The sequence below is a fragment of the Aeromonas sp. PS2Canimalfood6 genome (genome assembly GCF_048276795.1).
GTDB classification, from domain to species: domain Bacteria; phylum Pseudomonadota; class Gammaproteobacteria; order Enterobacterales; family Aeromonadaceae; genus Aeromonas; species Aeromonas caviae.
In genome coordinates this window covers 1-83996 of record NZ_JBLUXC010000015.1, presented here as the reverse complement: position 1 = coordinate 83996, position 83996 = coordinate 1, and the positions used below count along the sequence as shown (strand labels likewise).

Here is an 83996-nt window from a genome sequence, read left to right as displayed (position 1 = left end):
TTGCGGCGGAGCACCGTTGGAGGTGATCAAGCAATACATTCAAAACCAGCGGGGCTGACGCCCCGGCGAAATTCCCCTCCCACCTACGTCGGAGGGAGTCCCCTTTCGCATTTAAGATGGGTCACAAGCTCGACTACATCGTCAAGCGGGGCCTGGGGGGCGTCATGTTCTGGGAGATGGCGGGGGACTATGACTTCGACGCCGCGAAGAACGAGTACGTGATGGGCAGCACCCTCACCAGCCTCGCCTACGAGAAGTTCAGCAAGGCCGACAAGGCGGCCCTGAAGCAGAATGATCTGCCGGCTCCGGCTGCCCAGCTCGACATCGGCGTGAGCCTCTCCGGCTTCAAGGAAGGGGACTCCAACTACCCGATCAACCCGACCCTCAAGCTCACCAACAAATCGACCCAGACCATTCCGGGCGGCACCCGCATCGAGTTCCTGGTCCCCACCTCCACCTCAGACACCATCACCGACCAGAGCGGCATGGGACTGAAAGTGGTGGAGAGCGGTGGCAACCAGAACTCGGACGGCATCGCCAATGAGAAGGACTTCCACAAGGTGGCTCTGACGCTGCCGGCCTGGAAAGCCTGGACGCCGGGCACCGACGTGGAAGTGGCCATGACCTACTACCTGCCGGCCGCCGGCGTGCCGAGCGGCATGCGCCTGATTGCCGGCAGCCAGACCATAGGCCTGAAGTCCGACTTCCCGGCCCTGGCCGAGGCGGTGCTGGGCAGCAGTGGCGGTGGTGACGGCGGCAGCGGTGGCACCACCTGTGCCAGCCAGAATGTCAACCCGGCGGACTACAATGCCTATCCGGCCTGGCCGCGCGGGGATCACGCCAATGGCAACGACCGCATGACCAACGACAAGGCGGTGTGGCAGGCCAACTGGTGGACCAGCAGCGAACTCAGAGCGGGCGACGGCAGCTGGAAACTGATATGCAGCTACTGAGTTGTCCAGGCTGCTATACCAGCAGCGAACTCAGAGTGGGCGACGGCAGCTGGAAGCTGGTGTGCAGTTACTGATGACCGTTTGAGCGGCAGGCCGGCACTTTGCATGGCCTGTTCTCTCGCAAGGCAATGACCCAATCCGGAGCCCAGGCTCCGGATTTTTTTGTGCCTTGTATCAGGAGAAGGAGGGGAAAAGGGCAGGGGCGGTGCCATAAAAAAAGACCGCTCCGAAGAGCGGCCAATTGCCACCAAGGCAATCTGCGGGGTGACCCCCTTGTCGATGTGTCGCGGCCCGGATGCCGAGTCGGGGAGATCCCCACCCCGCCAGCCGGGCCGCGCAGCTTTATTGGGTGACGGCGCCGCCCTGTTGCTCTTTCAAGAAGCTGATCCAGGGGGAAGCACGACCACTGACGTTGCCATTCTGGGCGGCCTGAGTGAAGGCGGAGAGCGCCTCCTTGGGCTTTTGCTGCTCAAAATAGGCGACCCCGGTCAGGAACTTCAGATCCGCCCGCTGCTCGCCGCTGGCGTTGGCGGCAGGCTTGGCGGCGAAGGCCACCAGATCCTGGTAGCGCTTGCTCTGGATCATCATGCGCGCCATCTTGAGCTGCAGCTCGGCATTGGGGGCCAGCTTGTAGGACTTGGCCAGGGTGTCGATGGCCGGGTCCAGCTCCTTGGCCTGATGCCAGTAGTTGGCCAGCGTCTTGTAGTTGGCCGCGGTGCTCTCGATCTGCCCCTCCTTCATGGCTTTCTCCATCACGCGGGCGGCGCGGTGGGGAATGCCGGCGAAGGCGAGGTAGTTGGCGAGCCGCTGCAACTCGTTGGCTTCGGTCAGCATGCCGAGGTTGTAGGCCCCTTCCAGTGCCGCCAGGGCCTTGGCATCGTTGCCCGCCTGCATGTGCATGGCCGAGAGCTGGGTCCAGTACTTCTTCTTCTCCGGGTAGCGGTCCACCAGGGCGGTCAGCACCTCGGTAGCCGGCTTGTACTGTTTCAGCTCGTAGTGGGCCGCCATCTTCAGCAGGTACCAGGACTCCGGCGCCTTGCCCGCGGAGAGCTTGATCGCGTTGTCCACCGCCGGAATGGCTTCCCTGTACTGCTTGAGCTGCACATGGGCGTTGGCCAGGGTGATGTAGGCGTGCGGGGTCGGCTTCTCGTCCTTGCCGAGGTTTGCGAACCACTCCTTCATGGTGTTGATGGAACCCTTGAAGTTCCCCTCCGCCATGTAGAGCTGGGCCAGGTTGTAGCGCACCTGCTGGGCCACCGGGGGCGGCAGGCCGCCGGTGGCGATGGCGTCGGCGAAGTACTTGGTCGCCTGACCGTACTTCTCCTGCTGCGCCGCCACGAAGCCCAGGGTCTGCAAAATGACCCCCTTGTCGTAGACCCGCTCGCCGGCGCCGGACAGCGCCTCCTGCAGCTTGGCATTGGCCTCGCCGTATTTCTTCTCGGTGATCAACGCCTGGGCCTTGTTGACCGCGCGGTAGGCGCGGTCAGACAGGGCGGGTTGTTCGGCGGCCCAGGTGGCGGTGCTGAGCAGCACCGCCATGGCCACCGGGGCGAGGATCAGGGTATGTAACTTTTTCATCGCCACCCTCCTTAGTTGGTCGCAAACTCGATCTCTTGCTGCATGCGACTGGCCTGCGGCTTGCCGTCCACCATGGCCGGCTTGAAGGTCCACTTGGCGATGGTCTGGCGCGCCGCCTTGCCGAGGTCATAGCTGCGGGGCTCTTCCTTGACGATGCGGATGTTGCTCACGGTACCGCGCTCGGTGACGGTGAACTCCACCAGCACCTTGCCGGACGCAAGACCGGCCAGGGCCGCCTTGCGGGGCATCATGGGCTCGAAGGTCGCCATCGGGATGGCGCCGTTGTTGCCACCCATGCCGCCGCCACCGCCGCCGGTGCTGTAGGCACCCAGGGCGTTGCCGCCACCGATGTTGACCGGGATGTCGAGTTTGGGCATGTCCATGGGGGAGCTGTCCATCTTCGGCCTGTCCGTGCTCGCCACCTCCATCTCGGGCGGGGGCGGCGGGCGTTTCGGGGGCGGCGGTTTGGGCAGTTCCCGTTGTTTCTCTTGCAAGGTCTCCTGAGGCTTGAGGCGGATGAAGTCGGTCATGGTGACGTCCTCCCGCTCCGTCAGCTCCCGGTGATCCGGGGTGATGAGCTTGTTCATTCCCAGGAACAGGAAGAACACCACCACGCAGGAGACCGCTAACGATATCAGGTATCTCATGGCATTCGCTCCGGCATCAGCTGCTCTTGTCGGCGGCGATGGAGATGTTCTGGACACCGGCCATGCGGATCTGGTCCATGACCTGCACCACCAGACCGGAACGGGATTCGCTGTCGGCCTGGATCACCACGGCGCTTTCCGGGTTCTCCGCCCGCAGCCGCTCGATGTTGGCACGCACCGCGCCCACTTCGACGATGCGCTTGTCGACCCAGACCTGGCCGTTCTCGCGGACCGCGACCATGATGTTCCCCTTCTTCACCGTCTCGGCCGTGCTGGCGCTCGGGCGGTTGATCTCCACGCCGGACTCCTTGACGAACGAGGTGGTGACGATGAAGAAGATCAGCATGATGAACACGATGTCCAGCATGGGGGTCAAATCGATGGCCGCCTCGTCAGCACCGCTGTCGCTGTGACGTTTTCTCATGGCAAAAAACTCCTTGCTTGTTCTGTGCCCCGGCGGGCATGGCCCGGCCGGGGATGTGCATCCTGCATCAGCCGTGTCTCAGGTTGTCTTCCAGCTTCTGCACCGCCAACTTGGCCTTGTGATCGAGCCGGCTGACAAAAAACAGGCCGGAAAGGGCGGCAATCATGCCCGCCATGGTCGGTACCGTCGCCTTGGAGATCCCCGAGGCCATCGCCCTGGGGGAGCCTGTGCCGGTAATGGCCAGGGTATCGAACACCTGCACCATGCCTACCACGGTCCCGAGCAGCCCCATCAGCGGGCAGAGGGCGATCAGCACCTTGATGACCGGCATCCCCTTGTCCACCGCCATGGCGACCTGGGAGACCAGCTCGCGGCGGATCTGCCTGGCGGACCAGGAGAGGTGATCGGTGCGGGCCAGCCAGGCCGTCTTGGTCTGCTTCACCTGCTGGGGATAGACCGCCATGAAGTAGAACCAGCGCTCCAGCAGCAGGGCCCACATCATCAGGGTCAGGCAGAACAGGGCGACCAGCACGTCGCCCCCCAATCCCAGAAACCGGCGGACCGACTCGACTTCTTCAATCAACCAGAACCACATGGGTGACTCCTTAGGCTGCGGCTTTGGCGGCGTGCAGACGTTCCTGATAACGGGCAACGAAACCGGCGCTCTGCTCTTCCAGTACCTGGATCAGACGGCGGCTCTGTGTCTGCACGATGGTGTAGAGGAACAGCATGGGCACGGCCACGACCAGACCCTGCATGGTGGTCACCAGGGCCTCGGAGATACCGCCCGCCATCAGCTTGGGATCGCCGGTACCGAACAGGGTGATGGCCTGGAAGGTGGCAATCATCCCGACCACGGTACCCAGCAGGCCCAGCAGCGGGGCGACGGAGGCGATCAGCTTGATGAGGCTGATGCCCTTCTCCAGCTTGGGCACGTTGCGCAGGATGATCTCGTCGAGCTTGGATTCCAGATCCTCGATGTTGTCACCCCGGTGATCCTGGTAGGCACCCAGCATCTCGCCGATGGGGTTGCCCTTGATGATCTGCTCGGATTTCAGTTGCTTGCGCATGGCACCGCCGATGAGGGAGAGACGGGCACCGCAGAACAGGGCCAGCAGGGTACCGATGACACCCAGCGCCAGGATCACGTAGCCCACGGAGCCACCCTGATCGATGCGCTCCTTGAGGGTCGGCGACTGCACCAGCAGGGAGAGGATCACGCCACGGGACGGGTCGATGAAGATGGGTTCGACGCTGCCGCCACCCTGTTCAAACTTGGCGACCGGTTCCAGCACCGCGTTCTCGGGCTGGCGGGAGAGTTGTTCGAACTTGCCGGTCTCCGGCACGAAGGTGAGGTACTTGCCTTCGGAGACGGTGTTGAACTCGCCGATCTGGGTCACGGTCTTCTGGGCCTGGTTGCCCTCGCCGTAGACCACGGTGGCCGGGATCTGGCTCACCTTGCCACCGTCGACCATGCGGCTGAGGGTGGTGGTCCAGAAGGCGGTCAGGTCATCGCTGGAGGGCAGTTCCTTGCTCTCGGCCAGGCGAGTCAGCAGGGCAGTCTGCTCGGGATGTTCGACCCGGCGGGCGGAGGCATTGAAGATCCCCTTGAATTCACCGGCGAACTGGCGCAGCACGCCAAACATCTCGCCCATGTTGCCGGAGCGCTGGCGCAGGGTTTCGGTCAGCTCGGTGAGCTGCTTGTCGTTGGCATCGAAGGTGGCCTTGAGCTGTTCACCTCGGGCGGTCTCGGCGGCGAGCTCCGCCTTGGCCTTGGCCAGCAGGGCGCCCTGCTCGTTCTTGTCAGCCAGGAAGCGGGCTTCCCGCTCCTTGTTGATCTGGGATTCGCTGGCGCTGGCAGCCTTGACCTGATTGAGCAGGGCGTTCAGATCCACCGGTTTCTCGGCGGCGGTCACCGGCAAGGTGACCAGGGTGGCCCCCGCAATCAGGGAGGCAATGGCGAGTTTGATTCCTTTCATGATGCTTTCTCCGCAGTTTGAACCGGCAGCTTGATGAGGGCGGGGGGCGCCTGCTTCTTCGCGATGCGAAGGCCTTGTTCAACCGCACTGCGATACTCCTGGGGCAGTACTTCCCACTGGCGGGTCTTCTTGTTCCACATGCCGGTCTCGTTGCCATCCGGGGACTGGTAGAGCAGGGCGATGCGGCCAACGCGCAGGAACTCGTAGGTCTTCTCGTCCCCATCCTTGTCCAGGCTCGCCTTGTAGGCTTCGATGGTGCGGCTGAAGCCCTCCTCGATCTGGTAGGCCTCGAGGATCTTGCGGTACTTCTCGGAGATGGTGACGTCGGCCCGGTTCATGAGATCGGTCAGGGCCGCCACGCGGTCCTCACGCTCCACCTTCTGGAACGGCAGGTCCAGGGAGACGAACTGCTCGAGGGAGTCGATCATCTTGAGCATCAGGGGCACCACTTCGGTGCTGGTCTGGTCGATCTGGGCGATCTGCTTTTGCATGGAAGCGAGTTCGGCACTCTGGGAGTCGACCATCTTGCCCACTTGCTCGTTGTAGGTGCGCAGGCTGTCCACCTGGCGCAGGGCGGCCTTGTACTGGGCCAGGGCAGACTCGGCAGACTCGGCGTAGCTGTCGATCTTCTGCTGGGAAACTTTGGATGCATTGTCGGTGGCGACTTGAGCGTCCACGGCCTGGCTGGCAGAGGCGGCACTCAGATTGAAGCTGGTCAGCAAGGCAGCCGAAATCAGGCTGCCGAGGAGCGCTTTCTTCATTGTAGTTGTCCTTGTTTTCATAGGATTACCCTATCTCCGTAACTTCCTTGGGACCTTGGGCAAAGCCGGCCCGAACGGGCCGGCTTGTGGTTTGCTGGTGGATTAGAACTTCTGGCTGTAGTCGAGGTAGTAGATGCGACCGTCGATGCTGTAGAGCGCTTCGTCGTAGGTGAAGCCATCGCTGGAGAGCGAGGGGCCTACGTTGAACATGTTCTTCACGCCGACCTGGATCTTGCCGTTCCAGGGCGCTTCCACGCCGACGTTCAGGTTCCAGGTGGTCTGGGACGCGATGTGGCCCACTTCCTCACCGGTATCGGCGATGTAATCCTGGCTCTGGGAGTCGATGTAGTTCGCGCTCAGGTAGGTATCCATGTTCCACCATTGGGGAACGTTGACGCCGACACCGGAGCTGAAGCGCAGCTGCGGCAGACCGTTCTGGCCGATCTTGTCGACCATGGGACCACCGGCGAACAGACCCTCTTCGTATTTCAGAATGTAGGTGCTGCCGAAGTCGTAGCGCACAGTCGCGACGTTGAAGTCGTACTTGTAGTCAGCCTTGAAGTCCAGACCGCTGGTCTTGAGCTGGCCCAGGTTGACCATGCCGGCATAAACCTGCTCCACATCGCCGTTGGCATCGCGGATGACGTTCGGGTTGCTGCCAGTGTTCAGCTCCTGATAGAACTGGGTCTGGGCGGTGGCCAGCTGGATCACGTCATCAATCTTGATGTAGTAGTAGTCCAGCGAGAGGTTGAGGTCGTCGATCGGGCTGTAGGCGGCACCGATGCCGAAGGTGTCAGCCGTCTCTTCCTTCAGGTTCTTGTTGGATTGGCGAACCGTGGTGTACTGCTCTTCCGGGCAGTTGGCGACACCGTTCTTCTGGCAGGAGACATAGTCCTTGGCGAAGTCGGCGGAGTCGGCATCGGCCGCGTACAGGTCATCCAGACCCGGGGCGCGGAAGGACTGCGACCAGGAGGTGCGGAACAACAGGTTGTCCAGCGGCTGATAGCGCAGGCTCGCCTTGGGCGAGAAGGCGCTGCCAAAGTCGCTGTACTTGTCGAAACGACCGGCCAGGTTCAGCTCGATCTGCTCGGTGATGGGGATCAGGCTCTCGATATAGGCAGCGAAGACGTCGCGTACACCACCGCCCGAATTGCCGGAAGAGCCGATGACGTTGCCGGCCGCAGACTGGCTGTCATAGGTGTCGGAGTAGACCCAGTCGTTGTACTCGGCCCCCAGGTACCAGCCGATGGGGCCGGCCGGCAGTTCGCCCATGCTCCAGCCCAGGCCACCGTACCACTGGAAAAAGTCCATCTTGGAGGTGCGGCTGGTGTCGTAGGAGAGGCTGTTGGTGGCGGCACTGGAGAACTCGCCGTTCTTGAAGTTGCCGCTGTCGACCTCCTGCTGGACCGCCGGATTCAGCACATAGCCGGTCCCGCGGTTCTTGTTGTCGGTCTTGGAGTACATGTAGCCCGCATTCCACTCCACATCGCCCACCGCTTCGGTCGGCAGTGTGCCTTCGAAGCCCAGGTTCATGCTGCCGGTCAGGTCGGTGACGTCGTTGTCACGGGGGCCGACGTTGCTGAAGCGATAGTAGACGGTAGCCTTGTCGCCGATGAAGCCGTTGTCGGCCAGCAGCTCGGCGCCGCCCGGAGTGGTCCCGTCGATGCTGAAGGGACCGGCGGCCGGGGCGAAGCGGCCGAAGCTGGTGACCCGCGAGCCGATCAGCTGGGGTACGAAGTCGACGTTGTCATTGATGTGATAGCGGCCGTTGACATAGACGGTGTCCCGGTTACGGGAAGCGGTCTTGGCGGCGACCTGGGCAAAGTCGAAGCGGCAGGCGGTACCGACCGGCACGAAGCCGGGGCCGGTATTGGCGCAGTCGATGCCGTCCAGGGTACGGGTGACCGTCTTGCCGGTGGCGGCATCGATCCCCTTGATGTTGCGGCCATACCGGCTGGGAGCAGAAGAGCCCTGCAACGCCAGGTAGTCGCGATCCTTGTTGTAGATCTCGTCCTTGACGTCGTGCTCGTACACCATCATCAGGGCGCCCTTCTCCCCGGTGATGCCGCTGACGATGGAGCCGCTCTTCTCGTCACCACCCTCTTCGGTGGGAGAGCCGATACGGCCCTGGAATTCCAACCCTTCATAGTCCTGTTTCAGGATGACGTTGATGACACCGCCGATGGCATCGGAACCGTACAGAGCCGAGCCGCCGTCCAGGTTGACCTCGACCCGCTCCACCGCCGCCATGGGGATGGTGTTGAGGTTGATGGCGCTGCCACCCATGGAAGGAGAACCGGCGACCCGCTTGCCGTTGAGCAGCACCAGGGTGCGCTCTGAGCCAAGCCCGCGCAGGCTGACGGTGGCCTGGGATTGGGCTGAGCTGCCGGAGGCCGGGGAGATACTACCGAAGGAGTTGTAGGAGGCTTGCTTGAGGTAATCGGCGACGGTCTGCTGACCGGATTGCTCGATTTTCGCCTTGGTCACGGAGACGACCGGGGTGGCGCCTTCCACATCGACCCGGGAGATCCGGGAGCCGGTGACCTTGATTTTTTGCAGTTTTTCTACGTTCTGGCCCTCTTCGGCCAGGACAGGGGTGTTTTCTACGTTCTGGCCCTCTTCGGCCAGGACAGGGGTGTTTTCTACGTTCTGGCCCTCTTCGGCCAGGACAGGGGTGGCCACAACTGCCGCGCTCGCCAAGGCAAACGCGACGGCAGCAGAGAGTCTGCTTTTCCTAAGCATCGCTAGTATCCTTCCTGATTGTTTATTGTTTGCTTCCATTACCGCCCTCGTTGGAGCGGTGCGTAAGGCTTATCAAGGTTTGGTGATGGACGTCAAATGGAGCGGCGGGGATGGGGGCAGCAGAGGGGATTAGATGGGAATATGCACTTGATGGAATATTTTGGCGTTTTATTCCGTAAATGCCGCGTCAACTTATGTAAAGATGTTGTTAATTTCGATTTTTACAATTTTATTGATTATTTTTGAACTTATCGATAAGTCGCTTGTCACTCCGGTGTCGATATCGAGAAAACGGTTTTTTGTAGTATTTTCATCTGCTTTTGTGGCGAGAGCGTTTTCCGGGGAACGGAGGGTGGGGGCGGCTATCCCTCTTCTATAGGTAAATAAGAAAGCAGTCCGACTTACCGTTAACTTGTTGATTTTGTTCTGCTTGATATGGATTAAAACACCTGTGTAATTAATTTTTTAATAATTAAAATCGAGTTTGACGGGTCGGCGTAGCAGTTTTTTATATTGAAGTTGGGTTTTTTGGAAAAAATCATCCGCGGGATATGCTGCGGGGGGACATTCCCGGTCGCAGACCGGGTTCTACTTGATTTTTATTGCAGAGCTTTTACAGTGACCGAGCCGGATTGTCTGTCAATGCCAGTCAATTCAGTGAGTAATGCCAGGTAAGGATAGGCCCGTCACCGGATGTGACTGGCCATAAAAGAACAACAAGGACGAGGTTCCACCATGCTGTCGTATTTCCTACGTCGGATGCTTTTGATCATCCCGACGTTTCTCGGTATCACCCTGCTCGTCTTCACCATCACCCGCTTCGTGCCGGGCGGCCCGGTCGAGCGCATGCTGCTGCAGGCGCAGGTCTCGCAAAACGAGTCCGGCCGCTCCAGTGGCAGCAAGGGGGCGCAGGCACTCTCCGACGAACAGATTGAAGAGCTCAAGGCGTTCTACGGTCTCGACAAGCCTATGCTGGTCGCCTACTGGGACTGGTTGCAGAAGCTGGCGGTGCTGGATCTCGGGGAGTCGACCCGCTATTACGAGCCGGTGTGGGATCTCATCAAGGAGAGGTTGCCGGTGACCGCCTTCTTCGGGCTCGCCACCTTTCTGCTGAGTTATGCCGTCTCCATCCCGCTCGGGGTGGCCAAGGCGCTCAGGCACAACAGCCGCTTCGATTCCTTGAGCTCCATGCTCATTTACATGGCCTATGCGCTGCCCGCCTACGTGGTGGGGATCTTCCTCATCACCGTCTTTGCGTTCCATCTGGAGTGGTTGCCCATGGGGGGCTTCCCGGGGGACGAGTTTGACGGGATGGAGAGCAGCTGGGATCAGATCCGCACCGTCTTCGCCCACGCCCTGCTGCCGCTCATCGCCTACGCCATCGGGGATTTCGCCATCCTCACCATGACCATGAAGAACAGCCTGATGGAGAACCTGTCGGCGGATTATGTGCGCACCGCCGTGGCCAAGGGGTTGCCGTTTCGCAAGGCGGTGACCGATCACGCCATGCGCAACAGCCTGATCCCCATCGCGAGTCACTTAGGGTCGGTGCTCACCGTCTTCTTCGGGGGCTCCTTCCTCATCGAGACCATCTTCAACATCGACGGCATCGGCCTGCTCGGTTATGAGGCCATTGTCGAGCGGGATTACCCCACCGTCATGGGCATTCTGGCCATCACCTCCATGCTGATGCTGGTGGGGAACATTGTCTCCGACATCTGCGTTGCCTTGGTCGATCCCCGCGTGCGGTTTGGAGAGTGAGCATGAACCTGAATCCGGTAACTCTGAAAAAACTCAAGCGCTTCAAGTCGATAAAGCGCGGCTACTACTCCTTTGTCATCTTTTCGGTCCTGGTGGTCATCTCTCTGCTGGCGGAATTGCTGGTCAACAGCCGGGCCCTGGCGGTGAGCTATCAGGGGGAGCTCTATTTCCCCACCTATGGGGACGTGATCCCGGGCCAGCACTTCGGGCTCGACTACGAGTACGAGACCAACTACCGCCAGCTCAAGAGCCAATTTGCGAAGGAAGGGAAGGGGGATTGGGTGTTGCTGCCCCTGGTCCCCTGGAACCCCTATGAGCAGGACTTCAAGGAGGAAGCCTATCCGCCCTATGCCCCGAGCCTGGCGGAGCGCCACTTCCTCGGCACCGACACCAGCGGTCGCGATGTATTGGCACGGCTGGTCTACGGCTTTCGCATCGCCATCGGCTTTGCTTTCATCGCGCTGGTGGCGAGCTATGTCATCGGGGTCAGCATCGGCTGCATGATGGGGTTCCTCGGCGGTCGGTTCGATCTCCTGATGCAGCGTTTCATCGAGATCTGGTCCCAGGTGCCCTTCCTCTACGTCATCATGATCCTGGTCTCCCTGGCCAAGCCGAACTTCGGCCTGTTCGTCGGCATCAACGTGCTGTTCGGCTGGATGGGGATCACCTGGTACATGCGCACCCTCACCTACAAGGAGCGGGCGCGGGACTACGTGATGGCGGCGCGGGCCCAGGGGGCGAGCACCCGGCGCATCATCTTCAACCACATTCTGCCCAATACCCTGATGATGATCGTCACCCTGGCCCCGTTTGCCGTGGTGGGCAACATCTCCACCCTGACGGCGCTGGACTACCTGGGCTTTGGCCTGGCGCCGCCGACCCCGAGCTGGGGGGAGCTGCTCTCCCAGGGGATCAACAACCTCGACGCCATCTGGATCGTGAGTTCGGTGGTGGCGGCGGTGAGCCTGGTGCTCATCATGGTCTCCTTCATCGGGGAGGCCATCCGGGAGGCGTTCGATCCGCGCAAATTTACCCGTTATCAGTGAGCGGTGGCGCCTTGCCAGGGCACATCGACAGGACCCTTAATGAAGACGCCCCCAGTGCAGGGGCATGACCAGGAAGTCAAACATGAACAATAAAATCAAATGGACAGGTGCTCTCTTTCTGCTGTTGAACGGATCCTGGGTGTGGGCGGCCAGCCTGCCCGCGGATCTGACGTGGGAGACCAACGACACCGACCCTGTGTTCGCCTCTCCCAAGGCGCTGCCCGGCGGCAACCTCAATCTCTTCGTCGACAGCTTCCCGCTGACGTTTCGCACAGTGGGGCCGGATTCCAACGGCTCGTTCCGTTCCTTCATCCTCGACAACCAGATGAGGCTCATCAGCTTCCATCCCAACACGGGCAACCCCATTCCGGCCCTGGCGAATGCCTGGGCCATCGCGCCGGACAGCCAGACCGTCTATTTCAAACTCGACCCGCGCGCCAAGTGGTCCGACGGCAAGCCGGTCACCGCCGATGACTACACCTTCGGCTACGAGATGATGCGCTCCAAGGACATCAAGGGCCCCTGGTTCAACAACTACTACACCACCGAGGTGGTGGCGGTGGAGAAGATTGACGACCACACCATTCTGGTCAAGGCGGGCAGCCGCAAGGCCAAGCTCGATCTCCTCAACACCACCGAGCTGTGGCCCCAGCCCAAGCACTACTACAAGATGGGCCCGAACTGGGTGAAGCAGTACAACTGGGCCGTGGTACCCACCACGGGCCCCTACGTGATGAGCGACGTGAAGAAGGGCAAGTCCGTGACCTTCAGCAAGCAGAAGGAGTGGTGGGCAAAAGACGATCGCTACAACCAGCACAGGTTCAACCTCGACACCATCAAGGTGCAGGTGATCCGCGACCACAACATCGCGTTCCGCCACTTCCTCAAGGGGGAGCTGGACACCTTCGAGATGATCCTGCCCAACTGGTGGCATGAGAAGGCGGTCACCCCGGAGTACAAGCAGGGATACGTGCAGAAGGTGATGGCCATGACCGACACCAAGCAGGGGGGGCAGGGGGTTCACCTCAACGTGGCCAATCCCAAGCTGGCGGATCTCAACGTGCGGCTCGGCATCCAGCACGCCTTCAACATCGACAAGATGATAGAGACGGTGCTGCACGGCGACTATGACCGCGCTACCACCTTCGGCTCAGGCTTCGGGGCCTTCACCGACATCGCGCTCCCTGAGCGGGCCTACGACATCGCCAAGGCACGGGAGTACTTCGCTAAGGGCGGCTACGGCAAGCAGGGACCGGACGGCATCCTGCAAAACGACAAGGGAGAGCGGCTCACCCTGGCCCTCACCTACACCAGCCAGGAGCACTCCAAGCGGCTGACCGTGCTCAAGGAAGAGGCCAAGAAGGCGGGCCTGGATCTGGAGCTCAATCTGGTGGATGGCGCCACCGGCTTCAAGGTGATGCAGGAGAAGAAACACGAGGCGGCCTGGCTTGGCTGGGGGGGCGGCGGTCTCTATCCGCAATACTGGGAGTCCTTCCACTCCGACAACGCCAACAAGCCCCAGACCAACAACCTGTTCAACGTGGCTGACAAAGCGCTCGATAGCCTGATCGACGCCTACAACGTCGAGTTCGACATGGACAAGCGGGCCGCGCTTTCCCACCAGATCCAGCAGCGGATCTATGATCTCGCCATCTTCGTGCCCGGCGTCCAGCTCAACTACGTGCGAGCCAGCAGCTGGCGCTATGTGATGCTGCCGGAGGTGCCCGCCACCCGCAACACCCCGGATCTGCTCTACTGGCCCATGGATGGCTACCCCCACAGCAGTGGCGGCCTGCTCTGGATCGATCCCAAGGTGAAGGAGGAGACCCAGAAGGCCAAGGCTGACGGCAAGGCGCTGGCCCCCATCACCCTGATCGACAAGACCTATGCACATCATTGATGTGGCCCAGAAGGGAGCAGCAGTCATGCCCAACACACAGGCCACCGCCCCCGGCACCAGAGATCATGAGGGGCAGTCTCTGTCCCCCATCCTCGAGGTGCGGGATCTCGAGGTGGAGTTCGCCGTCGACGACGGCAAGATCAAGGTGCTCGACGGGGTCAGCTTCCAGGTCGCCCCGGGCAAGACCCTGGGGATAGTCGGCGAGTCCGGCTGCGGCAAGAGCGTCACCTCGCTGGCCATCATGGGGTTGCTGCCAAGGCCCCACGGTCAGGTGGTGGCGGGCTCCATCCGCTTTCAGGGGGAGGAGCTGCTCAATCTGCCGCCGGAGCAGATGTACAAGGTGCGTGGCAACCGTATCTCCATGATCTTTCAGGAGCCCATGACGGCCCTCAACCCGGTGCAGACGGTCGGCGATCAGCTGATGGAGGTGTTTCGCCTCCACCGTCCCGATTACAGCAAGGCCCAGCGCCGTGACGCCGCCATCGCCATGTTGCAGAAGGTGGGGATCCCCGAGCCTGCCCAGCGTTTCGCGGCTTATCCCCACAATCTCTCCGGCGGCATGCGCCAGCGGGTGATGATCGCCATGGCGCTGGCCTGCGAACCGGCCCTGCTCATCTGCGACGAGCCTACCACGGCGCTCGATGTGACCATCCAGGCCCAGATCCTGGATCTGATGAAGGAGCTGCAAGCCCAGACCGGCATGGCCATCATCTTCATCACCCACGATCTCGGGGTGGTGGCGGAGCTGTGCGACGAGGTGGTGGTGATGTATGCCGGGCGTGCGGTGGAGCGGGCCGATATCTATGAACTGTTTGACCACCCGCGCCATCCCTATACTCATGGTCTGATGGCCTCGATCCCGCGTCTGGAAGATGTGCCAAAGAGCCTTCTCAAGACCATCAAGGGTCAGGTGCCCGCCCTGCACGAGATGCCGGCGGGGTGCCGTTTCTCCAACCGCTGCCCCCATGCCACGCCCCTTTGCGTGGAGACCATACCGGTGACCGAGCAGTTGAGCGAACGCCACGGGGTGGCCTGCCACCACTGGAAGGAGGTGAGCCTATGAACGGCCTGGTGTGGGTACGGGGTGTCGCAGGGCAGCCAGGCGGCGGGAAGGCGACCAGGTCGTCTGCTGCCATGAATCGTCGGGGATGGAAGTCATGACCAGCTTGTTGTCGGTAAGCAATTTAAAGCAGCATTTCAAGATGGGTGGCGGTTTCTTGCGCAAGCAATACACCGTCTACGCGGTGGATGGCATCAGCTTTGATCTCAAGCAGGGGGAGACCCTTGGCCTGGTGGGAGAGTCGGGATGCGGCAAGTCCACCCTGGGGCGTTCGTTGCTCAAGCTGTTCGAGCCGAGCGCCGGTTCCATCACCTTCGAGGGGCGTGACATCACCCACCTCTCGCCCAAGGAGATGCGATCCCTGCGTCAGGAGATGCAGATCGTGTTCCAGGATCCCGCAGAATCCCTCAACAGCCGCCACACGGTGGGGCAGATCCTGGAGGAGCCTTTCATCATCCACGGCAAGGGCAACGCCGAACAGCGCCGGACATGGGTGCAGGAGCTGCTGGAGAAAGTCGGCTTGCCCGGCAGCGCGGTGGATCGCTACCCCCATGAGTTCTCTGGCGGCCAGCGCCAGCGCATCGGCATCGCCCGCGCCATCGCCCTCAAGCCCAAGCTGCTGGTGTGTGACGAGGCGGTGTCGGCGCTAGACGTGTCGGTGCAGTCCCAGATCGTGAACCTGCTGCTCAATCTGCAGCGGGAGATGAACCTCGCCATCATCTTCATCGCCCATGACCTGTCGGTGGTCAAGCACATCTCGGACAGGATTGCGGTGATGTATCTGGGCCGGATCGTCGAGCTGGCCGAGGCCCAGGCTCTCTACCTGGCACCGCGCCATCCCTATACCCAGGCGCTCATCTCCGCCATTCCGGTGCCGGATCCGCGGCGGCGCAGCCAGCGCATCCTGCTGACGGGGGATGTACCGTCCCCCATCTCGCCGCCGAGTGGCTGCCACTTTCACCAGCGCTGTCCCCATGCAACGGATCTGTGCCGCACCCGCTCGCCCGCCCTTGAGGCGTGCGGCGGGCAGGGGCATCAGGTGGCCTGCCATTTCCCCTTGCCCGTGCAGGAGGCGGTGCCACTGGGAAAGGCGATATGATGCCGGCGCCCGCCGCGTCGCGACCGGCATCGCTGCAAGGTGGCACCGAGGAGGCGCAATAAAGGCGGAAACGGGATAAAAAAATGGGGCCTGCGGGCCCCATCTTCATGGTTGGAGTTCAGGTTTGGCCGTGGAAATTCTGGCCCGGGCAGGACAGCGCCCCGATGGGGGTGGCTGCTGTGTGGATTGCTGAGTTGTTTTGTAGTTTTATTACGTTGCTAATTTCAACTTCCGGACAGGCGATATCAGGCGCCATAACGGAAGTAGTAATTGCGGGTTGCAGGCGCATAAGTGTCTTTCTCTTCAGCACCTTTCTTGCTGGTTGCACCCTTCAGGTGGAACAGCACTGCCAGATTCTCGAACATATGATGACCTCGTTTCTCTGTGGTTCATGGGTTGTGTGACCTTGGTCACGTTCTGATCCTAGGGGGATATGTGAGCTGGATCAACTTTTTGTGTTGTAAATTTACATAAATCATGGAAAGGGTTTTCAAATGCAGACCTGTTCATGGATACGATTTCAAGCCAGGGCCGCGCGTGGAATCGGGGATATGAGAGAGGTGGCCGAGGAGGGAGCACAAAAAAGATGCCCCGCACGGGGCGGGGCATCGGTATGGTCGTGAGTTGGCTTACTTGGCCGGGATATGTTCCAGCACGTGAACCAGCAGTTGCCAGAAACGCTCGACCGCCGGGATGTGTACCTTCTCCCCCGGTGCGTGGGCGCCACGGATGGTCGGGCCGAAGGAGACCATGTCCCAGTCCGGGTAGGCGCTCTTGAACAGACCGCACTCGAGGCCTGCGTGGATCACCATGACGTTCGGCATCTCGCCAAACAGGGTCTGGTAGCTGCTTCGCACCAGCGCCATGACCGGTGAGTCGACGTTCGGGGCCCAACCCGGGTAGGCGCCGGTGAACTCGCAGCTGGCGCCGGCCAGGGTGAACAGGGAGCGGGTCATCTGCTCGATGTTCTCGCGACCGGAATCGATGAGGGAGCGGATCAGGCACTGCACATAGACTTCCCCCTCGAGTGTCTTGATGACACCCAGGTTGGTGGAGGTCTCGGTCACGCCCGGGATGGCGTCGCTCATGCGCATCACCCCGTTCGGGCAGGCCATCAGGGCATCCAGCAGGCGGCTTTGCAGGGACTCGCTCATGAGCTGGGCCGGTTTCTCCCGGGCGGTGAGCAGCACGGTGAGGTTGGCCTCGGTGGCGGCCAGCTCGCTCTGATAGATGCCGGCGTAGCGGTCCACCAGGGCCTTGAAGTCAGCCACGCTGGCGGCGGGCACCAGCAGGCTGGCACGGGCCTCGCGGGGGATGGCGTTGCGCAGGGTGCCGCCGCTGAGATCGCCAAGGCGCACCCCCAGCGGTTCGGCGGCCTTGAGCAGACGGACCAGCAGCTTGTTGGCGTTGCCGCGGCCGCGATGGATGTCGACCCCGGAGTGGCCGCCGCGCAGGCCCTTGACCTGCAGCTCGAAACCTTCACCCTCGGTGGCAGCAACCCGCTCCAGGGGGAAGCGGATATTGGCATCCACCCCGCCGGCGCAGCCCATGTAGACCTCGCCATCCTCTTCGGAGTCGGTGTTGAGCAGGATCTCGCCTTCCAGCCAGCCCGCTTCCAGACCGAAGGCGCCGGTCATGCCGGTCTCTTCGTCGGTGGTCAGCAGCACTTCCAGCGGGCCGTGCTTGATGGTCTTGTCGGCCAGCACGGCCAGGCAGCCCGCCATGCCCATGCCGTTGTCGGCACCCAGGGTGGTACCACGGGCGGTGACCCATTCGCCATCGATGTAGGCATCGATGGGATCGGTGGTGAAGTCGTGCTGGGTGTCGGCGTTGGCCTGGGGCACCATGTCGATGTGGGCTTGCAGCACCACGGCCTTGCGGTTTTCCATCCCCGGCGTGGCCGGTTTCTTGATGATGATGTTGCCGACGGCATCTTGCTTGACCGCCAGGCCTTCTCCCTGGGCCCATGCGACGATCCAGGCGCTCAGTTGGGCTTCGTGCTTGGAGGGGTGGGGGATGGAGCAGATCTGCTCGAAGAATTGCCAAATCAATTTGGGAGACAGAGAACTGAGCTGTGCCACGTCGGGACTCCTTACCAGCATGGAAAATGTCGGGCCCCACTCTGCGGGCCGGGGAAGAGGATAACGATAATACAGTCAATCACGCAAAAATGTGAGCGATCAGCGCAAATGACGCTCTGCTTGTGCTGGGAAAGGGAGCATGGATGGCGAACTTCACTACCTGCCTTATTTGTGTCAGCACAACATCAATTTTGTGATGTCAGTCACAAAAATATTGTCTTTTGGGCGCCGGGTGGTAAATTAGCCGCCGTGGCCAGCCCACTTGTCAGGATGACAATCAATGCCTCCAGGGAACCGAAGCAAAGCAAGTGCGCCTCCATGGAACCGAGTGTCAGTTCAAGGATGTGAACCCGCATTAAGGTACGTAACTTGTTAAGCAATCAGGAGTTTATGATGTCAGGCAGCAATTCAACCTATTGGTTTGCCCAATCTCTCTATACCCAGGGCTTCAACTACCCGAATCCCTACGCCACCCGCCGTTAAGGCTCGCAGGCGTCACAGGTAACAGCAGCAGGTGCGTGAGGATCCTCTCCTCCCCCTGCTATTTTTTTGCCCGAATGTCATGGAATGTGTCTCAAACGGCTAACCTGTCGGTGTCGCCGGAGCCCTCCCAAAAGGGCGACAGAGCGGGAGATGGCGGACATTTCCTGTTTTTCGCATACGTTTGCCGCTCAATTTATCCATAAAGAGTGCTATCATACCGGCCCAACAGCCGGCCCGAGCTCGGGAGTCCACCCGACATGGCCGCCAGCTACACCCCATCCCTGTTCGCATTGCATCCGTTTTTGCCGCCGAGGCGTCAGCCCCGAGGCCGAAAAAGTGCAAGCAAAATTCGGGAAACGGGGTGCCAGAATTGACCTGAACCCGTCTCTTTGCCGGGTTTCGCCTCATAAGTGATTGCTTTATAACTCGTTGAGATCGATAGCATGCCAAAAAAGTTCTATGTATCGTGGGATAACCTGCAACGCGAAGCGCGCCGTCTGGCCCGTCGTCAACTGCCTGTCAGCCAGTGGAAAGGGATCATCGCCGTCAGTCGCGGTGGTCTGGTGCCTGCGGCCCTGATGGCCCGCGAACTTGGCATTCGCAATGTCGAAACCCTCTGCATCTCCAGCTATGACCACGACAACCAGCGCGAGCTGGTGGTGGTGAAGGCTGCCACCACCGCAGGTGACGGCGAAGGCTGGCTGGTGGTGGACGATCTGGTGGACACCGGCGGCACCGCCAAGGCGATCCGCGAGCTCTACCCCAGAGCCAAATTCATCACCATCTTCGCCAAGCCCATGGGCGAACCCCTGGTGGATGACTTCGAAGTCGCCATTCCGCAGGATACCTGGATTGAACAGCCCTGGGACATGGCGCTGGAGTTCGCCAAGCCGATCTGCGACGAAGCGTAATCGCCCCACCGGTCGCGACCAGTGACTCCCCGGCATTCGGAAGCGGACTGATCCGTCGTGATGCAAGGTTGACCACATTGAGCCCCTTTTGGGGCTCAATGCGTTTCTGGTGTGGCTGCTCGATGTGAAAAGTGGTTAAGATGGGACATTGTTTGAGACAGAAGAGCCACCATTTTGGAACCAAACGACGATACCAATCTGACGGAAAAGCTGTTTACCCGGGTCAAAAAGGTATTGGAAACTTCCGAAGTCTCCAACTCGAGCCCCGTCGACGAGCAAGACAGCGCACTGTCTGACAGCTTCATCGATGGCGCCCTGTCGCCCCGCTGGTATCGCCTGCTGCGCAGACCGACCTGGGCCTGGCAGGGGGCCGATCCCGTCGAGGTGGAGCAGACCCTGGCGCACATCGCCATGGGGCAGGGGGAGCGCAGTCACGAACGCTATCTGGACACCATCAAGGGCTATGTGCCCGGCAACTGGGTCTATGAGTGGAGCCAGCTCGCCGGCCGTTATTTCAATACGGGGCGGACGCTGCTGGGGGAAGGGGATCGCGCCGCGGCGCTGAAGAGCCTGCTCAAGGCCGTGCGCTACTACTCCATCGCAAGCTACCCCCACCTCAAGCACGACGAGCTGGCAGATCAGGCCCAGTTGCTCGGCAACATGGCCTATCGCGAGGCCGGACGCCTGTTCAAGGTGCCCCTCAAGGAGTTGCAGGTCCCGTTTCGGGGCAAGACCATCCAGGGCTACCTGCATCTGCCCACCACCGAGAAACCTGTGCCCCTGGTCATCGTCAGCGGTGGCATCGATTCGCTTCAGGTGGACTTCCTCAACTTCTATTTCAAGTGTCTCGAGCCCCATGGCATCGGGATGCTCTCCCTGGACATGCCGGGCACCGGCTATGCCGAGCACTGGCCCCTGGTGCAGGACACCAGCCGCCTGCACCAGGCGGTGCTCAACTACCTCTCGGAGGTGGCCTGGGTCGATCACCAGCGCATCGCCATGGTGGGGTTCCGCCTCGCCGGCAATGTGGCGGCCCGCCTCGCCTTCGTCGAGCCGTTCAAGCTTCGGACCGTGGTTTGCATCGGTGCCGGCATCAACCAGGTGTTCACCAATCAGGAGATGTTCGCCCGCTGCCCGCGCATGATGCGCGACGGGCTGGCGAACCGGCTGGGGGCGGACGCGGCTCAGTGGGATCTGCTGCGCACCAAGTGTCAGGTCTTCTCCCTCAAGACCCAGGGATTGCTGGGGAGTCGCACTTCCGTGCCGATATTGAGTATCGGGCACAAGAAAGATTTTATTTGTCCCGAGCAGGATGTCCGGGCATTGGCCGCTGCGAGTCGCAACGGCAAGGCGGTGGTGTTTGACAAGCAGCCACTGCTCGAGGTCTATGACGAGGCACTGAAAGAGACGGTAGACTGGCTCAAAAAGCACTTATGTACATGATATAAAACTAAAAATGTAACATCACCATGTGATGGTATGGCTTGTTCAACAGGGAGGTTAGCATGTCGGAAGGAGTGACTTACAAGCGATTGCTGCGGCAGTTCGCGGCCATTGGCCCCTATTTGCGTGAAGACCTGTGCGAGGAGGGCCGATACCGCTTTGACTGCCTGTCCGTCTGCGTCAGCGCCAAGCCTGCCCCGGACAAGCGGGAGTTCTGGGGCTGGTGGCTGGTGCTGGAGCAGGCGGATCACAGCTTCAGCTACCACTATCAGACGGGGTTCTACAACGCGGACGGGGAGTGGATCGACAAGGCGCTGCCCAAGAAGCATCAGGCGGAAGTGGAACGCACCCTGCAACATTTCTACAAGCTCATCAGCGGCAAATTGACCCAGCTGGAGTGCACCCTCTCCCCCGCGAAGCAGGTGACCGCCGAACTGAGCGTGACGGCAGCCTGATCCCCAAGCCCCGCATCTTCCCGGTGCGGGGTACCCCGATGCTTTGTCACCGAGCCTGCAACTGCCTGGCGAGGCTTAATTGCCTTGCAGGGCAGGAGGGCCGTGGGTATAAAGGGATTCCTTACTTTTCTAACCCTTCGTTCCCATGGAAAACAGAACCATAGTCGTCAAACTGGGCACCAGCGTGCTCACCGGGGGATCTGCCCGCCTCAACCGTGCCCACATGGTCGAGCTGGTCAGACAATGTGCCGCCTTGCATCGACACGGGCACCGTGTCGTGCTGGTCACGTCGGGGGCCATCGCCGCCGGTCGTGAGCATCTGGGCCACCCTCCGCTGGCGCCTACCCTGCCGAACAAACAGATGCTGGCGGCGGTGGGTCAGACCCAGCTCATCCGGGTATGGCAGGACCTGTTCAACCTCTACGGGCTGCACATCGGCCAGATGCTACTGACCCGCGCCGACCTGGAAGACAGGGAGCGCTACCTCAATGCCCGCGACACCCTGCGCACTCTGCTCGATCACCGCATCATCCCCGTCATCAACGAGAACGACGCCGTGGCCACCGCCGAGATCAAGGTGGGGGACAACGACAACCTCTCTGCCCGTGCGGCCATCCTGGCGGATGCGGACTTGCTGGTCCTGCTCACGGATCAGAAGGGGCTCTTCACCGCCGACCCGCGCACCAACCCGGATGCCCAGCTCATCGAAGAGGTGCAGACCATAGATGACACCCTGCGCTCCCTTGCCGGTGACAGCGTGAGCGGCCTTGGCACCGGTGGCATGGCCACCAAGTTGCAGGCCGCCGACGTGGCACGCCGCGCCGGGGTGGACGTGGTGATTGCCACCGGCCAGATCCCGGAAGTGATCGGCCGCCTCGCCGCCGGGGAGCGGGTGGGGACCCTGTTCCCGGCCCTGGCATCCCCCCTGGAAGGGCGCAAGAGCTGGATCCTGGCAGGGCCCCCTCCTCACGGCGAAGTGCAGGTGGATCAGGGGGCCGTGGCCGCCATGCAGGAGAAGGGCTCCAGCCTGCTGCCCAAGGGCATCGTCGCGGTGAAGGGAGATTTCGTGCGTGGCGACGTGGTGCGTATCCTGGATCCCAAGGGGAGCGAGCTGGCTCGCGGTATCTGCCGTTACGACCATCTGGAGCTGGATCGGCTGCGCGGTGTCCACTCGGATCAGATTGAACAGGTATTGGGTTACGGCTATGGGGCCGTGGCCATCCACCGTGATGACATGGTGCTGCTCTGAACAGGGCGGCACCGCATGAACAAAAGGGAACTGTGATGAGTCTGGAGAAAATGGGGCAGGCGGCCCGTGAAGCCGCCTATCAACTGGCCACCGTCAGCACGGCACAGAAGAACCGGGCGCTGGCGGCCATCGCCGATGAACTGGAAGCACGCAGTGCCCAGATCCTGGCGGCCAACGAGAAAGACATTGCCGCCGGGCGCGAGGCGGGGCTCACGGAAGCCATGCTGGATCGCCTGCTGCTCAACCCGGCGCGCCTTGCCGGCATCGTGGCGGATGTGCGCAAGGTGATCACCCTGGACGATCCGGTCGGGGCCGAAATCGACAGCCGGGTGCTGGAGAATGGCCTGCGCCTCTCCCGTCGCCGGGTGCCCATCGGGGTCATCGGCGTCATCTACGAGGCGCGCCCCAATGTCACCATCGACATCGCCAGCCTCTGCCTCAAGACCGGCAACGCCAGCATTCTGCGCGGTGGTCGCGAGACCTTCCACTCCAACCTGGAGCTGGTGCGGGTGATCCAGCATGCCCTGGCGGCGTCCGGCCTGCCCGAGGCGGCGGTGCAGTACATCGACAACCCGGACAGGGCGCTGGTGGCCGAGTTGCTGCGCCTCGACCGCTACGTGGACATGATCATCCCCCGCGGCGGCGCGGGTCTTCACAAGATGTGCAAGGAGAACAGCTCCATCCCCGTCATCATCGGCGGGTTCGGTATCAGCCATATCTTCGTGGACGAGAGCGCCGATCTGGCGCGTTCCCTGGCGGTCATCGAGAACGCCAAGGTGCAGCGCCCCTCCGCCTGCAACGCCCTCGATACCCTGCTGGTACACGAGAAGGTGGCGGCCACCTTGCTGCCGCAACTGGTGGCTCTGATGAACGAGCGCAAGGTGACCCTGGTGGGCGCGCCCAATGCCATGGCGCTGCTGGTTGGCAGCGAGAACCTGTGCGACGCGGGGCCGGAAGATTTCGACACCGAGTGGCTGGGGCTGACCCTGGGGGTCAAGGTGGTGGCGGACGTCAACGAGGCGCTGGCCCATATGCGCGAGCACAACGCCGGCCACTCCGATGCCATCCTGACCAACTCCCTCGCCAATGCCGAGCGTTTCGTCAACGGGGCTGGTTCGGCGGCGGTCTATGTCAACGCCTCCACCCGCTTCACCGACGGCGGCCAGTTTGGCCTCGGGGCCGAGGTGGCGGTCTCGACCCAGATGCTTCACGCCCGTGGCCCCATGGGGCTGACCGAACTCACCAGCTACAAGTGGGTGGGGCAGGCGGATTATCTCAGCCGTGCCTGATCCAGGCACGCTCAGCAAGCAGGACAATGCCGACTCAGGTCGGCATTTTTGTGCTTTTTTATTGCTCGCAATCAATGGCTTGCATATAACTATCCAGCAGGATGCGGTGTCACCCGGGGCATCAGGCCAGCGACAGCAAGGGGAGCAACTTCAAGGATGAAGGGACAGGATAGGAGTGCGTGGTGGGGCAGCCTCTGGCTGAGCCTGCCACTGCTGCTGGGGGCGCTCTGTTTTAGCGGCGCCAGCCACGCCAGCTGGGACCAGGATCTCTATCGTCAGCTCGGGCTGGCCGGCAAGCTCGACAGCCGCGTGTTTCGCAAGGCCCTGGACGGTTACCAGAGCGTGCGCCACAAGCGAAAACCCATTCTCACCATCATCGACTACAGCAAGCCCTCGACCATGCGCCGGCTGTTCGTCATCGACGTCAAGCGCCACAAGCTGCTCTACCACACCTGGGTCAGCCACGGCCGCAATTCGGGGGAGCTGGCCGCCCGCCAGTTCTCCAATCAGATGAATTCCCGGCAAAGTTCCCTGGGGGTCTACCGCACCGCCGAGACCTATCAGGGCAAGCACGGTTACTCCCTGCGTCTCGACGGCCTCAGTCCCGGCAAGAACAGCAATGCCCGCAAGCGCGCCATCGTGGTGCACGGGGCGGACTACGCCAGCCCCAGGCATCTGCAGAAGTTTGACAAGCTGGGGCGCAGCTGGGGATGCCCGGCCCTGCCAAGGGAGCAGTCCAGGGCCATTATCGACACCATCAAGGGAGGGAGCGTCATCTATGCCCATGGCTGAGAGCCTGCCCGCGAGCCTGCTGCGAGGGCGTCACCAGGACTGGTGGGCGGCGCTCTACCTTGCCGACGACCTCTCGTTATCCCTCGTGCACCGGTTCTGAGATGAGCATCCCATGGCAATGAACAGCAAAAAGGCCAGCATATGCTGGCCTTGGCGCATCAGGCGGGGATTATTTGCGGACCACCAGCACAGGGCAGGGAGCGTGGCGCACCACGGATTCCGCCACGCTGCCCACCAGCAGGTGGGTGATGCCGGAGCGGCCATGGCTGCCCATGACCACGAGATCCACCTTGTCTTCCTTCGCCTGGAGGACGATTTCATCGGCGGCGCGGCCAAAACGGACCTCGAACTTGGCCGGAATGGGCAGGCAGGCGACCAGTTCCTTGAGCTGACTCTTGGCCTGGCGTTCCATCTCGTGGGTGATCTCGATGGCCGTCATGTGCAGGATCTTGTAGCTGTCGAAGCCGTGCAGCTGATCCACCACGTGGACCAGTTTGAGCTCGGCCTGGTGGGTGTTGGCCATGAAGACGGCGTAGTCGAGTACCGCTCTGGACATCTCGGAGAAATCGACGGGGCAGAGCAGGGATTTGATGGTTGGCATGAGAATCTCCCCTCAAGTTGGGCTACTAATGAATCTTGTTTGCCATGATACGCTGTGGGGCGACAATAACCCTCGACCCGCTCGCAAAATGGGGAAAATGTCGGCCGGGACTCTGTTTTTCTATGCTATCTGTATGCCTGAACGGGCCGTCCGGCGGTGAGCATCTGCCGAGTGCCATATCACTGAGGATATTCATGGTTCGTCTTTTTCTGTTCTGTTGCCTGCTGATCACCTCGTTCGTGCGGGCAGACACCATACACGTCTATTGCGACGACTGGCCCGGCTTCTGTCACCGGGACGGCAAGGGGGTCTATCTGGATGTGGTTCGAGCCATCTATGAACCCCTGGGGCACGAGGTGAAGCTTCACATGGTGCCTTACAAACGGGCACTGGCGGTGGTGTCGCAAAAGGAGGGGGACATGGCGATGGGGGTCTATCGGGGAGAGGTGCCCGGGGTCCATCAGCCCGACTACCCCGACTCGGCGGACTACGTGAGCGTGGTGATGCAAAAGCGCTGGCTGCCGCACTGGGCAGGGGAGCACAGCCTCAAGGAGCAGGAGGTGCTCTGGCTGAGGGGGTGGGCCTTTGACAAGTTCATCCCGGAGCCGATGCGCTGGTTCGAGATAGACAGCCACGAGATGGCGCTGCAATTGCTGATCAAGGGGCGTTACCGCTACTACCTGACCGACGGCGCCCTCTACCCCGAAGGCTCCCTTCCCCCCGAGCTGGTACAGGTATTCCTGCGCTGGATCCCGACCTACCCCATCTTCGCCGATACCCCGAAGGGCAGGGAGTTGCACGGGCTCTGGGATCCCGGCATGCGTACCCTGAAAAGGCAGGGCAAGCTGGCGGAGATCTATCGGCAGAACAAGCTCTACGACTACTACCAGGACTTTCTCAGGGAGCAGGTGGTGCGGGCGAACAAGCCACAGCCCTAGCTGTCGGGCCTGATGCCGTCATCGGGCCCCTCTTGTCCTGCCTCAGCCTTTGGCTCTGAGCGTCTTGGCCAACCGGTCATAGAGGATGACGTTGACCGAGGCGGCCAGGTTCATGCAACCCTGAGTCGGCACATAGATGACCTCCTTCACCGCCGCGAAGCGGGCGGGTTCCAGGGTGCCATCCTCCGGGCCGAAGATGTAGAAGGCTCTCTCGGGGTGCACGTAATCCGGCAGGGGCGTGGCCCCCTCGATAAGATCCACCAGCACAGGGGTGCAGCCCTCGGGCACGAAGTCCAGCAGCTCCTCGACCCCGAGCAGGGGGATCTTCTCCACCATCTGCTTGGTGTCGGTGACAAAACGCCTCGCCAGCTCGAAGCGCTGCCCCGTGTAGTAGACTTCGTCCGCCCCGTAGCAGCCGGCGGCCCGCATCACGGCACCCACGTTCTCCGGGGATTTGGGATTGACCAGCCCGATGGCGCAATAGTCCCCTCTCTCCCGGGCATCTGCCCGGTGCTGCCAGGCAGCGCCTTCATCTGACACTTTCATCTCTCTCTCCTGTGTGGCGGCGCATTATACCCCCGGTGGGCCCCTTGCCCAGCGTGCGGGGCGGATTCCCGCAAGGCGGGCCCAACAAGGGGGCGGCTGCACCGTGGCGGCGCAGCCAGACACCCTGATGCGCAATGGCGGCGTCCCTTGCATCCTGGCGCGGGGTTTGCAGTCACTTCCCCATACAAGACGATGAGGCATCCGGACAAAGGCGTCCGTCCCCGCAGGGGGGCGGACGCTTTTTTTTATGGGCCCCTCGTCAGACACATGACAAGGAGCAAGGGAATGAAGACCACCTGTGCCTATTGCGGAGTGGGGTGCGGCATCCGGCTGAGCCGGGAGGGTGACAACTGGCAGTTGCAGGGGGATGAGCAGCATCCGGCCAACGGCGGCGCCCTGTGCGTCAAGGGGGCCAGCCTGCTGGAGAGCCTGGCCTTTCCCGACCGCCTGCTCTATCCGCGCTGGATGGGGCAGCGCATCGGCTGGGAGGAGGCCCTGGACACCCTGGCGGAGCGCTTTGCCGCCATCCTGGCCGAGTCCGGGCCGGATGCCATCGGCATCTATCTGTCGGGCCAGCTGACCACCGAGGATTACTACGTCGCCAACAAGCTGATGAAGGGGTATCTGGGCAGTGCCAACGTGGACACCAACTCCCGGCTCTGCATGTCGTCGGCGGTGGTGGCCCACCAGCGCGCCTTCGGGGAGGATCTGGTGCCCGCCTGTTACGAGGATCTGGAGCTCGCGGATCTGGTGGTGCTCACCGGTGCCAACACCGCTTGGACCCATCCCGTGCTGTTTCGCCGCCTGCAGCAGGCCAGGGCGCGGCGCCCCGAGCTCAGGCTGGTGGTGCTGGATCCCCGCCGCACCATGACGGCGGAGCAGGGGGATCTGCATCTGGCGCTCAAACCCGGCAGCGACGTGACGCTCTGGAACGGCCTGTGCCGCTACCTGCTCGATGTCGATGGCTGGGACAAGGCCTATGTGGCGCAGCACGTGAGCGGTTTCGAGGAACTTGCGGGCGCGCTGGACGATCCGGCCTGGCAGTTGGACGAGGTGGCCCGCAGCTGCGGCCTCTCCCGCAGCGATCTGCTCGGTTTCTACCAGATCTTTGCCCGTACCCCCAAGACCGTCACCCTGTTCTGCCAGGGGATCAACCAGTCCAACCAGGGGGTGGACAAGGCCAACGCCATCATCAACGCCCACCTGATGTGCGGTCGCATCGGCAAGCCGGGGGCGGCTCCCTTCTCCATGACGGGGCAACCCAACGCCATGGGAGGGCGTGAGGTGGGGGGGCTCGCGACCCAGCTCGCCGCCCACATGGGCTTTGGCGAGGCCGAGTGCGATCGGGTACAGCGCTTCTGGGGAAGCCCGACCATGGTGCGCGGGCCGGGGCACAAGGCGGTCGAGCTGTTCGAGGCGGTGCACCGGGGGGAGATCCGCGCGCTCTGGGTGCTCGGCACCAACCCGGCCGTCTCCCTGCCGGACGGCAACCGGGTGCGCGAGGCCCTGAGCCGCTGCGAGCTGCTGGTGGTCTCCGAAGTGACGGCCAACACCGACACGGCTCGCCTCGCCCACCTGCTGTTGCCTGCCGCCGCCTGGGGGGAGAAGAGCGGCACCGTCACCAACTCCGAGCGCACCATCAGCCGCCAGCGCGCCTTCCTGCCCCTGCCGGGGGAGGCCAGGCCAGACTGGTGGGCCCTGACCCGGCTCGCCCGTCGGCTCGGCTTTGGCGAGGGGTTCGCCTATGAGCACGAGCACGAGATCTTCTGCGAGCATGCCGCCCTCTCCGGGTTTGAGAACGACGGATCCCGCCAGTTCGACATCTCCGGGCTGGCGGGTCTCACCCGTGCCGAATTCGAGGCCCTTTCTCCCCTGCGCTGGCCCGTCAACGCCGACTGGCCCCGTGGGCGGGATCGCCTGTTCGAGGATGGGCGCTTCGCCACCCCGGATGGCCGGGCCCGCCTGCTGCCCCTGGCCCAGCGCTTCCCCGAGCAGTCAGAAACGCCCCCGCTTGCAGGGGCTGTCTCCCTGCTCCTCAACAGTGGCCGCCTGCGGGATCAGTGGCACACCATGACCCGCACCGGCCATGTGCCCCGGTTGCAGGAGGCCGAGCCCTGGCCCAGGGTGCGGATGGGGGCCGCCAGCCTGCTGGCGCTTGGCGTGAAGGAGGGGGATCTGGTGCGCCTTTGCAACGGGCTTGGGGAGGCGCTGCTGCTGGTGGGGCTGGATGAGGGGCTCAGGGAGGGGGAGGCCTTCCTGCCCATGCACTGGACCGACAGCCAGTGCAGCCAGGGAACGGTCAACCGCCTCATCGCCCCCGTGGTGGATCCCCTCTCGGGCCAGCCCATGTTCAAACAGGGGCGGGTGCAGGCCAGGGCGCAGCTCACCCGCTGGCAAGGGCTCTGGTGTGGCCGTGGTGAGTGGCGCGAGCCGGTGGACTGGTGGGCCAGGCGTCCCCTGCCCGAGGGGAACTGCACCCTGCTGGCCTCCTGGTCAGAGAGCACAGAGAGCCTGTGGCAACGGCTTGGGGCCGAGGGGCACTGGCTCAGGCTGCCCATGAAGGAGGGGTGGCTGGCCGTGGCTCTGGCCGGAGATCGTATCGAGGGGATCCTGCTGGTGGGGGCGCGGCGCCCGGACATCAAGGTCGACCTGCTGGCCAGTCTGCTCGGCACGCCGCTCCAGGCGGGGGCCCTGAGCCAGACCCTGAGCCAGGCCCTGGCCGGGGAGAGCCGGCTGGTCTGCTCCTGCCTGCGGGTCTCGGAGCAGCGCATCGTCGATGCCATCACCCGGCAGGGGGTGAGCGAGTTGGCGGGGCTGCAGGCCCTGCTCGGCTGTGGCAGCAACTGCGGCACCTGTCTGCCCGAAATCGACAAGCTGTTGATCAAACATGTTTTCCTGGCATCCGCTTAGTGCGGTGCCAGGACACAAGGAGCCTGAGATGAGCCAAATCAGTCTGGTGGGAGCGGGCCCCGGGCCCCTCGAATTGTTGACCCTGCGCGCCCTGCACCGTCTGGAGGCGGCAGAGGTCGTGGTCTATGACCGCCTGGTGGGGAGCGAGATCCTGGCCCGCATTCCCCACGGGGCGGCCCGCTTCGACGTGGGCAAGCGCTGCGGTGAGCCGAGCCCGACCCAGGAGGAGATCAACGCCCTGCTGCTGGCCCTGGCCCGCACGGGCAAGCGGGTAGTGCGTCTCAAGGGAGGGGATCCCCTGGTGTTCGGGCGCGGTGGCGAGGAGGCGCTGCACCTGGCCCGGCACGGCATCGAGGCCGAGCTGGTGCCGGGGATCACGGCGGCCCTGGGGTGCGCCGCCAGCAGCTTCATTCCCCTGACTCACAGGGGGCTGGCCCGCTCTCTGACCCTGGTGACGGGGCACCTGATGGACGAGCGCGACTATCAGGGCTGGCACGGGCTGACCCGGGCGGGCCACACCCTGGTGTTCTACATGGGGCTGGAGCGGGCGGCCCGCATTCGGGAAGGGATGTTGAGGGCGGGGGCCCCGGGCGCGCTGCCGGTGGCCCTGGTGGTGGCCGGCTGCAGCCCCCGCCAGCAGGTGCACGAGGCCACGCTCGATGGCCTGGAGCAAGCTGCCCGCGCCCTGCTGGGCCAGAGCCCGGTGCTGATCATCATGGGGGAGGTGGTGCGGCTGCGCGCCGAGCTGCAGGGGCTGCTGACGGAGGCCCTGGAACGGGTCGCCTGAGGGGCGATTGTCCCTCTACCCCCACTACCTCCTGATAGATAAAAAGGAGGTAGATTCAAAGAGTTGGCCTTCATGTTGCGGCATTTTCGCCAGACAGAACGCGATCGTCGCCGGTAAGGAGCGCCATGACTACTTTTTCCACCCGGGGCCAGGACGGCCCCGCTTCCCGGCTGTTGATCCACGCCGATGACCCGGGCCAGGCGAACCGCCTGGCCCTGCTGGTCAGTCACTACGGCCATCAGCCCGGGATCCTCGATACCCGCCAGTTGCTGACGCCGACGCAGAGGGGGGATGCCCTGCTCGTCAGTTGCCGCCAGTTCAGCGCCGAGGTACGCCTTGGCCTCTCCCTTTGGCCCGACATGCCGCGCCTCTTGTTCTGCGAGCGGCTGGGGGGCGATACCCAGCTCGCCCTGTTGCAGCAGGGGGTGTTGCTGGTGCCCCACCCTTGCGGCGAGCGTGAGCCGGTGGAGCAGTGGCTGCGTCTGGCCCGCAGTCAGCTCGCCATGGTGCAGGCCCTGATGCAGACCGAGAGCGAGCTGCGCCAGAAGCTGGAGGATAGGCGGCTCATCGAGCAGGCCAAGGGACGCCTGATGCGCCATCAGGGGCTGGACGAGGACGAGGCCTATCGCCTGATGCGCAGCACCGCCATGAGCCGTCACCTGAGCCTGGGGGAGCTGGCGCGGCAACTGCTGCAGGCTTTGCCCGCCTGAGCGCCCCCGTGGCCAACCGTTTTGGTGCAACTGCGCCTAATTGAGGCAAATTTGAGGGAGGATCAGGGCACCACAGACCGCAAAGGGCCGCCTGATGCAACCTGGACGAGCTGGCACGGAAAGTGAATAACAAAAACACGATAGCAATGAAGTAACGATGCGCAGTGAGGGGCCGGTCAGGTCACTCACCCGCAACAGGGCAAAGAAGCCCCGCCGATCCCGGATCGGCGGGGCTTTTTTTTGGTCGCGACGCACCTTGGGTCGCAGTGCTGCAACGAGGTGGCACTGCGATTCCAGGCAGCCTGGCGCCATGGCCCTGACCCGGAACCGAGGGAGGAGATGCAATGAACGGACGACAAGGATGTGCGGGGCTGCTGCTGGCGGCGCTGTCGCTGCCGGTGCTGGCACTGGGAGCCCCGGAGCAGGAGGAGCTCAGGCTCGGCTTCATCAAGCTGACCGACATGGCGCCGCTGGCGGTGGCCTACGAGCGGGGCTATTTCGAGGATGAGGGACTCTACGTCACCCTCGAAGCCCAGGCGAACTGGAAGATCCTGCTGGATCGGGTGATAGACGGCGAGCTGGACGGTGCCCAGATGCTGGCGGGCCAGCCCCTGGCGGCCCACATCGGCATCGGCACCCAGGCCGAGCTGGTGACGGCGTTTGCCATGGATCTCAACGGCAACGCCATCACGGTGGCCAACAGCGTCTGGGCCGCCATGGTGCCCCAGTTGCCCAGGCCGCAGGCGGGCCAGGTGCCGCCCCCGGTGAGCGCCGCCGCCCTCAAGCCCGTGGTGGCGAACTATCGTCAGGAGGGCAAGCCCTTCAACATGGGGATGGTCTTCCCCGTCTCCCCACACAACTACGAGCTGAGGTACTGGCTGGCGGCAGGCGGCCTGCACCCCGGTTTCTATGCGCCCAAGCTTGGGGACAACTCGGGCCAGCGCCAGGCGGACGTGCTGCTGTCGGTGACACCGTCCCCCCAGATGCCCGCCACCCTGGAGGCGGGCACCATCGCCGGCTACAGCGTGGGGGAGCCCTGGAACCAGCAGGCGGTCGCCAGGGGCATAGGGGTGCCCGTCATCACGGATAACGAGATCTGGCGCAACAACCCGGAGAAGGTGTTCGGCGTCACCCGGCAGTGGGCCGAGCGTCACCCCAACACCCATGTGCGGCTGGTGAAGGCGCTGCTGCGGGCGGCCTGGTGGCTGGATGCAGACGACAACGGCAACCGGCGCGCGGCGGCCAAGCTGCTGGCCAAACCCGAGTACGTGGGGGCGGACGAGCAGGTGATCGCCAGCTCCATGACCGGCACCTTCGAGTACGCCAGGGGAGACAAGCGCCAGGTGCCGGATTTCAACGTCTTCTTCCGCCACCACGCCACCTATCCCTACTACTCCGACGCCATCTGGTATCTGACCCAGATGCGGCGCTGGGGCCAGATCCCCGAGGCCAGGCCGGACGCCTGGTTCGAGCAGGTGGCCAAGGCCGTCTATCAACCGGATGTCTATCGCCAGGCCGCCGAGGCCCTCATCGCCGAGGGCAAGCTCAAGGCCAGTGACTTCCCCGACTTTGCCAGCGAGCAGGGCTATCGCGGCCCCCAGGATGGCTTCATCGACGGCCTCATCTATGACGGCCGCCACCCCAACGCCTACCTGCAACAGTTCGCCATCGGCCTCAAGGGCGATGAGCGGGTGCAATGAGCAAGGAGATCCCGATGAAACGACACACATGGCCCCTCATCCATTTAAAAGCCATCAACTGGAAAATCATGGTGCAGCCCCTGCTCGGCGTGCTGCTCTTCCTCGGCCTCTGGCAGTGGGGGGCGAGCCAGGTGCAGACCAGTCTGGGCACCCTGCCGGGGCCGCTCGCCACCGCCAGCCAGCTCTGGTCCCTCGGGCAGGATCACCTGGCGGAGCGGGAGAAGGCGGCGGCCTTCCTCGAACGCCAGCAGGTGCGCAATGCGGCAAGGCTGGCGGCGGATCCGGCGGCCGAGGTGAAGCTGCGTCCCTACACAGGGCGCCCCACCTTCTTCGATCAGATAGCCACCAGCCTGCTCACCGTGCTGTGCGGCTTCGCGCTGGCGACCCTGATCGCCATCCCGTGCGGGGTGTTGCTTGGCATGAACCAGGGGCTCTATCGCGCAGCCAACCCGGTGATCCAGCTGCTCAAGCCGGTGTCGCCGCTGGCCTGGCTGCCCCTCATCACGCTAGTGGTGAGCGCTCTGTATGCAAATCCCGCCCCCTGGCTTGCCAAGTCCTTCCTCACCTCGGCCCTGACGGTGACCCTCTGCTCCCTCTGGCCGACCCTGATCAACACGGCGGTGGGGGTGGCGGGGCTGGATGGGGATCTGCACAACGTCAGCCGGGTGCTGCGTCTCTCCTTTGTGACCCATGTGCGCCGCATCGTGCTGCCCGGCGCCCTGCCCATGATCTTCACCGGGCTGCGGCTCTCCCTGGGGGTGGCCTGGATGGTGCTGATCGCGGCGGAGATGCTGGCCCAGAACCCGGGGCTCGGCAAGTTCGTGTGGGACGAGTTCCAGAGCGGCGGCTCTGCGTCTCTGGCCCGCATCATGGTGGCGGTGATCACCATAGGTCTCATCGGCTGCGCCCTGGACAGGGGCATGCTGGCCCTGCAGCAGTGGTTGTCCTGGGACAAGCGCCAGGTGCTGCGTTAATCACATTTCTATTCAGGCAGGAGAAGAGCCAATGAAGAGTTATCTGGAGATAAGCGACGTCGGCATCTCGTTCGAGACGGAGCAGGGCAGCTTCGAGGCCTTGAGCCGGGTCAACCTGCGCATCGAGAAGGGGGAGTTCGTCTCCCTCATCGGTCACTCGGGCTGCGGCAAGAGCACCGTCCTCAACCTGGTGGCCGGGCTGCTGGAGCCGACCCTGGGGGGCATCATTCTCGATGGTCGCGAGGTGGCGGGCCCGGGGCCCGAGCGGGCCATGGTGTTCCAGAACCACGCCCTGCTGCCCTGGCTCAGCGTCCAGCAGAACGTGGCGCTGGCGGTGGCCCAGGTGGAGTCTGACAAGCGGGCGGTGGCGGAGCGGGTGGACTACTACCTCTCCCTGGTGCAGATGGATCACGCCAGCCAGAAGATGCCCCACGAGCTGTCGGGGGGGATGAAGCAGCGGGTCGGCATCGCCCGCGCCCTCTCGCTCTCCCCCAAGGTGCTGCTGATGGACGAGCCGTTCGGCGCCCTCGATGCCCTGACCCGGGCCCATCTGCAGGATGCCCTGATGGCGATCCAGGCGGAGCTTGGCAACACCGTCATCATGATCACCCACGACGTGGACGAGGCGGTGCTGCTCTCCGATCGCATCGTCATGATGACCAATGGCCCCAGCGCCACGGTCGGTGAGATCCTGACCGTCGACCTGCCAAGGCCCAGAGACAGGGTCGCCCTGGCGGACGATCCCCACTACCACAAGCTGCGCCAGCAGGTGCTGCGCTTCCTCTACGAGAAGCAACGCAAGGTGACCCCCCTCAAGGCAGCCGGGCAGGTGCGCAGCAAGCTGCGCGCCTGAGCCCGCCGGATTCAAGGAAGAGAGACATGACAGACAAAGAGCAACAGTGGGTGGCAGAGGACGGCATGGACCTGCTCGGTCGCCAGAACAGTGGTTCCGCCGACACGGCCGACAAGCAACGGCTGCTGGTGGTGGGCAACGGCATGGTGGGTCACCACTTCGTCGAGCAGCTGGTGGCGGCGGGCGGCCTCGAGCGGTTCGACGTGACGGTGTTTGGCGCCGAGCCTGACGCCGCCTACGACAGGGTGCACCTCTCCGAGGTATTCGGCGGCAAGGCGCCCCAGGCCCTGCGCATGGCGGATCCTGCCTGGTATGAGGAGAGCGGCATTGCGCTGCGGCTGGGGGCCGAGGTGGAGGTGCTCGACCGGGCCACCCGCACCCTGACGCTGGCCAACGGCGAGCAGTTCCCTTACGACCGTCTGGTGCTGGCGACCGGCTCGGTCCCCTTCGTGCCCCCCATCCCCGGTCATCAGCGGGAGGGCTGCTTCGTCTATCGCACCCTGGGAGATCTCGCCGCCATCCGCGATGCCTGCGCCCAGGCCCGCAGCGGCGTGGTCATCGGTGGCGGCCTGCTGGGGCTGGAGGCGGCCAACGCCCTGCGCCTGCTCGGGCTCAAGACCCAGGTGGTGGAGTTCGCCCCTAGGCTGATGCCGGTGCAGCTCGACGAGAGCGGCGGCGCCGTGCTGCGGGACAAGATCCAGGCCCTCGGGGTCGAGGTGCTGGTGGAGAAGGCCACCGAGTGCATCGAGCAGGGGGAGCAGGCCCGTCATCGCCTGCGTTTCAAGGACGGTTCCCACATTGAGACCGACGTGCTGCTGTTCTCCGCCGGTATTCGACCCGCCGACGCCCTGGCCCGGCAATCCGGGCTGGAGGTCGGGGAGCGCGGCGGCATCTGCATCGACGATGGCTGCCACAGTTCGGATCCCGCCATCCTCGCCATCGGCGAGTGCGCGCTCTGGCAGGGCCGCATCTTCGGCCTGGTGGCTCCCGGCTACCAGATGGCCCGGGCCGCCGTGGCCAGTCTGTGCGGCGGCGAGACCCGCTTTATCGGGGCCGACATGTCCACCAAGCTCAAGCTGATGGGGGTGGACGTGGGCTCCATCGGCGATGCCCACGCCAGTACCGCCGGCGCCCAGGAGTTGCTGCTGCTGGACAGGGTCAACGGCATCTACAAGAAGCTGGTGACCGACGGCGAGGGCAACCGCCTGCTCGGCGCCATCCTGGTGGGGGACGGGGCCGATTACGAGCGGCTGCTGCAATACTACCAGAACGGGGTGGCGCTGCCCCAGCCGCCGCTCTCCCTGCTGGTGGGGGAGGTCGGGGCCGCCCCCGCGCCCCTGGTGCTGCCGGACAGCGCCATCCTCTGCTCCTGCCACAACGTCAGCAAGGGGGACGTGGTGGCCGCCGTTCGGGCGGGCAATCACGAGCTCTCGGCGGTGAAGAGCTGCACCAAGGCCGGCACCGGCTGCGGCGGTTGCAGCAACCTGCTCAAGCAGGTGGTGGATCAGACCCTGGCGGACCTTGGCGTCGAGGCGGACAAGGGGTTGTGCGAGCACTTCGCCTACGGCCGTCAAGAGCTCTATCACCTGGCCCGGGTGGGCGAGCTGAAGAGCTTCGAGGCGCTGCGGGACAAGCACGGCCAGGGGCTGGGGTGCGACATCTGCAAGCCGACGGTGGCCTCCATCCTGGCGTCCCTCTGGAACGAGCACGTGCTGGAGAAGCCCCACCGCGCGTTGCAGGATACCAACGACGCCTTCCTTGCGAACCTGCAAAAGGACGGCACCTATTCGGTGGTGCCGCGCATCCCGGGGGGGGAGATCACCCCGGAGGGGCTCATCACCATCGGCGAGGTGGCGCGCAAGTACGGCCTCTACACCAAGATCACCGGCGGCCAGCGCATCGATCTCTTCGGCGCCCGGGTCGACCAGCTGCCCGCCATCTGGGGCGAGCTGGTGGCGGCGGGCTTCGAGACGGGTCAGGCCTACGGCAAGTCGGTGCGCACCGTGAAGTCCTGTGTGGGCTCCACCTGGTGTCGCTACGGGGTGCAGGACTCCATGACCCTGACCCAGACCCTGGAGCACCGCTACAAGGGGCTGCGGGCACCACACAAGCTGAAGTTTGCGGTCTCCGGCTGCACCCGGGAGTGCGCCGAGGCCCAGAGCAAGGACATCGGCGTCATCGCCACCGAGCGGGGCTGGAACCTCTATGTGTGTGGCAACGGCGGCATGCGGCCGCGCCACGCCGACCTCTTTGCCACGGATCTCGACGAGCAGACCCTGATCCGCTACATCGACCGGCTGCTGATGTTCTACGTGCGCACCGGGGACCGGCTGCAACGCACCTCGGTCTGGATGGAGAACATGGAAGGGGGGCTCGACTACCTAAAGTCGGTGATCATCGAGGACAGGCTCGGCATCGGTGCCGAGCTGGAGGCCATGATGGAGGGGATAGTCGGCACCTGGCAGTGCGAGTGGAAGAGCACATTGGCGGATCCGGACAAGCTCAAGTTGTTCGAGGCCTTCGTCAACCGGCCCGAGGACGAGACGCCGCCGCGCCGTGAGGAGCGGGGGCAATGGGTGCCGGATATCGCTATCAAGGAAGTGGTATGAGCGGGGGCAACGGGTTGCACACCCGCCATCAGTATCAAGGAGGTGGTATGGAGGATGACAAGGACGATGCACAGTTCTGCGGGCAGTGGCACCGGGTGTGCGAGCTGGCGGCGCTGCCGGAGCAGGCCGGGCGCAGCGCCTGGCTGGAGGGGCGAGTGCTGGCGCTGTTTCGCCTCGGGGAGCATGTCTATGCCCTGGACGGGGTGGACCCCCTGGCCGGCGTCGCGGTGCTGGGGCGTGGCCTGGTGGGGGATGCCGGGGGCGAACCCGTGGTCGCCTCGCCGCTGTACAAGCAGCGCTACGCCCTGATGGACGGTCGCTGTCTGGACGATCCTGCCCTGAGCGTCGCCTGCTGGCCGGTGCGGCTGGAGGGGAGCGAGGTCTGGGTACAGCTGGGGTGAGTGGCCCATCTGAAACCATGTTGTGATCGCCGGGCACTGCCCGGTGATTTTTTGTGCGCGACCCGACATTTCTTGTACGAGAGGATGGCGGGAAAACGTTTTTCGGAAATAATGGACAAACGTTTGCAACTGGATGTTTGTCTATGACGGAACGTGAGCAAGAGATCCTCGCCCTGCTGCGCCAGGATCCCATGATTGCCCAGCAGGAGCTGGCGGACAGGCTCGGCATCAGCCGCTCGGCGCTGGCGAGCCACATCTCCAGCCTGATGCGCCAGGGCTATGTGCAGGGGCGCGGCTACGTGCTGCGCGAAGGCCCTTACGCCGTGGTGATCGGCGGCGCCAACATGGATATCTGTGGCTGCAGCCACGACAACCTGCGCATCGGCGACTCCAACCCGGGCCGGGTACGCACCTCCGCCGGCGGGGTAGGGCGCAACATCGCCGAGAACCTGGCGCGCCTTGGCACCGACACCCGGCTACTGACCGCGGTGGGCAACGATCAGTACGGCCATCATCTTCTGGAGGTGAGCCAGCGCGCCGGGGTCGATGTGCGCCAGGTGCTGGTACTGGAGGGTCAGTCGACCTCCTGCTACCTCAGCCTGCACGATGGCAGCGGCGAGATGAGCTGCGCCGTCAACGACATGGGGATCATCGAGCAGCTCACCCCGGCCCGGCTCACCCCCCTGAGCGGTTTTCTCGGAGCGGCCCGGCTCTGGGTGCTCGACACCAACCTCGCCACCCACACCCTTGACTGGCTGTTCGAGCGCCAGGGGGAGCACATCATCTTCGTGGACACCGTGTCGGTGGCCAAGGTGGAGAAGATCCGCCCCTGGCTGCACCGCATCCACACCCTCAAACCCAATCGCACCGAGGCGGAGCAGCTGTGCGGCTTCACCATCGGGGGGCCCGACACCTGGCCCATGGCGGCGGCCTGGTTCCATCGCGCCGGGGTGCAGCGGCTCTTCCTGAGCCTCGGCGATCAGGGGATCTTCTATAGCGACGGGGCCTGCCAGGGCCATCTGCCCGTGCTCGGCAGCCCGGTCGTCAACGTGACCGGCGGCGGCGATGCCTTCATGGCAGGGCTGGCCCACGCCTGGTTGCAGGAGCAGGGCATCATGGAGACCACCCGGTTCGCCCTCGGTTGCGCCGCCCTCACCGTCAATTGTTCCGATACCGTCTTTTCCGGCCTATCCAAGGCCGCCGTTGAACGCATGCTGGAGGAGTACCCATGTTGAACGCTTACCTCGATATCCAACCTGAAGTTGCCGCCGCGCTGGCCGCCGGCAAGCCGGTGGTGGCCCTGGAGTCCACCATCATCTCCCACGGCATGCCCTATCCGCAGAACGTGGAGACGGCGCGCCAGGTCGAGCAGGTGGTGCGTGACAACGGCGCCGTGCCGGCCACCATCGCCATCATCGATGGCCGCCTCAAGGTGGGTCTGGATGCGGGGGCGCTGGAGGCGCTGGGCCGGGCCGGTCATGCCGCCACCAAGTGCAGCCGCCGCGACATTCCCTTCGTGCTGGCCAACAAGGGGTTGGGGGCGACCACGGTAGCCTCCACCATGATCATCGCCGCCATGGCCGGGATCCGGGTGTTCGCCACCGGCGGCATCGGCGGCGTGCACCGCGGTGCCCAGGAGACCTTCGACATCTCCGCTGACCTGCAGGAATTTGCCCAGACCCCGGTGGCCGTGGTCTGCGCCGGTGCCAAGTCGATCCTCGACATCGGCTTGACCCTGGAGTACCTGGAGACCCAGGGGGTGCCGGTGATCGGCTACCAGACCGAGGAGCTGCCCGCCTTCTACACCCGGGAGAGCGGCTTCAAGGTGGATTACCGCCTGGAGAGCCCGGCGGCGATCGCGCAGGCGCTGCGTCTGAAGTGGGAGCTGGGGCTGGCGGGGGGCGCCGTGGTGGCCAACCCGATCCCGACCCAGTTTGCCATGCCCAAGGCCGACATCGACGCCGCCATTGCCCAGGCACTGCGAGAGGCGGACGAGCAGGGGGTGAAGGGCAAGGCGTCCACCCCCTTCCTGCTGGCTCGGGTGTGCGAGCTGACCGGTGGCAACTCCCTAGCGGCGAATATCCAGCTGGTGCTGAACAACGCCGCGCTGGGGGCGCGCATCGCTGCCAGCCTGTGATCGGTTGTCCGAGTGTGCGAGCTGACCGGTGGCAACTCCCTGGCAGTTAATGTGCAGCGGGTGCTGAACAGCACTGCCCTGGGGGCAAAGATTGCCGCCAGCCTGTAAACACCTTTGCGAAAGATGCAAAAGAGGGCCAGCAGGCCCTCTTTTTATTGCGCGAATCGGTGAGATAACCCCCTTATTCCAGCACCAGTCGCCCGTTGAGAGGTTGGACGGGGCGGTTGTTGGGGTGGTGCATCACCGCCTTGAAGGCATCGATCTGGGCCTGGCTGGCCTGGACCGGCTCCTTCATCACCAGCCAGCGCACTCCTTCCGAGCAGGGTGGGGTGGTCAGGGACCCGCTGAAGCGGTAGTAGTCGTGCTGGGCGGGCAGCAGTTGCTCTGCCGAGATGGGTTCCTTGAAGGCATGGATCTCCCCCGCCTTGGCTGGCAACACCTGCCAGGCCTGGCTCAGGGCCCCATTGGCCTGGCCCGGCTCGAACACCACGGCGACCACCGCCAGCTCCCCCTTGTCATTGGCATGGACCAGGTGACCCTCCAGGGGGTAGGACCTGCCTTCGATGAGGTTTTCGCTGGGGGCGTGGAAGTGGAACTGCTTGAGCTCGAAGTGCATGCCGTCGAGCTCAAGGGTGCTGCCGGGGACATAGTTGACCTGCACCGTGTGGCCGTTGTTGACCAGCGTCTTGCCACCCGCCTGATAGTGGAACTGCAGGGGGGCCAGATCGGCCTTCACCAGACCCGAGAGGTTGACCGGCGACTGGTTGCTGCCGGCACACTGGCCATATTCCGGGGTCAGGCTGGCCCATTTCGCCGGGCCGGCCTCGCCGCTGTATTCCCAGTGTGTGGTGGCGGCAAAGGCGGCAGGGCAGAGCAGCAGGGCGCCAGCCAGCAGGGACTTTTTCATCATGCATCCTTATCCTGATTGAAAAGCACGGCCATTCCTGGCCTTCCGGCAGGAAGGCCTCATCAATGGCATCGTTGGAAACGCAGGGTACACGGTGCCAGACCGGATTAATTGTTATGAAAGGTCTGTCGTCATCGTTATTTGAAGCGTGGCATGAGGCGGCGCCATGATGTATTCCGGCAACGGGGCACGCTTATTCATGAAGGAGAAATCCTGCGGGCATTTTCGCAATGAACGGCCCCCTTTCATGGCGCCCCAAATAGATGACGGGCTGATTCTAGAGGGCTTTTCATGGCTCCGTTTGATCTCGAGCAAACAAGCGCGGACTAATTATCGGGCTTGAGGATCCCTTATTTCGTTGGGATTTTTTCGATATTCCCTGACCCGGCCAGGGGCGTGCGTGGCGGGAGCCGGGCGCTGTGCTGACAGAGTACCTCGGTGTTGACCCCTTATCCCTCTGATCGTGCTGGAGAAATTCCCCCCTCAGCACAGTGACGGCGGGATGACAATCCCCCGGTTGGCGGCGCCTTGTTTGCGGTTTTGCCGTCCTCTTCACATTTCCGGATTGCTCGCTATTTGTGCGATTGCCTTACTCATCCGACCTGGTGTCAAATCACTCCGCCTAACACAAGGAGTGGCATAATAATGAATAATGTCAATAAATTAGTTCTGGCTATCTGATTCACTCTCACCACTTTCCCGAGCCTGGCGGCGGGATTCCAGTGCGGGGAGCACGTCACCCAGGGGGTACCCGGTCAATCCAGTCAGCTGTTGTGCCGGGAGGGCTATGCCGCCGGGTACAACTACGACACCAAGGTCTCTGACTGGGTCTCTTACCGGATGACGGCCGCCAGCGCCCAGGGCCAGGTGCCGCGCAAGGATGCCTTCGCCGAGGACAAGGAGGTGCCGGTGCAGTTTCGCGCCACCCTGTCGGACTACAAGGGCTCGGGCTATGACCGCGGCCACCAGGCGCCGGCGGCGGACATGCGCTCCACCGCCAACACCATGAAGCAGAGCTTCCTGCTCACCAACATGACCCCGCAACTGCCGGCGCTCAACCAGGGGGCCTGGCGCATCCTGGAGGAGAAGACCCGGCAGTGGGCCATCACATACAAGAGCGTGCAGGTGATCACCGGCCCCATCTTCACCCACTCCGATGGCGCCATCGGCAACGGCGTGACCGTGCCCCACGCCTACTACCGGGTGGTGATGGATCTGGCGGGCAAGCGGGCCATCGCCTTCATCCTGCCGCAAGAGAACGTCTCGGCCAGTCGGCTGGCGGACTATGTGGTGACGGTGGATGAGGTGGAGGAGCAGACCGGACTCGACTTCTTCACCGAGCTGCCGGATGAGCAGGAAGAGGCCATGGAGTCGCGGCTGTCGGCCATGTGGGGCAGTTAGCGCGTCCGGCAGGGGTAACGGGGGCCCAGGCCCCCGTTACCCACACGGCCTCCGGCCATTGTCATGGCCCCTGGTACAGGGCCAGTACAGCTTGGGTCTGGCATCGGGCCCTTATCATGACTCCTTTTTTCAGGAGGCATCATGTCAGCGCTGTTTTCCCTTTACTCCTTGTCCACTCTTGCCCGCGCGTTGCGCATCTGCGTACCCATGGCGTTGCTGGGGGCTGCTGTTCCCCCCGCCATGGCCGACGAGGATATCCGCTTGGGGCAGACCATTCTGCTCGGGGTCGGCGATCATCCCGCCATCATTCCCATGCTCGCCTGCCGGCCGACCAAATCCATCATGGTCAAGGCAGGACGGGAATTGACCCTGGAGCGGGTCAAGGTGTTTTATGGCAACGATCGCAGCAAGACCCTCTATTTCGACAAGGATCTGAAAGAGGATCAGGAGTCGGGGTGGCAATCCCTCGGCAGCCGGCTCTGCATCAAGCGGATCGAGGTGTACGGCAATTCGGAAGGGGCAAGGCCGGGGTCAAGGTATACGGGCGCAAATGAGCAAAGGGCGGGGGAAATCCCCGCCCAGTGCTTATTTCTTCGGGCGAAACGGTTTGATGATGGCCTCGTCGCACTCGAGATAGGGCCCTTCCATCAGGTCGATGCAGTAGGGAATGGCGGGGAAGACCGCATCCAGGCACTCGCGGATCGATTTGGGCTTGCCCGGCAGGTTGACGATGAGCGAGCTGCCGCGCAGGCCGGCGGTCTGGCGCGACAGGATGGCGGTCGGCACGAACTTGAGGGACTCGGCCCGCATCAGCTCGCCAAAGCCCGGCATCATGCGATCGCACACCGCCTCGGTGGCCTCCGGGGTCACATCCCGCCTGGCCGGCCCGGTGCCCCCCGTGGTAACGACAAGGCAGCACTGCTCATCGTCCACCAGCCGAACCAGGGTCGCCTCAATCTGATCCTGCTCGTCGGGGATCACCTGATAGACGGGCTCCCATTCCGAGGTCAGGTAGGCGTTCAGGGTGTCGATGATGGCCTTGCCGGAGAGATCTTCGTAGATGCCTGCACTGGCGCGATCGCTGACGGTGACGATACCGATTCTTGCCTTGCTCATGGTCTGCCCTTGGTTGCCGCAATAAAGTGGTAAATAAAATAACATAATCAGTGAGATATGTTAAACCGCAGGATGAGGCAAGGGGAGGGCGTCGAGCCAGGGAGAGAGTCGAATGAAAAACAATTTTGAGAAAAGTCCGTTAATAAGGCATAAGGCCGAGAAAAATGACGCTGAAATTTTATAAAAAAACTGACGCAGGCCGGATTCGGTTAATTTCATGAATCATAAGGAATAAATGATTTTTTCCGCCAACAATGCGCAATCCGTGCCAAAAACCGGACTCCTGTGGCTCGGCGGTGAATGGCCCAAAATCGCCACCATCCTATATAACCTTCCCTAGGGACAGTGAAATAGTGATGTGCCCGGCGTCGTTCCATTCCATGGGCGAGGTCCGGCCAGGAGGGTATATGGAGCTGCCTGATTTCGATACCCTGAAGTACTGGGCGCTGGCCGAGCCGGAGCGACTCGACGCGCTGCTGCACCAGCAGATAGAGACCCTGATCGCCCAGGTGGGGCCAGAGCGGCAACGTCGGTTGCGAGGTCTGCAATTTCGCATCGACTGCCAGCGCCGCCTGGCAAGAAACAACCTCGACAGCTGCATCCGGATAGCCAACATGATGCATGACTCCGTCTACGCCATGCGCCAGCACATTCTGGATCTGCAGAACGAATCTTGTCAGGAAATGGCAGAGCCCCCGCTGCCGGATAATGTGATAGCGTTTTCCAGTTATCTGAAACGGAAATAATTCACGGCCCTGTTCAAGATATAAAAAAACAGGGTATTTATTAATTTGTTTCACCCCTTCTAAAACAAGTTGTTAAGCAAGTTGGGTGAATTGTTTTTTATTTGCTGCAAATATTCCCCGGGCGGCTGAATAATAGTGACCAGTGCACGCAGTCCGATAGAGATGGATGAAGGTGTATTTATTTTGGGGTAATATCCAGACACATTTCATCTTGCTATGACTCAAAGGGATCATGAGAAGCATCACACCAGGAAGGGTGCTGTCGCGAGAGCAGCAGACGGAGATCACCCGGATCATCGTCAAGGCGGGCCAGATGCTGGCCCAGTTTGGGGCGGAGAGCCGCATCATCGAGCAGACCACGGTCCGCCTGGGCATGGCGCTCGGGCTGGAGAGCGTCGAGATGGCCATCTCTTCCAGCGCCATCGTCCTCACCAGCCTCTACCAGGGCAGTTGCGTCACCACCACCCGCCGGGTGCGGGAGCACGGCATCAACATGCAGGTGGTGTGCGAGATCCAGCGCATCTGCATCATGACGGAAAAGTCGCTTATCGGCGCGCGCGAGGTCCGTCAGCGCCTCGAGGCCATCACGCCGTTCCATTATCACCCCTGGCTGGTGGTGCCCATGGTGGGGCTCTCCTGCGGTGCCTTCAGCCTGCTGTTTGGCGGTGACTGGCCCATCTTCCTGGTGACCTGCTGCTCGGCCTCGGTCGCCATGCGGGTGCGCCAGCTCATTGCCCGCCATCACCACAGCCCCCTCATCAACTTTGCCGCCACCGGGTTTATCGCCACCCTGCTCGCCTCCAGCGCCACCTTCTTCGGCTGGGGCGAACAACCCTATCTCGCCATGGCCGCCAGCGTGTTGCTGCTGGTGCCGGGGTTCCCGCTCATCAATGCGGTCTCCGACATGGTGAAGGGTTACTTCAACATGGGGCTGGCCCGCTGGGGCACGGCGACACTGCTGACCATCAGTGCAGCCATAGGGATCATTCTCGCCATGTCGGTGACCGGTATCTGGGGGTGGAAAGTATGAAGATCTTTGACGTTGTATCGACCCTGTTGATCGGGGCAAACCGGCTATCCATCAGCGCGCGGAACCATATCGGGATCATGCTCGCCATGTCGGTGACCGGTATCTGGGGGTGGAAAGTATGAAGATCTTTGACGTTGTATCGACCCTGTTGATCGGGGCAAACCGGCTATCCATCAGCGCGCGGAACCATATCGGGATCATGCGCGCCATGTCGGTGACCGGTATCTGGGGGTGGAAGGTATGATGGAACTGCTCTGGCTGCTGGCCAAGGATGCCTTCTGGTCGGCCATTCCGGCGGTGGGCTTTGCCATGCTGTTCAACGTGCCGCCACGGATGCTCAAATATTGCGCCATGGGGGGCGCGCTGGCCCACAGCCTGCGTACCCTGCTCATCCACTACGGCATGCCCATCGAGTGGGCCACCCTGGCAGCGGCGACCACGGTCGGTTTTGTCTGTGTCTACTGGTCGCGCCGCCTGCTGGCACCGCGCCCGGTGTTCAGCGTCGCCTCCATCATCCCCATGATCCCGGGCAGCTATGCGTTCAAGACCATGATCGCCATCGTGGAGCTCAATATCTCCGGGGTGACCATGGAGCTGCTTCAGAGCGCGGTGGAGAACGGCCTCAAGGCGCTGTTTATCGTGGGGGCCCTGAGTTTCGGTTTGGCGATCCCCTCTCTGGTCGTGTACCGTAACCGCCCCATTATCTGACGACGGTGCGAGAGGTTGACCCCATGATGATTTCCATGATTGCCGCCATGGCCCAGGATAGGGTGATCGGCCTGGACAACCAGATGCCCTGGCACCTGCCGGCGGATCTGGCCCACTTCAAGCGGGTCACCCTGGGCAAGCCGGTGCTGATGGGGCGCAAGACCTTTGAATCCATCGGACGACCGCTGCCCGGGCGCCGCAACCTGGTGATCAGCCGCAACCCCGACTACCGGGCCGACGGCGTGGAGGTTATCGACTCGGTGGAGGCCGCACTGGCCCTGCTGGCGGATAGTGACGTCGCGGAGCTGATGGTGATCGGGGGCGGTCATCTCTACGGCCAGCTGCTGCCACGGGCCGACAGGCTCTATCTGACCCGCATCGATCTGGCGGTGGAGGGGGATACCCGTTTCCCGGCCTTCGACGAGGGCGACTGGTCGTGCATCGAGCGCGAGTTACATCAGCCTGACGAGAAGAATCCCCATCCCTACTGTTTCGAGACCTGGCAGCGGCGCTGAGCCCTCTGATGCCATGAAGAGCCCCTTGCGACAGCAGGGGGCTTTTTTGTGCCCTGTTGCTGCAAAGAGAAGGGGGCTGAACCGGCATGGTTGAAGGTGCCTGAAGCAATACCGGGATGCGTGACATCAAAATAGTTAGTTATGTAATGAATTGGCCATTCATTGCTCCGATGGGCGCAGTCATCCCCTTCCTCTCTTTTTGCCTGCTGCTAACGCCTTTTAATCATTAATGAAATGTGCTGAAAGTGCATCGATACTGTGGTAGCCCTGTCTGTTATAGGCGTTTTTATCGTGATTTAATGGATTTTTATGAATAAAAATAACTAATAAAAATCAATGGCTTAAATTTAATCTTTCCTGCTCAGCTTCAATTGGTTCTTTTGTTTGGGTGTGAAATTGCTTAGTGTTAAAAGTAATTGGCTCACGTTCGACGGTTTGCCAGGCAAGGCGTCGGCCAAGAAAAAAGGACAATATGACAGTCAAACTCGAGGTCAAATCCCTCTACAAAATCTTCGGCGATCAGCCGGATAAAGCGTTCAAATTGCTGGCGAAAGGGCATGATCGCGCCAGTATCCTGAAAAAGACCGGACAGACCCTGGGGGTCCAGGATGTCAATCTGGCCATCAACGAAGGGGAGATCTTCGTGGTGATGGGCCTCTCCGGTTCGGGCAAGTCCACCCTGGTGCGTCTCTTCAACCGGCTGATCGAGCCGACCCGCGGCCAGGTGCTGATCGATGGCGAGGACATCGCCGCCATCTCGGAGCGCGAGCTGCGCCGGGTGCGCCGCAAGAAGATCAGCATGGTATTCCAGTCCTTCGCCCTGATGCCGCACCTGAGTGTGCTGGAAAATACCGCCTTCGGGCTGGAGCTGGCCGGTGTACCGCTGGCGGAGCGCCAGCAGAGCGCCCGTCAGGCGCTCCATCAGGTGGGGCTGGGGCAGTGGATAGAGGCTTATCCGGATGCCCTCTCCGGCGGCATGAAGCAGCGGGTCGGGCTGGCCCGGGCCCTTGCCAATGACCCCGACATCCTGCTGATGGACGAAGCTTTCTCCGCGCTGGATCCCCTGATCCGCACCGAGATGCAGGATGAGCTGCTCAAGCTGCAGGCCAGCCAGCAGCGCACCATCGTCTTCATCTCTCACGATCTGGACGAGGCGATGCGCATCGGCGATCGCATCGCCATCATGCAGGATGGCCAGCTGGTGCAAGTGGGCACCCCGGACGAGATCCTGAACCAGCCCGCCAACGACTATGTGCGCGCCTTCTTTCGCGGGGTGGATCTGGCCCATGTGTTCAGCGCCCGCGACGTGGCCAGCCGCAAGCAGGTGCCCCTCATCAAGAAACACACCACCGACGGGCCGGGCAACGCCCTGCGCCAGCTCAAGGAGCTTGAGCGGGAGTTCGGCTACGTGGTGGATCGCAGCCGCCGCTTCCTCGGGGTCGTCTCGGTGGAGTCGCTCGGTCAGGCGGTCAGGGCCAAAGGCAGCCTGGAGCAGGCGTTGCTGGCGGACATCCAGCCCATCCTGGCGGACACCGCCCTCAATGAACTGATCAGCCAGGTGGCGGCCGCCCCCTGTCAGGTGCCCGTGGTCGAGGAGGATGGCACTTACCTCGGCCTCATCTCCAAGGCCAATCTGCTCAACACCCTGGACAGGAGTACTCCGGCATGAAGCTGATGAATCCCCATTTGTTGCTGAGCGGGCTGCTGGCCCTGGTGCTGCTGGCGAGCCCTTCCCTGCGGGCCGATGAGGTGGCGGCAGATCCCTGGAGCGCGCCTGCGTCCACCGAGGTGTCCGATCCCTGGGGTAGTACCGACACCCAGGCCACCGACTGGCAGAACCAGATCGAAGCCGCCGACACCACAACCGCCATCGACTGGCTGGATCCTTTCCAGCAGGCGCTGGTGCCGCTGGATACCTGGGTGGAAGGGGGCATCGGCTGGCTGGTGGAGAACCTGCGGCCGCTGTTCCAGCTGATCCGCGCACCGGTGGAGCTGACCCTGAACGCCATGACCCATCTGCTGCAGACGGTGCCCTCCACCCTGATGATGGGGCTCCTGGCCATGCTTGCCTGGCAACTGGTGAACGGCCGCATGGCGCTCGGTACGCTCGCGTCTCTTGTGGGGATCGGGCTCATCGGGGCCTGGTCCGATGCCATGGTGACCCTGTCCCTGGTGCTGACCTCGCTGTTCTTCTGCGTGCTGCTGGGGTTGCCCACCGGCATCCTGCTGGCCCGCAGCGAGCGGCTCTCCACCTGGACCCGGCCGCTGCTGGATGCCATGCAGACCACCCCGGCGTTCGTCTACCTCATCCCCATCGTGATGCTGTTTGGCATCGGCAACGTGCCCGGGGTGGTGGTGACCGTCATCTTCGCCCTGCCGCCCATGATCCGGCTCACCATGCTGGGTATTCGCCAGGTGCCCACGGATCTGGTGGAGGCGGCCCACTCGTTCGGTGCCAGCCCCTCCCAGTTGCTGTTCAAGGTACAGCTGCCGCTCGCCATGCCCACCATCATGGCCGGGGTCAACCAGACCCTGATGCTGGCGCTCTCCATGGTGGTGATCGCCTCCATGATCGCGGTGGGAGGCCTCGGCCAGATGGTGCTGCGCGGCATCGGCCGGCTCGACATGGGGCTCGCCTCCATCGGCGGCCTCGGCATCGTGCTGCTGGCCATCGTGCTCGACCGCCTCACCCAGGCGATGGGGCAACCGGATCGCACCCGTACCGGCCGCTGGTATCAGCATGGGCCCGCCGCCCTGCTGCTGCGCCTGGCCGGCCGTGACAAGAAAATCGATTACAAAGGAGTAAACGCATGAGACAGACCACCAAAGGATTGACCCTGGGCACATTGCTGCTGAGTGCCCAACTGCTGAGCCCGCTCGCCATGGCCAGCGCCGAGTTGCCGGGGGAGGGGGTTCGCGTTCAGCCCTTGCAGAGCTCCTTGCCGGAAGAGGCCTTCCAGAGCCTGCTGGTGAGCAAGCTGATGGCGCGTCTGGGTTACGATGTCCAGCCCGCCCAGGAGGTGGACTACAACGTGGCTTATGCCTCGGTGGCCCAGGGAGACGGTACCTTCCTCGCGTTCAACTGGGTGCCGCTGCAGGACAACAAGTACGAGCAGGCGGGGGGCGACAAGGTGTTCTTCCGTGAGGGCACCTATGTGGCCGGTGCCGCCCAGGGGTACCTCATCGACAAGAAGACCGCGACCCAATACGGCATCACCAACCTGGGCCAGCTCAAGGATCCCGAGGTGGCGGCGCTGTTTGACGGGGATGGCGACGGCAAGGCCGACCTCATTGGTTGCAACCCCGGCTGGGGCTGCGAGGGGGCGATCAACCATCACCTCGACGCCTTTGGTCTGACCCCCACGGTGGCCCACAAGCAGGGCAACTACGCGGCGCTGATCGCCGATACCCTGGCTCGCTACCAGGCCGGCAAGCCGGTGCTCTATTACACCTGGACCCCCTACTGGCTCAGCAGCGAACTGGTGCCGGGGCGGGATGTGGTGTGGCTGGAAGTCCCCGCCGATGCCAAGGATGCGGCCAAGACCCGGCTGCCGAACGGCAAGAACTACGGCTTTGCGGTGAACACCATGCACATCGTTGCCAACAAGCGGTTTGCCGAGGCCAATCCAGCCGCCGCCAAGCTCTTCTCCATCGTCAAGCTGCCGCTCAATGACATCAACGTGCAGAACGGCCTGATGAACAAGGGGCAGAACAAGCCGGCGGACGTGGAACGTCATGCCGACGCCTGGCTCAAGGGCCACGAGGTACTGGTGAACGACTGGCTGAATCAGGCGCGCGCCGCCGCCATGTAATGAGGGGTACGTCGCCCTTTTGCGCAAAGAAAAACGCCCGGCAGTTGCCGGGCGTTTTTTTGTGGGCGCAGCACTTGGCCGGGCCGCGGGGGATCAGATGCCGGAGCCGTCGCTCTCGCCACTCTCCTCGTGCAGGCCGCACTCGCGCTTGAGGCCGAAGAAGCGGGTCTGCTCCTCGCTCATGCCGGGCTCCCACTTGGCGGTGGTGTGCACGTCGCCGACCGAGAGGTAGCCCTGCTCCCACAAGGGGTGGTAGGGGAGGTCGAACTCCTTGAAGTAGTAGAAGACGTCCTTGTTGCTCCAGTCGATCACCGGCAGGAACTTGAAGCGACCGCGCTGGATGGCCAGCACCGGCAGCTTGCCCCGGCTGCCGGACTGCTCACGGCGCAGGCCCGAGAACCAGGTGCGGGCACCCAGCTCGTTCAGGGCGCGGTCCATGGGCTCCACCTTGTTGAGCTGGTTGTAACGGGTGATCCCCTCCACCCCCTGCTCCCACAGGAGGCCGAAGCGGGCCTCCTGCCAAGCCGGGCTGAGTTCGGCCCGGTAGATCTTGAGGTTGAGCGCGAGACGCTCGGTCAGCTCGTCGATGAAACGGTAGGTCTCGGGGAAGAGGTAACCGGTGTCGGTCAGCACCACGGGCACGTCGGCCCGCTCGCGGCTCACCAGGTGCAGCATGAGCGCCGCCTGGATGCCGAAACTCGATGACAGCACATGCTCCCCCGGCAGGTTGGCCAGGGCCCAGCGCACCCGCTCGGGAGCGCTCATGGCGTCCAGCGCCCGGTTGAGGGGGGACAGCGCCTCGACCTGCTCCTCCCGGCCCAGGGCCAGGAGGGCGTCGAGGTCGAGCCGGCCGTCGGCGGTGCGCGCCAGACGGGCTGTATCAGTCTGTTCAGGCTGCATAGAAGTCCCTCGCGGAGTCGATAACCGGGGCGATGATGCCGGCGCGAATGACAAAATCGCCGAAGCACTCGTCCGGGTTGCGTTCGCTCGCCCAGCGGCCGATCAGGGCGTCCAGTTCGGCCAGGATCTGCGGCTCGGTGATGTTCTCCAGATGCAGGCGCGGGATGCGGGTCCCCTCGAGGTTGCCCCCCAGGTGCAGGTTGTAGCGACCCGGCGCCTTGCCCACCAGACCCACTTCCGCCAGCATGGCGCGGCCGCAGCCGTTGGGGCAGCCGGTGACCCGGAAGATGATGGCGTCATCCGCCAGGCCGTGCTTGGCCAGCAGCCCCTCGATGTCGGTGACGAAGGCAGGCAGCATGCGCTCGGCCTCGGCCATTGCCAGGGGGCAGGTGGGCAGGGCCACACAGGCCATGGACTGCTTGCGCTGCTCGCTCACGCCGTCATCCAGCAGACCGTACTGGCGTGCCAGCGCCTCGATGCGTGCCTTCTCGCCGGCAGGCACGCCCGCGATGATGAGGTTCTGGTTGGCGGTGAGGCGGAAGTCCCCCTGATGCACCTTGGCGATCTCCAGCATGCCGGTCTTGAGGGGCTTGCCCGGGAAGTCCAGCAGGCGGCCGTTCTCGATAAACAGGGTCAGGTGGTGCTTGCCGTCGATCCCCTCCACCCAGCCGAAGCGATCGCCACGACTGGTGAATTCATAGGGGTGAACCGGCCCGAACTGGATGCCGGCGCGGTTCTCCACCTCGGCCTTGAAGGCCTCGACCCCCACCCGTTCAAGGGTGTACTTGGTCTTGGCGTTCTTGCGGTTGACCCGGTTGCCCCAGTCGCGCTGGGTGCTGACCACGGCGGCCGCCACCTCCAGCACGTGGGAGAGCGGAATGAAGCCAAAGTCGCTCGCTTTGCGCGGGTAGGTGGTGGTGTCGCCGTGGGTCATGGCGAGACCGCCCCCCACCAGCACGTTGAAGCCCACCAGCTTGCCGCCATCTGCGATGGCCACGAAGTTGAGATCGTTGGCGTGGATGTCCACATCGTTGTGGGGCGGGATGACCACGGTTGTCTTGAATTTGCGCGGCAGGTAGTTGGAGCCCAGGATCGGCTCCTCGTCACCCCCCAGCTTCTCGCCATCCAGCCAGATCTCCACGTAGGCGCGGGTCTTGGGCAGCAAGTGTTCGGAGATCTTCTTGGCCCACTCGTAGGCCTCCTGGTGCAACTCGGACTCCACCGGGTTGCTGGTGCAGAGCACGTTGCGGTTTACGTCCCCCGCGGTGGCGATGGAGTCGATACCGGTGCTGTTGAGGGTCTGGTGCATCAGCTTGATGTCGCGCTTCAGTACCCCGTGGAACTGGAAGGTCTGACGGGTGGTCAGGCGGATGCTGCCGTACATGCTGTGTTCTTCGGCGAACTTGTCGATCACCTGCCACTGGGCCGGGGTGATGATGCCGCCGGGCAGGCGGGCGCGCAGCATGACATTGTGCAGGGGCTCTAGCTTCTGGGCGGCGCGCTCCGGGCGGATGTCGCGGTCATCCTGCTGATACATGCCGTGGAAGCGGATCAGCTGGAAGTTGTCGCCGTTGAAGCCGCCGGTGAGCGGGTCCTGCAGATCTTCGGCGATGGTGCCGCGCAGGAAGTTGCTCTCGCGCTTGAGGCGTTCGTTGTCAGCCAGCGGCCCTTCGACCGGTCCCGGAATAAGTTGTTTGCTCATCAATAGACATCCCTTTGATAACGTTTGGCACGACGCAATTCGCTCAGATACTCTTCTGCTTCCTCACGGCTCTTGTGGCCGTGTTCCGCAATCACTTCCAGCAGGGCTTCCTGCACATCCTTCGCCATGTGGTTGGCGTCGCCACACACATAGAAGTGAGCGCCTGCTTCCAGCCACTGGTAGAGCTCAAGCCCTGCCTCGCGCAGACGGTCCTGCACATAGATCTTGTTGGCCTGATCCCGGCTGAAGGCCAGGGAGATCTTGGACAGCAGGCCCGATTTCACATAACGCTGCCACTCCACCTGATAGAGGAAGTCCTGGGTGAAGTGGGGGTTGCCGAAGAAGAGCCAGTTCTTGCCCTCTGCCCCCTGTGCTTCCCGCTCCTGCAGGAAGGCGCGGAACGGGGCAATGCCGGTGCCCGGGCCGACCATGATGACGGGGGTGTCGGGATTGGCGGGCAGGCGGAAGTTGTCGTTGTGCTCCACGAACACCCGGACCTCGGCATCTTCCGGCAGACGGTCCGCCAGATAGGAGGAGGCGCCGCCGCTTCGCACTGTGCCATCTTCTTGGCGGTAGCGCACCACGCCGACGGTCAGGTGCACCTCTTCTTCCACCTCGCTCTGGGCGGAGGCGATGGAGTAGAGGCGGGGAGTGAGGGGGCGCAGCAGTGCGATCAGTTGATCGGCACTCAAGGCAGCCGGGAAGCGTTTCAGTACGTCCACCACCTGGGCGCTGGCCACCAGGGCGTTGACCTGGGCCTTGTCACCGGCCAGATCTTTGAGCGCCGCGTTGTCCGTGATCTCGGCGAGGCCAGTGATCAGGCCCCCGTGCAGCCGGGTCAGTTCGTAGTGACGGGTCAGCGCCTCGCGCAGGCTGCCATGGGGGGTGGCCTCGTCACCGGTCAGACCGGTCAGGGCCAGCACTTCCCCCACGAGATCGGCGTCGTTGTCGAACCAGATGCCGAGCGCATCCCCCGGTTGATAGGTGATGCCGGACTCTTCCAGGTTGATCTCGATGTGACGGATGTCCTTGGTGGAGTCGCGGCCGGTGATCTTCTGGTTCACCGAGAGTCTGGCGGGGAAGGGGTTCTCCTTGTTGTACTGGCTGTGGCCGACGGCGGCCTGCACCGAGCCCGCCACGCTGGCAGTCGCGGCGCCGGCAGAGAGGGTGGCGGCGACCGCCGCAACGGCCTGCTCGCCCCAGGCCTTGGCGGCATCCTGATAATCCACATCGAGGCTAGCTAGCTCATGGATGCGCTCGGCCCCTGCCTTGGCGAGGAAGCCATCGAAATCCTTGCCGGTCTGGCAGAAGAACTCATAGGAGCTGTCACCCAGCCCCAGCACGGCAAACTTGAGCCCTTCCAGCTTGCCGACCTTGCCCTTCTTGAGCTGCTCGAACAGATCGACGGCGCTCTCGGGGGGCTCCCCCTCCCCGTAAGTGCTCACTACCACCAGCAGGTGGCTCTCTTTCTTGAGCTGCTTGGGTTTGTAGTCCGCCATGGAGGTGAGGGTCACCGGCAGGCCGCGGGCCTCGGCCTGGGCCTTGATGGCGCTGGCCACGCCCTTGGCATTCCCGGTCTGGGAGCCGTAGAGAATGGTCAGGCTGCCGCCGGGTGCCGCGACTTCTGCGCCTGCGCTCGCCACGGGCTGGACGCCCGCCTGGGAGAGGCCGTAGAGATAACCGCTGACCCAGGCCAGTTGCTGGGTGTTGAGGGTGGTGAGAACTTGGTTGAGCTGGCGCTGCTGTTCGTCAGAGAGCGGGCTCAGGGTGGGGGCTGTCAATGGCATCACACATGTCTTCCATGGTCTGATTTTTGGTCAGGGTAAGGGGTGTAATGAATAACAACAAAGAATAAAAATATCTTCTTTATGCGATTTATGAATTTATAAAGCCAAAATCCATCTCAGCCCGGGGGGGCCCGTGATATAAAAATGGCCTTGCCGAGCCCCCTGTCCCGGGGATTTCTCATGCCCCAAGGAGCAACCATGTCCCGTCTCTATCATGTCAACGCCTTCAGCCATCACCCCTTCGGAGGCAACCCCGCCGTGGTGGTGCTGGGGGAAGCGCGGCCCGGCGCCGAGCTGCAGGCCATGGCTGCGGAGTTCAACCTCTCTGAGAGCGCCTTTCTGACCCAACTGGGAGAGGGGCATTACGGGTTGCGCTGGTTCACCCCGCAAGTGGAGGTGGACTTGTGCGGCCATGGCACCCTGGCGGCGGCCCATGTGCTGTGGCAGACGGGGGAGGTGTCAGGGGAGCTCCCCATCCGCTTCGCGACCCGCAGCGGTGAGTTGCTGGCCCGGCGGGAAGGGGAGTGGATCTGGCTCGATTTTCCGCGCATTGCCCTGGCGCCCCTTGAGCTGGACCCTGCCTTTGGGGCGGCTCTTGGCTGCCAGCCGCTGCAAACCCTGGCGGCCGGGGCCAAGTTCCTGCTTGAGCTCGGTAGCGAGGAGGCGGTCCGCGCGCTCACCCCCGATTTTCACGCCCTGCGGGCGCTGCCGGGCCGGGGGATCATGGTGACGGCGCCATCGAGCCGGGGAGAGGACGACTTCGTCTCCCGCTATTTCGCCCCCTGGGTCGGGGTGGACGAGGATCCGGTGACCGGCTCCAACCACTGCGCCCTGGTGCCCTTCTGGGCCGAGCGGCTCGGCAAACGGCAATTGCGGGCCCGCCAGATCTCGACCCGGGGCGGGGATCTCAGGCTGGAATTGCAGGAGGAGCGAGTACTGATGGCGGGCGGGGCACTGACCCTGTGGCAGGGGGAGTGGCTGCTGCCCCCTGTCGCACCCGCGGACCGATGACCGCTCGTCACTGTGTGAGTTCTGCATAAAAAAACGCCCCGCAATTGCGGGGCGTTTTGATTGCCATGGACGGCAGCGTTTTGCTGCGGCCCTGTTTCTGCGGCGCTTACTTTTGTGGACGCAAGGCCGGGAACAGGATGACGTCGCGGATGGTGTGGCTGTTGGTGAACAGCATCACCAGACGGTCGATACCGATACCCTGACCGGCGGTCGGCGGCAGACCGTGTTCCAGCGCGGTGACGAAGTCGGCGTCGTAGAACATGGCTTCGTCGTCCCCTGCGGCTTTCTGGTCAACCTGGGCCTGGAAGCGCTCGGCCTGATCTTCCGCATCGTTCAGCTCGGAGAAGCCGTTGGCCAGCTCGCGGCCGCCGATGAAGAACTCGAAGCGGTCGGTGACGTCCGGGTTCTGGTCGTTGCGACGGGCCAGCGGGGAGACGGCGGCCGGGTATTCGGTGATGAAGGTCGGTTGCAGCAGCATGTGTTCCACGGTCTCTTCGAAGATCGCGGTGATCACGTGGCCCAGCTCCCAGCTCTTCATCAGCTCGATCTTCAGACCCTTGGCGACGGCGGTGGCCTTCTCAAGAGTGGCCAGATCGTCACGGGTCACACCCGGGTTGTACTTCAGGATGGAGTCGACCATGGAGAGGCGCTGGAACGGCTGACCGAAATCGATGGTCAGGCCCTCTTCGCCCTCTTTGGCGTAACGGATCCTGGTGTCGCCCAGGATGTCCTGTGCCAGGGTGCGCAGCATCTCTTCGGTGAGATCCATCAGATCGATGTAATCGGCGTAGGCCATATAGAACTCGAGCATGGTGAACTCGGGGTTATGGCGAACGGAGATGCCTTCGTTGCGGAAGTTGCGGTTGATTTCGTAGACACGCTCGAAACCACCGACCACCAGACGCTTCAGATAGAGTTCCGGAGCGATACGCAGGTACATGTCGATGTCCAGCGCATTGTGGTGGGTGATGAAGGGACGTGCGGAGGCGCCACCCGGGATGACTTGCATCATGGGGGTTTCCACTTCCATGAAGCGCTTGTCATTCAGGAACTTGCGAATGCCGGCCACCACCTTGGTGCGGGTCACGAAGGTCTTGCGGGACTCTTCGTTGGCGATCAGGTCCAGGTAACGCTGGCGGCAGCGGGCTTCCTGGTCGGTCAGCCCCTTGTGCTTCTCGGGCAGCGGGCGCAGGGCCTTGGTCAGCAGGCGGATGGTGGAGACGTGTACGGAGAGCTCACCGGCGTTGGTGCGGAACAGGGTGCCCTCGACACCGACGATGTCACCCAGATCCCACTTTTTGAACTGCTCGTTGTAGAAGCCTTCCGGCAGGTCGTCACGGGTCACGTAGATCTGGATCTTGCCAGCCATGTCCTGCAGGGTCGCGAAAGACGCCTTGCCCATGATCCGGCGGGTCATGATGCGACCGGCAATCTTCACCTGTTTACCCAGGGCGACCAGTTCGTCATTGCTCTTGTCGCCGAATTCGGCGTGCAGATCGCCGGAGAGGCTGTCACGACGGAAATCGTTTGGGAAGGGGTTGCCCTGGGCGCGCAAGGCGGCCAGCTTGGAGCGACGCTCAAGCATCTCGTTGTTCAGTTCGAGAGTCTGGTCGACTTCCGGGGTGGTGGTTTGTTCAGACATGGTGATTCCTGCTGCTCTGTTTACAGGCCTGATTTCAGGCTGGCTTCGATAAACTTGTCCAAGTCGCCGTCGAGTACTGATTGGGTATTGCGGGTTTCGACGCCGGTGCGCAGATCCTTGATACGGGAATCATCCAGTACGTAGGAGCGGATCTGGCTGCCCCAGCCGATGTCGGACTTGGTCTCTTCGAGGGCTTGCTTCTCAGCGTTCTGCTTTTGAATTTCCAGCTCGTAGAGCTTGGCCTTCAACTGCTTCATACACTGATCTTTGTTCTTGTGCTGGGAACGGTCGTTCTGGCACTGCACCACCACGCCGGTCGGCACGTGGGTGATACGCACCGCGGACTCGGTCCGGTTGACGTGCTGACCACCCGCACCGGAGGCGCGGTAGACGTCGATGCGAAGATCAGCCGGGTTGATCTCGATCTCGATGTCATCATCGATCTCGGGGTAGACGAACACGGAGCAGAACGAGGTGTGGCGACGGCCGCCGGAATCGAACGGCGACTTGCGTACCAGGCGGTGCACGCCGGTCTCGGTGCGCAGCCAGCCGAAGGCATACTCGCCGGTGAACTTGATGGTGGCGGACTTGATGCCGGCCACGTCGCCTTCGGAGCATTCGATGAGCTCGGGCTTGTAGCCGTGGGCATCACCCCAGCGCAGGTACATGCGCAGCACCATGTTGGCCCAGTCCTGGGCCTCGGTGCCGCCGGAACCGGACTGGATGTCTATGTAGCAGTCGGAACCGTCGTGCTGACCGGAGAACATGCGACGGAACTCGAGATCCACCAGCTTGGCCTCCAGCTCGTCCGCTTCGACAACGGCTTCGTTGAAGGTCTCTTCGTCTTCGCCTTCGACGGCCAGGCTGACCAGCATCTCGACGTCATCGACGCCCTGGGTCAGGGTATCGATGGTGCTGACGACGTTCTCCAGGGAGACTCGCTCCTTGCCCAGCGCCTGTGCGCGCTCGGGTTCGTTCCAGACATCCGGCTGTTCCAGCTCGGCATTGACCTCTTCTAGACGCTCTTTCTTGGCGTCATAGTCAAAGGTACCCCCTAAGCAGCTCGGTCCTCTCAGACAGCTCCTTAAGCTTGTTTAATACAGGATTGACTTCAAACATCGTGAAAACTCTCGGGGTCGATGTGATTTAAAAACGGGATATTCTAGCCAATTGCAGAAGGAATAAACAGGGTTGGCTGGCCTCGCTCTTTTTCCTGCTCCAATTTTCCGCAGCATTTTTAAAATTTCCGCGTAAAATATCGTCACTCACGCCATTCTCCGCTTCAGTTTTGCGCGGATTGGCCGCTAACAACACACAGTGCCACGCACTCCCGATTGATCCTGTTCCCGACCCCCACAAGAAGAAAACACGATGAAAAACCTATCACTCAAGCAGAAGATACTGTTGTCTGTGGTCATCGCCTTGTCACTGGTGATCCTGCTGCTCTCCTGGCAGAGCTACACCAGCCAGAAGTCCATGCTGCTGCAAGGCAGTCAGGAACAGGTGCAGCGCCTTGGCAGCCAGCAGGCCGCCAGCGTCAGCGACTGGCTTGCCGCCCGTCGTGACGTCATCCAGGCCCTTGGCAACAAGGCCGGTGCCGAGCCCCTCAACGCCCTGCAACAGGCCCAGGTGTCCGGCCGTTTCCAGCTCACCTATTTTGGTGAGGGCAGCGGCAAGATGAACGACTCCGACCCCTCCATCAACCGCGACGGTTACGATCCCCGCTCCCGTGGCTGGTATCAGGAAGCCATGGCCAAGGGCGGCATGATCGTCACCAAACCCTACCTCGACGTGGCCTACAACATTCTGGTGGTGACCCTGGCCCAGCCGGCCCAGGGCGGCGTGGTGGGGGGGGATCTCTCCATTGCCTCCCTGGTGGATGACATCACCAAGATGAAGCTGCCGGCGGACGGCTTCGCCATCCTGATGCACAAGGATGGCACCGTCATCGCCTACAAGGATGCGGCCAAGGCGATGAAGCCGGCCAGCGAGATCGACAACGATCTGACCAATGCCCTGATCGATCAGAGCAAGGCGAGCAACAGCCTGGTGCCTGCTTTCTTCGACAGCGAGGGGCGTGACAAGCTGCTGTGGGCGACGGACATTCCGGACACCGACTGGGAGCTGGTGCTGGTACTGGACAAGAGCACCCTGGAGGCGCCGCTCTCCTCCCTGCTGATGACCCAGCTCGGCCTGGCCCTGCTGGTGCTGGTGGGCAGCATTCTCGCCATCTCCTGGCTGGTCAGCCTGCTGCTCGGCCCCCTCACCAAGGTGTCCCAGGCCCTGGCCCGCATCGCCGACGGTAACGGTGATCTGACCCAGCGCATCAAGATCGACGCCAATGACGAAGTGGGACAGCTCGCCGGCAGCTTCAACCGCTTCGTGGGCAGCCAGCATCAGCTCATCGCCAACATCCGTCAGCTTGCCAACGAGCTGAACGCCGATGCCGAACGCAGTCTGGTGACCAACCAGGCCGCGGTGGAAGAGCTGCAGCGCCAGCAACAGGAGGTGACCATGGTCGCCACCGCCGTCACCGAGATGGCGAGTGCCACCATGGAGATCGCGGGTAACGCCGAGAACACCGCTGCCGCCGCCCAGCAATCCGCCCAGAGCAGTGAACAGGGCAAGATCCTGGTGAACCAGACTCGTCAGTCCATCAACAACCTGGCCGAGGAAGTGGGGCAGGCGACCGGCGTCATCGGTGAGCTGAGCCGTCACGCTCAGGCCATCTCCGGCATCCTCTCCACCATCCAGGGCATCGCCGAGCAGACCAACCTGCTGGCGCTGAATGCGGCCATCGAAGCGGCCCGTGCCGGCGAACAGGGTCGCGGTTTCGCCGTGGTGGCGGACGAGGTGCGGGTGCTGTCGCGCCGTACCCAGGATTCCACTCAGGAGATCCAGTCCACCATCGAAACCCTGCAACAGACCACGGCCCGCGCGGTGAGCCTGATGCAGACCAGCCAGGGGCTGGCGGACAACAGCGTGAAGGATGCCGACGCTGCCGCTGCGGCCCTGGAGGAGATCACCCAGGCCGTCAGCCTCATCTCCGACATGGCGGGCCAGATCGCCACCGCCGCCGAGGAGCAGACCCAGGTGACCGGTGAAATCACCCAGAACACCACCGCCATCAAGGATGTGAGCGACGAGATCACCGCTTCCGCCATGCGCGACCTGGATCAGGCGCACAACCTCAAGGGGCGTGCCACCAACCTGAACCAGCAGGTGTCGACCTTTATTTTGTAAGGAAGGTCAGGCCGCAATTTGAACCAGCTGGTGTTGGCCTTCATTCTGTAAGGAAGGTCAGGCCGCAGTTCTACCGTGGCGTCAGTAAAAAGCCCCGCACCTTGGTGCGGGGCTTTTTGTTGCCTGCAGTCGGCCCCTTGGTGAGGGTCGGGGCAGCGTCCAGGGGCCAGCAAGCAAAGAGCCCACCGCAAGGTGGGCTCTGTCATACGGGGCCTGCGCCCGGGATCACAGGAAGGGCAGGGCCAGGAACAGCTTGATCACCACGGCGTTGATGATGTCGATGAAGAAGGCTCCGACCATGGGCACCACCAGGAAGGCCAGGTGGGAGGGGCCGAAGCGCTGGGTAATGGCCTGCATGTTGGCAATGGCCGTGGGGGTGGCGCCGAGGCCGAAGCCGCAGTGACCCGCCGCCAGCACGGCTGCATCATAGTTGCGCCCCATGACCCGGAAGGTGACGAAGATGGCGTAGAGCGCCATGGCCACCGTCTGAACGGCCAGCAGGATGAAGATGGGCAGGGCCAGGCTTGCCAGCTCCCACAACCTGAGGCTCATCAGCGCCATGGCGAGGAAGAGCGACAGACTGACGTTGCCGAGCAGGGAGACCTCGCGGTCGCTCACTTCGTGCCAGTTGAGCAGGGTGAGCAGGTTGCGCAGCAGCACGCCGACAAACAGCACGCAGACGAAGATCGGCAACTCGAAGACGCCGCCCTTGAGATAGAGGGCCAGCATTTCGCCCCCTTTCAGGCTGATGGCGATGAGTGCCAGGGTCTCGATCAGGCTGAAGGTGGTGAGCGGGCGCTCCATGTCCGGCATTTCGAAGCCCTGGGGGGCGCCGTCACGGTTGTGCTCCTCACCGGGCACCTGCACCTTCTTCACCAGATAACGGGCCACCGGGCCGCCGATGAGGCCTCCCAGCACCAGGCCGAAGGTGGCACAGGCAATCGCCAGCTCGGCGGCGGATTGCACGCCGTACTTCTCGGTGAAGATGGAGCCCCAGGCCGCCCCGGTGCCGTGGCCGCCGGAGAGGGTGATGGAGCCGGCCAGCAGCCCCATGTGGGGATCCAGCCCCAGCAGGGTGGCCAGACCCACCCCCAGGCTGTTCTGCACCAGCAGCAGGCCGGTGACCACCAGCAGGAAGGTGGCCACCGCCTTGCCGCCGCGCTTGAGGCTGCCCAGATCGGCGGAGAGGCCGATGGAGGCAAAGAAGGTCAGCATCAGGGCCGTCTGCAGGCTGGTATCAAATTGCAGTTCGATCTGCAGGGTGGAGCGCAGCACCAGCAGCACCAGGGCAACCACCAGGCCACCGGCCACGGGTTTGGGGATGTTGAAAGTGCGCAGGGGTCCTATCTTGTTGACCAGCAGGCGGCCAAGCAGCAGCACCAGGGTCGCGGCGACCAGGGTGGCGTAGGCATCAAGTTGTAGCATTCAGTGCTCCCATGTTGATCGGCTGTGTCTTTGGCGAGAAAGACTCACGGATCCAGCCGGGATGAAACAGAGTGGCGAACGCGCCAGTGACAGAGGGGCCGCAGCCCCGTCCCTCTGCAAAAGAGGGGGTCGACACGAGCCCGTGTTCGTCGGGCGTCCAGATGAGATTTGTGAAAAATCCGCCGGATACTAGCAAAAAACACCAAGTACATCCACATATGTCACATTAATGATTAAAACGTGGTGTTAACATGGCATTTAAAACTACCTCGCCGAGTGTGCTCCGGATCGCAACAATGCTGCTGCGGCTGTCATTTGCAGCGGCACTCTTTATAATTCGCCCGGTTCCGCCCCCACGGGAGGACACAGACCCTCAAGAGGTCTGCTGATGACCGATATTGAGCCCGCCCGCACCATCTGAAGGACGGGGGCTGTATCGGTTGAGCCCTGTTTGATTTGCCGGTTTCCAGTCCAGAGAGAGGAGAGGGTGTGAAGAAGTCCATCTACATTGCCTACACAGGCGGCACCATAGGGATGCAGCGTTCCGACCACGGTTATGTACCGATGGCGGGCTTCATGGAGGACTGTCTGGCACGGATGCCCGAGTTCCATCGACCGGAAATGCCCGATTACCATATCCACGAATATGCCCCCCTCATCGACTCTTCCGACATGACGCCGGCAGACTGGCAGCGCATCGCCGAGGACATCAAGGGCAACTACGACAAGTACGACGGTTTCGTCATTCTGCACGGCACCGACACCATGTCGTTCACCGCGTCTGCGCTCTCCTTCATGCTCGAAGATCTGCACAAGCCGGTCATCATCACCGGCTCCCAGATCCCCCTAGCCGAACTGCGCTCGGACGGTCAGCAGAACCTGCTCAACGCCCTCTATATCGCGGCCAACTACCCGATCCACGAGGTGACGCTCTTCTTCAACAACCAGCTCTATCGCGGCAACCGCAGCAAGAAGGTGCATGCCGACGGCTTCCACGCCTTCGACTCGCCCAACTACCCGCCCCTGCTCAATGCCGGTATCGCCATCTCCCTGGAGGCAGGTGAGCTGGGAGTGCCGTGCGATCGCCCCCTGGTGCTGCACGACATCACCCCCCAGCCCATCGGGGTGGTGACCCTCTACCCGGGGATATCGGCGGAGGTGATAGCGAACATCCTGCAACAGCCGGTGCGTGCGCTGATCCTGCTCTCCTTCGGGGTGGGCAATGCGCCCCAGAACCCGGCCATGCTGGCGCTGCTCTCCGAGGCATCTGCCCGGGGCGTCATCATCGTCAACCTGAGCCAGTGCCTGCACGGCAAGGTCAACATGGGGGGCTATGCCACCGGCAACGCCCTCTCCCGTGCGGGAGTCATCTCGGGCTTTGACATGACCGCCGAGGCGGCGCTCACCAAGCTGCACTTCCTGCTGAGCCAGGATCTGCCGGCGCCGCGCATCCGCGAGCTGATGCAGCAGTCTCTGCGCGGGGAGCTGACCCCCTGACTTCCCTCTCACCCTAACCCTCTCCCAGCGGGAGAGGGGATAGATCGAGATGGCGAGGTTTACCATGAAGATCGCCGGCAGGTGGCCCGCTGACTGCTCGCAGGTGCGTGCCAGCTCCCTTCTCCCTTGGTGGGAGAAGGGCCGGGGATGAGGGGGATGAGTCATCCTGCATAGAGAGGAAAAAAGAGGGGAGCCATTATGGCTCCCCTCTTTCGTTTCGTTACCGCGATAGGTGACGTGCGGCCTGCCTCAGTGGCTAAGGTCGACCCGCACTATCTCTTCCTCATCGCGATACTGGCGCTTGAGCTCGCTCTTGCTCTTCATCACGATCTCGCCGTCACGGCCGATGTTCATGTGCTCGGGGTTCTCAAGGTGCATCGCCTGCCAGGCCATCACGGCCTGCAGGGAAGTGGCCTTCTGCTCCTCGGTGAGGGGCTTGCCATCCGGCCATTTGCCGAGCTCGACCGCAGTCTTGAGCCGCTCGTACACCTCTTTGGGCATCTGCGCTATCGCTTGTTGAAACGTCACTTGCTGAGACGACATCCGGCCTCTCCTTGAAAATTGAGCCATGAACACGGGTTCCGGCGGGCAGATCCTGTCGGACTATACCGGTAGATCCTGGCGGACTATACCGGTAGATCCTGGCGGACTATACCGGTAGATCCTGGCGGACTACGCCAGCCATCTGCTCCATCACCCGCACGACCTGACAACTGTACCCGAACTCGTTGTCATACCACACGTAGAGCACGCAGTGATCCCCCTCGGCGATGGTGGCCTGGGAGTCGACGATGCCCGCAAAACGGGAGCCCACCATGTCGGAGGAGACCAGCTCGGTGCTGGCGCTGAAGTCGATCTGGCGATGCAGGGCCGAGCTCAGCGCCATCTGCTGCAGATAGGCGTTGAGGCTCTCCCGATCGGTGTTCTGTTCCAGCGACAGGTTGATGATGGCCAGGGACACGTTGGGTGTGGGCACCCGGATGGCGTTGCCGGTCAACTTGCCCTTGAGCTCCGGCAGCGCCTTGGCCACCGCCTTGGCGGCACCGGTGCTGGTCATCACCATGTTGAGGGCTGCGCTGCGACCGCGGCGCTCCCCCTTGTGATAGTTGTCGATGAGGTTCTGATCGTTGGTATAGGAGTGGACCGTCTCCACGTGGCCGTGGCGGATGCCGTACTTGTCCTGCATCACCTTGAGCACCGGGGTGATGGCGTTGGTGGTGCAGGAGGCGGCGGAGACTATCTTGTCATCCGGGCCTATCACCTCGTGGTTGACCCCGAACACCACGTTCTTCATCTCCCCCTTGCCGGGGGCGGTCAGCAGTACCCGGGCGGCGCCGCGGGCCTTGAGGTGCTCGGACAGGCCCGCCTCGTCACGCCAGACGCCGGTGTTGTCAACGATCAGCGCATTGTCGATGCCGTAGGCGGTGTAGTCGATGTCGGCCGGGCTGTTGGCGTAGATCACCTGGATGAAGGTGCCATTGGCGATGATGGCGCTGCGTTCCACATCCACCTCGATGGAGCCGTTGAAGGGGCCGTGCACCGAATCGCGGCGCAGCAGGCTGGCACGCTTCTCCAGATCCCCGTCGCGACCGCCGCGCACCACGATGGCGCGCAGGCGCAGGGAGTTGGCGGCGCCGGTGCGCTCGATGAGCAGACGGGCCAGCAGGCGGCCGATGCGACCGAAGCCGTAGAGCACCACGTCGGTCGGGGCGGGCACGGCACTGCGGTTCAGGGCCGGTGCCAGCTTGGCGCGCAGATAGTCCTCGATGCCGGCTTCATCCTGGTGATCCTGCCAGTAGCCCACGGCCAGTTTGCCGAGATCGACTTCGGCGGCGGTGGGGTTCAGGGCCAGGATGGCTTGCAGCAGGGGAAAGCTCTGTTGGATAGGGAGGGGGGCTCCCTGGTGGCGGCGAACGACCCGGTGGGCCTTGAGGATATCGATGGTGGAGGCGTTTTGCAGGGGGCGTCCGTAGAGGGTGATCTCTATCCCTTGCTGTCGGTAGAGGCGACCTATCAAGGGTTGCATGGCTTCGGCGAGCTCCTGGCTCTCCTGCCACGCCTGCAAGTAGTGCTCGTGGGTCATTAACCAGATCCTTTTATTTCACGTTGTTGAAGCAAGTTGCCTGGGCAAATTGAAATTCGTCGAAGGCAGATCAGTGTAGGGCTGATGGTTTCGTTATATTATTCTGCAATCGCGGCCTTATACGGCGCGCGCATTGTAATGGATATGTAGCCTGTTTGCTAGTTGGCGGTGGCCGGTGCGGGTTGCGATTGTTATCAACCAGATGTGAACCATGACCCTATTCTCACAGCGTCCGTTACTGCTTTCCCTCGCTTGTTGCCTGACGTTGACGGCCTGCGACGACGACAGGATCCACAACATTTGCTCCCAATATCCCGCCCTGTGCGCGGACCTGGTGGACGACGGCTGGTGTCGCTATGAGCGCAGCGACGTCATTCGCGGTCGTTACTATCTCCAGGAAGAGGGGACGGACAGGCGCAAGTACGATCTGATGCGCGGCCTGGAACGTTATCTGCAATGCGCCGAGCACTCCACCAATATCGAGTACAAGCGGGCCAGGGAGCAGAAGAGCCCCAGAGTGGAAGGGATGCTGGCCGCCGGCCGTCAACTGGAGCAACTGGATGCACAGACCCGGGGCTCCCGGGATCCCTACCTGCTGCTCTGGCACTGGACCAACAACACCAGCCCCGAGGCCCGCGCCAGCTTCCTCGCGCAGGAGGGGACGCCGAGCCTCGAGGAGCCCGAGCTGCAACTGGCGCTCGGCGGCATCTATGCCAAGAGCGAGCCCGAGAAGGCCATCAGGCTGATGCACCATGCGCTCTCCCTCTATCGGGAGGGGGACAAGGTCAACAGCCGGATCCTCACCGCCCTCAGCACCCTCTACATGGGGCAGAAGCGATTTGATCAGGCCTATCTGTGGGGCAAGGTGAGCGAGTCATTCCAGGAGAGCCCCGAGGTCTCCGCCACCCGGCTCGGCATTTACCATGCCATCGGCAAGGAGGAGCAGGAGACGCTGGACGACCAGGCGGCCACCATCGTCGATGCACTCAGGCAGGGGAGCTACCGCACACCATGAATCCGACCCTGTCAGAAGCCCGGGAATGGGCCCATCCCTTCGATATCCGTCTCGTGCACGGCCAGATCCGCGGCGAGGACAGGGTGCTTGAACGGGCCACGGTGAGGGCCGTGGTGATGCGTGGTGATCGACTGCTGCTGGTGCACTCCAGCGTCAACGGGGATCTCATGTTCCCCGGGGGCGGCATCGAGCACGGGGAGGCGCACGATGCGGCCCTGGCCCGGGAGCTGCGGGAAGAGTGTGGCGCCGAGCTGGTGGCCGTGGGACCCCTGCTGGGAGAGACCCGGGAGTATCGTGCCGCGCGCGAGCCGGATTACGATGCCTACTGCATCCGATCGTCCTATTACCTCTGCCGGGTCGGGGAGGACTGGAGTGCACCGCGCCCCCAGCCCTACGAGATCCGCCTCGGCTTCACGCCGGGCTGGTTCCCCCTGACCGAGGCCCTGCAGACCAACAAGACCCAGCTGGCGGGTCCCTGTCCCCAGTGGACGGCGCGAGAGACCCGGGTGCTGGCAGAGTTGCACCGCTGGCAAGCGTCCGGCTTGCTGACCTGACAAGGCCGCTTGCCCCATAAAAAAACCGCCTGTCGGCGGTTTTTTTATGGCTGTCCCCGGCGTCAGGGGAGACAGACCGGGCAGAAGGCGTAGGTGCCCTGGGGATCGTTGAAGCGGGTCAGCGGGTCCAGACCGCGGTTCATCTCCAGCAGCGCCTTGCCAAGCCCGGCGGGCAGCCAGCTTTGCAGGTGCGGGGCCAGCGCCTGGGCGCTGCTGTCAAACAGCTCGCGCAGGAACTTGTCCCTGGCCGACTCTTCCGGTGCGATGGGGGTGACCTGCCAACTTTTGAGGTTGGCGAGATCGGCGGCCGCCTTGAGGGCGTCATCCAGATTGCCGAACTCGTCCACCAGCCCCAGTGCCTTGGCATCCTGCCCGGTCCAGACCCGGCCTTCGGCGGCTTTTTCCGCCTCTTCCGGGCTAAGGCCCCGGCCCTTGCCCACCAGGCCGACAAAGCGCTGATAGGTGTCTTCCACGCTCAGTTGAATGGCTTCACCCACGTGATCCGGCAGGGCACGGGTCAGCCCGACCCCCACGAAGTCGGTGGTGCCGACGCCGTCGGTGTGTACCCCGTACTGGGAGAGCGCCTTGTCGATGGTGGCGAACATGCCGAACACCCCGATGGAGCCGGTGAGGGTGGTGGGGGAGGCGAAGATCTTGTCCGCATCGGCGGAGATCCAGTAGCCACCGGAGGCGGCGTAGCTGCCCATGGAGATGACCACCGGCTTGCCCGCCTGTTTCAGGGCCAGCAATTCGGCGCGGATCTGCTCGGCGGCGAAGGCGCTGCCGCCCGGGCTGTCCACTCGCAGCACAACGGCTTTCACCTGATCGTCACGGCGGGCCTCGGCCAGCAGATCGGCAAGGCTGTCGCCGCCGATGGTGCCGGCAGGCTGGACGCCATCCATGATGGCGCCGCTGGCAGTGATGAGGCCTACCTCATCCTTGCCGCTCTGGGGGTACTGTTCCGGGATGGCGGCCAGATACTCTTTCAGGCCCACGCCCTTCCAGCCGTGATCATCGGCCTCGCCCACTTCCTTGATCACCGCCTGGGTCATTTCGTCGCGGGTGGCGAGCTGATCCACCAGACCGTTGTCGAGGGCGTAACTGGCCGCATTGCCGCCGGCCTTGCGCAGCAGTTCGAGGAAGTGATCCTTGTTCGGTGCGACGGCATCCGGCTCGATCTCCCGCTGCTCCGCCACGTCGGCCACATAGGATTGCCATAGCTGATCCAGCCAGCGCTGGTTCGCCTCCTTGCTCTCGGGGGACATCTCGTCCCGGGTGTAGGGCTCGACGAAGGACTTGTAGGTGCCGACCTTGAAGACGTGCGGGGTGATATTGAGCTTCTCCAGCGCCGACTTGAAATAGGTCTGGTAGACACCCAGCCCCTCGATCAGCACGGCACCACTCTGGTTGAGCAGCACGTGGTCGGCGTGGGCGGCGAGCAGATAGGCCCCCTGGCTGTAGTAGTCCGCCATGGCGATGACCGGCTTGCCGCTCTCCTTGAAGGCGTCGATGGCGGCCGTCACCTCCTGCAGTTTGGAGAGGCTGGCCCCTTGCAGACCCTGGGGTTTGATCACCAGCGCCTTGATGCGATCGTCATTCCCCGCGCTCTTGATGGCCCACAGCAGATCGGAGAGGACGATTTCGCTTGGCTGCTCGTCCCCCTTGTCCATCTGCCTGAGCAGTTGCACCGTGGGATCGGTCTGGGTGCGCTGTTCTACCAGCACACCGGAGAGATTGAGGGTGAGCGCCCCCTCGATGGGGGTGCTTGGGGTCTCGCTCTGGCTGACGCTGAAGACAATGACCAGCACGACGAGAAGAAACAGCAGGTTGACCAGCATCAAGCGGGTAAAGTTGAGCAGGCGCCAGAGGCTGCGAAAGAGCCATCCCAGACCTTTGAAAATAGACATAGCTGCGTTGTCGCCCTGTTAATGGGTTGAGAGCAGCCATTATTAACCAGTTGCGCAGCCAATTGCCATTTCCCCTTGAGTCGACTGCCTCCCCGCCACTTCGGAACACGGCTGTTCGCTGAAAAAATGTCCAAACATTTGTTTGAAAAAGAGTTTTCGATTCTTTACTCTAGCTCCAGTTTGATAACAAAAAATTAACTGAAAGGCCCGATGAGCCGGCCCCACCTCCACCCACCGCTTCTTTTTACTGCCCGTCACCCGAGGCAGCCAGGAAGGCTGGAGCATGACCCCGTGCACATCGACCTCGACAAGGAGTGCATCATGAGCCGTTATCCCACGCTGCTGACCCCCCTCGATCTGGGTTTTACCCAGTTGCGCAACCGCGTACTGATGGGGTCCATGCACACCGGCCTCGAGGAGGAAAAGGGGGGCTTTGACAAGCTGGCCGCCTTCTATGGTGAGCGGGCCCGTGGCGGGGTCGGTCTCATCGTGACCGGCGGTATCGCCCCCAATTTGCGGGGGCGGCTGGTGCCCCACGGCTCCCAGCTGAGCTTTCCCTGGCAGGTAGCCAAACACCGCAAGGTGACCGAGGCAGTGCACCGGGAAGGGGGCAAGATAGCGCTGCAGATCCTTCATGCGGGCCGCTACGCCTACCATCCGTTCAGCCTGGCGCCGAGCGCCCTCAAGGCTCCCATCTCCCCGTTCAAGCCGCGGGCCATGAGCGAGCGGCAGATCCGCGGCACCATTCGCGACTTCGCCGCCACTGCGGCGTTGGCCAAGGCGGCCGGTTATGACGGGGTCGAGGTGATGGGCTCTGAAGGCTATCTCATCAACCAGTTCATTTGCGAACGCACCAACAAGCGCACCGATGGCTGGGGCGGCAGCAGCGAAAACCGCATGCGCTTCCCGGTGGAGATTGTCCGCGCCATCCGTGAGCGGGTGGGCACGGATTTCATCATCATCTTCCGCCTCTCCATGCTGGATCTGGTGGAGCAGGGCTCCTCCCTTGAGGAAGTGATCGCACTTGGCCGGGCACTGGAGCAGGTGGGGGTGACCCTCATCAACACCGGTATCGGCTGGCACGAGGCGCGCATTCCCACCATCGCCACCAGCGTGCCGCGCGGTGCCTTCAGCTGGGTGACCGCCGAGCTGAAAAAGCACCTCAAGGTGCCCCTCATCACCACCAACCGCATCAACACCCCCGAGGTGGCGGAGCGCATCCTGGCGGGCGGCGAAGCGGACATGGTCTCCATGGCGCGCCCCTTCCTGGCAGACCCCGAATTCGTCATCAAGGCGGCTGAAGACAGGGCGGACGAGATCAACACCTGCATCGCCTGCAACCAGGCCTGCCTCGACCACGTGTTCAAGCAAAAGCGTGCCTCCTGCCTGGTCAATCCCCGCGCCTGCTTTGAGACCGAGTTGACGTTTGGCCGGGTGCCCCAGCCCAAGAAGCTGGCGGTGGTGGGGGCGGGTCCTGCCGGGCTGGCGTTTGCCTGCTACGCCGCCGAGCGGGGCCATCAGGTAAGCCTGTTCGATCAGGCGAGCGAAATCGGCGGCCAGTTCAACTTTGCCAAGCAGATCCCGGGCAAGGAGGAGTTCCACGAGACCCTGCGCTACTTCGCCAAACGGCTTGAGAAGTGCGGCGTCGAGCTCTATCTGGGCCAGCGCCAGAGTGCCGAGAGCCTGCTGGGCGGCGGTTTTGACGAGGTGATCCTCGCCACCGGCATCCGCCCGCGCACCCCCAATATCCCGGGTATCGAGCATGCCAAGGTGTTGAGCTACCTCGATGTATTGCGTGATCACAAGCCGGTGGGCGAGAAGGTGGCGGTGATCGGCGCCGGCGGTATCGGCTTCGATGTGGCCGAATACCTGGTGGAGAAGAGAGGATCGCCGGATGCTGAAAGCTATCGCGATCACTGGCTCAAGGAGTGGGGTATCGACAAGCAACTGGGTGAGCGCGGCGGCCTGACTACCCCCGAAATCGATGCCCCCGAGCGCCAGATCTGGTTGCTCCAGCGCAAGGAGAGCAAGGTGGGCGACGGCCTTGGCAAGACCACCGGCTGGATCCATCGCACCGTGCTCAAGAATCGCAAGGTGCAGATGCTCTCCGGCGTCCAGTACCTGCGTATCGACGATGCCGGGCTTCACATCCAGGTGGGCGACCAACAGCAGTGCCTGCCGGTGGATCAGGTGATCATCTGTGCCGGACAGGAACCCCTCAAGGAGTTGCAGGCTGGTCTGCAGGCCGCTGGCAAGCCGGTGCACATCATCGGCGGTGCCGACGTGGTCGCCGAGCTGGATGCCAAACGCGCCATCCGGCAAGGGGCGGAGCTGGCTGCCGTCATCTAGCCTCCCGACCCTTTCGTATCCTGACAAACCCCTGAACCCCAGGGGTTTTCTTCATCCGGTGCTGTGCTAAGGTAGCGCCATCATCGCCTTTGACAAGGAACTGCCCCATGGATGCCCTCCATCTGTTACTCAACCGCCACTCCTGTGGTCGTCTGGCCGAGCCTGCCCCGAGTGGCGAAGTGCTCGACAATATCCTCAAGGCCGGGCTGCGGGCGCCGGATCACGGCACTCTGACCCCCTGGCAGTTCATCCTGTTTGAAGGGGAGGGGCGTGAGCGCCTGGGGACATTGCTGGCCGATGCCGCCCATGCCCGTGGCGAGGATGCGGACAGTGTCGAGAAGTGCCGCGCCGCGCCACTGCGTGCTCCCCTGGTGATCGCGGTGGCGACCCGTTATCAGGCGCACCCCAAGGTACCGAAACTGGAGCAGGAGCTCTCTGCCGGTTGCGCCCTGATGGCGATGCAGATGGCGGCCCAGGCCCAGGGCTTCAACGGCATCTGGCGCTCCGGCTGGTTCATCTTCGACGAGCAGATCCATGGTGTACTGGGGCTGGCACCGGAGGATCAACTGGTGGGCTTCCTCTACCTTGGTACCCCCATGCTGGAGGCCCGCAAGCTGCGCGAGTTGCCCATCCAGGACTTCGTGCGCAGCTTCTGAAGTTCAGAACGCCAAAAGCCCTGATTATTCAGGGCTTTTTTGTTTTCTGACAAAGCCGTCAGGCTGTACTGATAAATGCGTACTTGCCAAGAGGGTAGAAGGGGGTTGGCCGGACATTTTTTGAATTGTGAGAGATTCTTCTCACTCCTGGTTTATTACGCTATGTAAAACGTTTGCGCCACGTTATTATCCCACTGCCAGTTTAGAAGGTGACCCCTTCTAATTTTCTGCGATGAGAGTCGCAATTCCGTAGCACCTTTTTAGAGCCCAACGTCTTGATGACATTGGGCTTCATTTTTTGTAGGGCTGGCACGTCAGTGTTCTTTCTCCTCCGCCTCTTCTCTACCTCACCCTGTCTCTTTGTGGCGATCTTTTGCACAGCCATTGATGTGGCCTCGATTGGAATCAGGATCAGGGTCAAATATCCTGCATTTGCAGGTGAAATCCGGCCCGGGATCCGCCAGCATCGGCAGAGACAAGAGAGCCAGAGGCTTCCCTTTGACGTCGACTGTCCGCACCTTTGCCATCCGGAGGCCATATGTGGTTCAACCGCAAGCTTGAAAAAGAGAATCAACAGCTCAGGGAGGCGATGCTTCTCAAAGAGCAGCAGCACCAGAGCGAGCTGGCCGAATTGCGCGCCACCATCGGTGAATACGAGCACATGCAGCGCACCAGCCGGGAGCGTGGCGATCTCTTCAATCAGGTGATCTCCTGCCAGAACCAGGGAGGTGAGATGCTGCAGAGCGTGCGGGAAGCGCTGGCTGGCAGTGCCGAGCACCTGATGGCGGAAAAGGGCGCGCTCTGCGAGCTGGATCAGCTCTTTGCCCAGACCCGGGGCGCCATCACCCGTCTCTCCGATCGCGCCCATGCCATCACGGATGAGGCGGCTCGCAGCCTCGCAGCCGTCCATCAGCTCGATGCCAGCACATCCGCCATCAACCAGTTCGTGACCGCCATCCAGGGCATTTCGGATCAGACCAACCTGCTGGCACTCAATGCGGCCATCGAGGCGGCCAGGGCCGGTGAAGCTGGTCGAGGATTCGCCGTGGTCGCCGATGAGGTGCGTCAGCTGGCGAGCAAGGCTCATGAAGCCAGCAGCCAGATCGAGGTGCTGGTCAGACAGATAGTGGCCCAGGCGCAGGAGATCAAGTCCATCATCGATGACAACCAGGCCAGTGCCGCCGAGGTGGCGACCTCCTCCTCCCAGATCGATGTGGTGGTGACCCAGGTGCTGGCACAATCAGGCCGGATGCAGCAGGTGATCCACAGTGCGGCCTCCACCTCCTTCCTCAATACCACCAAGCTGGATCACGCCGTCTGGAAGAACACCATCTATCGGCTCATCGATCAGCAGCATTTTCACGAGCCGGTGAGCGACCACGCTCAGTGCAGGCTGGGTAAATGGTATTTCGAGGGGCAGGGCGCAGAGCTCTTCGCCCACAAGCCGGGCTTTCGTGAACTGGACGGGCCCCACAAGCGGGTCCACGAGAGCGGCAAGGCCGCCCTGCACGCGCGCGAGCAGGGGGATATCAAAAGCATGGTCGAGCAGCTCAAGACCATGGAAAACGCCAGCATGCAGGTGGTGCACTGCATCGACCGCTTGCTGGAAAGCGCCTGAGCGAGCCTCGGGCCTTCCGCTCAACCTTTGACTGGCAGCAGCCGTGCCGGGTTGCCTGCCACCCTGGCACCGGCCGGTACATCTCTGGTCACGACCGAGCCCGCACCCACGACGGCTTCCCGCCCTATGGTGACGCCGGGCAGCAGGATGGCGCCGCCGCCTATCCAGACCCTGTCTTCGATGGTGACCGGCAGTGCCGTCTCAACCCCCTGAATGCGCTCATCGGCGTCCAGCGCATGGGCGGCGGTGTAGATCTGCACGTTCGGCCCTATCATCACCTCGGCGCCGATGCGAATGGGGGCATTGTCCAGCAGGGTGGCCCCCATGTTGATGTAGCTGCCCTTGCCAAGGTGGATGTGGCTGCCATAGGTGCAGTAGAGGGGCGGGCAGATGAAGGCACCCTGTGCCAGGTCGCCGACGATCTGCTGCAGCAGCGCCAGCTGTTCATCCTCCTCGTCGCTGCGATTGAAGCGGCGGTACAGGCGGGCCGTCTCCCGGCGCAATAGATCCAGCTCTGGTGCCATGCAGTTGTAGGGCTGGCTGGCGATCATCTTCTCGTATTCGGTCATGACTGGGCCTCGATGGGGTGGAGGAAGAGAGGATAAGCCATCGGGGGGCAGAGAAGCGTGAGGCTCTCCCCAGAGTGGGCAGAAGGAGAACGGCGTCCGGAAACGACAAGGGCACCCTGCTGGGGTGCCCTTGTCGTTCAGCGACCTAAGTGTTGCCGCCGTGGCTTGTTGTTTATCAGCCGAGTTTGCGGCCGATGGGTTGGCAACTGCCGTGGCTTGTTGTTTATCAGCCGAGTGTGCGGCCGATGGGTTGGCAACTGCCGTGGCTTGTTGCTTATCAGCCGAGTGTGCGGCTGATGGGTTGGCAACTGCCGTGGCTTGTTGCTTATCAGCCGAGTGTGCGGCCGATGGGTTGGCAACTGCCGTGGCTTGTTGTTTATCAGCCGAGTGTGCGGCTGATGGGTTGGCAACTGCCGTGGCTTGTTGTTTATCAGCCGAGTGTGCGGCTGATGGGTTGGCAACTGCCGTGGCTTGTTGTTTATCAGCCCAGTTTGCGGCCGGAGAGGCGGCACCACTCTTCCTTCACCGCAGTCGGGTCCATTTCGAACCACTGGCCATAGATGGTCTCCAGCTCTGGCGCCTGGCTTTCCAGCACGCCGGAGAGGGCCATCAGGCTGCCCGCCTTGCCGTGACCGGCGATAAGCGGCGCCAGCTCCCGCAGCGGGCCGGCCAGGATGTTGGCGACCACCACGTCCGCTTCGACGTCTTGCGGCTGATCCGCCGGCAGGTAGAGTTCAATCTGGTCGGCTACGCCATTTCGCTCGGCGTTGTCACGGCTGGCCTGGATGGCCTGCGGATCGATATCGATGCCGATGACCCGGGCGGCCCCCAGTTTCAGGGCGGCGATGCCGAGGATGCCGGAGCCGCAACCAAAGTCCACCACGGTTTTGCCGGCCAGATCCAGCCCGTCCAGCCACTGCAGGCAGAGTGCCGTGGTGGGGTGGGTACCGGTGCCGAAGGCCAGGCCCGGGTCCAGCATGACGTTGACCGCATCGGGGTTCGGCACGTCGCGCCAGCTCGGGCAGATCCAGAGCCGCTCGCCGAACTGCATGGGGTGGAAGTGATCCATCCACTCGCGCACCCAGTCCTTGTCTTCCAGCTGTTCGACCTTGTAGCCCACGTCTTCGCCGAAGATCTGCTGGAAGAAGGCGATGGTGGGAGCCGGATCGGTTTCGGCATCGAACAGCCCCATCACTTCGGTCTCGCCCCAGAGTGGGGTTTCACCGGGCATGGGCTCATAGACGGGCACATCCTTGGCATCCATAAAGGTCACCGCCTGGGCCCCACGCCCCAGCAGCATGTTGCTCACCTTGTCTGCGGTCTTGGCAGTGGCGTTGATTCGAATTTGTATCCAGGGCATGGCGTCGGCTCTTCATAAATGTGAAACCGCGGGATTCTATCATCATGGGCCCGTGCTGTCGTGGTTTGACCATGGCCTCATGGGGAAGGGAGGTAACTCTGCCAAGTTGGCACGGTTAATGTATTCCTTCATGGGTGACGGGAAGCAACTTGTTCCCGCTGAATGCTTTGCTCTATGAAGTTCCGTCATCTTTTTTCAGCCACCTTCGGGTGGCTTTTTTTATGCCGGTGCGCTGAAAAGCGGTTAATTGGGAGGGAAAAGCAGAGATTGGCACGCTATCTGCAAAGTTACAAATGTCCTGCATAAGGATATGTGTGTGATTGTTACCCCAACGTTCAGGTTTTTAGGGCCATCCCGACGGGATGGCCTCTTTTTTTATGGTTTTTTCGGGGGAGATGCCCCGTCAGGGACAAAGGTTACCTGCGGGGCTGTGCACTCTTGGGGCTTGTCACTGGTGATTTCACCCCATGATGGTGCATTTATTTACCTACAAGGGAATAGTCAGGACGACGATACCCGCTCTGGCGGCGCCTCAGCGATGGAAACCGCTCATGTCGATCACCAGCTTGCCCACCATGCGACCCGCTTCCAGCTCGGCATGAGCCCGGGCCAGGGTGAGGGGTGTCAGTTCGGGCACCACCTTGCTGAGGGTGGTCTTGAGCACCCCTTCATCGATCAGGGCCGCGACCCGGCCGAGCAGGTTGTGCTGCTCTATCATGTCCGGGGTCTGGAACAGGGAGCGGGTAAACATGAACTCCTGGCTGAAGGTGACGCTCTTTGGTTTGAGCAGACCCAGATCCCAGGGTTCACTGGACTCGGCGATGGTGCAGATGTGACCAAACGGACGGATGAGGCTGGCCATGGTGTTCCAGTGCTGCTCGGTGGCGTTGGTGCAGAAGATGGCATCCACCTCGCTGATGCCGAGCGCCTTGAGCTCCGCCTGCAGATGGTGATGGCTCACCACCTGGTGGGCCCCCATGTCCAGGCACCATTCCCGGGTTTCGGGGCGCGATGCGGTGGCGATCACCTCCATGCCGGTAAGCTGGCGGGCCAGCTGGATGGCGATGGAACCGACTCCGCCGGCACCCCCGATGATCAGCAGTCGCCCGGTGCTTTCGCGGGTAAGGCTCATGCGCTCGAACAGGGTTTCCCAGGCGGTGATGGCGGTGAGCGGCAGGGCGGCGGCTTCCAGATCGGTCAGGGTGACTGGGGCGATGGCGGCGATGCGCTCGTCCACCAGTTGCAAGGCGCTGTTGCTGCCCGGGCGGCTGATGTCGCCGGCATACCAGACCCTGTCACCGGCCTTGAACAGGGTGACGTCGCTACCGACGGCGATCACCTCGCCCACGGCGTCCCAGCCCAGCACGCGGGGGCTGCTTTCGACCTTGTCCTTGGGGGCGCGTACCTTGGTGTCGACCGGATTGATGGAGGTGGCGTTGACCCGTACCAGCAGATCCCGCGGGCCCGGTGTCGGATCGGGCAGATCGCTCTCGATGAAGCAGTGGGGGTGGTTGCTTGGCAGATAGTGAGTCAGGGCGATGGCTTTCATGGCTTTTCCTTTCAAATAGCAGTGTTCGGGATTGCCACTCACTCTAGTCTGGATAATTATCAAGATTAAGATGGGTAATTGGTAAAGACTGTTTGAATATATGAACAATGTCGAACTGGAGTTGATGGGGCTGTTCGCCACCGTGGTAGAGCAGGGGAGCTTCACCGGGGCGGCCGAGGTGCTCGGCATGCCCAAGTCCTCGGTGAGCCAGAAGATCTCGCGCCTCGAATCCCGGCTCGGGGTGAGGTTGCTGCAACGCACCACCCGCAGGCTCAGCCTGACGCCCCAGGGGGAGGTCTATGTGACCCATTGTCAGGAGCTGCTGGCACTGGCGCGCAGTGCCAACCTGGCGATGGCGCGGTTGCGCGCGGCTCCTGGAGGGCGGGTGCGGATCACTGCTCCCGAAGCCACGGGAACCTTGCTGCTTGGCCGGATACTGGCCGAATTTCGCGCCCTCTACCCCGAGGTGGTGCTGGAGCTGACCCTTTGCGATGAACAGCTTGATCTGGTGGGGGAAGGTTACGATCTGGCGCTGCGGGCGGCGCCGCTGAAAGATTCCAGCCTCATCTGCCGGCGCATCGGCCAGGTGGCGCGCCATCTGGTGGCATCTCCCGGTTACCTGGCGGCCAACGGGACGCCGCTCCAGCTCTCAGAGCTGGCCGGACACGCCTGCCTGGTACATGGCTCCTTGCCGGTGTGGCCATTGCAGGAGGGGGGCTGGCGCCCTCGCGGGGCCTGCCAGAGCAACAGCCTGCTGGCGCTGCGGGAGCTGGCACTCCATGACGGGGGGATTGCCCTGCTGCCGGCCCATGTCTGCGGCGACGATCTGGCGGCGGGGCGACTGCTCAAGGTGCTGCCGGATCTCCTGGTTCCGGTGAACCCCTTCTATCTCATCTACCCGAGCCGGGAACACCTGGCCCCCGCCCTTCGCAGCCTGATGGACTTCGTGGCCGAACGTCTTCCCTTCGCCTGATCACTGGTGCTGGCCAAGGGGAGCCTGAGCCGGTTCGAGACCGAGCGGGACCGACTGGCGTTCCGCCAGCATGCGGATCTGCCCTTCGATGAGGCCGGCATGGGGGCCGAGCACCAGCACCAGCTGATGTTCGTTGAGCACGACCCAGGAGAGGCAGCCCAGTCTGGCCAGGCAGGATTGATCCACCAGGGCCATGTCGCGAACCCGCAGGCTGAGGCGGGTCAGGCAGACGCTCATGGCCTGCAAGTTGTCCATGCCCCCCAGCATCTTGAGGTACTGGATAGCCAGCATCTGGGGATCGGTGGGGGCCACGGTCGCGAGCCGGGAGAGATCCTCGGCGATGGGCTTGCCCGGCAGACTGAGGGGGGCGTGTTCCAGCAGCCGGGAGAAGAGCAGGGCATAGACGACGAAGAAGAGGATGCCCAAGGGGATGAGCCAGAAGCTGTGCAGACCGGCGTGGTAGCTCAGCACCAGATCCAGCAATCCGGCGGAAAAGTAGCTGCCCACCTGGATGTCGAGCCCGCTGCAGATGGCCAGCGACAGCCCGGTCAGCAGGGCATGGGCCAGAAACAGCCAGGGTGCGGTGAAGGCAAACAGGAACTCGATGGGCTCCGTGATGCCCACCAGTGCCGAGGTGAGCGCCAGGGTGAGCAGCAACCCTCCCTGGGGCAGTTGCTGCATCCGCTGGCGATGGATCCAGATGGCAAAACAGGCACCGGGCAGGCCGAACATGATGACCGGATAGAGCCCGGCCACATAGCCTTCATGAAGCGGCTGGGCGGTCGAGAGGGCTTGCAGATTGCTCTCCCCGAGCCCGATGAGGCTGCCCAGCACCTGGTGCAGGCCGAGGGGGATCAGCAGTCGGTTCAGCACGCCGTAGCAGAAGGCGCCAAAGGGCGTGGTGAGCAGATCGGAGGCGAGCAGGGTGAGCCCCTGTTCCAGCAGCGGCCAGAGGATGGAGAGGGGGAGCACCAGCAGCAGGCAGGCCAGCGCCGAGAGCAACATGCCCGGCAGATCTTCCTGCAGGGGGCGCAACCAGCCCGGCAGCCGCAGAGTGCGGGCCCGGGAGCAGACCATGGCGGTGACGAGCCCGGCCAGCAGGCCGCAGATCATGTCCGCATGCAGCCCGGGCACCAGGGTGCCCAGCGCCGAGCTCAGCAGCAGGAAGTTGACCGCACCGGCGAGCGCCTGGGCTCCTTGCCCCTGGCGACTCAACCCGAAGGCGATGGCCACCGCATAGATGAGCGGCATCTGGCTGAAGAGGGCGCGACCGGCGAGGGAGAGCACGGCGAGATCCAGCACGTCCGGTTGGCCGAGCCGGTGGAGCAGGGCGGCCAGGGGCAGGATGGAGACGGGCAGCAACAGGGCATAGCCGAGGCGCTGCAGGGACTGGGTCAGGATCTTTCTGGCGTTCTGGACTGGCATGGGGGCACGGTATTTGTGACGTGGCGCACATTTTACCCGTGAGCCCCCATTTGGGAATAGGCGAGCCTTCCTTTATTGATCCTTTTCTTAATTTTGATCAAACAATCGACGGACACGCTGATCCGGGGCAGGAGTGAGCAGGCTGACCAGGACAAAGGCCGCCAGGCCAAGGGCCAGGCTCGGGACGATGGCGTGCAGACCGGCCAGCTTGATCCCCCACTGGCTCAAGGTGCCGTAACAGAGGATGCCGCAGACCATGCTGGCCAGGGCTCCCGGGCCGTTGGCCCTGGACCAGTAGAGGCCGAGCACCAGGGGCCAGAGGAAGACCGCCTGCAGGCCGCCGAAGGCGAGCAGGTTGAGCCAGATGATCATCTCGGGGGGCTGGAGCGCCGCCAGCAGTACCAGGGTACCCAGGATCAGGGTGCAGAGCAGGGAGAGGCGCGGCACCCGGACCTCCGGCTTCTCCTGCCTGGGGTTGAGGTAATTGAAGTAGAGATCTTTCACCAGGGTGGCGGAGGCCTGGATCAGCTGGGAGTCGATGGTGGACATGATGGCCGCCATGGGGGCGGCCAGGAAGACCCCGGCCAGCCAGGGGGGGAGCACCTCCATCATCAGGGAGGGCATGATCTTGTCCGGGCTGTCCATGCCGGGCAGGATGGCGCGGCCCAGCGCCCCGGCCAGGTGCATGCCGAACATCAGCAGGGCGCAGACGATGGTGCCGATGAGGATGCCCCGGTGCAGCGCCTTGCTGTCCCGGTAGCCAAAGCAGCGCAGCGCCGAGTGGGGCAAGCCCACCACCCCGATGCAGACCAGCACCCAGAAGCTCAGCATGAAGGGCTGGGTCAGCATGTCGCCGGCCCCCTGGGGGCTCACCAGCTTGGGATCTATCTCCTTGAGCTGGTGGACAAGATTCGGCAACCCGTCACCGGCGATGAGGATGCCCGCCAGCAGGGCGCCAGTGCCGATGAGCATGACGATGCCCTGCAGGGCATCCGTCATCACCACGGCGCGAAAGCCGCCGATCACCGTGTAGAGCAGCACGCAACTGGCAAACAGAAAGAGTCCCTGCTGATAGCTGAGGCCGGTCGCCGTTTCCAGCAGGCGGGCGCCGCCGATGAACTGCACCACCATGGTGGCGATGAAGGCAAGGATGATGGTGACCGAGCCCAGCACGACCACCGCCCTGCTCTGGTAGCGGGCCCACAGCATGTCGTTGATGGTCACCGCGTTGACCCGGCGGGCGATGATGGCGAACTTCTTGCCAAGCACCCCCAGGGTGAGCCAGACAGTGGGCAGCTGGATCATCGCCAGCAACACCCAGCCGAGGCCGACCTTGTAGGCGGCTCCCGGCCCGCCGATGAAGGACGATGCAGAGGTATAAGTGGCCACCAGGGTCATGGCCAGCACCAGGCCCCCCATGCTGCGGTTGCCGATGAAGTACTCCTGCATGAAGTTGCCGCCGGTCCGGTGGCGACTGGCCCAGAAACCGACCCCCAGTACCAGCACAAGATAGATGCAGAGCGGCAGCATCAGCTCAAGATTCATGGGGTGGTACCTCGCTATCCAGGGGAATATCGACGAACAGGCGATCCACCATGAGGGCGCAGAGGCCGATGAACAGCAGGGGCATCAGGATGCAACTGAGCAGGAACCAGAGGGGCAGGTCCCACAGCTCGAGATCCTCGGGGATGAAATAAGCCGAGCCATACCAGGCGACAAAGTAGAGCAGGGTCAGCAGCAGGCAGAAGGCTGCTTCCCGACGGGCGAGTGCGAAACGGTTCACTGTGGCCTCCGACGAGTGAGCGGGGCGCAAGAATAACAAAAAAGGGCCATGTCGCCATGGCCCTTTTTTACGTTGGCGATCCGGGTGGATCGCGCAATTTCCCGATGAAAGGGGTCTTTGCAGACCCGACTTCTTGTGCAGGTGGTGGCTGTTCTGTGCTGCCACCGTGCTCAATGGGTCGGGCCTCAAGCCATTACAGACCCAACTTCTTGTGCAGGTGGAGGCTGTTCTGTGCTGCCACCGTGCTCAATGGGTCGGGCCTCAAGCCATTACAGACCCAACTTCTTGTGCAGGTAGTGGATGTTAGTGCCACCGTGCTGGAAGTTTTCGTCCTTCATGATCTCTTTTTGCAGGGCGATGTTGGTCTTGATCCCTTCCACCACCAGCTCGTCGAGGGAGTGACGCATGCGGGCGATGGCCACGTCGCGGTTCTCCCCGTAGCAGATCAGCTTGCCGATCATGGAGTCGTAGTAGGGGGGGACCTTGTAACCCGCATAGATGTGGGATTCCCAGCGCACGCCCAGGCCGCCCGGCGCGTGGAAGCGCTGGATGAGACCGGGAGAGGGCAGGAAGGTGGCCGGATCTTCGGCATTGATCCGGCACTCGATGGCGTGGCCACGGATGCGGATGTCCTGCTGGGTGATCGACAGGGGCTGACCGGCGGCAATGCGCAGCTGCTCCTTGATGAGGTCGACGCCGGTGACCATCTCGGTGACCGGATGCTCCACCTGGATACGTGTGTTCATCTCGATGAAATAGAACTCGCCGTTCTCGTACAGGAACTCGAAGGTACCTGCACCGCGGTAGCCGATCTCGAGACAGGCGCGCACACAGCGCTCACCGATGAACTTGCGCATCTCGTCGGTGATGCCGGGGGCCGGCGCCTCTTCCACGACCTTCTGGTGACGGCGCTGCATGGAGCAGTCCCGCTCACCCAGATAGAGGGCGGTACCCTGACCGTCAGCCAGCACCTGGATCTCGATGTGGCGCGGGTTCTCCAGGTACTTCTCCATGTAGACCATGTCGTTCTTGAAGAACTGGCCCGCTTCGGATTTGGTCAGCGCGATGGCGGAGGCCAGTTCGGCCTCGTTGCGCACCACGCGCATGCCGCGACCACCACCGCCACCGGCGGCCTTGATGATCACCGGATACCCGATCCGCTTGGCGATGGCGGCGTTGCGCTTGGCATCGTTGTCCACCGGGCCGTCGGAGCCGGGTACGCAGGGCACGCCCGCCTTCTTCATCGCCTCGATGGCGGAGACCTTGTCACCCATCAGGCGAATGGTCTCGGCGCGCGGACCGATGAAGATGAAGCCGGATTTCTCCACCACTTCGGCGAAGTCGGCATTCTCGGAGAGGAAGCCGTAGCCCGGGTGGATGGCGACGGCACCGGTCACCTCGGCGGCGGCGATGATGGCCGGCACATTGAGGTAGGACTCACCGCTGGCAGGTTTGCCGATGCAGATGGTTTCGTCCGCCAGGAGCACATGCTTGAGCTCCCGATCGGCAGTGGAGTGAACGGCCACTGTCTTGATCCCGAGCTCTTTGCAGGCGCGCAGGATCCGCAGGGCAATTTCACCGCGGTTGGCGATGACTACTTTGTCCAACATGGGTGGCATTTTCCCTTATTCGATGATGAACAGCGGCTCGTCAAACTCGACGGCCTGACCATTTTCAACCAGGATCGCTTTGATCACGCCGGCCTTGTCAGACTCGATTTGGTTCATCATTTTCATGGCTTCGACGATGCACAGGGTGTCGCCGACATTGACGTGCTGACCGACTTCCACGAACGGCTTGGCTTCCGGGCTGGAGGAGCGGTAGAAGGAGCCCACCATGGGGGAGCGCATCAGATGACCGCTCGGGGCGGCATCGGCAGCAGGCGCAGCGGCTGCTGCCGGAGCAGCGGCAACCGGTGCGGCAACCTGAGCTGCGGCCTGGGGCATGATCATCTGCGGGGCAACGCTAACCTGGCCGGAGAAATTACGGCTGATGCGAACGGACTCTTCCCCTTCGGAGATTTCCAGCTCGGCGATGCCGGACTCTTCAACCAGTTCAATCAGCTTCTTGATTTTGCGGATATCCATTAGCATTCTCTTTCTTCTTTATCTGATCAGTGATTATCAAGCCGCGCGCAACTGATGCACGGCCGCGGTTAAAGCGAATTGGTAACCATCGGCACCCAACCCGCAGATCACCCCCTTGGCGACATCAGACAGATAGGAGTGATGACGGAAGGGCTCCCTGGCATGAACGTTTGACAGGTGAACCTCGATAAAGGGGATGGCCACACCCAGCAGGGCATCGCGCAGGGCAACGCTGGTATGGGTGAAGGCGGCGGGATTGATGATGATGAAATCCACCTGGCCCATGGCCTGATGGATGCGGCCGATCAGCTCGTGCTCGGCATTGGATTGCAGATGTTCCAGGGTGACACCGAGTTCGCTGGCGCTGCGCGTCAGATCGGCGACGATCTCATCGAGCGTCTTGCTGCCGTAGATTCCCGGTTCCCGCTTGCCCAGCAGATTCAGATTGGGGCCGTTAAGCAGGAGGATTCGGTGATGTTGCGACATATTGAGTACATCCTCGATGATTATGCTGCTATCTATCAGCTATCTTTGGACTACCAAAAACCTAGCCAATTTTTGCACAAATCGGTGTGCCCTGACACACAGATTTCGCAATTATATTGATTTCGTGAAAATTAGCAGCATTTTACTGGTCTAATCTCTACATCTGGCTATTTATTGGCCTGGTTTGCCCGCAAGCCCTGCCTCATGTACAGGATCTTTAGCTACAACCAATTGAAATAGATAGAAAAAAGGCTTCGTTTGTGATCTGATTTAATCGCAAAAAAAAACCGACACGCCCGAAGCCATGACTATTATCAATGC

General features: G+C 62.8%; 69 protein-coding genes and 3 pseudogenes. 42 read left to right on the top strand and 30 right to left on the bottom strand.

Going from position 1 to position 83996, the window contains the following annotated elements; genetic code table 11:
- Positions 1-116: 116 nt before the first annotated feature.
- A pseudogene (locus tag ACNPAA_RS08975) lies at positions 117-953 on the top strand (chitinase C-terminal domain-containing protein); the annotation flags it as partial.
- A gap of 342 nt (positions 954-1295) precedes the next feature.
- On the opposite strand, the gene ACNPAA_RS08970 reads toward ACNPAA_RS08975, so the two are convergent.
- The 7 genes from ACNPAA_RS08970 to ACNPAA_RS08940 form a co-directional block, all read right to left on the bottom strand.
- Complete coding sequence (locus tag ACNPAA_RS08970) at positions 1296-2531, bottom strand: tetratricopeptide repeat protein (RefSeq protein ID WP_042014300.1); 1236 nt, start codon at positions 2529-2531, stop codon at positions 1296-1298.
- A gap of 11 nt (positions 2532-2542) precedes the next feature.
- Positions 2543-3178 carry an energy transducer TonB gene (locus tag ACNPAA_RS08965; protein WP_010675477.1) on the bottom strand — a complete coding sequence of 212 codons (636 nt, stop codon included), beginning with the start codon at positions 3176-3178 and terminating at the stop codon, positions 2543-2545.
- Positions 3179-3194: 16 nt separating this feature from the next.
- Positions 3195-3602: an ExbD/TolR family protein gene (locus tag ACNPAA_RS08960; protein ID WP_010675476.1), complete on the bottom strand. Its 408-nt coding sequence runs from the start codon at positions 3600-3602 to the stop codon at positions 3195-3197.
- Between the two features lie 67 nt (positions 3603-3669).
- Positions 3670-4197, bottom strand: coding sequence for a MotA/TolQ/ExbB proton channel family protein (locus ACNPAA_RS08955; RefSeq protein ID WP_270804832.1), 528 nt, complete (start codon positions 4195-4197; stop codon positions 3670-3672).
- Between the two features lie 10 nt (positions 4198-4207).
- Positions 4208-5581 (bottom strand): MotA/TolQ/ExbB proton channel family protein, encoded by a 1374-nt coding sequence (locus tag ACNPAA_RS08950; protein ID WP_408757286.1) that lies wholly within the window; start codon positions 5579-5581, stop codon positions 4208-4210.
- A complete protein-coding gene (locus ACNPAA_RS08945; RefSeq protein ID WP_319903249.1) occupies positions 5578-6342 on the bottom strand; it encodes a DUF3450 domain-containing protein in 765 nt (254 codons plus the stop codon). Before ACNPAA_RS08945 ends, ACNPAA_RS08950 begins: the two co-directional genes overlap by 4 nt.
- A 102-nt stretch (positions 6343-6444) precedes the next feature.
- On the bottom strand, positions 6445-9084 hold the full coding sequence (locus ACNPAA_RS08940) for a TonB-dependent receptor (protein ID WP_417891696.1): 2640 nt from the start codon (positions 9082-9084) through the stop codon (positions 6445-6447).
- Between the two features lie 735 nt (positions 9085-9819).
- Here ACNPAA_RS08940 and ACNPAA_RS08935 point away from each other — a divergent pair.
- From ACNPAA_RS08935 to ACNPAA_RS08915, 5 genes are all read left to right on the top strand, one after another.
- Positions 9820-10845, top strand: coding sequence for an ABC transporter permease subunit (locus ACNPAA_RS08935; RefSeq protein WP_010675471.1), 1026 nt, complete (start codon positions 9820-9822; stop codon positions 10843-10845).
- A 2-nt stretch (positions 10846-10847) separates the two neighbouring features.
- Positions 10848-11891 (top strand): ABC transporter permease, encoded by a 1044-nt coding sequence (locus ACNPAA_RS08930; protein WP_214004362.1) that lies wholly within the window; start codon positions 10848-10850, stop codon positions 11889-11891.
- A gap of 82 nt (positions 11892-11973) precedes the next feature.
- Positions 11974-13791 (top strand): extracellular solute-binding protein, encoded by a 1818-nt coding sequence (locus tag ACNPAA_RS08925; RefSeq protein ID WP_417891695.1) that lies wholly within the window; start codon positions 11974-11976, stop codon positions 13789-13791.
- 25 nt (positions 13792-13816) lie between these two features.
- On the top strand, positions 13817-14854 hold the full coding sequence (locus ACNPAA_RS08920) for an ABC transporter ATP-binding protein (protein WP_039040349.1): 1038 nt from the start codon (positions 13817-13819) through the stop codon (positions 14852-14854).
- A gap of 94 nt (positions 14855-14948) precedes the next feature.
- Positions 14949-15950, top strand: a complete 1002-nt coding sequence (locus tag ACNPAA_RS08915) for an ABC transporter ATP-binding protein (RefSeq protein ID WP_039040364.1) — start codon at positions 14949-14951, stop codon at positions 15948-15950.
- A gap of 629 nt (positions 15951-16579) precedes the next feature.
- Here the strand turns inward: ACNPAA_RS08915 and ACNPAA_RS08910 are convergent.
- Positions 16580-18031: an aminoacyl-histidine dipeptidase gene (locus ACNPAA_RS08910; RefSeq protein WP_039040348.1), complete on the bottom strand. Its 1452-nt coding sequence runs from the start codon at positions 18029-18031 to the stop codon at positions 16580-16582.
- A 926-nt stretch (positions 18032-18957) separates the two neighbouring features.
- Between ACNPAA_RS08910 and gpt the strand changes: the two genes are divergently transcribed.
- The 6 genes from gpt (at position 18958) to ACNPAA_RS08880 (ending at position 24653) form a co-directional block, all read left to right on the top strand.
- Positions 18958-19425, top strand: coding sequence for a xanthine phosphoribosyltransferase (gene gpt / locus ACNPAA_RS08905; protein WP_039040347.1), 468 nt, complete (start codon positions 18958-18960; stop codon positions 19423-19425).
- 174 nt (positions 19426-19599) lie between these two features.
- Positions 19600-20868 (top strand): esterase FrsA, encoded by a 1269-nt coding sequence (gene frsA, locus ACNPAA_RS08900; RefSeq protein ID WP_010675462.1) that lies wholly within the window; start codon positions 19600-19602, stop codon positions 20866-20868.
- Between the two features lie 62 nt (positions 20869-20930).
- Entirely contained in the window at positions 20931-21323 is a 393-nt protein-coding gene (crl, locus tag ACNPAA_RS08895; RefSeq protein ID WP_053288752.1) for a sigma factor-binding protein Crl, read from the top strand.
- A 145-nt stretch (positions 21324-21468) separates the two neighbouring features.
- Positions 21469-22572, top strand: a complete 1104-nt coding sequence (gene proB / locus ACNPAA_RS08890; RefSeq protein WP_048207022.1) for a glutamate 5-kinase — start codon at positions 21469-21471, stop codon at positions 22570-22572.
- A 32-nt stretch (positions 22573-22604) separates the two neighbouring features.
- A complete protein-coding gene (locus ACNPAA_RS08885) occupies positions 22605-23861 on the top strand; it encodes a glutamate-5-semialdehyde dehydrogenase (RefSeq protein ID WP_328705636.1) in 1257 nt (418 codons plus the stop codon).
- Positions 23862-24017: 156 nt separating this feature from the next.
- Entirely contained in the window at positions 24018-24653 is a 636-nt protein-coding gene (locus ACNPAA_RS08880) for a murein L,D-transpeptidase catalytic domain family protein (protein ID WP_042016892.1), read from the top strand.
- A 169-nt stretch (positions 24654-24822) separates the two neighbouring features.
- Here ACNPAA_RS08880 and ACNPAA_RS08875 read toward each other — a convergent pair whose 3' ends face one another.
- The gene (locus tag ACNPAA_RS08875) at positions 24823-25254 is read right to left on the bottom strand and encodes a universal stress protein (RefSeq protein ID WP_041212463.1); all 432 of its coding nucleotides are present in this window, start codon (positions 25252-25254) and stop codon (positions 24823-24825) included.
- Between the two features lie 194 nt (positions 25255-25448).
- Between ACNPAA_RS08875 and ACNPAA_RS08870 the strand changes: the two genes are divergently transcribed.
- On the top strand, positions 25449-26192 hold the full coding sequence (locus tag ACNPAA_RS08870) for a hypothetical protein (protein WP_417891694.1): 744 nt from the start codon (positions 25449-25451) through the stop codon (positions 26190-26192).
- 42 nt (positions 26193-26234) lie between these two features.
- Here ACNPAA_RS08870 and ACNPAA_RS08865 read toward each other — a convergent pair whose 3' ends face one another.
- Positions 26235-26738 (bottom strand): RNA methyltransferase, encoded by a 504-nt coding sequence (locus tag ACNPAA_RS08865; RefSeq protein WP_102948433.1) that lies wholly within the window; start codon positions 26736-26738, stop codon positions 26235-26237.
- Between the two features lie 285 nt (positions 26739-27023).
- On the opposite strand from ACNPAA_RS08865, the gene ACNPAA_RS08860 reads away from it, so the two are divergent.
- From ACNPAA_RS08860 to ACNPAA_RS08815, 10 genes are all read left to right on the top strand, one after another.
- A complete protein-coding gene (locus ACNPAA_RS08860) occupies positions 27024-29648 on the top strand; it encodes a molybdopterin-dependent oxidoreductase (protein ID WP_417891693.1) in 2625 nt (874 codons plus the stop codon).
- A gap of 28 nt (positions 29649-29676) precedes the next feature.
- On the top strand, positions 29677-30435 hold the full coding sequence (cobA, locus tag ACNPAA_RS08855) for a uroporphyrinogen-III C-methyltransferase (protein ID WP_104452405.1): 759 nt from the start codon (positions 29677-29679) through the stop codon (positions 30433-30435).
- Positions 30436-30560: 125 nt separating this feature from the next.
- Positions 30561-31145: an ANTAR domain-containing response regulator gene (locus tag ACNPAA_RS08850; RefSeq protein ID WP_010675452.1), complete on the top strand. Its 585-nt coding sequence runs from the start codon at positions 30561-30563 to the stop codon at positions 31143-31145.
- A 344-nt stretch (positions 31146-31489) separates the two neighbouring features.
- A complete protein-coding gene (locus ACNPAA_RS08845) occupies positions 31490-32845 on the top strand; it encodes a CmpA/NrtA family ABC transporter substrate-binding protein (protein WP_223920112.1) in 1356 nt (451 codons plus the stop codon).
- A 14-nt stretch (positions 32846-32859) separates the two neighbouring features.
- Positions 32860-33819 (top strand): ABC transporter permease, encoded by a 960-nt coding sequence (locus ACNPAA_RS08840; RefSeq protein WP_223920113.1) that lies wholly within the window; start codon positions 32860-32862, stop codon positions 33817-33819.
- Positions 33820-33850: 31 nt separating this feature from the next.
- Positions 33851-34672, top strand: a complete 822-nt coding sequence (locus tag ACNPAA_RS08835) for an ABC transporter ATP-binding protein (protein WP_010675449.1) — start codon at positions 33851-33853, stop codon at positions 34670-34672.
- Between the two features lie 26 nt (positions 34673-34698).
- On the top strand, positions 34699-37281 hold the full coding sequence (gene nirB, locus ACNPAA_RS08830) for a nitrite reductase large subunit NirB (protein WP_417891692.1): 2583 nt from the start codon (positions 34699-34701) through the stop codon (positions 37279-37281).
- Positions 37278-37682 carry a nitrite reductase small subunit NirD gene (gene nirD, locus ACNPAA_RS08825; RefSeq protein WP_234924941.1) on the top strand — a complete coding sequence of 135 codons (405 nt, stop codon included), beginning with the start codon at positions 37278-37280 and terminating at the stop codon, positions 37680-37682. The genes nirB and nirD overlap by 4 nt, the downstream gene beginning before the upstream one ends.
- A 143-nt stretch (positions 37683-37825) precedes the next feature.
- Positions 37826-38917: a PfkB family carbohydrate kinase gene (locus tag ACNPAA_RS08820; protein ID WP_042014421.1), complete on the top strand. Its 1092-nt coding sequence runs from the start codon at positions 37826-37828 to the stop codon at positions 38915-38917.
- Entirely contained in the window at positions 38911-39819 is a 909-nt protein-coding gene (locus ACNPAA_RS08815; protein WP_171865677.1) for a pseudouridine-5'-phosphate glycosidase, read from the top strand. Before ACNPAA_RS08820 ends, ACNPAA_RS08815 begins: the two co-directional genes overlap by 7 nt.
- A gap of 181 nt (positions 39820-40000) precedes the next feature.
- Here ACNPAA_RS08815 and ACNPAA_RS08810 read toward each other — a convergent pair whose 3' ends face one another.
- The gene (locus tag ACNPAA_RS08810; RefSeq protein WP_171865676.1) at positions 40001-40726 is read right to left on the bottom strand and encodes a carbonic anhydrase; all 726 of its coding nucleotides are present in this window, start codon (positions 40724-40726) and stop codon (positions 40001-40003) included.
- Positions 40727-41431: 705 nt separating this feature from the next.
- On the opposite strand from ACNPAA_RS08810, the gene ACNPAA_RS08805 reads away from it, so the two are divergent.
- Both ACNPAA_RS08805 and ACNPAA_RS08800 read left to right on the top strand, forming a co-directional pair.
- Positions 41432-42127, top strand: a complete 696-nt coding sequence (locus tag ACNPAA_RS08805; protein WP_234924942.1) for a DNA/RNA non-specific endonuclease — start codon at positions 41432-41434, stop codon at positions 42125-42127.
- 207 nt (positions 42128-42334) lie between these two features.
- Positions 42335-42681, top strand: a pseudogene (locus ACNPAA_RS08800) (DUF2541 domain-containing protein).
- 31 nt (positions 42682-42712) lie between these two features.
- Here ACNPAA_RS08800 and mog read toward each other — a convergent pair.
- The gene (gene mog, locus ACNPAA_RS08795) at positions 42713-43243 is read right to left on the bottom strand and encodes a molybdopterin adenylyltransferase (RefSeq protein WP_041212474.1); all 531 of its coding nucleotides are present in this window, start codon (positions 43241-43243) and stop codon (positions 42713-42715) included.
- A gap of 407 nt (positions 43244-43650) precedes the next feature.
- On the opposite strand from mog, the gene ACNPAA_RS08790 reads away from it, so the two are divergent.
- The 7 genes from ACNPAA_RS08790 to proX all read left to right on the top strand — a co-directional run bounded on the left by ACNPAA_RS08790 (position 43651) and on the right by proX (position 50054).
- Complete coding sequence (locus ACNPAA_RS08790; RefSeq protein ID WP_010675440.1) at positions 43651-43989, top strand: DUF3135 domain-containing protein; 339 nt, start codon at positions 43651-43653, stop codon at positions 43987-43989.
- 232 nt (positions 43990-44221) lie between these two features.
- Entirely contained in the window at positions 44222-45019 is a 798-nt protein-coding gene (locus tag ACNPAA_RS08785; protein WP_042014428.1) for a threonine/serine ThrE exporter family protein, read from the top strand.
- A gap of 240 nt (positions 45020-45259) precedes the next feature.
- The gene (locus ACNPAA_RS08780; protein ID WP_010675437.1) at positions 45260-45727 is read left to right on the top strand and encodes a threonine/serine exporter family protein; all 468 of its coding nucleotides are present in this window, start codon (positions 45260-45262) and stop codon (positions 45725-45727) included.
- 23 nt (positions 45728-45750) lie between these two features.
- Positions 45751-46242 (top strand): type 3 dihydrofolate reductase, encoded by a 492-nt coding sequence (gene folA, locus ACNPAA_RS08775; RefSeq protein WP_039040330.1) that lies wholly within the window; start codon positions 45751-45753, stop codon positions 46240-46242.
- Between the two features lie 472 nt (positions 46243-46714).
- Entirely contained in the window at positions 46715-47911 is a 1197-nt protein-coding gene (gene proV, locus ACNPAA_RS08770; protein ID WP_010675435.1) for a glycine betaine/L-proline ABC transporter ATP-binding protein ProV, read from the top strand.
- Entirely contained in the window at positions 47908-49056 is a 1149-nt protein-coding gene (proW, locus tag ACNPAA_RS08765; protein WP_111896460.1) for a glycine betaine/L-proline ABC transporter permease ProW, read from the top strand. The genes proV and proW overlap by 4 nt, the downstream gene beginning before the upstream one ends.
- On the top strand, positions 49053-50054 hold the full coding sequence (gene proX, locus ACNPAA_RS08760; RefSeq protein ID WP_417891691.1) for a glycine betaine/L-proline ABC transporter substrate-binding protein ProX: 1002 nt from the start codon (positions 49053-49055) through the stop codon (positions 50052-50054). The genes proW and proX overlap by 4 nt, the downstream gene beginning before the upstream one ends.
- A gap of 93 nt (positions 50055-50147) precedes the next feature.
- On the opposite strand, the gene ACNPAA_RS08755 is transcribed toward proX, so the two are convergent.
- Genes ACNPAA_RS08755 through ACNPAA_RS08745 form a run of 3 tightly spaced genes read right to left on the bottom strand, consistent with a single transcriptional unit; the run spans position 50148 to position 54443 of the window.
- A complete protein-coding gene (locus ACNPAA_RS08755) occupies positions 50148-50954 on the bottom strand; it encodes a phosphoadenylyl-sulfate reductase (RefSeq protein WP_417891690.1) in 807 nt (268 codons plus the stop codon).
- Positions 50944-52656, bottom strand: coding sequence for an assimilatory sulfite reductase (NADPH) hemoprotein subunit (cysI, locus tag ACNPAA_RS08750; protein ID WP_103243634.1), 1713 nt, complete (start codon positions 52654-52656; stop codon positions 50944-50946). Before cysI ends, ACNPAA_RS08755 begins: the two co-directional genes overlap by 11 nt.
- A complete protein-coding gene (locus ACNPAA_RS08745; RefSeq protein ID WP_111896457.1) occupies positions 52656-54443 on the bottom strand; it encodes an assimilatory sulfite reductase (NADPH) flavoprotein subunit in 1788 nt (595 codons plus the stop codon). The genes cysI and ACNPAA_RS08745 overlap by 1 nt, the downstream gene beginning before the upstream one ends.
- 198 nt (positions 54444-54641) lie before the next feature.
- On the opposite strand from ACNPAA_RS08745, the gene ACNPAA_RS08740 reads away from it, so the two are divergent.
- A complete protein-coding gene (locus ACNPAA_RS08740) occupies positions 54642-55454 on the top strand; it encodes a PhzF family phenazine biosynthesis protein (RefSeq protein WP_417891689.1) in 813 nt (270 codons plus the stop codon).
- A gap of 106 nt (positions 55455-55560) precedes the next feature.
- Here the strand turns inward: ACNPAA_RS08740 and lysS are convergent, their stop codons facing one another.
- On the bottom strand, positions 55561-57096 hold the full coding sequence (lysS, locus tag ACNPAA_RS08735; RefSeq protein ID WP_010675428.1) for a lysine--tRNA ligase: 1536 nt from the start codon (positions 57094-57096) through the stop codon (positions 55561-55563).
- A gap of 20 nt (positions 57097-57116) precedes the next feature.
- Positions 57117-58215, bottom strand: a protein-coding gene (prfB, locus tag ACNPAA_RS08730; RefSeq protein ID WP_102948437.1) for a peptide chain release factor 2 whose coding sequence is annotated in 2 segments (ribosomal slippage) — positions 57117-58139 and positions 58141-58215 — 1098 coding nt in all. Because the reading frame shifts where the segments join, the coding sequence is not laid out codon by codon here.
- A 252-nt stretch (positions 58216-58467) separates the two neighbouring features.
- Here prfB and ACNPAA_RS08725 point away from each other — a divergent pair.
- The gene (locus tag ACNPAA_RS08725) at positions 58468-60339 is read left to right on the top strand and encodes a methyl-accepting chemotaxis protein (protein ID WP_139738049.1); all 1872 of its coding nucleotides are present in this window, start codon (positions 58468-58470) and stop codon (positions 60337-60339) included.
- Between the two features lie 225 nt (positions 60340-60564).
- On the opposite strand, the gene gltS is transcribed toward ACNPAA_RS08725, so the two are convergent.
- On the bottom strand, positions 60565-61764 hold the full coding sequence (gene gltS, locus ACNPAA_RS08720) for a sodium/glutamate symporter (protein ID WP_041212483.1): 1200 nt from the start codon (positions 61762-61764) through the stop codon (positions 60565-60567).
- A gap of 489 nt (positions 61765-62253) precedes the next feature.
- On the opposite strand from gltS, the gene ansA reads away from it, so the two are divergent.
- Positions 62254-63261 carry an asparaginase gene (ansA, locus tag ACNPAA_RS08715; RefSeq protein ID WP_010675424.1) on the top strand — a complete coding sequence of 336 codons (1008 nt, stop codon included), beginning with the start codon at positions 62254-62256 and terminating at the stop codon, positions 63259-63261.
- A 249-nt stretch (positions 63262-63510) separates the two neighbouring features.
- Here ansA and ACNPAA_RS08710 read toward each other — a convergent pair whose 3' ends face one another.
- Both ACNPAA_RS08710 and ACNPAA_RS08705 read right to left on the bottom strand, forming a co-directional pair.
- A complete protein-coding gene (locus ACNPAA_RS08710; protein WP_010675423.1) occupies positions 63511-63804 on the bottom strand; it encodes a YeaC family protein in 294 nt (97 codons plus the stop codon).
- A gap of 106 nt (positions 63805-63910) precedes the next feature.
- Positions 63911-65344, bottom strand: coding sequence for a glyceraldehyde-3-phosphate dehydrogenase (locus ACNPAA_RS08705; protein ID WP_417891688.1), 1434 nt, complete (start codon positions 65342-65344; stop codon positions 63911-63913).
- A 211-nt stretch (positions 65345-65555) separates the two neighbouring features.
- Here ACNPAA_RS08705 and ACNPAA_RS08700 point away from each other — a divergent pair, with 211 nt between their 5' ends.
- The gene (locus ACNPAA_RS08700) at positions 65556-66359 is read left to right on the top strand and encodes a DUF2989 domain-containing protein (protein ID WP_042865069.1); all 804 of its coding nucleotides are present in this window, start codon (positions 65556-65558) and stop codon (positions 66357-66359) included.
- Complete coding sequence (locus tag ACNPAA_RS08695; protein WP_171864903.1) at positions 66356-66913, top strand: NUDIX domain-containing protein; 558 nt, start codon at positions 66356-66358, stop codon at positions 66911-66913. The genes ACNPAA_RS08700 and ACNPAA_RS08695 overlap by 4 nt, the downstream gene beginning before the upstream one ends.
- Positions 66914-66975: 62 nt before the next feature.
- Here the strand turns inward: ACNPAA_RS08695 and sppA are convergent, their stop codons facing one another.
- Positions 66976-68820 carry a signal peptide peptidase SppA gene (gene sppA, locus ACNPAA_RS08690; protein ID WP_103243630.1) on the bottom strand — a complete coding sequence of 615 codons (1845 nt, stop codon included), beginning with the start codon at positions 68818-68820 and terminating at the stop codon, positions 66976-66978.
- 321 nt (positions 68821-69141) lie between these two features.
- On the opposite strand from sppA, the gene ACNPAA_RS08685 reads away from it, so the two are divergent.
- The 4 genes and pseudogenes from ACNPAA_RS08685 to ACNPAA_RS08670 all read left to right on the top strand — a co-directional run bounded on the left by ACNPAA_RS08685 (position 69142) and on the right by ACNPAA_RS08670 (position 73443).
- Positions 69142-71169: an FAD-dependent oxidoreductase gene (locus ACNPAA_RS08685; RefSeq protein ID WP_417891687.1), complete on the top strand. Its 2028-nt coding sequence runs from the start codon at positions 69142-69144 to the stop codon at positions 71167-71169.
- Positions 71170-71276: 107 nt separating this feature from the next.
- Positions 71277-71825 (top strand): NAD(P)H nitroreductase, encoded by a 549-nt coding sequence (locus ACNPAA_RS08680; RefSeq protein ID WP_201873042.1) that lies wholly within the window; start codon positions 71277-71279, stop codon positions 71823-71825.
- Positions 71826-72363: 538 nt separating this feature from the next.
- Positions 72364-73050 (top strand): annotated as a pseudogene (locus ACNPAA_RS08675) (methyl-accepting chemotaxis protein); the annotation flags it as partial.
- A gap of 24 nt (positions 73051-73074) precedes the next feature.
- The gene (locus ACNPAA_RS08670) at positions 73075-73443 is read left to right on the top strand and encodes a CZB domain-containing protein (protein ID WP_231563281.1); all 369 of its coding nucleotides are present in this window, start codon (positions 73075-73077) and stop codon (positions 73441-73443) included.
- Positions 73444-73463: 20 nt separating this feature from the next.
- Here ACNPAA_RS08670 and ACNPAA_RS08665 read toward each other — a convergent pair whose 3' ends face one another.
- From ACNPAA_RS08665 to ACNPAA_RS08655, 3 genes are all read right to left on the bottom strand, one after another.
- The gene (locus ACNPAA_RS08665; RefSeq protein ID WP_201873046.1) at positions 73464-74012 is read right to left on the bottom strand and encodes a sugar O-acetyltransferase; all 549 of its coding nucleotides are present in this window, start codon (positions 74010-74012) and stop codon (positions 73464-73466) included.
- A 481-nt stretch (positions 74013-74493) separates the two neighbouring features.
- On the bottom strand, positions 74494-75372 hold the full coding sequence (prmA, locus tag ACNPAA_RS08660; RefSeq protein WP_010675412.1) for a 50S ribosomal protein L11 methyltransferase: 879 nt from the start codon (positions 75370-75372) through the stop codon (positions 74494-74496).
- Positions 75373-75904: 532 nt separating this feature from the next.
- On the bottom strand, positions 75905-76921 hold the full coding sequence (locus tag ACNPAA_RS08655) for a zinc-binding alcohol dehydrogenase family protein (protein WP_069784403.1): 1017 nt from the start codon (positions 76919-76921) through the stop codon (positions 75905-75907).
- Between the two features lie 100 nt (positions 76922-77021).
- Here ACNPAA_RS08655 and ACNPAA_RS08650 point away from each other — a divergent pair, with 100 nt between their 5' ends.
- Positions 77022-77894, top strand: coding sequence for a LysR family transcriptional regulator (locus ACNPAA_RS08650; RefSeq protein WP_180344901.1), 873 nt, complete (start codon positions 77022-77024; stop codon positions 77892-77894).
- Here the strand turns inward: ACNPAA_RS08650 and ACNPAA_RS08645 are convergent, their stop codons facing one another.
- The 6 genes from ACNPAA_RS08645 to aroQ form a co-directional block, all read right to left on the bottom strand.
- Positions 77895-79319: a PTS transporter subunit EIIC gene (locus ACNPAA_RS08645; RefSeq protein ID WP_114522747.1), complete on the bottom strand. Its 1425-nt coding sequence runs from the start codon at positions 79317-79319 to the stop codon at positions 77895-77897.
- Positions 79320-79406: 87 nt separating this feature from the next.
- The gene (gene panF, locus ACNPAA_RS08640; protein ID WP_114522746.1) at positions 79407-80864 is read right to left on the bottom strand and encodes a sodium/pantothenate symporter; all 1458 of its coding nucleotides are present in this window, start codon (positions 80862-80864) and stop codon (positions 79407-79409) included.
- On the bottom strand, positions 80854-81102 hold the full coding sequence (locus tag ACNPAA_RS08635) for a YhdT family protein (protein ID WP_039040309.1): 249 nt from the start codon (positions 81100-81102) through the stop codon (positions 80854-80856). Before ACNPAA_RS08635 ends, panF begins: the two co-directional genes overlap by 11 nt.
- Before the next feature lie 269 nt (positions 81103-81371).
- Positions 81372-82712, bottom strand: coding sequence for an acetyl-CoA carboxylase biotin carboxylase subunit (gene accC / locus ACNPAA_RS08630; RefSeq protein ID WP_010675406.1), 1341 nt, complete (start codon positions 82710-82712; stop codon positions 81372-81374).
- A 15-nt stretch (positions 82713-82727) separates the two neighbouring features.
- A complete protein-coding gene (gene accB, locus ACNPAA_RS08625; protein WP_010675405.1) occupies positions 82728-83189 on the bottom strand; it encodes an acetyl-CoA carboxylase biotin carboxyl carrier protein in 462 nt (153 codons plus the stop codon).
- 36 nt (positions 83190-83225) lie between these two features.
- Positions 83226-83675 (bottom strand): type II 3-dehydroquinate dehydratase, encoded by a 450-nt coding sequence (gene aroQ, locus ACNPAA_RS08620; protein WP_039040307.1) that lies wholly within the window; start codon positions 83673-83675, stop codon positions 83226-83228.
- Positions 83676-83996 lie beyond the last annotated feature (321 nt).

What these genes read in the sequence shown, in the direction of transcription:
- ACNPAA_RS08970 (WP_042014300.1), bottom strand. Translation starts at nt 2,531, where the DNA reads ATGAAAAAGTTACATACCCTGATCCTCGCCCCGGTGGCCATGGCGGTG.
- ACNPAA_RS08965 (WP_010675477.1), bottom strand. Translation starts at nt 3,178, where the DNA reads ATGAGATACCTGATATCGTTAGCGGTCTCCTGCGTGGTGGTGTTCTTC.
- ACNPAA_RS08960 (WP_010675476.1), bottom strand. Translation starts at nt 3,602, where the DNA reads ATGAGAAAACGTCACAGCGACAGCGGTGCTGACGAGGCGGCCATCGAT.
- ACNPAA_RS08955 (WP_270804832.1), bottom strand. Translation starts at nt 4,197, where the DNA reads ATGTGGTTCTGGTTGATTGAAGAAGTCGAGTCGGTCCGCCGGTTTCTG.
- ACNPAA_RS08950 (WP_408757286.1), bottom strand. Translation starts at nt 5,581, where the DNA reads ATGAAAGGAATCAAACTCGCCATTGCCTCCCTGATTGCGGGGGCCACC.
- ACNPAA_RS08945 (WP_319903249.1), bottom strand. Translation starts at nt 6,342, where the DNA reads ATGAAGAAAGCGCTCCTCGGCAGCCTGATTTCGGCTGCCTTGCTGACC.
- ACNPAA_RS08940 (WP_417891696.1), bottom strand. Translation starts at nt 9,084, where the DNA reads ATGCTTAGGAAAAGCAGACTCTCTGCTGCCGTCGCGTTTGCCTTGGCG.
- ACNPAA_RS08935 (WP_010675471.1), top strand. Translation starts at nt 9,820, where the DNA reads ATGCTGTCGTATTTCCTACGTCGGATGCTTTTGATCATCCCGACGTTT.
- ACNPAA_RS08930 (WP_214004362.1), top strand. Translation starts at nt 10,848, where the DNA reads ATGAACCTGAATCCGGTAACTCTGAAAAAACTCAAGCGCTTCAAGTCG.
- ACNPAA_RS08925 (WP_417891695.1), top strand. Translation starts at nt 11,974, where the DNA reads ATGAACAATAAAATCAAATGGACAGGTGCTCTCTTTCTGCTGTTGAAC.
- ACNPAA_RS08920 (WP_039040349.1), top strand. Translation starts at nt 13,817, where the DNA reads ATGCCCAACACACAGGCCACCGCCCCCGGCACCAGAGATCATGAGGGG.
- ACNPAA_RS08915 (WP_039040364.1), top strand. Translation starts at nt 14,949, where the DNA reads ATGACCAGCTTGTTGTCGGTAAGCAATTTAAAGCAGCATTTCAAGATG.
- gpt (WP_039040347.1), top strand. Translation starts at nt 18,958, where the DNA reads ATGCCAAAAAAGTTCTATGTATCGTGGGATAACCTGCAACGCGAAGCG.
- crl (WP_053288752.1), top strand. Translation starts at nt 20,931, where the DNA reads ATGTCGGAAGGAGTGACTTACAAGCGATTGCTGCGGCAGTTCGCGGCC.
- proB (WP_048207022.1), top strand. Translation starts at nt 21,469, where the DNA reads ATGGAAAACAGAACCATAGTCGTCAAACTGGGCACCAGCGTGCTCACC.
- ACNPAA_RS08880 (WP_042016892.1), top strand. Translation starts at nt 24,018, where the DNA reads ATGAAGGGACAGGATAGGAGTGCGTGGTGGGGCAGCCTCTGGCTGAGC.
- ACNPAA_RS08875 (WP_041212463.1), bottom strand. Translation starts at nt 25,254, where the DNA reads ATGCCAACCATCAAATCCCTGCTCTGCCCCGTCGATTTCTCCGAGATG.
- ACNPAA_RS08870 (WP_417891694.1), top strand. Translation starts at nt 25,449, where the DNA reads ATGGTTCGTCTTTTTCTGTTCTGTTGCCTGCTGATCACCTCGTTCGTG.
- ACNPAA_RS08865 (WP_102948433.1), bottom strand. Translation starts at nt 26,738, where the DNA reads ATGAAAGTGTCAGATGAAGGCGCTGCCTGGCAGCACCGGGCAGATGCC.
- ACNPAA_RS08860 (WP_417891693.1), top strand. Translation starts at nt 27,024, where the DNA reads ATGAAGACCACCTGTGCCTATTGCGGAGTGGGGTGCGGCATCCGGCTG.
- cobA (WP_104452405.1), top strand. Translation starts at nt 29,677, where the DNA reads ATGAGCCAAATCAGTCTGGTGGGAGCGGGCCCCGGGCCCCTCGAATTG.
- ACNPAA_RS08850 (WP_010675452.1), top strand. Translation starts at nt 30,561, where the DNA reads ATGACTACTTTTTCCACCCGGGGCCAGGACGGCCCCGCTTCCCGGCTG.
- ACNPAA_RS08845 (WP_223920112.1), top strand. Translation starts at nt 31,490, where the DNA reads ATGAACGGACGACAAGGATGTGCGGGGCTGCTGCTGGCGGCGCTGTCG.
- ACNPAA_RS08840 (WP_223920113.1), top strand. Translation starts at nt 32,860, where the DNA reads ATGAAACGACACACATGGCCCCTCATCCATTTAAAAGCCATCAACTGG.
- ACNPAA_RS08835 (WP_010675449.1), top strand. Translation starts at nt 33,851, where the DNA reads ATGAAGAGTTATCTGGAGATAAGCGACGTCGGCATCTCGTTCGAGACG.
- nirB (WP_417891692.1), top strand. Translation starts at nt 34,699, where the DNA reads ATGACAGACAAAGAGCAACAGTGGGTGGCAGAGGACGGCATGGACCTG.
- nirD (WP_234924941.1), top strand. Translation starts at nt 37,278, where the DNA reads ATGAGCGGGGGCAACGGGTTGCACACCCGCCATCAGTATCAAGGAGGT.
- ACNPAA_RS08820 (WP_042014421.1), top strand. Translation starts at nt 37,826, where the DNA reads ATGACGGAACGTGAGCAAGAGATCCTCGCCCTGCTGCGCCAGGATCCC.
- ACNPAA_RS08815 (WP_171865677.1), top strand. Translation starts at nt 38,911, where the DNA reads ATGTTGAACGCTTACCTCGATATCCAACCTGAAGTTGCCGCCGCGCTG.
- ACNPAA_RS08810 (WP_171865676.1), bottom strand. Translation starts at nt 40,726, where the DNA reads ATGAAAAAGTCCCTGCTGGCTGGCGCCCTGCTGCTCTGCCCTGCCGCC.
- mog (WP_041212474.1), bottom strand. Translation starts at nt 43,243, where the DNA reads ATGAGCAAGGCAAGAATCGGTATCGTCACCGTCAGCGATCGCGCCAGT.
- ACNPAA_RS08790 (WP_010675440.1), top strand. Translation starts at nt 43,651, where the DNA reads ATGGAGCTGCCTGATTTCGATACCCTGAAGTACTGGGCGCTGGCCGAG.
- ACNPAA_RS08785 (WP_042014428.1), top strand. Translation starts at nt 44,222, where the DNA reads ATGAGAAGCATCACACCAGGAAGGGTGCTGTCGCGAGAGCAGCAGACG.
- ACNPAA_RS08780 (WP_010675437.1), top strand. Translation starts at nt 45,260, where the DNA reads ATGATGGAACTGCTCTGGCTGCTGGCCAAGGATGCCTTCTGGTCGGCC.
- folA (WP_039040330.1), top strand. Translation starts at nt 45,751, where the DNA reads ATGATGATTTCCATGATTGCCGCCATGGCCCAGGATAGGGTGATCGGC.
- proV (WP_010675435.1), top strand. Translation starts at nt 46,715, where the DNA reads ATGACAGTCAAACTCGAGGTCAAATCCCTCTACAAAATCTTCGGCGAT.
- proW (WP_111896460.1), top strand. Translation starts at nt 47,908, where the DNA reads ATGAAGCTGATGAATCCCCATTTGTTGCTGAGCGGGCTGCTGGCCCTG.
- proX (WP_417891691.1), top strand. Translation starts at nt 49,053, where the DNA reads ATGAGACAGACCACCAAAGGATTGACCCTGGGCACATTGCTGCTGAGT.
- ACNPAA_RS08755 (WP_417891690.1), bottom strand. Translation starts at nt 50,954, where the DNA reads ATGCAGCCTGAACAGACTGATACAGCCCGTCTGGCGCGCACCGCCGAC.
- cysI (WP_103243634.1), bottom strand. Translation starts at nt 52,656, where the DNA reads ATGAGCAAACAACTTATTCCGGGACCGGTCGAAGGGCCGCTGGCTGAC.
- ACNPAA_RS08745 (WP_111896457.1), bottom strand. Translation starts at nt 54,443, where the DNA reads ATGCCATTGACAGCCCCCACCCTGAGCCCGCTCTCTGACGAACAGCAG.
- ACNPAA_RS08740 (WP_417891689.1), top strand. Translation starts at nt 54,642, where the DNA reads ATGTCCCGTCTCTATCATGTCAACGCCTTCAGCCATCACCCCTTCGGA.
- lysS (WP_010675428.1), bottom strand. Translation starts at nt 57,096, where the DNA reads ATGTCTGAACAAACCACCACCCCGGAAGTCGACCAGACTCTCGAACTG.
- ACNPAA_RS08725 (WP_139738049.1), top strand. Translation starts at nt 58,468, where the DNA reads ATGAAAAACCTATCACTCAAGCAGAAGATACTGTTGTCTGTGGTCATC.
- gltS (WP_041212483.1), bottom strand. Translation starts at nt 61,764, where the DNA reads ATGCTACAACTTGATGCCTACGCCACCCTGGTCGCCGCGACCCTGGTG.
- ACNPAA_RS08710 (WP_010675423.1), bottom strand. Translation starts at nt 63,804, where the DNA reads ATGTCGTCTCAGCAAGTGACGTTTCAACAAGCGATAGCGCAGATGCCC.
- ACNPAA_RS08705 (WP_417891688.1), bottom strand. Translation starts at nt 65,344, where the DNA reads ATGACCCACGAGCACTACTTGCAGGCGTGGCAGGAGAGCCAGGAGCTC.
- ACNPAA_RS08700 (WP_042865069.1), top strand. Translation starts at nt 65,556, where the DNA reads ATGACCCTATTCTCACAGCGTCCGTTACTGCTTTCCCTCGCTTGTTGC.
- ACNPAA_RS08695 (WP_171864903.1), top strand. Translation starts at nt 66,356, where the DNA reads ATGAATCCGACCCTGTCAGAAGCCCGGGAATGGGCCCATCCCTTCGAT.
- sppA (WP_103243630.1), bottom strand. Translation starts at nt 68,820, where the DNA reads ATGTCTATTTTCAAAGGTCTGGGATGGCTCTTTCGCAGCCTCTGGCGC.
- ACNPAA_RS08685 (WP_417891687.1), top strand. Translation starts at nt 69,142, where the DNA reads ATGAGCCGTTATCCCACGCTGCTGACCCCCCTCGATCTGGGTTTTACC.
- ACNPAA_RS08680 (WP_201873042.1), top strand. Translation starts at nt 71,277, where the DNA reads ATGGATGCCCTCCATCTGTTACTCAACCGCCACTCCTGTGGTCGTCTG.
- ACNPAA_RS08670 (WP_231563281.1), top strand. Translation starts at nt 73,075, where the DNA reads ATGCAGCAGGTGATCCACAGTGCGGCCTCCACCTCCTTCCTCAATACC.
- ACNPAA_RS08665 (WP_201873046.1), bottom strand. Translation starts at nt 74,012, where the DNA reads ATGACCGAATACGAGAAGATGATCGCCAGCCAGCCCTACAACTGCATG.
- prmA (WP_010675412.1), bottom strand. Translation starts at nt 75,372, where the DNA reads ATGCCCTGGATACAAATTCGAATCAACGCCACTGCCAAGACCGCAGAC.
- ACNPAA_RS08655 (WP_069784403.1), bottom strand. Translation starts at nt 76,921, where the DNA reads ATGAAAGCCATCGCCCTGACTCACTATCTGCCAAGCAACCACCCCCAC.
- ACNPAA_RS08650 (WP_180344901.1), top strand. Translation starts at nt 77,022, where the DNA reads ATGAACAATGTCGAACTGGAGTTGATGGGGCTGTTCGCCACCGTGGTA.
- ACNPAA_RS08645 (WP_114522747.1), bottom strand. Translation starts at nt 79,319, where the DNA reads ATGCCAGTCCAGAACGCCAGAAAGATCCTGACCCAGTCCCTGCAGCGC.
- panF (WP_114522746.1), bottom strand. Translation starts at nt 80,864, where the DNA reads ATGAATCTTGAGCTGATGCTGCCGCTCTGCATCTATCTTGTGCTGGTA.
- accC (WP_010675406.1), bottom strand. Translation starts at nt 82,712, where the DNA reads ATGTTGGACAAAGTAGTCATCGCCAACCGCGGTGAAATTGCCCTGCGG.
- accB (WP_010675405.1), bottom strand. Translation starts at nt 83,189, where the DNA reads ATGGATATCCGCAAAATCAAGAAGCTGATTGAACTGGTTGAAGAGTCC.
- aroQ (WP_039040307.1), bottom strand. Translation starts at nt 83,675, where the DNA reads ATGTCGCAACATCACCGAATCCTCCTGCTTAACGGCCCCAATCTGAAT.